This window comes from Amycolatopsis sp. CA-126428 (assembly GCF_002904335.1).
Lineage (GTDB): Bacteria > Actinomycetota > Actinomycetes > Mycobacteriales > Pseudonocardiaceae > Amycolatopsis.
The window spans coordinates 281,691-394,633 of record NZ_PPHF01000030.1 but is presented as its reverse complement, the minus strand read 5'-3'; the positions used below and the strand labels follow the sequence as shown (position 1 = coordinate 394,633).

The following is a 112,943-nucleotide window of genomic DNA, read 5'->3' as shown; positions in this document are numbered from 1 at the left end:
ACCGCGCCCCCGCGCTGTCCTAAGTGGACTTGACGTCGACCAGGTGGTCCAGCATGCCGCGGACGGCTTCGAACTCCCGGACCTCCTGGCGGCAGTCCGGGCACGCCGAAAGGTGCCGCTCCACCCGGGCCGTCTCGGCGGCGTCGAGCAACCCCAGGCTGTACGCCCCGAGGTCGGTCCGGTCGTACCGGCCCATGGATCGCGTCTCCGTTCCGCGTCCCGTGAAGAACGCCCGCACTGTCCCGATGTCTCCAGGGTCCTGAGCGGGACGCTTCATCGGCGAAGTTCCCCGGTTTTCTACCCGAACGGCCGACAACTTCAGGGGGCAAACAGCCCATGTGAGTGACACCGATGGTCACGGAGTTCACCCGTCCGAACACGGAAAGCTTTTGTGCCCCCAACTTCACCGATTCGGCGTCATGGGTCCCCGGCTCGCTCGTCGGACTGGCGTCGGACCGGAATTTCCCGGCTTCGACCTGGGCAAGAAGGCGATCCGAAAGAGGAGAGCGATGACCGTACGGAGCCACCGGGCGGACGACGTCGTGGACGAGGTCGGGGTGTGGCTGGCCGGGGAGTTCGCGGGGCGTCTCCCCGCGTCGGAGATCGACCGCGTCGTCCGGACGACGCGGCTCGACCTCGAGGGGAGCATCGCGCCGGAGGAGCTCGGGGAGATGCTCCACCGGCTGGGCCGGGCGAGACTGCAGCGCATCCTGCACGTCGCCCCGGTCGCGCAGCTGAGGATTCCCCAAGCGCGGTGACGTGCCGGGCGGGCCACGCGGCTTGGGTGCCGCGTCGCCCGCCCCGCGGCGCACCCGTTCTCCAAACGTCACCAGGGACGTTCGCGCACAACCCTTGCCCGCGGCACCCGAGCGACCTTGACTGGACTAGACCAATCTGCTCTAGTCACCGTGTCACGTTCGTCTCGGCCGGATGAGCACCCCACCCCTCGACACCGGGCGCCTGCGCGCCCGGGTTCCGTCGTGGCCGAAGGAGTGAGTCTTGAGAAGACGCCTTGTCGCGGTCCTGTCCGCTGTTGCCGCCGTTGCCGGCCTCGTGTTCGGCGTGCCCGCCGTCACCGGGCACGCTTCGCAGGCGGCCGCCGCCTCGTGCAGTGCGCCGAACTGGGTTGCGGGCCAGTGGTACGACGTCGGTGCCGTCGTGCGGTACACCAACGGCGGCTACTACCGCGCCAAGAACGCCAACCCCGGCTACGACCCCGTCATCAGCACCTGGTACTGGGAGCCCTACAGCTGCGACGGCGGCGGCGGGAGCACCTGCAGCTACCCGAACTGGGTGGCCGGCCAGTGGTACGACGTGGGCGCGATCGTGCGCTACACCAACGGCGGCTACTACCGCGCCAAGAACGCCAACCCGGGCTACGACCCCGTCATCAGCACCTGGTACTGGGAGCCGTTCAGCTGTGGCGGCGGCACCGATCCCGGCAATCCGGGTGCCTTCGTCGTGAGCGAAGCCCAGTTCAACCAGATCTTCCCGGGCCGGAACTCCTTCTACAGCTACAGCGGCCTCACCGCGGCGCTGTCGGCCTACCCCGGCTTCGCCACCACCGGCAGCGACACCGTGAAGAAGCAGGAAGCCGCGGCCTTCCTCGCCAACGTCAACCACGAAACCGGCGGTCTCGTCTACATCGTCGAGCAGAACACCGCCAACTACCCGCACTACTGCGACTGGAACCAGCCCTACGGCTGCCCCGCCGGCCAGTCCGCCTACTACGGCCGCGGCCCGATCCAGCTCAGCTGGAACTTCAACTACAAGGCCGCCGGTGACGCGCTCGGCATCGACCTGCTGGGCAACCCCTGGCAGGTCGAGCAGAACTCGGCCGTCGCCTGGAAGACCGGGCTCTGGTACTGGAACACCCAGAGCGGCCCCGGCTCCATGACCCCGCACAACGCCATGGTCAACAGCCGCGGCTTCGGCGAAACCATCCGCAGCATCAACGGCTCCATCGAGTGCAACGGCGGCAACCCCGCCCAGGTCGAGAGCCGCGTCTCGAAGTACCGCCAGATCGCGTCGGTCCTCGGCGTCGACCCCGGCGCCAACCTGTACTGCTGAGCCGTCGGGCGGGCGGGGGCCACTTCCCCGCCCGCCCGCTCAGCCGGCGAGCCGGTCGGCGATCAGCCGGATGACCGCCGCCGCTTGGTCGTTCAGGTAGAAGTGGCCGCCCGGGTACGTCTTCAGCTCGAAGGCCGCCGACGTCCGCTCCGCCCACTCCCGCGCCTCGGCCTCGGTGACCTTCGGGTCCTGGGCGCCGACCAGCGCCACGATCGGGCAGCCGACGTCGGGGCCGGGCCGGTAGTGGTAGAGCTCGGCGGCCTTGTAGTCGCTGCGCAGGGCGGGCAGCACGAGGCTGCGGATGTCTTCGTCGTCCAGCACCGATGTGTCGGTGCCGCCGAGCCGCTTGACCTCGGCCAGCAGTGCTTCGTCGTCCTTCTCGTGGATCCGCTCGTCACGGGGCGCCGACGGCCCTCGCCGCCCGGAGACGAACAGGGTGAGCAGCTTCGTGCCCCGCGCTTCGAGCCGCCGCGCGACCTCGAAGGCCAGGCTGGCGCCCATGCTGTGGCCGAAGAACGCCACCGGCCCGGTGATCTCCGGGGCGAGCACGTCCGCCAGCCGGTCGGCGAGCACGAACAGGTCGTCGACCGGAGCTTCGGTGTGCCGGTCCTGCCGGCCGGGGTACTGCACGGCCAGCACCTCCACCGCGGGCGCGAGCGCCGCCGAAACGGGGTGGAAGTAGCTCGCCGCCCCTCCGGCGTGCGGGAAGCACACGAGCCGCGGCGACGCCGACGGCGCCGGGTGGAAACGCCGGACCCACGCGGACGCGTCGAGGGAAATCGTCATGGCCCCCAATCTGGCAGGCCGCCGGGCCGGCGTCGACCCCTCACGTGCGCGGCCGGCGGCCCGGCAGGCCCCCGGGATGCGGCCGGGAGCCCGCCGGTGCCGATCAGCCGGGCAGCGTCACTCCGCCCGCCACAGGGCCGGGACGGCCGGGGGTTCCCAGCCGGGCTGCGCGGTGTGCGCCTGCAGGCAGACGTAACCGCGGCCGCCGTAGGTGACCCGGGCGCCCGCCGGGTACGCGGTGCCCACCGCCCACGAGGTGCCTCCGGGCGGGGTGGCGGTGGTCGGCGTGGAGGACGTCGGCGTGGGCCGCGTGGACGTCGGTGCCTGCGCGACGTCGAGCACGAAGTCGAAGGCCGCTTCCTTCGCCGAGCCGTTGTCCCGCACGGTCATCAGCAGCCGCGCGTCGAAGATCGTGTCGGTGTTGTTGCGCGGCTCGCCGGGGAAGTAGAGCTGCGTGGTCACGACCGGCCGGCCGGGTGCATGCACCTTCACGTGGATGTGCCGGGTCCGGCCCGGGTAGAGGCCCGGCACGATCGTGGACAGCGTGAACGCGCCCTGGGCGTTGGTGTACTGGTGCCCGCGGAAGGTGTAGCCGGTGTTGTCGTAGGCGCCGTTGACGTCGGCCTGCCAGAAGTCCAGCAGCGCGCGGTTGACCGGCAGGCAGGCGCGGCCGAAGACGTAGCCGGTCACGGTCAGCCGCGTGCCCTGGGTGCCGGGCGTGACGAGGTTGGTCCGTTCCGGCGAGTTCGGCTTGAAGTACGGCCCCTCGGTCTGCTCGATCGTCGGATCGTCGTCGTCGTGGCACGCCGGCGTCAGCTCCGGTGCCGTGCCGCCGACGGCGTTCGCGCGGGCCAGCGCCGGGCCGCCGAGCAGCGCGACCGGCGCGGCGACACCCGCGGCGAGCGCGGCCTTCAGCACCGTCTTGCGGCTGAGCTTGTTCTCCTCGTCCATGCCTGCTCCTCGTGGGATCGGGGGATCCCTCGAACGTAGGCAGCGCACGGGCGGGCGGCGATGGACTGGATCGGTCAGTCGTGGTGCTTCTCCCCGCCGCGCCGGAAGTCCCCGGGGCTCAACCCGGTCTCGCGGCGGAAGAACCGGCAGAAGTAGGCCGGGTCGGCGAACCCGACGCGGCTCGCCACCTGCCGGACGGTGAGGTCCGTCCGGAGCAGGAACCGCTGCGCCTCCCGGGTCCGGGCCTCCCGCAGCAGCTGCGCGGCGGTGCGGCCGGTCGCGGCCTTCACCGCCTCGGTGAGGTGGCCGGGGCTGACGCCGAGGCGTTCGGCGTGCGCGCGCACCGACCACGGCCCCGGTCCGGGGCGGCCGGCGAGCCGGACGAACTCCGCCGCCACCGCGCCGGCGGGTTCAGGCGGCGGCGTTCCCAGCAGCCGTCCCGCCCGCACGACCAGGACGTGGACCAGCGCCCGCAGCACCGACTCCGTGCCCCCACCGCCGCGGTGGTACTCGTCCTCGAGGTCGGCGACCAGCCGGGCGACCTGGGCGTCGGCGTGCTCGTCCAGGTGCAGCCACGGCCGTTCGCTCAGCCGCCGCAGGAGCTCGCGATCGGCCGGGTGGTCGAGGAGGAAGTCGTCGGTGAACAGCACGACGTGCCCGGTGAGACCCCGGACGCCGGCCCACTGGTGCACCTGCCCGGGCGCGATGACGCCGAAGTGCGGCGGCCGCAGCGGCCAGCGCGCGGTGTCGACGACGTGCGCGCCGGTGCCGCCGGTGACGTGGACGAGCTCGTGGAACGTGTGCCGGTGCGGGAAATCCGCGCGGGACAGCGGCCCGATCGTGTCGAACGTGCCGACGGCGAACGGGAGCGTGTGCGGGGCGGGGACCTCGAGCCGGTGCATCGGCAGCTCCCCCGGCCGCGGAGGCCGGCAGGGCGTCCCGGGCGGAACCGTCGTACCGCGCATGGCCCGCAAGTCTAAGTCGGTCCCCGTGCTGTTCGCCGGGTTTGCCCCGATGATCGCAATCCGATCGTCGGGTACCGGACCGCAGAACGGGGCTGGTCCACAGTGGACCAGCCCCGTTCAGTGGTACTGCGTTACCGCGTCACGCGCGGCTGCGGCGCCGGTTGATCAGCAGCATCAGCGCGCCGCCGCCGAGCAGCAGGCCGCCGATGCCGAACGGAACCGCGGCGTCGACACCGGTGTTGGCCAGCTCGCCGCCACCGGAGGGGGCACCGCCGGGCGTGCTCGGCACGGTGGTGGCCGGGGTGGTGGCGGGCGCCTCGGTCCAGCTCGCGGCCGCCTTCGCGGCCACCTCGGTCTTCTCCGAGTCGGCGACGATCAGCGACTGCGCCGGCTGCTTCGCGTAGTTCTCCGCGACGAACAGGCGGCCGGTGTCCACCTCGCCGGTGGCCTTGAGCGAGAACGAGCCGTTGCCCGGCTTGGTGCCGGCCGGGACGTCGACGAACAGCTTGCTGCCGTCCTTGACGTCGGTGCCCTTGACCTCCTTGCCGTCGGCGTCGGTGACCTTGACGCCGTCGGGCAGCTGGGTGGTCAGCGACGTGACGGCACCGTTCGTGGCGACCTGGAACGGGCCGATCTTGGTGCCGGCCGTGCCCGCGGTCTTCGGCCCCGCGATGTCCAGGACCGGCTTCGGCTGCGCGCCGATGCCGGTGTTCTGGTCGCCGATCAGGTAGCTGTACAGCGCGGCGACGTCGGCGTTGGTCTCGGCCGGGTTGTCCTCGGCCAGCGGCTTCTTCAGGTCGAGGTTCACGCCGTCGCTGAAGTGCCACACCGCGGCCTGCGTCCCGGTGATCGCCTCGGCCTCGGTGAGGCCGTCGTGGACCTTGACACCCTGCTTGGCCAGCTCGGCTTCCACCGCGTCGAGCCCGAGGGCCGGGTAGCCGTGGTGCAGCACCCAGTTGAGCTTGTCGCTGTTCTTGCGGAACGGCGAGCCGGCGTTCGGGTACTTGTTCCACGGCGTCTCGACCATGTCGACGTCGTCGCGGGCGTGGGTGGTGAACTCCACGCAGTAGAGCTTGAGCGACTTGCCGTCCGACAGCTTGAAGCTGAACAGCTTGGCGTAGGGGTCACCCTGGTCGGTGTTGACCCGGTAGACGCGCTTGCTCGTGGCCTCGTCGATCCGGCCGCGTGCGGCGCCGTCGTCCGCGAGGGCGAAGGGGGCGCTGACCATGACCGCGGCGGCCGCGGCGAGCACCGCGATCCCGCCGCGCGCGAAAGCTGACCTGACCTGCATAAATCTCCTATCCGAGCCCGAACCACGCCGTTAGGGCCGCGTGAGATCACCAACCCCGACCACGGCGGCCACCGATTCGGGTGAGTGATCACCCGGTCAAGCGAATCGCAGCATACACAGACCTCACAGGGGGCTACACACGGTGCCCCCATAACACCATTCACTTTCGAAAATCCCCTGAATGGGGCGCGAATTCAGGCGCCGAAATACCCGCCGAACAGGATTTCGGCGATCTTCGTGGTGGTCTCCTTGCCGACCTCATCGCCGCCGGAGATCACCCCGGTGTCGTTCATCAAGGCCAGGGTGTACCGCTCGCCCGGCCCCGCGAAACCGACCGAGTTCATGATCCACGAACCGTCGTCGTTGTCGTCTGACCAGCCGTTCTTGTTCCCGGGCCGGGCGGCGGGCCCGGCGCCCCAGACGCCCCACTGCTGGTTGGCGTCCACGGTGCGCAGTTCCCCGACGAGGTGGTCGCGCAGGCGCGGGGGCAGGGTCAGGACGTATTCGATCAGCCGGTCCAGGTCGTCCGCCGTGGTGCGGATCCAGCCCCAGTGGTGCGGGTGGCGATCACTGAACCGCATGTCGGTCATTCCGTATGCCGGAAATCGCCGCGCGAACTCGGCTTCGCCGCCGAAACGGGTCCACAGCGCGTGGGCGGCGGCGTCATCACTGGAATGGAGCATCCGGTGCATCGCGTCGCGGTCTCCGGCGGTCAGCTTGATCGCGCCGGAGTCCTCCCGCAGCAGCAGGTCGACGGCCATGGCCAGCTTCGGCGTCGAGCAGGCCCAGATCAGCGTGCCGGCGGCCGGGCTGCGGTGGACGGCGCCGGTCCGGCGATCCCGGAGCACGATCCCGGTCACCCCGGGCCGGCTGTCGGCGTAGGCCTGCGCCCGCGCGATCCGCGCCCGCAGGTCCGGGCCGAAGGGGTCGGCGTCCCGCGGGCCACCGCCGCCGCCGGCGGCCGGCGACGGCGACGGCGACGGCACCAGCGCGAAGGCCGCCAGCAGCGCGGTGAGCAGGAGCTTGCCCATGGAGTCTCCCGGGTGAAGGCGAGCGGGTGGTTCCGCCCTGAAGACTCGCACGGACGACGGGGCGCGGCGAGCCCCGCTCGGCTCACCCGGCAGCGGCCGCCGCCGCCGTGCTGCCCGGCACGGCGGCGGCGGCCCCGATCAGCGCGTCCGCCCTACGGGTTGACGGTCAGGAGATGGGCCCGGAAGCCCTCGCCGTAGGTCTTGGTCGGCGTGCCGGTGTAGTCCTCGATCAGCACGTTGCCGCCACTGCAGCCCCACGGGTTCCACGTCCAGGCCGTGTAGCCGAGGTTGTGCGCGTCCAGCCAGGCCAGCACCTGGTCGACGTAGTCGTGCCCGCAGCTGTTCTGCCCGATTTCCCCGGCCTGCACCGGGACCTGGGCCGCGACCGGCCCGATCTGGCTGTCCCAGCAGGACACCGTGACGCAGGCATTGAAGTTGTAGGAGTGCCAGGACGCCATCAGGTTGCCCGCCGGGTCGGCGGGCCGGTAGGTCAGCCACTGCGTGAGGTCGTTGGTCCAGGTGAGGCCGGCCGTCATCACCACGTTCTTGGCGCCGGTCGCGCGGACCGCGTCGACCAGCTCCTGCATCCCCGCGACGGGGTAGCCGATCCCCGTGCAAGTGCCGCCGTCGCGCAGGCACTTCCACTCGGCGGCCGCGTCGGACCAGCCGCCGGCCGCGTCCGGGTAGGGCTCGTTGAACAGGTCGAACACCACGGCGTCGTCACCCTTGAACGCGGTGGCCACCTGGGTCCAGAACGCCGGCGCGTACTGCCGGTCGGGCATCGGCTTCTGACAGGTCGCGTTGACGTCGGTGCAGGCGGAGGAGTTCCCGGTGTACTGGCCGTGCGTCCAGTGCAGGTCCAGGATCGGGTTGATCCCGTTGGCCTCCAGCAGTTTCGCGTAGTCCTTGACGGCCTGCTGGTAGGGGGCGCCACTGGGCGAGCCGGACAGGCCGAGCCAGCAGTCCTCGTTCAGCGGGATCCGCACCGCGTGGATGTTCCACGCCTTCATCGCGTCGACCGACGCCTGGTCGACCGGGCCGCTGTCCCACATGCCCTTGCCCTGCACGCAGGCGAACTCGCCGCTGGACCGGTTGACGCCGAGCAGCCGGTAGGTCTTCCCGGCGGCGGTGAGCAGCTTGTTGCCCGAAACGTGCAACGCGGGTGCCGGGCCCGGCGGTGGCGTCGTGGTCGTGGTCGTGGTGGGCGTCGTCGGGAGCGTGCTGGGCGTCGTGGCCGTGGTCGGCGGCGTCCCGGTGCACGCGGCGCCGTTGACCGCGAAGTCGGTGGGCGTGGTGTTGGTGCCGCTGTAGGAGAAGTTCGCGCCGGTGTTGACGGAACCGCCGGCCGGGATGGCGCTGTTCCAGCTCGCGTTGGTCACGGTGACCCGCTTGCCGGACTGCGTCCACGTGCCCGACCAGCCCTGCTGGAGCGTCTGGTTGCCGGCGTACGAGTAGGTCAGCGTCCAGCCGTCGACCGCCGCGGAGCCGACGTTGGCGATCCCGACGGTGAGGCTGAAACCGCTTCCCCAGTCGTTGGCCGAGTAGGTGACCCGGCAGGCGAACGCGGCGCTCGTCTCACGCGCGGACGACACCGCGGTCGTCGACGTCACGACCACCCCGGCGGCGACCGCGAGCCCGGCAACCGCAAGCACGGCAGGACGTTTTCCGGCTCTTCCCCACATCGGCACTCCCTTGTGCACACTGGCGGCGGAGCTTCTGGGAGCGTTCCCAGAGCACGGTCACACCGTCGCTTCCCCGGCCCCGGCTTGTCAATCTCCCCCGTCGACAAAGCGGCCGATTCAGGCGAACAGCGTCCGGCGCGTACGCCCATCGCACGCAGCCGTCTCCCCCGGCCGGAGTCCGTGCCCCGGCGGCTACGGCCGCCACGGGCGGTAGCCGCCGGGCTCGGCCGTGAAGACGGCTTCCCCCTGGCCGAGGGCGGGCAACCGGCGCCGGAAAGCCGCGGTCGCGGCCGCCGGCACTGAGCCGCGCAGCCGGGCGACACCGGCTTCGGCCACCGGCGGCTCGCACACCGCCTCGAGCTTGGCCAGCGCGAGCACCGCCGCGCCGGCGACGTGCTCGGGCACTTCGAGGTCGAACCGATCCACCGGCTCGTACACGCGGGTCCGCGCCCGCGCGAACGCCAGCGAGAGCAGCCGCGCGGTGACTTCGCGGAAACCGCCGGCCGTGCTGAGCGGCGGCTGGAACCCCGAATGGGTCAGGGTGACGACGCAGTCGGTGACCTCCCAGCCGTGCGGGCCGCACCCCGCCGCGCGGTACACCGTTTGCTCGATGGCGGTGTGGAAGGCCCGCGGGAGCGAGCCGCGTTCGACGCCCAGCTCGTACCGGACGCCGCTGCCGGTCCGGCCCGGAGCCACCCGCAGCCCGACCGTGGCGACCGGATCGGTCGGGCCGAGCCGGTCCAGGAACTGGGCCGCTTCGCCCACCCCGACGGGCTTTTCGACGTGGATCGGCGCCGGCGGCGCGAAGCCGGCCACCAGCCCGAAATCCTCGCGCAGCCGCTCGAGGAGCACCTCGATCTGCACTTCGCCGTAGGTCCGGACCGACAACGCGCCGCGGTCGACACGAAGGCCGAGCAGCGGGTCCTGGTCGCACAGCTCCCGCAACGCCCGGTGCAGCCGGGTTTCCTCGCCGGGCCGCGCGGTGACGACCGAAACGAGCCCGGGCGGCGGGAACAACCCGGCGTCCGCCACGCCATCGGGGGAACCGAGCCGGTCGTCGACCCGGACGTCGCCGAGCCCGGACAGCCGGATCAGGTCCCCCGCGTCCGCACGGGTGACTTTGGCGCCGGCGAGGATCATCGCCGTTATCCGGCGCCGGCTTCGCTCGACCGTGCCGTCTCCGGTGCGCCGGAAGAGCTCCACCCGGTCGCGCACCCGGAGCGTCCCGCCGTGCACGCGGGCGTAGGCGATCCGGTCGCCGCCGCGGCCGCGTTCGATCTTGAAGACGGTCGCGCGGAGCCCGGCGCCCGGCACCGCGGTGGGCAGGAAGTCCACGATCGCGGTCACGAGCTCGGGCACGCCGGCGCCGGTCACGGCCGAGCCGAGGAACACCGGATACGCCTCGCCGGCCGCCACCTGACGGCGGAAACGGTCATCCGCGATGCGCGGCCGGTCGCGAACGGTGAGCTCCGCGCGGCCGGCCGCCTCGACGGTCACCATCGGCACCATCGCGCGGGACAGCTTCTTCCGCAGGCTTTCGAGCACCCCGGCCGGATCGGCCCCCGCCTGGTCGAGCTTGTTGACGAACACCAGCGTCGGCACGCGCAGCCGGCGCAGGATGCGCCAGAGGATCCGGGTGCTCGCCTGGACGCCCGCGGGCCCGGAGACGACCAGGACGACGCCGTCGAGCACGCCGAGCGCGCGTTCGACCTCGGCGACGAAGTCGGCGTGCCCCGGTGTGTCGATGACGTTGACCGTCCGGTCGCCGGCCCGGAAGGAGACCACGCCGGTGCTGATCGTGATGCCGCGACGCCGTTCGATGTCAAGGGTGTCGGTCTGGGTGTTGCCGTCGTCGACGCGGCCGAGCGCACCGACCGCGCCGGTGTCGAACAGCAGCCGCTCGGTCAGGCTGGTTTTACCGGCGTCGACGTGGGCGAGAATTCCGATGTTCAAAGAGGGTTCGGGCAACGAGGGCTCCAGCTTCCGCAACGCGTACTCGGGATTCGGCGGTGGTGCGGATCTGGCGCATGGTGCCCCCTCACGGATCGATCGAAGCCGGCCCGACCGTAGCCGACGGATCGGCGGCAGGCCAACGGATTAACGGCCGGTCGAGTATTCGGCGAAGATTTCGGCGAGGACGCGATGCGCTTCCCCGGCCTCCTCGCCGGTCCGGGCCGCGGACACGAGCGTCTTCCAGAGCGCCCAGCCGCGTCCGCGCGCCCACGTTTCGTCGTCGACGCACAGGCGTTCGCGGAACGCCCGCCGGCCGTCGGCGGTCAGCAGCGTCCAGGCGATGGCCGTGTCGCAGGACGGGTCGCCGACCCCGCAGGTCCCGAAGTCGATGACGGCGGTCAGGTTCCCGGCGGCGAGCAGGAGGTTCCCGGCGGCGACGTCACCGTGGAACCAGACGTCCCGGCCGTCCCAGGGCGCGGCCAGCGCGGTCGTCCAGATCTCGCGGGCCAGGCCGGTGTCGATCCGGCCGTGCAACGCCATGAGCGCGCGCTCGGCCTGCGGCTCGTAAGTCCGCAAGGTGGCGCCGCGGAACCAGTTGTGCTTGCCCGGCTGGGGCCCGTCGGTGGCCTCGACGTCCTGCAGGGCGGCCAGGAATCCGGCCAGGTCGGCGGCGAAGCGGACGGGGTCGGAAATCCGGCCGGGGGCAGCCGGTTCGCCGTCGAGCCACGGGTAAACGGACCACCGAAAGGGATAATCCGCGCCAGGCCGCCCGTTCGCCAGCGGGACCGGGATGGGCAGCGGCAACCGGGGAGCGAGCACCGGGAGCCACCGTTGTTCCTTGTCGACCGCCAAGGCGTATTCGGCCGCGCTGGGCAGCCGCGCCACCAGCTCGCCGCCGACGTGGAAGGTGCAGTTGTCCCACCCGCCGTGGGACACCGGCCGGACCGGAAGCTCCACCCACCGCGGGAATTGTTCGCCGATCAACCGGCGCACCAGCTCGGCGCCGACGATGTGGCGCTGCGGCACGGGACCGAGGTCAGGAACGTGGTTCGGCTTGATCACGAAGAACAATATGCCAGCGATATCCCGCGCTGCCTACGATCCGCTCGTGCACAGGCGCCCCGGGCTCAGCGCGCGGCTGAAACTCACCATCAGCTACGCCGGGTTCCTCATGCTCGCCGGCGGGGTGCTGCTCGCCGTCGTGCAGGTGTCGCTGCTGCGCTACGTGCCGGACAACGACCAGGGCCTGCTCGGGATCGCTCCGAACCGGTACCTCCTCACGCGCATTTTCGCGCGCTCCGCGGCCATCGCGCTCGGCTTCCTGCTGCTGTTCGGGCTCCTGGGCGGCTGGCTCCTCGCCGGCCGGATGCTCGCCCCGCTCACCCGGATCGCCGACGCCGCCCGGCTGGCCGCGCACGGGTCGCTGTCCCACCGCATCCGCCTGACCGGCCCCTCCGACGAGTTCCGCGAGCTCGCCGACGTCTTCGACACGATGCTCGCACGACTCGAATCCCAGGTCGGCGAGCAGCAGCGGTTCGCCGCGAACGCCTCCCACGAACTGCGCACCCCGCTGGCCGTCTCGCAGGCCATCCTCGACGTCGCCGGCCGGGACCCGACCTACGAACGGGGCGAGCTCATCGCCCGGCTCCGCACGGTGAACACGCGGGCGATCGACCTCACCGAGGCCCTCCTGCTGCTCAGCCGCAGCGACCGGCGGCACTTCACCCGCGAACCCGTCGACCTGTCCCTGGTCGCCGAAGAAGCCGCCGAAACGCTGCTGCCGCTGGCGGAACAGCGCCGGATCACGCTCGACGTCACCGGCAAGCCGGTCCACGCGACCGGTTCCGTCGCGCTGCTCCTGCGCATGGCGACGAACCTCGTCCAGAACGCGATCGTCCACAACGTCCCGGACGGCACGGTCACCGTCCACACCGAACAACGGCGCTACGCGAGCGTGCTGCTGGTCGAGAACACCGGCCGGCCGCTTCCGCCCGAGCTGGTCCCGACCCTGACCGAGCCCTTCCAGCGCGGCACCCGGCGGACACGCACCGACGAGCACGACGGCGTCGGCCTCGGGCTGGCGATCGTGCACAGCATCGTGCGGGCCCACGACGGGATGCTGGAGCTGGTACCCCGCCCGGCCGGCGGCCTCCTCGTCACGGTCCGGCTCCCCGTCCGCCGGTGACGAGCGCGGCCGCATTTTTGGGGGTTCCGGGTGGCGGAGCCCCCGGCCCGGGGCGAAGTCCCGGTTGGTACCGCCACAAAGTTTTCAGGATCGATTCAGTAAATTCTGCTAGCCTCGCCACGTCTCGCGGCTCACCGTGGCGCCGCTCCCGCTCGACGAAGTTCACGAGGAGTGCGATGACTGCCATCGTCGGTGTCAAGGGCCGCGAAGTGCTGGACAGCCGGGGCAACCCGACCGTCGAGGTCGACGTCGAACTGGCGGACGGTTCGCGTGGCCGGGCCGCGGTGCCCTCGGGTGCCTCCACCGGCACCCGCGAAGCGGTCGAACTGCGGGACGGGGACAGGACCCGGTTCCACGGCAAAGGGGTGCGCAAGGCCGTCGACGCGGTCAACACCGAGATCGCCGAGGCCATCGTGGGCCTGGACGCCGAGGCGCAGGCGACGGTCGACCACGCGCTGATCGAGCTGGACGGCACCGCGAACAAGGCCCGGCTCGGCGCGAACGCCACCCTGGGCGTGTCGCTCGCCGTGGTCAAGGCGGCCGCGGCCGCCCACGGTCTCCCGCTGTACCGGTACGCCGGCGGCGTGTTCGCGCACCTGCTGCCGATGCCGATGATGAACATCATCAACGGCGGCGCGCACGCGGACAACCCGATCGACTTCCAGGAGTTCATGATCGGCCCGGTCGGCGCGACGACGTTCGCCGAGGCGGTGCGGATGGGCTCCGAGGTGTTCCACACGCTGCGCAAGTCCCTCCACGACGCCGGGCACAGCACCAACGTCGGCGACGAAGGCGGGTTCGCGCCCGACCTCAGCTCGGCCGACGAGGCGCTGGAGTTCGTGCTGCGGGCCATCGAGCAGTCCGGCTACACCCCCGGCGAGGACATCGCCCTGCTGCTCGACCCGGCCGCGTCGGAGTTCTACACCGGCGAGGTCTACGACTACACCGGCGAAGGCCGCAAGCGCAGCGTCGAAGAGCACGTCGGCTACCTCGCCGAACTCACCGCCCGCTACCCGATCGTGTCCATTGAGGACGGTCTCGCCCAGGACGACTACGCCGGCTGGAAGCAGCTGACCGACACCATCGGCGAACGCGTCCAGCTCGTCGGCGACGACGTCTTCTGCACCAACGTGAACCTGCTGACCGACGGCATCGAACGCGGCATCGGGAACTCGATCCTGGTCAAGGTCAACCAGATCGGCACCCTCACCGAGACCCTGACCACCGTCGAAACGGCCCACAAGGCGGGCTACTCCGTGGTGATGTCCCACCGCTCCGGCGAAACCGAGGACACCACGATCGCCGACCTCGCGGTGGCCACCAACTGCGGCCAGATCAAGACCGGCTCGCTGTCCCGCGCCGACCGCACCGCCAAGTACAACCAGCTCATCCGCATCGAAGAAGAACTCGGCCCCGAAGCACGCTACGCGGGCGCGAGCACGATCAGCGGCCGCCGCTGAAACCACCGCGTCCCGGCCGGGTCGTGAGTGGTAAGTCGGGTTAGAACCCGACTTACCACTCACGACCGCGGGGCACGTGCCGGACCACCACGCCGACGATCCGCTCCCGCGGCACGAACCCGTAGTGCCGGGAATCCCAGCTGGTCGGCCGGTTGTCGCCCAGGACAACGGCGCAGCCGGGTGGGACCAGCTCGCCGCCGAGGCCGTGGACGTCCGGGGCGGCCCAGTCCGGCGGGATGCGGTCGCCCGCCACCGCCACCACGCGCTTGAGGAGCAGCTGGTCCGTCGATGCCCCGCTCGGCAGCTGCGGGAAGCGCAGCAGGGCCACCTGGCCGCGGCGCGGGCGGCGGGTCCGGCGCACCAGGACCCGGTCACCGGACGACAACGCCGGCTCCATGCTCGGACCGTCCACTGTGGTCATGATCAGCCGGCAGCGGACAGCGAAGAAACCGAAAGCCAGTAGCCCGAGGAAAACTTTCACGACACCGCCTGGTAGCCGTCCGCCTGCAGGCGGAACAGGCGTGCGTAACCACCGCCGGTGGCGAGCAGGCTCTCGTGCGTGCCCAGCTCGGTGACGCGGCCGTCCTCGAGGACGGCGATGCGGTCGGCGTCGCGGACCGCGCTCAGCCGGTGCGAGATGAGCAGGCTCGTCCGGCCCGCCCGGTGCTCCCGGATGCGCGCGTGCACCTCCTGTTCGGCCTCCGGGTCGAGGCCGGAGCTCGGTTCGTCGAGGATCATCAGGTCCCGGCCCTCCCGGACGAGCGAGCGGGCCAGCGCGAGCCGCTGCCACTGCCCGCCGGACAGCACCACACCGGCCGAGGTGCCGATCTCGAAGATGCGGGTGAGCGGCGTGTCGTACCCCTCGGGCAGCGCGGCGATGCGGTCGTGCGCGCCCGCCCGCGTCGCGGCGGCCACCAGCCGGGCCCGGTCGTCCAGCGCGGACAGCTCGCCGAGCCCGATGTTCTCCGCCGCGGTCATGTCGTAGTTCATGTGGTCCTGGAAGACGGCGCTGATCCGGTCGCGCAGCGAGGCGGGCGGCAGGTCGCGCAGGTCGGCGCCGTCCCAGAGGATCTGCCCGCGCGTCGGGTCGTACATGCGGCACAACAGCTTGACGAGCGTGCTCTTGCCCGCGCCGTTGAGACCGACGAGGGCGACCGCGGCGCCGTGCGGGATGGTGAGGTCGACCCCGCGCAGCACCCACGGGTGGTCGTCGCTGTACCGGAACCAGACGTCACGCAGCTCGATCCCCCGCCGCAGCGCGGGAACGGTGTCGCGGGACCCGCTCGGCAGATCGGGTTCCGCGCGGACCACGGCGACGTAGTGCGCGAACGACAGCAGCCGGGCCTGCCCGTTGGCGATCGACGACGCCAGCGTGCCCAGCGCGGCCTGCACCCCGGCGACGGCGGCCACGAACATCGAGACGTCACCCGCGCTGAGCGACCCGGCACGCGCCGACGTGATCGCCCACCAGAGCCCCGCCCCGGCGACGGCCGCGCTCAGCGCCGTCAGCCCGCCCATGGTCCACAGCTCCCGTTCGTCCATGCGGCGCTGGGCTTCGTTGGCGCTGCGGCGCTCCTCCATCAGCCGCGCGCGCAGGAACGCCCCGATGCCGAACAGCCGGATTTCGGACGCGGCCGGGATGCCGGTGAGCAGCTGGCTGTAGAAGAACTCGCGCCGGGTGAACCGCTCGATGCGCCACTCCACCGCGGCTCGGCGCCGGGCCAGCAGCAGCTCGGCGAGCAGGGCGGGGATCGCGGCGGCCAGCACGACGCCGGTCATCGCCGGGCTCAGCAGGAGCAGCGAGCCGAGGAACCCGGCCAGGGAAAGCGTTCCGCTGAGCGTGCCGCCGACGCCGTCGACGATTTCCGGCATCCGGCCGCAGCTTTCCTGGGCCAGCCGCAGCCGGTCCTGGTAGGCCGGGTTTTCGAAGGTGCGCAACCCGACCTGGCGGCCCAGCGCGGCGAACAGCCGGTCGGTGGCGACCGTGCTCGCCGCGCGGCCGATCTGCGCGCGGACGTAGTGGACGACCACCGGCAGCGCGGCGACGGCGAGCCCGGTCAGCACCAGCGCCACGGCGAGGCCGCCGACCGCGCCGGTGCGCTCGACGAGCCGGTCGAGGACGAGCTTGGTCAGCCAGGCGGCGGCGATCGGGGCGGTGGCCGCGGCCGCCGTCATGGCCACGAGTCCCAGCAGCCGGGCCGGACCGGACCGCCAGAGCAGCCGGGCGGCGGCCGCGCCCGCCGCCCGGACCTCGCCCGCGCCGATCCGGCGGCCCGGTTCGCCCACGGTCACCGGCCGGCGGGCACGGGCAGTTCGTGCACGCGGCCGGCGGTCGCGGTCACCCGCCCGTCCGCCACCACGTACAACGCGGGCGTCCAGGTGTTGCGGAACGCGGCGGCGACCGGGCCGCCGTCGAGTTCGGCCGTCACCACGTGGGCGACTTCGGCGAGCGCGCGCACGGTGTCCGGTTCGTCGCCGCCGAAGACGGCGAAGACGTTGTCGCGGCCCTGGGCGCGGGCGTAGGCGAGGAAGTCCGGCAGGGTCTCGTGGCACGCGGCGCAGTCGGCGGAGAAGAACGCCACCGTGCCGTCGAGCCCAGCGAGGGTGAGCGGCTCGCCAGCGGTCGTGGTGACGGCGAACTCGCCGATCGCCGAACCGGGGCGCAGCACGAAGGGCGGCTCGGAAATCCCGGCCGGCTGGGCCCGCATCCGGCGCAGGATCCCGACGGTCAGGAGCAGGTTCAGCAGGCACATCAGGCCCAGCAGCACCAGGGTGGCGACGACGTAAGGCATCAGGAACTCCTTGCGAACACGACGGCGATGTCGTCCATGGCGATGACGAGCACGGCCACCACCACGCCGGCGGCGAAGGCGATGGCGGCCCCCGCGACGGGCGGCTGGTGCTCCGGCGCGAGCGCACCGAGGACGGCGAAGCAGATCAGCAGGGTGTTGCGGGCCAGGTGGCGCGGGCCGATCGGGGTTTCGGTCGCGCCGAAGCAGCGGCAGGGGGCACGCCGCCCGCGTCGCAGGGAAGCGGCGATGGCGGCGGTGAAGGCCAGCAGCAACGCCGAGGCGAGGACGAAGCCGGCCGTCGGGGTGACCAGCACGAGGACCGCGGAAGTGAGTTCCGTGACCACGACGGCCACCGACACCGGCATGACCCACTTCGCGGGCATCGGCACCAGCGCGGGCACCGAGCGCGCGAACCCGCGGAAGTCCCGCAGCTTCGAGAACGCCGAAGCGGCGAACACCACGGCGATCAACGCCGCGCCGGCGGCCCGCAGGTACTCCATGGCACTCCATCCACACCGGGTGGTGTCCGCGGGGAAGGCGGCGGACACCACCCGGCACGCTCGGACCGGATCAGCAGCTGCTGCGGACCTTGGACCACTCGCAACCGGTCTGCGGGCAGCAGAACCGGTACCAGTAGCCGGGGTGGCCCGCGGCGTTGCAGAAGTACAGGCCACTGCAGGCGGAGGCCTTCGCAGTGGGCACCACCCGGTTCAGCACGCGGTCGATCAGGCGCCCCATGGTTTTTCCCTTCGACGGTGAGTGTGTCCGCGGTGTGGGACGCGCTACCGCGATCCCGCACCGGCTGCGAGCATCGCGGCCGGTGCGTCCGCGGGCAGCAATCCCGGACGAACCCGGACGCCGGCTCGGCCCGGCGGCCACGGAACAGCCCGCACCTGCGGGGATATCCGTCGATTCCGGCAGGCCCCGCCCGCGCCCGCCACCCATTCCGCGGCCCCGTCACCCGCCGGCCGCCACCGAGCACTCCACTCCCGCGGCGATCTCCGCCGATTCCGGCAGCCCCAGCTCCCGGTGGTGCTCCCGGGCCGCGAGCCAGTGCGGCCGGGCGCCCTCCGGATCCCCCAAGGCGGTCAGCGCCCGGGCCAGGCCCGTGTGCGCCCGGGCCGCCGCGTGCAGGCTCCCCAGCTCCACCGCGATGGCCAGCGCACACTCGTGCGTCGTCCGCGCGTGCTCCGTCCGGCCCAGTTCCATCGACGCGTCCGCGAGGCACAGCAGCGCTTCCACGTGGAGGTCGCGGTCGCCCGCCTGCTCGGCGATCGCCGTGGCGCGGCGGAAGTAGCCGCAGGCCTGCGCGGGATCGCCCGAACGCAGGTGCGTGTCGCCGATGTTGAGCAGGGTGCGTCCCGTGTCGCAGAGATCGCCGGTCTGCTGGTCGATGGCCAGCGCTTTCCGGTGGATCTCCAGCGCCTCGGCGTACCAGCCCAGCCGGCCGTAGACGAAACCGAGGTTGGTCAGCGCGGTCCGTTCCCCGGCCCGGTCGCGGAGCTCGCGGGCCAGCGTCAACGCCTCCCGCAGGAACCCCGCCGACCGCACGAAGTCGGCGTTCCAGGACGCGATCGCGCCGAGCGTGCCGAGCGCCCGGCACTCGCCGGAGCGGTCTCCGGCACCGCGGAGGCAGTCCAGCGCCTCCTCGGCGTACCGCGTCGCCACCTCGTAGCGGCCGACCTGGCTGTGCGTGGCCGCGAGGCTCACCAGCGCGTGCCCGCGGGCGGCCGGGCCGGCCGATTCCGCCCCACTCGCGTGCAGGACCAGCGCTTCGCTGATGTAGCCGCCGGTCTGCAGGTACCGGAACAGCAGCCGCGACAGCAGACCCGCGTGGCCGGACGGCACCCCGTGGACACCGGCGCCGACGAGGTTGGCGCGTTCGGCGTCCAGCCACGCGGTCGCCGGCTCGCGATCGGTCAGCGGCGGGATCGGCAGGCCGGGGTCGGGGACGCGCGGCCGGTAGGCCCGCATCCGCGGCGCGTACTGGTCCATCGCGGTGGCCGTGGCGAAGGCGTAGTAGTCGAGCAACCTCGTCAGCGCGGCCTTCCGGCCGGCGGGGGCGTCCTCGTCCTCGGCCCGCGCCATCCCGAACGCGCGGATGAGGTCGTGCAGCTCGAACCGGCCCCCTTCGCCGCGCCGCACCAGGTGCGCGGTGACGAGCCGGTTGACGATCCGGGTCGCCTCCGCCAGGCCGGTACCGGCGAGCGCGGCGATGCCGTAGGCGTCCAGGTCCGCACCCGGGTGCAGCGCGAGCAGCCGCAAGGCCCGCCGCTCCGGCTCGGCGAGCTGGTCGTAGGACAGGCTGATCGACGCGTCCACGGCGTTGTCGAGCCGCAGGTGCGCGCGCCGCTGCTCGAGCCGCTCGAGGTGGTCGGCCAGCAGCCACGGCCGGTGGGCCGGCGCGGTCATCCACAGCGCGGCGAGGCTCAGCGCGAGCGGCAGCCGGCCGAGTTCGGCGGTGATCCGCCGGGCCACGGCGGGCGCCTGGTCGACCCGCTCCGCGCCGACGGTGCGCCGCAGGTACGCGAGCGCGTCGTCCGGGCTCAGCACGTCCAAGGGCACCGGCGTGGCCCCGGCCGGCCCGGCGAACGCCAGGCGGCTGGTGACGAGCACCGGGCCGCCCCGCTCGCCGGGCAGCAGGGGGCGGATCTGCTCCTCGCTGCCCGCGTTGTCGAGGACGACCAGCAGGCGCCGCCCGGCCGATCGCTCCTGGTAGACCCGCGTCTTGCCGGCCAGGTCGGCGGGGATGGCGTGCCCGGGCACGCCGAGCAGCCGCAGGAAGGAGTCGAGCGCGGCGGCCGGATCGACCGGCGGCCGGCCGGGGTCGGGGTCGAACCCGCGCAGGTTCACGAACAGCGCTCCTGCGCAGCGGCCCGTGCGCAGGAGCTCGTGGCCGGCCTGGACGGCCAGCCCGGTCTTGCCGACCCCGGCCATGCCCGCGATCACCGCCACCCGCCCGCCCGCGCCGTCGCCGAGCACCGCACCCAGCCGCGCGAGTTCCGCCACGCGGCCGGTGAAGTGCGCGACCGCCTCCGGCAGGCCGAGCTGCGCCTGCACGAAGGTCGCCGCCTCCGCGCGGCCGCGGACCACCCGCAGCACGTGCTGCCAGTCGGCGACGTAACCCGGGTCCGGGTGCAGCACCTCGACGACGGCCAGCAGCAGATCGGTGTTGGGCCGCGCCCGGCCGGTCTTGAAGCAGTCGGCGACGGTCGTGCGGGCGGTCCGCTCGCCGGGCGGCCGCCCGGCGGCCGTCCAGAGCCGGTTGACGCGCTCGGCGATCTGCGCGTACGACGGGCCGCCCGCCCACGCCTTGAGCAGCCGCAGCTGCGCGATGAGCTCGGCCAGCGTGCGTGCCTGACCGGGGTCGGGGGGTTCGGTGAACGCCATCCCGCCATGGTGACCGCGTTCACCCGGCCGGCGTCCCGGTTTTCCGGAGATCGCCGCCGGGTCGGGATCAGCTGAACAGCGCCAGGTCGATCGAGTCGGCCAGTGCGCGGTAGCCCGCGTCACTGCCGTGCAGGTGGTCGCCGGAGTGGAAATCCTCCCGGATCCGGCTGGGGTGGTCCGGGTCGCGCCAGACGGCGTCGAAGTCCAGCACCGCGTCGAACTCGCCGCCGGTGCGGATCCACTCGTTCACCATCTGGCGTGCGGCCTCGCACCCCGGGGTGAAGGCGTCGGCGCCTTCGAAGGGCGCGATCGTGGTGGCGTAGACCCGCACCCCGCGTTCACGCGCCCGCGTCGCCAGCTGCCGGTAGCCGGCGATGACGTCGTCCGTCGTCACCGGTGCGCCGGGGAACACCTTCAGGAAGTCGGCCAGCGGACCGTCGTCGCGCGGGGCGAAGGAGATGGCGAGGTCGTTGCCACCCACGGACAACACGACGCCGCCGAGGCCCGGCGTCGCCAGCACGTCCCGGTCGAAGCGGGCCAGGACCGCGGCCCCGATGCCTTCGTTGAGCAGCCGGTTGCCGCTGATGCCCTGGTTGACGACGAAACCCGCGCCCCGCGCGGCCAGCAGCTCCGGCCAGCTGTGGTGGGTGTCCGGAGTGGACCCCGCGCCGTCGGTGCGCGAGTCGCCGACCACGACGACGGCCGAGGCCGGGGCGTCGGGGACCACGTCGACCGCGGAGATGAGCGCCCGCACCGGCAGGACCGTGGCGTCCGTCGGCAGCAACGAAGCCGCGACGGCGTCACCCGGGATCGTCCAGCCGGTGTCGAAGACGGGTTCGTGGCACGTACAGGTGTCCACGCGCTCGGGCAGGTAGAGGCTGACGGACAGCTCGGTCAACGCCGCCGCGGGCAGGTCCACCGGATCGCTCAGCATCGGTGCGCCCGTCGGAATGGTGACGGAGGTGGCACCGGAGAACGTCAGCACGCGCCCGTCCCGCACGCCGCCGCCGGGCACCGCGAGGCCCACTCGCGCCGCGCCGATGGTGACGGGCGCGGTCCCGAACTCGTTGGTGAAGCGGACGCGCACCCGGCGTCCGCCGCCGCTGAGGCGCACCACCTGGCGGAGCGTCACGTCGGCGAAGGGCGGGTGGTCGTCGAGCGAGCCCAGCCCGCCGTACGGCGATTGGGGCGAGGCGCCCCAGCTGCGGACCCAGCCGGTGTTCGTGTCGGTCATCTGTTGCCTCCCGTGGTCGTGCTGACCTCCGAAGGCTGCGGGGGGTCGCGCACACGGGACGCACACCGCGCTCACACGCACCGCCCTCGTTGAGGCCACGAGGCCGGGCGCGCGAAGATCGGGGCATGGACGGGCTTCGCATCACGCTGCTGGGCACGTTCCAGGTGTCCCGGGGCGAAACGGTCCTGCCCGTCCCGGGCGCGCGGTTGCAGGCGCTGCTCGTCCGGCTGGCGCTCGCCGGGGGCCGCGCGGTCGAGCCGGGCGTGCTGGTCGACGCGGTGTGGGGCGACGAACCGCCGTCCGGCACCGCCTCCGCCCTGCAGACCCTCGTTTCCCGGCTGCGCCGCGCCCTCGCCCCGGCCGACGGCCTGCTCGTGCAGATCGCGGGCGGCTACCGGCTGGCGGTGGCCGACGTGGACGCCCTGCGCTTCGAGCAGCTCACCGCGGCCGGCCGGGAGCGGCTGCGGGCCGGGGACGCCGAAGCCGCGAGCGCGGCCCTCGCCGAGGCGGTGGCCTTGTGGGGCGAGCCCGCGCTGATCGCCGCCGTCGCCCCGGCGGTCGCGACCCGGCTGGCCCGGCTGTCGATCGAGGCCGTCGCCGACCTCGCCGAAGCCGAGTTGTCGCTGGGACGCGCCGAGCCGGCCGCCGCCCGGCTGACCGCGCTGCTGGCCGAGCACCCGGCGCACGAACGGGCGGCGGCCCTGCTGATGGACGCCCTGGCCGCGCAGGGACGTCAGGCCGAAGCGCTGACCGTCTACGAGCGGGTCCGCCGGACGCTGGCCGACGCCCTCGGCGCCGACCCGGGCACCGCCCTGCGGGAACGCCACCTCCGGCTGCTGCACCCCGCTCCGGCGCCGGCTGCTGCCCCGGACCGGGTCCGGCCCGTTCCCCTGCCCGCGCCGCTGACCAGCTTCATCGGCCGCGACGACGACCTCGCGCGCGTCTCCGCTCTGCTCGCGACCGGACGCCTGGTCACCGTCCTCGGCCCCGGTGGCGCCGGCAAGACCCGGCTCGCGCTGGAGGCGGCCCGCCGGCACGGCCACGACGTCCGGCTGATCGACCTCGCCTCCGTCACCGAACCGGCGAAGGTCGCGCCGGCCGTGCTCGCCGGGATCGGCCTGCGCGGCAGCGCGGTGTTCGACGCCCGCAAGCGCGCCGGGACCGACGAGCTGGCCGTGCTCGTCAGCGAACTCGGCGGCCGGGAAAGCCTGCTGCTGATCGACAACTGCGAGCACCTCATCGACGCCGTGGCCCACCTGGTCGCGACGCTGCTGCCCCGCTGCCCCGCCCTGCGGGTGCTCGCCACCAGCCGCGAACCGCTCGCCGTGGACGGCGAAGCACTGGTACCGCTGGGGCCGCTCGCCCTGCCCGGCCCGGACGACGACGTCCGTGCGGTGGCCTCGGTGCGGTTGTTCACCGAGCGGGCCGCCGCCGTGCGCCCCGGTTTCGCCGTCGACGAAACCACGCTGCCCGACATCGTGCGCGTGGTCCGCGGCCTGGACGGCCTGCCGCTGGCCCTCGAGCTGGCCGCCGCCCGGTTGCGGACGCTGTCGCTGCCCGACCTGGCCGACGGGCTCGCCGACCGGTTCCGGCTGCTCACCACCGGCAGCCGCACCGCGCCGCCGCGGCACCGCACCCTGCGTGCGGTCATCGCGTGGAGCTGGGAGCTGCTCGACGAGCGCGAACGCACGGTCGCGGAGCGGATCGCCGTCCTGCCCGGCGGCGTCACGCCCGCCTCGGCCGCCGCCGTCTGCGCGGGCACCGGCGTGCCCGCCGGCGAGGTCCCCGACCTGCTCGCCGCCCTCGTCGACCGGTCGCTGCTGCAGCTCGCGCCCGGCACCGGCCGCTACCGCATGCTCGAAACCATCCGCGAGTACGGCATCGAACGCCTCGACGGCGACCTCGGCCCGGCTCGCGACCTGGCCGCCGCCCACTTCACCGAGCTGATCGCCCGCCACGACGCCGAGCTGCGCGGGCCCGGCCAGCTGGCGGCCATGGCGGTCATCGGCGCCGAGTACGACAACGCGGTCGCCGCCCTGCGTCACCTGTGCGCCACCCACGACTCCGCCGGCGCGATCGCGCTGGCCCTCGCGCTGACCTGGTACTGGCAGATGTTCGGCCGCGACTCCGACGCCGGCTACTGGCTGGGCGAGGCCTTGGCGGTGCCTGGCGGCGAGCCGACGCCCGAGCGGGACTGCGCCCGGGCCGCCCACCTGCTCAGCCGCGCGGACATCCTGTCCGGGATCACCGCCGGGGAAGCCGCGGAAGACCGGGCGGAGATGCGCGAGCTGGCCGGACGGCTGCTGGCGCACCCGCGGCTGCCCGGCCACTACCGCGTGTTCGGCCCGATGCTGCTCTTCCTGCTGGGCGACGAGTCCGCACTCGCGATCTTCCGGCAGCTGGCCGACGGCGACGACGGGTGGCTGTCGGCGCTGGCCCACATGTTCCAGGCCGAGATCGCCGAAAACTCGGGCGAGCTCGACCGGGTCGGCGTCCACGTGGCGGCGGCGCTGGCCGGCTTCCGGCGGGCCGGCGACCGGTGGGGCCAGGCGGCGACGCTGCCGATGCGGGCCCAGCTGCGGCGCTACGACGAGCTCGACGGCGCGCTGGCCGACCTGCGCGAGGCCCAGGCGCTGGCGGCCGAGTTCGGCACGCTCAGCCTCGGCGACCAGCTCTACAACGACCTGCGCTGGATCGACCTGCACATCCGGCGCGGCGAACCCGGCCGGGCGCTGGCGGTGATCGGCTCGGTCCGGGAGCGGCTGCTGCGCGCGTCGGCGACGGAAATACCCGTCCTGATCGACGGCTGGGAGGCCGGCCTGCGCGTGCGCCTGGGCGACCTGACCGGGGCGGGTGCCCTGCTCGACGACGCCGAACACCGGCTGCTCGTCGACACGGGGTTCCCCTCCGACCACGCCCGGGCGCTGATCGCCGGGGCGCGGTCCGCGCTCTGCCTGGCCCTGGGCGACCCGGCCGGCGCGGACCGGGCCGGGCGAGCGGCGTACGCGGCGGCGCTGGCGGCCCGGGACCTGCCGATCCTGTCGCTGGTGACGGTGCACACGGCCGCGCTCGCCGAAGCACGCGGGCGGCCGCGGGACTCGGCCGAGCTGCTCGGCGTCGCCGCCCGGCTGCGTGGCGCGCACGACCGCACCGATCCGCAGGTCCGCGAGCTCAGCCACCAGGGCCGGGCCGCACTGGGCGAGGACGACTTCGCCGCGCTGTACACGGCGGGCTGGGAGCTGGCGGCGCCGGCCGCCGTCGCCGCCGCCGACCCGGCCCGGCTCGCGTTGTGAGCGCTGTGAGCGCTGTGAGCGCGATGTGCGCGCCGTGTGCGTGACGGCCGTCAGTCTCGGGGCACGTCCAAGACCTCGAGAAAGTGGTTTGTCATGCACGACGTGGTGATCGTGGGAGCCGGCCCGGTCGGGCTGTTCCTGGCCTGCGAGCTCGGCCTCGCGGGCTGTTCGGTGCTGGTGCTCGAACGGGAGCCGGAGCCGCGCTCCCCGTGGCGGAGCTTCCCGCTCGGCATGCGGGGCCTGTCCGGCGGCTCGGTCGAGGCGTTCTACCGCCGCGGGATGCTGGCGCCGCTGCTGGCGGCGTCTGGTGTGGACGAACAGCCGGTCACGGACGAGCCGGCCCCGCCGCGGTCGGCCGGCCACTTCGCCGGAACGCCCGTCGACCCGGCCGACGTCGACCTCACCCGCCTGCCGTACCGGCTGCCCAGCCCGGCGCTGGACGGCATCATGACCAGTCTCGAGGCGGTGGAGACGGTCCTGGCCGAGCGGGCCGGAAAGCTCGGCGTCGAGATCCGCCGCGGCGTCCCGGTCACGACGATCACCCAGGACGCCTCGGTGGCCGTCGCCCGGTCCGGGGAGCAGGAGTACCCGGGCCGCTGGCTCGTCGGCTGCGACGGCGGCCGCAGCACGGTCCGGCGGCTGGCCGGCTTCGAGTTCGCCGGCACCGAGCCGCAGCTGACCGGCTACCTCGCGCTGGTCACGCTCGCCGAGCCCGGTCTCCTCGCTCCGGGCTTCACCGTGACCCCGCAGGGCATGTACCTGACGATGTCCGAGCCGGGCCACCTGGGCGTCATGGACTTCGACGGCGGCGCGTACGACCGGTCCCGGCCGCCGGCCCGCGAGCACCTCCAGTCGGTGCTGCGCCGCGTGTCCGGAACCGACGTGACGATCGGTGAAGTCCACTTCGCCTCCACGTTCACCGACCGCGCGAAGCAGGCGACCACGTACCGCCGCGACCGCATCCTGCTGGCCGGGGACGCGGCGCACATCCACTCGCCCTTGGGCGGCCAGGGCCTCAACCTCGGCCTCGGCGACGCGATGAACCTGGGCTGGAAGCTCGCGGCCACGGTGGCCGGGCGCGCCCCTTCCGGCCTGCTCGACACGTACCCGGCCGAACGCCACCCGGTCGGCGCGCGGGTGCTCCACTGGTCACGGGCCCAGGTGGCGACCATGCGCCCGGACCCGCATTCCCGCGCGATCCGGTCCGTGGTCCGCGACCTGCTGGCCACCCGCGACGGCACGACGTACGTCTTCGAGCGCACCAGCGGTACTTCGCTGCACTACGACCTGGGCGGCCACGGCCTGGCCGGCCACAACGCCCCGGACTTCGTGCTGGCCAACGGAACCCGCGTCGGCGACCTGCTGCAGGACGGCCTCGGCGTCACGCTCGACTTCGGCGTGGACGCGCCCCTGCGGGAGGTGGCGCTGCGGTACCCCGACCGGATCCGGTACGTGGCCGGCCCGGCGCGGGACGACCTGGGCTTCGGCGCGGTGCTGATCCGGCCGGACGGCATCGTCGCGTGGGCCGGCGACCGCGTCCCGGACTCCGGCTCGTTCGAACGGGCCGTGCGCCGCTGGTTCTGAACCTGGCCTTGTCGGCGCGAGGCCGGGGGAGAACGGGAACGGCCGCAACCGGAATGGCACCCGGTTGCGGCCGCAGGGTCTGCGAAGCCCTTAGTTGTAGCCCATTTCGTTCGGCGACACGCCGTTGTAGCCCATTTCGTCGGGCGACACGCCGTTGTACCCCATTTCGCTGGGGTGGCCGGCGGGCACCGCCGTCGGCGCCGCGCCCTGCGCGGTGACGGCGGAAGCAGGGGAAGTACTCAGGACAGCGGCCGCGAACAGGGTCAACGCGACCGTCACGACCGCGCGGCGAACCCGCATCATTCCTCCGGTGGTCAATCGGGCGAAACTGAGTTTCGGGCCCGGCGGACGTTCCCAGAGCCGGCACAACCAGCGGACAACGGACGGTTAATGACCCGCCAACGTCAGGCGGCCAAAGCGCACGCGAGAGGATTTGCGAACAATTCCGGAACCACGCATTTCCGAAACCGGAACAGCAGATTGCCGGACGACGGGGCAGCCACGTCGCGTACACCTCTTGTTCAGCAAGTGTTTTTCTTCTATTATCGTCCGTGTGCAACCGCTCACGGACGGTGCTGACCTCCTGATCGGCCGGGACGGTGAGCTGTCCCGGCTCGCGGGGTGGGTGCACGACGTGGCCGCCGGCCGCGGCCGCGCGGTCCTGGTGGACGGCGAGCCGGGCATCGGCAAGTCCGCCCTCGTCCAGGCCGCCTGCGCGGTCGCCACCCGGGCCGGGTGCCAGGTCTTCCGCGGCGCCGGCGACGAACTGGGGCAGGCGCTGCCACTGATCCCCCTGCTGGACGCCCTGCGCATCACCGGTTCCGCACCGGATCCCCGGCGCGGGGCCATCGCCGGGCTCCTGCAGGGCGACACCGCCCGGGGCAAGGGGGCGGACCTCGCCGCGGCGGCCGCCGAGCAGCTGCTGGCCCTGGTGGACGAGCTGTGCCAGACCGGCCCGGTCGTGCTGGTGGTCGACGAACTGCAATGGGCCGACCGCGCGACCGTGGCGGTGTGGGGCAGGCTCGCCCGCTCGGTCCGGCAGCTGCCGCTGCTCCTGGTCGGCGTGCTGCGCCCGGTTCCGCGCCGCGACGACGTCCGCGCGTTGCGGCGGATCGTCGGGCCCGCCGAACGGCTGCGGGTCGGCAGGCTCACCGAACCGGCGGCGCTCGAACTGGTGGCGGAGCTGGCCGGCGGCAAACCGGGCGACGAGCTGGCGCGGCTGGCCGACGGCGCCGCCGGGAACCCGTTGTACCTCACCGAACTGCTCGGGGCACTGACCCGGAGTTCCTGCCTGGCCGTCGACGAAGCCGGCATCGCGGAGCTGACGGGCGGGCCCACCCCGGATTCGCTGCCGGAGGCGATCGCCGACCGGCTCGGCTTCCTGCCGGAGCCGACGCGGACGGTGCTGCGGACGGCCGCGCTGCTCGGCGTCGGCTTTTCGGTCGCGGACCTGACGATCGTGGCCGAGGCGGAGCTGACCGCGCTCCTGGCCGCGCTGGACGAAGCACGGGCGGCCGGGGTGCTGGTGGCGGCCGGCGACGACCTGGCGTTCCGGCACCCCCTGATCCGCCAGGCCCTCTACGACGAACTGCCCGCCGGCGTCCGGGTCGTCTGGCACCGGGCCGCCGCGCGGGCGCTGGCCGACGCCGGTGCCCCGGTCGAGCGGGTCGCCCGCCAGCTGCTGCCCACGGTGTCGGCCGCGGACGCCGGTGAACCGGTGCCCCGCTGGGTCGTCGACTGGCTGCTCGGGGCCGCCACCCCGCTGATCGGCCAGGCGCCCGAGGTGGCGGTCAAGCTCCTTCGCCGCGCGATCCGGGGCGGCGACGCCACCACCGGAGCGCTGAGCTGCCGGCTGGCCGAGGCGCTCTACCGGGTGGGCGACTTCGCCGAAGCCGAACGGGTCGCCGTCCGGGCCCTGCCGCGGGCGCTCGACCCGGAGCTGCGCGTCGACCTGCACACGACGGTGACGCAGTGCCGGGCGATGACCGGCCGGTCCGCCGAATCCCTCGCCGCGCTGAACCAGGCCGCGGCCGCACCGGACCTGCCCGCCCGGCACCGGGCGCGGCTGCTCGTGCTCACCGCCCGGACGCACCGCGACCTCGGCGAAGTCGACACCGCCGCCCGGGTCGCCACCGCGGCGCTGGCCGAAGCGAGCGACGACCACTGGGCGACCGGTTGGGCCCTGCACGTGCTGAGCCTGGTGGCGATGATGCGCGGCGAATGGACCGAAGCGCTGCCGCTGTTCGAGCGCGCGATGGCGACCGCTTCGGGCGACCCCGCGCTCACCGACCTCGGCCTGCTGCTGCGGATCAACCAGGCCGTCACCTTCGGCGCGCTCGACCGCTACCCCGACGCGCTCGCCGCCGCCGAGCGGGCGCGCGAGCGGGCGGACCGCGCCGGCAGCGTGGTGCGGCTGACCCAGGCGCAGAGCGCGCTCGGGCAGCTGCTGCTGGGCAGCGGGCGGTGGGACGACGCCGTGGCGGAGGTGGACGTCGTCCCGGACGACCTCAAGGATCCGAGTGTGGCCTGCTGCGACCACGGCGTGGCCGCGATCATCCACTTCCACCGCGGCGAAACGGCCGAAGCGCGCCGGCACCTGGACGCGGCGGCGCCGTGCGCGGAACGCATCGGCGGCCGGGTGGTCGAATCGCTGACGCTGGCGCGCAGCCTCGCGTGGGAGCAGGCGGGCGAACCGGACCGGGCACTCGCCGCCCTGACCGCCGCGCTGACGGCCGAAGACGAAGGCGAGGGCCTCCTCGGCGACGCCGTCCGGCTGGCCGTGGAAACCGGCGACACCGCCACCACGGCCGAAATCGTGGCGCGGATCGGCGCGATCACGGCCGGGGCGGGCGTCCCGCACCGCCGGGCGCTGGGCCGCTACGGCCGGGGAATGGCCGACCGCGACCCGGCCGAGCTGCTGCGCGCGGCCGACGGTTACCGCGACGCGGGCCGCCCCCTCCCCCGCGCCAAGGCATTGGAGGCCGCGGCCATCGCCTTCGCCGAAGCCGGCGACCGCGGCTCGGCCCGGGCGGCGTTCACCCGCACCCTGGACCTGTACGGCAGCCTGGGCGCGCATTGGGACGTGGCCCGGCTGCGCGCCCGCTTCCGCGCGTTCGGCATCCGGCGCGGCCCGACGGTGAAGCACCGCCAGGCCACGCACGGCTGGGAAAGCCTCACGCCGACGGAGACCAAGATCGCCGGCTTGGTGCTGGAGGGGTTGTCGAACCCCCAGATCGCGACGCGGCTGTTCCTGTCCCCGCGGACGGTCGCCACGCACGTCTCGCACATCCTGGCCAAACTCGGAGTGCATTCCCGCATCGACATCGCCCGTGAGGCGACCCGCAATTCGGCGTCGGGCTAGCGGGTCCCGGAGTTGCGGACCCGGCTCCACATCGGCACGACGAACCACCACAGCGAGAACCAGCCCAGCGCCCCGGCGGTGAACCACGCGGCGAGCGCGGGCCCGAGGGTGACGCTGAGGATGAGCAGCAGGGCCGAGCCGATGGACAGCATCAGCAAGGTCAGCCCGCACAAGGCGAACCGGCTGGAGGCTTCCACGAGCTGCCGCTTGAGCCGCCGCTGGTAGACGAGCCGGTGGAAGGCGGCGGGCGCGATCAGCAGCGCGGTGGCGGCGGCCCCGAGCACGAGCGCGGCCACGTAGACCCGCCGTTCGAACTCGGTGAGCGTCGCGAAGCGCGGCGTGAAGGCGACGGTGAGCAGGAAGGCGAGCAGCAGCTGCACGCCGGTCTGCGCGACCCGCACTTCTTGGAGTATTTCGGCGTAGTTGCGATCCAGCCGCTGCGTCGGCGTCTCGTGGCGCACGGAGAAGTTCCACTGGTCGTGGGCATCCGGGAGCTCGTCCAGCAGCGGCCGGGTCGGTTCGATCTCGTTCACCGTCATACCGGAACGGTCCCGCGAACACCGGAGCGAGACATCGGTAGATCAAAGGATCCGGGAAGCGGCTCCAGCCGCCCCGAAGGTAGGTTCGGCGGCGTGCATGATGCCATCTCGGCGCAGTGGGAACGGCTGCGCAGCCAGCAGGACGTCGTCGTCCTGGAGGGCTTCCACGCCATCAAACACGCCCTCCGGTTCGGTGGCGCCGTCGATGCCATCGTGACCACCAGTACGGCCGCGCTCAGGAAGCTGGCACAAGAGCTCGCACCGGACATCGAGGACGCGATCACCGCACCCGCGCAGACCGTGAGCGCGTCGGAGATCGCGCAGCTTCTCGGGCGCGTTCATCAAACCGAAGTGGCCGCTCTCGCCCGCAGGCCCGCCTGGCCGGAAGCGGCTCAACCCGCGAACCGGCCCAGCCCGGCGGTGCTCCTGGAAAACCCCCGGAATCTCGGCAACATCGGGGCGGTGATCCGTGTCGCCGCCGGGCTCGGACTGTCCGCGGTGTATTCGACCGGCACGGTCGACCCTTGGCACCCGACGGTGCTCCGCGGAAGCGCCGGCCTGCACTATGCGCTGCCCGTCCGCCGGCTGGCCGGCATCCACGAGGCCAAGGGGCCGATCTATTCCCTCGACCCCGCGGGAATAGATCTTCGTGAAGCGGTCATTCCGCAGGACGCCTTGCTGGCCTTCGGATCCGAACGCAGCGGCATTTCCCCCGAACTCCGCCGCCACTCCGACGTATTGCTCTCGATTCCCATGCGTGCGGAGGTTTCGAGCTACAACCTGACGACTTCCGTCGCCATGGCGGCGTATCACTGGGTACTCGGCTCCCGCCATCAGCGCTGACCAGGACCGCGCAAGATCGCCGACTTCCTCGGGACGCCCTTTGCTGCGCCCCGCCCCAGTCCGCTGACTAGCGTGTTTGGTGCGCGCAGTTGAGGCGCTTACACACCCACCAAAAGCGACACGGCGATTACTGGAAGTAGCATCACGCTGGTCAGACGCGGTTCCGGCCGAACTTCCTCCCCTGCCGACGTATCGCACTCAACGCCAGTTGAAGCCCGAAGAGGTGGAGCAGGTCGTGGCGGCGTTCAAGGCTGGCGCCTCCATGCAGAAGCTCGCCGACCGCTTCGGCGTCGACCGCACAACCATCCTCCGACGACTTCAGGGGCTCGGGCTGCGCACGCGGTTCTCCAAGCTGGAGCCAGACGATGTGCAGGTCGCCGCCGAGCTCTACCGCAGCGGGTGGACGATTGACGAACTGGCCCGGCTGCATCATGTGGCAGCCAGTACAGTGCGGGCGTACATGCTGGATGCTGGGGTGGCGCTGCGACGGCGCGGGCGGCAGGGGTTCAAGTAGCTTCGTAGGCTTTGTCCACACGTACTGCGTGAGCTCTTCATCTGCGAGTCCACTGCCGAGCCAAATACATGTATCTACGAGCAAATTCAAGACGGAGCTAGCTGTTAAGCTTTATCCTGTTGCCGCTTGTGTTTTTTGCGGCTCAGTCATGCAGATACTATCTCGACGAATCAACCGGATCGCCGTCGCCATGAGCCAGATCCGGCACCCTATGGCGACGCCGCCAAACATGACGGATATCGACTGTCAACTAAATCGCTCTGGCAAGTACGGCGTCAAGGCAGACACAAGCTTGTCGTGAAGAGGCTTGAGGGCCACATCTTCGGCGTTCACGAGTGCCTTTGCCACCAAGTCCGTGTATGCGCTTAACTGCATCCCCGCCGTTCGCGCAGCCAGCGGCACCAGTTGCTTACCAGGAATAAGAGAAAGTAACTGCTCCTCCGCACCGCCGGGAATCACCGACTCAACTCGCTTCTTCTCTTCTTGAAGTAAATCTTGAGGCGAAAAGCTCCAGTTAGATGGATCGAAGATATTAGGCAGTTCCTTTACCAAATTATCGAGCGAATGACCTTTCTTACTGACACCACTAACAATTCCAGCAAGGTTTGGTTCGATACGAGCCTTCCAACGCTGCACGACAAGCTGATGGCGCTGCGCCTCGGAAACGCTTGCGCCCAGCTGCTGCAAGTAACTTGGCTCATCAAAGTCCGCACTGAGATGTTCACAAATAGCTCGTACTACGCCGACCAGGCAGTACAAGCTCTCGACTTCATGGAGCCTGAGCGCATGGACACCGGCCGGCACTCCGCCCTTGAACGCATCCGAATGAAAATCGCCGTCAATTATTCCGGTAGCACTAAGAGACTGGGCGATCCCGGAGCGCCGTAGCGACTCGACGCAACGAAGGACCATCTGACAGCTACCCACCGGCTTAACCACCGTATCAATTCCATTGAACCAGGCGCTGTACAACTGGCGATCCAGGCTCGACTCTTCACCCTCACAGAAGACCACGCGAGAAGCATAGAACGAAAGAGATGCCGATCCGAGCAGTGCACCGGCAACGTCACCGGGCAAGTCACCGTCGATTTCGATCGCTCGAAGCCCATCGGTCGGACTAGCCAACACATAACGAGCGTCGCGCCGCGAAAGAGCAAACGTTAGGTCATGGGTGACATAGACAAAGCGAACGTCAGGGCGAGCATCTTCTAAGGCATTCCAAAGTCTCACTGCCAGCAGTGAGTGGAAGTGCGTTTCAGGCTCATCGACGACAAGAACTCCCGGATCGGCTAGGAAAACCCGACCCGCAAGATACAAGGCAGCTTTTTCGCCGTCACTCATCTGATTAGCGCTGTATTCGACACTATCGCCATTGACTGTGCTAACTACCAGAGGCTTCCAGTCGCGCCAAAGGAGCTTCCGACCTGGGTAGACTTTCTTCCAGAGGTCTTCGACTCGCTCAAGCGGTCCCGCTTCAGGCTGGCCGACTTCAGCAGAATTCTCACGGAAGCGGCTCACAAATTGCATAGCCATCATTGAGCTTTGAGCAATCAATTGAGACAGCATGAAGTCGAATTCAGAAGTCAGTTCCCAGTGAGCATTTCGCGCTTGGTTCTTCTGACCTTGAAAATTGCTGCGAGCAGTATCGAAACCCATGACGGGGAGTTCTGGCGCGACACGCGTGTTGCGAAGCGCATTGACGAAGTCAATAGTAATATCAGTGGCAGTCCTCAGGTTCCGCGTCTGACGAGTCTTGCCGCTACCATTGGGACCGATAACTACGACCGGCGAATTACCTTCAAGTCGCGTCGTGCCGTCAGGCAAGATCATCGTAAGATCAGCTACCATAGTTCACTCAGTATAGCCGACTTACGGGCGTACTTCACACTTCAGCAAGAGATGTCACTCGACGAAGTGAACTACGCAGTTCGCAGTTGGACCGCGAACACTTCACGGCACTATGAGCAGAAGTGCATCAGTCTACCGCTCGGCCGAGCTGCCTTGTCCCGGCAAAATGAGATCTTCCCAAGCGGGGGGCCAGCTTCCGCCAGAGGACGCTACAGCAGCAACAGCTTTGCGACAGCCAGCTGCTACGACGTGCCGCGCCTCATTGACAAGTTCCTTGAGAGCGACTTGCTCACCGCGTACCTTTATGTCTTTAGGCTTTGGTGTCCCGCCGTGAGCCACTGCGCTGCGTACATCATACGCGGTGCGCATCAGCTTGAAGATGTCACGGCGTCCTATATCAGTCTCGGCCGCATCGGCCCAGAAGGCAGCTCTAAGTGCCAGGCGGTACTTCAGCTCTCCACGGTCCGACTCGTTGCCGGCCTCCGATAAGTAGAGAGCTTCAGCTGCGATCATGATATCGAGCAGCTCGTCCTCAGGTCGCTCACGCTGAGCCTGGTAGCTCAGCCGACGTAGAGCGAGAGCCAGCCCCCTGTTCTTCCGCTGAAAATCAGGTTGTCGAAGAACCCGCCACACGTCAAGAAACTCGCCGACCTGCCCTTGATCCAGCTCATGCCTCGTGAAGTAGGAGTTTCGAGATTCCGACCTGAATGTGACGCCGTAGCCATGAGGCCGCCACGAGCTGGAGTAGGTGAACCTGCCCACTGTCAAGGTGGGCCTTGGCAGAACGGTCGCCAACGCTTCTTCAAAATCACTCGATATGCGATCAGCAGTCTCTTCGAGCGCCTGCGAGGCTTCCGTATCGACCGCGTCGGGCATGCCGACGATTTTAGGAAGACGATATCGATACCTAATGCATGACCTATCTTCGGGTCGCGCGAAGAAAATCGCCTGAGTGGGAAAGTTCGGGCGAACAATCGCAAACTCAAGCGCCAGAGAAAGTTCCGCATTCGACATCATTCCGAGCTCGATGTCCGGTTCAAGCGACACCGGCAGAGGTTCACCCGTTAATCCAGGTACCGGCCATACGGTCGCACTTTCAAGCTCGTCCGCCTTGAGATAGCCTTCTAGTTTGACGTAGCGCTCGTCAAATGCGTCGTCAACACGACTCAACTCATCGGGCGAAGGAAGCACAACCAGGCCCGTATGAATAGCCTCTACGCGGGTGGCGCTTTGCACTGTCCCGACAAGGGTATCAAGCTGGCGGCTTATGCGCTCGTCTCCTTGAGCGGCATCAACAACTGACTGCCAGCCGGGCAACTCTTGGAGCTGGTCACGGTATCCGGAATTCCAAGCATTCACAGGCCGTTCGCGGGCACGAAAGACGCCGTCCTCGTCGCATCCCCAGCGCCGCACGGCCGAGGACACCACGATGCCGTTAGGTAGTCCCTGAAGTTTAGCTATGGCCTCGTCGATCCACCCGCGCAGCGCTGCTTTGTAAGCAGGGAACTCAACGTTGGTCAATGCCATCCCTTTTGGTCTGCCGAACCGTCTTGTCCACGCCCCGACTGTACGCCACGACTGCTGTCATAGCGGGTAGGAGCAGACGCCGACATGCTCAGTCGCGGCTCTCGCGAATCAGCCGGACCGCCGTCGCCACGAGCCAGATCAGGCACCCGATGGCAACGCCGCCAAGGATTATCGACAGCGGCCACCGCCACATGAAGCCGTTGGATGTGTCATGAAAGTGCGTGACATCCAGGCCGCTGCCCAGCATGAACGCCGCAATAGCCGAGACGATCCCGAGCAGCAGCACACGCCGAATCTGCCGAGCTAGCCTGCGCCGCTCGCGAAGGCGTTGCTCGCGTTCGGCGGTGTCCGGCCGTGAGGCGAACGAGAACGGATCACGGCCGGAGAAGGGCTCGTACGGGTCGAAGGTCATCGCTTGCGCCTCCCCCTGACGGGTGCAGCCGGCGTTTCTACGGAGTCGCGTCGCCAAAGCCCGTTGTTACGTCCCTGGTCCTGGCGCATCGGGAGTCACCTCTGCCTGCATGTCGTTTCCGCACGTCGACGACATGATCAGCAGAGTCCGCGCGGCCCGCGCGTTGACGGGCGCGCCACCCTCAGTCACCATGGGCGGTATCCGCGCAACGTCCCGCACATTGCTCGCAAGGAGGCATCATGCGCGCCCGGTTCCTCGGCAAAGACCCCGACTCGCAGGTGGACAACTCGCCGACGCTGTTCGCCACCGACCGGACAGACCGGGTGACGTACATCGCTCAGGGCTGGAAGGTGACCGATCCCCAGGTGCTGGCCGACGTCGGCCCGGTGCCCGACCACGAGACCCTGATCGAGATTCCCGAGGACGTGCTGAAGTTCTACGCTCGTCGCTACGCCCAGGAGGAGGGGGAGCACTGACCGAGCTCATTAAGCCAGGCCCGGAGTTCCGGCGGCTCTTCCACACGTTCGAGCACACGGCCTTCCGGCTGGAGACGTTCGACCAGTACGACGCCACGTATGAGAACGAGTCGCTGCGCAAGTACCTCGCTGGCGAGCCGGACGACCTGCCCTGGATGCAGAGCTGGTTGACCATGCTCTGCGAAGCGACCGCGGCCGGACGCACCTTCGCGCGGGTGCGGGTGGTGACGATGCCACTGACCGACTACAGCCGCTTCGGCGTGTGGTGCTCCCAGTTCACCGGCGGAGCTGGCGAAGACATCCGCTACCTTCCTCGCGACCAAGCCGGCGATCTACCGAAGCACGACTACTGGCTGTTCGACTCACGCAAGCTGGTACGGATGCACTTCGATGAGCGGATGGCCTTCCTCGGCGGTGAGGTGGTCGAGGACCCGGCCGAGATCGTCCAGCACAACTACTGGCGGGATGTCGCCCGGCATCACGCGGTACGACGGGAAGACTTTGCCAAGGAATAAGGCCACGGGTGCCTCGAATGTCCACGAAGCACGCATGGCGCTCGGCGGACGGCTCCGCGAGCTGCGCGAACAAGCCGGGCTGACCGGCAAGCAGCTCGCGGAGTCGCTCGGGTGGCAGGCTTCCAAGGTCTCCAAGATCGAGAACGGCAAGCAGACCCCGAGCGTCGCTGACATCGAGGGCTGGACGCAGGCGACGGGCAGCTCAGACCAGGCGCCGGCGCTGCTTGCCTCCCTGCGCACGCTTGAGGTGCAGCACGCCGAGTGGCAGCGCATCTTGCGCGGCGGCATCCGGCCCCGTCAGAACTCGCTGGCCGAGCTTGACCAGAAGACGCGGCTGTTTCGCGTGTTCGAGCCGACCGTCATCCCCGGCCTCTTGCAGACGTCGGAGTACGCGCGGGCGCGGTTCGCCGAGAGCATCCGCATCTTCAAGCTGCCCAACGACATCAACGAAGCGGTCGAAGGGCGCATGAAGCGCCAAGACATCTTCTACCGCCCCGACAAGCGCTTCCACTTCGTCCTGACGGAGGCCGCGCTGCGCTTTCGGATGTGCTCCGCGGCGGTCATGCTCGGGCAGCTCGACCGGCTGGTGTCGCTGTCGGCGCTGCCCAACGTGAAGCTTGGCATCATCGGGTTCGAGACGCAGTACACGGCCTCTCCGTGGCACGGCTTCTGGCTCTACGACGACCAGAAAGTGCTGGTCGAGACGTACTCAGCCGGGCTCAACCTAGCCCAGCCGCAGGAGATCGAGCTGTACGCGAACGTGTTCGGCGAACTCTCGGCCGTCGCCAGCTACGGCCGTTCGGCCCGAGCCATCATCACCCGCGTAATCGACGACTTAGCGGCCCAGATAGCCGAGTCTTCCCCCGAATTGCCCTGATCTCCTGCGGGTTTCTTCATTGCGAGCAATACCGAGAAACTTGCTGTCTGTACACGTGACGCCGCGCTTACTCTCCTGGCATCCAACCCGCTGACCAGGGAGAAGCGCCGTGCCGACGCCCGTACCGCTCCTCGATGCCGACCAGATTGCGCGCTTGCCGGAGCGCGCCCGGGAGGTGGTCGAGTACCGCAAGAGCGGCCTGAGCCTCAACCATATTCAAGGCTGCCCGCTCGGGTGCGCGTACTGCATCCGCCACACCTACGGGCTGTGGGACGAGAACCAGCCGCGGGCCCTGATGACGGACGCGGCGGCGGTCGAGGAGCTGGTCAACCACCGGTACTTCCAGCCGCACATCACGCCAATTCAGCTGTTCAATCGGGCAACCGAGCCGTTCCTGCCGAAGGTGCGGCCGCACACGTTCGCCGTGCTCGAAGATCTCGACGCCCGCGAGCTGACCAACCACGTTCTCGTCATCAGCCGGCACCAGATGAAGCCTGATGACATCGGGCGGCTGAACCAGTTGCGGCACGTGAAGGTGACGCTGCTGTTCACGTACTCCGGCATCGATGACCCGAAGATCGAGCCGTACCCGTCGCAGGTCGCGGCCGACTCGCTGAAGCTGATGAGCGCGCCGCAGCTGCGGCGGTACCGGACGGTGCTGTACTGGCGGCCGCTGGTGCCTGGCCTCAATGACACGGACGAGCATCTGGCCGCCGCGTTCGAGCTGAGCCAGCACGCCGACGCCACGGTGTTTACGGGCTTGTTCTACCGCGACCAGATCGCCGCGTACTACCAGGCCAACGGTCTCCCCGAGCCGTACGAGGACACGGCGCGGCGGAAGATCGTGCCGGAGACGCTGGAACGGCGCGTCCTCGAGGCGTTCTCAAACTCGGCAGCCTTGTTCCGGAAGACGTCATGCGCGGTCAGCTACGCCAACGGCCTGCCGGACTACAACGGCCATTACGGCATCCGCGAGCTGTGCGACATCTGCCCCTTGAGCCAGCTCGAACGGTGTGCAGGCGCCCACCGCGCGCCGACGCGCGAAGACGTACACCAGATCGCCCGCGTGTTGCCCGAAGCCGACCGCCTCCAGGTCGTAGACATCACCGAGCGGGCCGCCGTCGTGACCGGCCTGGCGGTGGAGCAACCGCGCTACTTCCTGCAGCACGCGCTCGGCTTCCAGGTCCACGACGCACGCCACCCGCACCACGCGAACCGCCACGGCCGCGCGGACATCGGATGGAAGGACAGCAACAGCTCATGACGGACTGGACAAGCCTCAGCTACGTGGTCGTCGATGTCGAAGGCAACGGCCAGCAGCCGCCCGATCTCGTGGAGCTGGCCGCGGTGCCGATCGTGGCCGGCGTGATCGGGGAGCCGTCGAGCTGGCTGGTGAAGCCGGACCAGCCGATCACGCCCTTCGCCCGCCGCATCCACGGCATCCGCAACGAGCAGGTTGCCGACGCCCCGGTGTTCGGCTACGTAGAGGCGGACGTGCTCAAAGCGCTCAACGCCTCAGCCTTAATCGCCCACAACGCCCATGTGGATGTTGGCGTGCTACAGCGCAAGCTCGGGGATTGGGAGTGCCCCGAAGTCTTCGACACGCTCAAGCTCGCCCGGCGGCTGACGCCAGGGCGGCCCAGCTACAAGCTCGGATCACTGGTCGAGGAGCTCGATCTCGCTCACGGTCTTGGCGGCGAAGACCAGCCGCACCGGGCGACGTACGACGCCATCGTCACAGCTCGGCTGTTCGTCCATCTCGCAGGCCGGCGGAGCCTCGAAGAACTCAGGGATCAGCCGATAGGGGGTGGCTCCGATGACGAACCAGCTCTTTTCTAGCTCGAACCGTATTGGCTTCGGCTCCATGCAGCTCACCGGCCCTGGCTATTGGGCCGCGCCGGACAACCCGGAACAGGCCATGCAGGTACTCCGCGATGCGGTCGACGCGGGCGTGACACACATCGACACCGCCGACGCCTACGGCCCGTTTACCGCAGAGAAGTACATTCGCAAGGCGTTGCATCCTTACCGCGACGGCTTGGTTATCGCCACCAAGGGCGGTCTCACTCGTCAAGGTCCCGACCGGTGGGCACCGTGTGGGCGGCCGGAGTACCTGCGCCAGTGCGTCGAGATGAGCCTCCGGCGGCTACAAGTCGAACGGATCGACCTGTACTACCTCCACCGCATCGACCCCGCCGTAGCCATGGAGGATCAGCTCGCTGTGCTCTCCGATATGCAGGCGGAAGGGAAGATCCACCACATCGGGCTGTCCAAGGTAGACCTCAGTCAGGTTCGCAAGGCCAGCGAACTAATCGACGTCGCCGCCGTACAGAACAAATACAACGCGAGTAACCGGGCGTTCGAAGAGGTTCTTCGCTACTGCCAGGACGCCGGGATCGGCTTTGTGCCGTATGCCCCACTGGCATCAGGTCGGCTCGCAGAGCCTCATGGCGTGCTTCACGAGCTGGCTACCCAGTACAGCGCGACACCTGCCCAGCTTGCACTGGCGTGGCTGTTGCACCGGTCCCCGGTGATGATGCCGATCCCCGGCACCAGTTGCAGCGCACGTCTCCACGAGAATCTGTCAGCCGATCAGATCAACCTCAACCGCGAAGCCATGACCGCTATCGAACTAGCGGCCACCAAGAGCGCGCGGTCAGAAGTCGGAAGGGGCGATAATGAAACTTCGGTCCTCTTCTGACCGCCAGCACGGCCTGTTCGTCAGCGTCGACGGACCGGGTGGGGCGGGCAAGACCACGATCGTGCGTCACCTGGCCCAGATGCTGGTGGCAAGCGGTGAACACGTGCACGTCACCGCGGAGCCGTCCACCAGCGCGATTGGGCAGCTAGCCTCCGAGCTGACGCCGACCGTCACCGGCCACGCCTTGGCCTGACTCTACGCCGCTGACCGCTATCACCACGTCGAGACCGAGATCCGGCCCCGCTTGGGAGACGGCACCATCGTCATCTCCGACCGCTACGTGGCCTCAGGCTTGGTTGTCCAGCGCTTCGATGGTGTGGACCCCATGTTCCTGTGGCAGCTCAACGCGGAAGTCGAACAGCCGGACCTGGCGGTCATCCTCGAAGCCGACCCCGCGGTGATCGCAGAAAGGTTGAGTGAGCGCGGACCGCACAACCGCTTCCAGCTGGCGCCTGGCAGCAGCCGGGCCGAGGTCACGTACTACCGCCAGGCCACCGACACCCTGATTGAGGCGGGGTTTGAGGTGCTGCGGGTGGACTGCAGCAAGCGCCCGCCCGAGCAGTCCGCGGCCGTGATCCGTGACCGGCTCGCGGCCCTCCTGGCACCGGGTGGGGTGCTGGCATGACGAGCGAGTCCATCACCGATGACCAAGCGGTTCGCCGGTATCCGGAACTTCAAGCTCTGGTGACCGCCCGGCAGGCCGGCTGGATATTCCGGGCGCTGCACGAGGACGGTGATCCGGTCGGGATCGCTGGGAGTTACAGCCGTCAGCAGTACACCGACGCCCTGTTCATCTTCGACCGGACCAACGTCAGCGCCGCCCGCGTCCTCGATGAGGCCTACGGCGGCGGGTGCGTCTGGGCGAAGGAAGGGTCCGACCTGCAGGAGGTCGTCCACGAGCTGCTCGGCCTACCCGAACCCGGCCAGCGGGGAGCGCCCGCGCTGGTCAAGCGGTCCGGCCTGCTGTGGACGCCTCGATGAACGCGCCCACGCAGGTGCACGGTGAGCTACCGCTGCAAGCCGAGATTCCCCGGATGCGGGAACAACCGCGCTTCGAGGCCTCGCTCGACTTGGTGGCGCTTCCCACGGCCGTGCCTGTCGCCCGCATGTTCATCGCCGACACCTTGAGGCGATGGCACGCCCTGTTCATCGAGGAACACATGGAGGCGGTGGCGGTTGAGCTGGTGTCGCTCGCCGTAGCGGCAACCGGGCCAGTTGAAGGGACGAGCTGGTCAGCCCTCACCGAACTCAAGCCGATCCGACTGCGGCTGCTCGGCTACCAGCGACACATCGTCTTCGAGGTCATCGACACGGACCCTGAACCTCTGGAGCTTGCGGACGACGCGCCGTCAGGCTCCGGCTTCGGCCTGATCTGTGCGCTCGCGAGCCGCTGGGGTTCGACTATCACCCCGCGAGGCCGGGTGAACTGGGCCGAGCTAGCCGTCTACCAGCGGACGGCTGCCGGTCTGCCACGACGTCCCAGCACGCCATCACCCGAACCGCTGGCTTCGACCGTGGAAACACCCTATGACCATGATATTCTCCAGCGAATCCACGAGGGGCTGGAGCGGCTGTAGCGTGACCAAGGACGCTTGCAGTCACTTAGCAAGGGACTGCGGGGATATTCGTGGCCGGAAGCAAGTTCTGCATAGTGACGGAATGGCCATCCCATCGGAGTTCTGCCGACCACTTCTTGACGCAAAAAGCAGCGCCGTTATACGTCGTAAACGCCAACAGAAACTTGTCGTCACTACTCTTCAGCCGCTCAATGCCGGCGTGCTCAACTTGCTCGCCAAGAGCAACATCGCCGAGGTCGATCGCACCTAAGATCTTCTCCTCAGCCGAGTACACCACTACATACTCCGGCCAACTAACTCCACCCTGAGAACAGTCGAAGACGGCCGCCATCTCCGGCACGCCGTCACTCGTGATGTCGCCGATGGCGAGATTATCGATCACGTTCTCGGGTTCCCCCTTCGCCGCTAGTTCGACGACACCCTGGTTGTCGGGGATACCCGGAAGTGCGCCGTCAACCAACGTTCCTGCTGGGTGCTCGCACAAACTTGGAACCGGCGCACTATACAGTCGCTTTCGTAGGCTGAGCAGGCTCGGCGGAGGACAGCCGACTGGGTCGACCTTGCACGGATCTTGCAACGGCAAGCTCGGCGTTTCCATAGTGGTTAGAACTATGACGTCCTCGCCAACTTTCTTCTGACTGCCACCTTGGGAGAGATACAGGTCGTAGGCTTGATCTGATGGAGTAAGCGGCAGGCGAGGAAGTAGCGTGACGCTCGACCGTCCACCCAGTTGCCGGGTGGTGCGTGTTTGCTCTCCCGAGACCGGTAACCAATGGCCATCGTGAAGACGCCATTCAGTAAGCGAATTGGTTGCGTCGCCGACATTAGACGCACCGCACGTATCGTTAACAACAATCGCGTGCAGATCTCCGGTATTGTCCCACCAGAGATCAACCGCCGCGAGGGCACCGTCTATGCCAGGCAAAATATGGGCGTGGTCAGCAATCCCCAACTTCGTATCCTCGACCAGCAGGCCATCCGACGAGAATATCGACACCTTGCCATCTACGGCACAGGGGAAGTCGCTCCGAGTTGCTGCCGTACTGACTGCAAACCGTGCCTCACCGCTTGGGAGGATCGTCGCAGCAGAGCGACCGATCACGAACTTATGGCGATACGCTGGCGGCCCGTAGTAATGAGCCTCAGGTCGGTCAATCACGGCAATCTTGCGCTCCACACCGTCTTCGTGAACGACGTAAAACGCCTCCTTAAGCGCGTTGAACGGATCACGTGTCGCCGCCAAAGCCGCACCCGCTGCACCGCTTAACAATCTCAGCCGATCCAAAAACTGGTCTCCCGCCGGGAACCGAAGCGGAGGCTTAGACTCGGATAGGCTAAAGCGCAGGAAGCCATCGTTCGTGTTCGCCAGTACCCGTGGGCCCCCGACAGCGGCAATGGACTCGCACGCAAGGCAGTCGTGGACTTGAACTTGACCGCTCCTGGCATCAACGGCAACGAGTTGAGGCGATTGCTTGCCTCCGTTTGACTCAGCCGGGCCAGACAAGACCGCGAAGTACCTTCCGTCACTGGTGGTGATGAGATCGCCATGGCTGATGTCGTACTGCACGGGAGCGCGACCAACGACATGGTCGCCTTGCATGGCCACCAACTCGATGCCCGTGAGGTAGGCGTAGGGCAACGGCGCAATATCTGGCAGCCCCGACTGAGATACGAGCCCGCCGACGAGCAGGGCAACAGCCGCAATTACCACATAGCGCCGCCCAGTCGTCATCGCCTCAGCTCACCATCCTATGCATCAGGCTCAGTAACATCGACCAGCAAAGTCATTCGGGTCAATGTTCTTCACGGCGTAGTTACCAGCCGTGTTGCCGGTCGAGTCGAGACCCACGACGCGGCGATACCGAAGCGTTCTCAGCCGTTCAAGTTCAGCGCTGCTTACCTCCGGGGCCGGCGTCTGAAGCCGCTCTTTGCACAGCAAGGCGGCCGCCCGGAACGGCTTGCCATCAGGGGCGCGGTGAAGGACTTGAGTGTACTTCTGCCCTTGGTATTCATAACTCAGTTCAATGTCGAAGGTCTCGGCCACCGTTTGAGTGTTGAAGGCAGCGTCGATGACGCCCTTACTTGCTTTCGATAGCCCCATCATCTCGCTGGCGCCGAAGCGTTGCGGATGCCCCGAGCCTACGTCCATGGCAACCGGCACAGCTTGGTCAAGGGAAACTTGAACTTTCGCAGCCGGACCGTGGCCCAGCGATAGGAGCACGAGGGTGTCAAGCGGGACAGCCTCGTGCTTAATGTTGACCGGCTTGATGTCGTAGAGGCTGATTTCGCCGTCGGCTAAGACTTCCAGGGCGATGTTTACTCTGATGCCTCCAGCAGCATAGGCGCCGTCGCTGAGTTCGTCTTGGAAGATCCGCTCATAGTCGGCATCATTTGGCGCCTTGCTGAGTTTGTCGACGTAGCTGTCAGCTTTGGTGCTCAGTTGTGCCGGGAAGATTCCCCCATACGCGGAATCTGTTCCGGTGGCTAGGAGGGTTGCGCGCAGCAGGCTCTGCGGATCGAGGGGCGTTTCACGTCGGGATGCGATCATGGCACCGGCAGCAACCAGCAAAGCGACTGTTACCCCCAGTGCGCCGAAGAGAACCCGACGTTGGCGCCAGAAGGGCTTTACTTCAGGAACGCCGGCAAGTTCATCAGGGTCACTTGAGGACTCCTCTTCGACAGGGGCCCGCTCGTCCCGATCGGCGACCTTCTTCAACAGCGAGACTGGCACATTGGCAGTAAATTCATCTGCTGCGAGCATCTGCTCGGCTATTGCCTCACACGCACGCTCTAGCTTGCGCTGAACCGCACGAGGGCTACTACCACGACCTCCCTTAGCGGCGTTCCTGACCTGCCCCTGTCTTTCGAGCTTTGGCCGCGACCAATAAGGCGGGGGAACATCAATGTTGAAACTGTAGTTGAATGAATGCCTAAATACTCCCACGTCAGCATCTCTATGCGCAGATGCCACCCCTTGCGCAAGCATCTTTTCTAAATGTTGACGTAGCTTATTTCGAATTTCTTCCTGCAACTTGCTAAGATCAGTCTTCTGGATTTTATCCAGATCGGCACTTGCGTGGAGCTTCCAGGATCTACGGAGATCATCCAACTCGCACGTGAGCAACTTCGGCAAGTCTTTTCGAAGCACTCCGCCGCGATTTGCGAGCATGAGCAACTGTAGTTGCAGCGACGATAGTTGCTCCGCCCGACTCATGCGAGAAGGTGTCGTCACATGCCCTCGCTTCGACGCTCCATTGACACGAAGCCGAAGATGCTACTACATGCACTAGGCCAATGACTGCCGGTTGCCAAGATGTTATAAATAGAGCAGTTAAACAAGATTGCATCCATGCCTGAAGGTTTCCCTGGTCCCGGCAATCCTGAGCAAGAACGCGCTCCCGAATCTGGGGAGACGTTTGAATATGACGCCGCAGCAATTGACGAAGAGGTAGCTCGTCGGATGAGCTCTTCTGAATATCAGGAGTATCTTAAGTTGCCCTCGGCCATAACACGCGAGGAGCTTGAAGCCACAATCCGCGCGCAAGTCGTGGACGAAATGGCCGCCGAAGAGGCTCGTCGACGCTATGGATGGGAGTCAGATCCGCTATACCCATTCGAGCCCGGCCGCGATACCTCGGCAATTGACGAAGAAGTAGCCAAACGGATGAACTCGCCTGAATATCAGGAGTATCTTAAGTTGCCCTCGGCCATAACTCGCGAGGAGCTTGAAGCCACAATTCGCGCGCAAGTCGTGGACGAAATGGCCGCCGAGGAAACCCGTCAACGCTACGGCTGGGGGCCAGGTCACCCCCTCGGGCCTCCAGCAAGCAGCGATTCGGACGAGCATGAACCACCACATGAAGATCCACGCGGCTGAGCGCTCGCCCGCGGACGACGTATGACTAGTCGTTGACTAGTCATGACAACAACCGGTTCAGGCCCCTGACCTGCGCAGACGTTGTTGACTTGTCATGCTGGCCAAGGTTTTTCCACCACGGCAAGCCAGCCGGCCGTAGCGTTGCTCTTGCCCCGGGCAGCTCGGACTTCTTCGCCTAGGGCACTCCCAGAAGATGATGCGATGGCCGTTCAGGCGATGGCATCTGGTGTGTCAACTCACAAACAGGAAAGGACGGCCCACATGGGTGCGCCCGAAGTTCTCGCACTGCTGGCAGTACTGCTGATCGTGCTGTTTGCTTTCGGTTTTCAGACCGGCTGGTCAGTGGCGCGACGCTTTGAGCGAGGACGCAGTAAGGAAGACTAATTTCTTGCTGTGTCAGCCCTAACGAAGGAGGTGGGTTAGCGCCGCTTAGGGATGGTGCGTGACAGATGTTTACTGCCACGCACCATCCCGATTCGGTCGAAATCGCCGCCTACTGCACACCTATTTACCTACCGCGCAATTATTCTCGAAGGAGATAAAGATGGACAAGCCCCGAGCCACCACCGACGCCTACGGCCGGGTGGTCAACGGCCACCTCGGGCTGCAGCCCGACTACGGTCTCACCCGCAGAGCCCCGAGCTCTCCGGCCCGGCGGATTCCCGACCCGGTCAGCTACTCCAGTGATGTGACCGAACGAGACCGGTACTACCGTGCAGCCTCGTCGCTCTACACGGGCGGCGAGCTGGTCGCAACCGCCTTCGACCGCGTCGAGGAGTCGGACCGGCGGATGCAGCAGGCCCGCGACCGCGGCGTGTCGCCGCTGACGCTGTCGCTGATGGAGCGGATGCACGTCACGTACGGCATCAGCGCGAACTTCCTCGTCGAAGATTATTTGTGCAGACCGTACGAGCGGTGGTGAGTCCGTCATGCTCACGGTCGCGTGTGTCATAGCGGTGGTGCTGCTCATCGCCTTCAACATCTGCATGCTCGGCTCCTACCGATACGACTTGCGGCGCTTGGATCAACGTATCCAGGATTCGGAAGCCGCATCGCAGGAGCTGCAGCGTTTCATGAAGCGATTCACTGAGCACCAGCTGAACGCCCTGTGGAACCGCGCTCAGGGCGACGTTGATCAGGAAATCATTCGAGCCCGCCAGCGCAACCGCGTCTAGAGGAGGTGCACTATGAGCAAGTCTAAATCGCCCCTGGCGACCATGCTCGGCAAGTTCCGCTCGGTCATGCTGGCAATCTTCGCGCTCACCTTCGGGCTGGGCGTGGCCCACGCCATGCCCGTCCAGCTGATCTACGCGCTCGGCATCCTGTCGGCGTTGTTCCTGATCCGCCTCTACATGGAGCGCAGGCGCCGCTAGCCCGGCGATCGCGCCATCTCTTTAATTCCAATCAATTCGCGCCGGGGCAGAGCCATGCCTTTTGACAGCTTCGCCCCGGCAGGAAGGAGGCTCTTACCGCGCAATGACCCAAGCTCAGTATCGAACCATCCTGGCCGATCCCCCGTGGGACATCAACCAGCGCGGCAACCTCGGCGCTGAGCGTCACTACCCCCTGATGAGCCTCGACCGCATCTGCGCCCTCGGCGTCGAGCAGCTGGCCGCGCCTGACGCGCACTTGTGGCTGTGGGTCACCAATGGCTCGCTGCCGGTCGGCCGAGAGGTGATGGCGGCCTGGGGCTTCACCTACCGGAGCTGCCTGACCTGAGTCAAGCCGCGCTTGGGGCTCGGGCAGTACCTGCGCAACCAGACGGAACACCTCCTGCTGGGAACGCGGGGTCGCGCCCCGATCCAGTTCCGTTGTCAGGGCTCCTGGTTCTACGCCCCGCAGCAAGAACACAGCCACAAGCCGGAAGAGCAGTACGCCATCATCGAGCGCTGCTCAACCGGGCCGTACCTGGAGTTGTTTGCCCGGAGACGCGTCCCCGGATGGGACGCGTGGGGCAACGAAGTCGACAGCGACGTGCCGGTGTCCGGCGCCCGTTTCTAAAACCACCCCATTCACGCCGGGGCAAAGCTCTGCCTGCATCACGAGGCTTCGCCCCGGCAGGAAGGAGGCACATGATGTCTCGAAGGACGCGCCGACAGCTGGTCGGCGGCAAGCGCGAGGATAAGCCGATTGAAGAAGGCCGGCGATCGCTGGCCGCGTTGAGCCGGGAGTTGCGTCGCGCATGGCGACGTAGGTCGCATTGTGAGTAGATGCTCGCGTTTGAACTGAAGTTCGAATCTTAACGATCAGTTCAAGCAAACTTTTCGGATTTGTGCTATCTAACAGATTTTTTGTAAACTTTCGTCTGGTAGTTCGCTACTTATTCCTGCAGCCGCTCGCTTTTCACCTTGTGGATAAGTACCTTGCAGGCCTCATAAGGCCTCCCGCATAGTAAAAAGTCTGAACGCGCCGCCAGGCGCACCATGCGGAGATTGCCTTGGATAGTTCTCTCCGCCTGGCCGGTTCTGGCGACATCGTTCAACTGTTTTCCACACAACAACCTTTCGTTTTGAGACTCGGGATTGCTGTGTGCACTCTATTTTCATAGTTGCTGTACTGAAGTGTCAAGCAGTATTGGCAGCCTTAGATGTGCACGCTTATTTGCCCTCGTTTCGAAACGGATCGAAAGGAGGGATTTTTATGCCTGAGTCAGAGCACCATGTAACGGTCACGGCCGAGGAACGCGTACACCCGGCGGTGCGCAAGTTAGCGAGAGCGTGCATCGCGCTGGCGCGGTTTCAACTCGGCAGACAGCCGGCGCCGGGTGAGAAGTCGGGGGCCGCCGGGGCGGCTGTCTCGCCGTCGACTGCGCCACCTGAGACGGAGGTGACGCCATGATCGACCTTCGTTGGTTCGAGGCCTTCCCGCCGCGTGACGCGTCGCTTGCGGATGTCACGGCCATGCTGCGCGTGCTGGCCGGACGCCCGCACTACGGCTTCCTCGGGCTTCAGCCCATGGTGGCTTTCGAGTTGTGGCTGCACGCCGACCGGGTGCGCTGGCTGGTCGGGATCGACGAGCGGATCGCGCGCACGTTGCCCGGTGAGCTGTGCGGTCACCTGGCGGGTTTGGTGCTGACGCCGACCGCGGCGCCGGAGCGGCCGGCCATGGTGACCGCGCGGGAGTTGCGCATTACGAGCGTGGTGCACCCGATCCGGCTCGACACGGCCGGTCAGGTGGCTGCTGGTCTGATGCGGCTCCGAGACGAACTACGGCGTGGCGAAGCCGTGGCGGTGCAGTGGGTGGTCGGGCCGAGCCAGACGTCGACGACCCCGCCTGACCATCGTTCGACGCTGGAACTGCTCGGCTTCGGGACGCCGCATCAGCCGAACGGCGACGACCACCACGGTTGGAAAGCCCGCCTGAGTGAGCCCCGGTTTGGCGTACGCGGCCGGGTCGGCAGTGTCGCGCCGAACTTGCGCCGGGCCGCTGAGCTGCTGCGTCCGACCGCGACGGCGCTCGGGCTGGCCAGCACAGCCCACGCTCGTCTGTACGCGGCGCACCAATCGACGCGGACGGCCGAGCAGATGGACGCGGTGATGGGCCGCAAGCGGTCGTGGTCGGCGATGCTCAACGCCAGTGAACTGGCCGCCGTCCTTGGCTGGGGCCTCGGTGGATTAGAGGTCCCCGGAAGCGCGGGCGTCTTCGCGGCGCCGCCGCCCCGGCTGCTTCGACCTGCTAAGACGGGGTCGCCTGGTCCAGCCGCGCGGCCCTTGGGCCGGAGTACGCATCCGGCCGCGCGCGGAGCGGCGGTGTGGTTGCCTCGTTCCAGCTACGGGACGCACAGTCACGTGATCGCTCCCAGCGGGGCGGGGAAATCGACCCTCTTGGCAGGCTGGATCACGGCTGAAGCGCAGGCCGGCGGCAGCCTGGTGGTCGTCGAGCCCAAAGGCGACCTGATCACCGACGTGCTGGCCCGACTCCCCGAGAATCGCCTCCGCGACGTGGTGGTCATCGATCCCGGCGCGCCCGGTCCCGTCATCGGTTTCAACCCGTTGCACGGCCCGCGCGAGGATGCAGAGCGCCGCGCCGACAGTCTCCTCGGCCTGTTGCGCACGGAGTTCGGTCCGGCCATTGGTCCGCGCAGTAGTGACGTGCTCCTACATGCCTTGATCCTGGCGGCGCGGCTGGAGGACGGAACCTTAACCGACCTGCTGCCGATCTTGAGCAACGTCAAGTTCCGACACCGGGTGGCGGCTCGCGTCGGCGACCGGCTGATAACCGCGCCATGGCTGGTTTGGTTTGACAGCTTGTCGGAGGCGGAACGCACGCAGGTCGTGCAGCCGGTCGCCAATAAAGTTCGCCCGTGGACGGCGCGGCCCGCCGTGCGGCGCCTGCTGAGCGGAGGTCGGCCGAAATTCGAGCTGGCTTCGGTGTTCACCCGACCGACGATTCTGCTGGTCAATCTCAATACCGGAGCCATCGGTCCCGGGACCTCCAAACTCCTTGGCAGTTTGATCTTGAGCCAGCTGTGGGAGGCCATCCAGCGACAGACGACGCGACCCGCCGAGTCACGACGTCCGGTGTCCGTGTTCGTGGACGAGTGGCAAGGCTTCACCGGTGGGCTCGACTTCGCCGACACGCTCGCGCGCAGCCGGGGAGCTGGTACCTCCTGGGCACTGGCCAACCAGCATTTGGGGCAGTTGGGCTCTGACCTGCAAGCCGCCGTCTTGGCCAACGTCGGGGCACGGGTGGTGTTTCGTCCGGCAGAGGGCGACGGCCGGACGCTTGCGCGGGTCTTGGGCGAGCCCGTGACACCCACTGACTTGGAACGGCTTCCGGCCTACCACGCGGTCGCTCGAGTTCTCGTGGACGGTGCGCCGAGTCGGCCGTTTGAAGTGGCGACCCCGCCGCTCTCGGATGTGCTACACGATCCGGACACGGTGCGCCGTGCGAGCGCCGACCGCTACGGCACCGATCCGGCCGAACTGGACGCGGCGCTGCTCGCGCGCTGGCACGGCGGTGAGCCACCGGCGGCAGCGATTGGCGCTCGGAGGACGGACGTATGAGGCGGCCTTGGAGCAGGAGTCAAGCCGCCGGTCGCCCCGCCGATCGCGTCGAGTTGGAAACGCCCCGACGTGCGCAAATGCCGGATAGACGCCGCCGACACTCTAGCGCTCTACAAAGCCACTTTGGAGTTCTTCGATGAGCGGCCGCGGACGGGCCCGCCGTCTGGCCCGGCAGCTCAGCGAGCGCGACGTTGCCATCCTGAAGTCGCTGGAAGCGCTGCGGCTGGCGAGCAGTGCCCAGCTCGGGAGACTCCACATCGAAGCCAGCAAGCCCGCGACCCATGGCCGGAAGACTCGGGCAACCTTGCAACGCCTGACGACCTTGGAACTAGTGGTGCGCCTGCCCCGGCGCATCGGCGGGCTGCGGGCTGGTAGTGACGGGATCGTCTACGGCCTGTCCGGCTTGGGACAAGCGGTACTCGATCTCGGCCACCGCGAACCGAGGCGGCACCGGCGGGTCAGCTACACCAAGCCCGCCTTCCAAGACCACACCCTCGCGGTGTCGGAACTGCTGGTGCAGCTCGTCGACCGCGCCCGCGACGACCAGGCCAAGCTTCTCGGCTTCACCAGCGAACCAAACTGCTGGAGACGCTTCTCAGGCCTGGCGGGTGAGCTCATCACCCTTAAGCCCGACGGGTTCGTCCGGCTCGGCGTCGACGACGGCCGGTACGAAATCAGCGCCTTCCTCGAAATCGATCTTGATTCCGAGAGCGCGCCCACCATCCGCCGGAAGCTCGGCGTTTACCACGCGTACTGGAACTCCGGCATCGAGCAACAACGGTTCGGGGTGTTCCCCAAGACCTGGTGGCTCGTGCCGGACGCCGCCCGGCTGGAGGCCATCACGCGTGTCATTGCCCGGCTGCCGGAAGAGACACAAGAGCTGTTCACGGTCTGCCTCCTGTCCGAGGCCGCCGACCAACTAACGCAAGTCCCCCTCGAAGGAGGTGCCCGATGACCGAACCCATAACCACCCTGCCCCTAAACCACATCTTGGTCGGCGACGTCCGCGAGCGCCTCGCCGATCTGCCGGACGCATCGGTGGACTGCATTTTCACGAGTCCGCCGTACTGGAACATGCGCAGCTACGGCCACGAGGACCAAATCGGCGCGGAAGCTGATGTTGAAGCCTGGGCGGCGGAGATCGCAGGCATCTGCGACCAGCTGGCGCGGGTCCTGGTGCCGACGGGCGCGCTGTTCCTGAACCTCGGCGACGGCTACAGCCGTCATCCCCGCGAGGGGGCGGAGAAGAAGTCGCTCCTGCTTGGGCCCAGTCGCGTCGCGCTGCGCCTCACCCGTTCCGGGTGGCTATTGCGCAATACCATCGTGTGGACGAAGCCGAACCCCACGCCGTCGAGTGTGCGTGACCGCTTCACCAACGCCCACGAGTACGTGTTCTTCTTTACCCGGCAGGCAACCTACACGTTCGACCTCGACGCAGTGCGCGAGCCCGCCAAGACCGCGGGTGCCGGCCGGACTTCGAGTCGGGCTCGGCCCTCCTTGCCGCGTACGGCGGTGCCGAGCCTGGGCGGCGGTACGAGCCCGCGCGTGGATCTGAACCACGGCTTGGCCCGGCTGAAGCGAGCTGGGATCGCCAGTCACCCGCTCGGGAAGAACCCCAACGACTGGTGGGTGGAGGCGACGGGCAGCTACCGGGGCGCGCATTTCGCCACCTTCCCCCTGCGGCTGGTGCGGAGAGGTTTGCTGGCCACCTGCCCGGAGCGGGTATGCACGGCCTGCGCCACGCCGTGGCAGCGGGCACCGCAACGCCTGCATGGTCGGTTGCTGGCCACGGGACCACTGCGCCCGGCGTGCTCGTGCCGGGCGGACTGGCGACCGGGCCGGGTGCTCGACCCGTTTCTGGGCTCCGGCACCACGGCGCTGGCGGCCGAGATCTACGGCCGGGACTGGGTCGGCATCGAGCTGAATCCGAGCTACGCGAGGCTGGCGGAGGAGCGCTTGGCGGCGGGGCGGGCGACGCAGGCGAGGGCGGTCTCGTGACCGCCCTCGCTACCCCCGCACTCGTCGGTGGCCTGCGGTCGCTCATTCCAGATTCGGCGCACCAGGCGTCGAGCATGGGCGGTCGCACCACACCGAGGAGGACACTCGTGTCCGAACCAAGAGCGGGCGTGAAGACGTTGGGGATCAAGGTGCCCGACGCCCTGCACGCTCAATTCACGCTGGTTGCCCAGCTGGACGGCATCTCGCTCAACGATGCTGCCCTGCGGGCGGTCGAGCTCTACGTCAGCACGAAGCGGCAAGAGCCCGACTTCGCCCAGCGCGCCGCCGCCGCGCTGGAGGAGATCGAGAAGGAAGCTGCCGCGCGACGCGGAGCCATCGAGGGACTGTTCGGCACCAACCCGGAACAGGTCGCCGAGGCGGCCAAGCCGGCGACGAGCCGCAGCCGTAAGGCCGGAACCGAAGGGTAAGCCTTTCGGTCTCCCCAACGGTGACGGGTGGCGGCCTCACATCCGCTACCCGTCACCTCAAACTCGACAATTAACCGTTCATCAAAATAAGGACAGCATAGCCTGTCTTGGCACTTCCTAAAAAGACTGAAAAAATGAACGAAAGGAAACCAATTTATGGCTCCGTGAAGCCAATAGGAGAACTGCTATGACCAAATCAGTTGAAACTGCGAAGGCGCTCATTTACCTGCGGGTAGCCCGGGACGAGCCACCACGTGAGGCTGCCGCCCGGCAACGACGCGCGTGCGAACGGCGGGCTGCCGAACTGGGCCTAGAAGTCGCCGGGATCTACACCGACCGGGGCTCGGGCAACAGGTTGAACCGACCAGGACTAGCCGCCCTGCTCGGCGACCTCGACCGCCGGGATGACGTGGCCTACGTCATCACCTTCGACCATGGTCGGGTTGCGCTCAAGATCGGCGATTACAGCCAGCTGGCCTGGACGATTAGCAAGGCCGGTGCCCGGCTCGAAATCGCCAGCATGCCGCACCGGGAGGCGACGGAAGTCGAATTGCAGCTGATCGCGCGGATCGGGTCGGTACAGCTGGCGGAGACGGCCCGGCGATTACCACCATGCGATGAACCAGATAGCGACTTGTCATAACTAACTTCCCGAGAGGAGGAACCATCATGTCAACCAAGAAGCAATCGGCCAAGGCGCCACTGCCGAGTCCACAAGAAGCCGCCGACAACCTGACTATGACGATCGTGCGGGCAACGGCTGAGTACTACAGCATTGAGCACCGCCGGGCGATATTGGCAGGACAAGCCAAGCGGCGCGAACGCCTGAAGAAGGCGGCTGAGGGTGCGCGCTCATGACCGACGAGACCGCCCCCACGCAGGCGACCACCGAACCGAGCCGCGCCCTGGTGTTGGCCAAGAGACGGGCGGTACGCCTGTCTCGTGCCAAGCTGCAGAAGCAGGTAACCCGGCGCGCGACACCCATCGCGTTCATCTACCTGCGGGTGAGTACGAAGGAGCAGGCCCGGACAGGCGGGGGCGCGGAGGGCTACTCGATTCCCGCGCAGCGCATCGCATGCCTGGCTAAGGCGGACCAGCTTGGGGCGGTCGTGCACCACATCTACATCGACGCGGGTGAGTCGGCGCGGTCCGCCGACCGCGAGGGGCTGCAAGCGATGCTCAGCGATGTGCGGAAGGTCAAGCCGGACTACGTCATCGTGCACAAGATCGACCGGCTGGCCCGGAACCGGGAAGACGACATCGCGATTAACTTGCTGCTGCGGCGTCACGGCGCGGAGCTGGTGTCATGCACAGAGAACATCGACAACACGCCGAATGGCCAGCTGCTGTACGGGTTGCTGGCGGAGATTGCCCAGTTCTACTCCGGCAACCTGGCCCAGGAGGTGATGAAGGGGCTGCTGCGCAAGGCCGAGGAAGGTGGCACGCCGTTTCGGGCGCCGACGGGCTACTTGAACGTACGCAAGACGGTCGAGGGGGTGACGTTCTCGACGATTGACCTCGACCCGGAACGAGCTGATTTGATGCGGTGGTGCTTGGAGCAGTACGCCACCGGCGGCTGGTCGGCGGCTGACTTGCTGTTGGAGGCGACCGCGAGAGGCTTGACGAGCCGGCCGACGGCGACAAAATCCGCGCGGCCGGTGGGACTGACGACCTTCTACCACATGCTGCAGAACCCGTACTACATGGGCATTGTGTCGTATCAGGGCATTCACTACGAGGGCAAGCATGAGCCACTGATCGAGCCGGAGACATGGCTGGCGATCCAAGACATCCTGGCGGTGCACGCCCACCTCGGGGAGAAGGACCGCAAGCACACGCATTACCTGCGCAGCACGATCTACTGCGCCGACTGCGGCGGCCGGTTGGTTTACTCGATCAACGTCGGCAACGGAGGTCCTTACACCTACTACGTATGCGTGAAGAAGAAGACCAAAACGAACAACTGCCGTCGTCCAGCCGTGCGACTGGAGCGCATCGAAGAAGGCATCACCCGGTTCTACGAGCGGTTCCAGGTAAGCGCGGCTCACGTCGAACAGATCCGGGCCGGCGTGCGGGCGCTCATGACTGCCGACCGCGAGGAGACACGCCGTCACGCGGCGGCTGCCGTCAAGCGCAAGCAGCAAGCGACCGACGAGCGGCAGAAGCTCTTGCGCGCCCACTACGCCGGACACATCCCGGAAGACGTACTCGGCGCAGAGATGCAGCGGCTGACCCGCGCACTGGCGGAAGCGGACACGTTGATTGCCGCCGCGCAAACCTCGACGGCTGAGGTGGAAGCGACGCTCGAAGCGGCCTTGGCAGCCGCGGGACGCTGCCACCGGGCTTACGTCACGGCACCGGAGGCCATCCGGCGACAGATTAACCAGGGCTTCTTCGTGAAGCTGTTCATTGGACAAGACGGGTCGGTGGCTCGGGCTGAGCTGACGGAGCCATTCGCCGCCCTGCTGTCTCCGGATCTGTCGGCACGGATGGCGAACGGCCGGTTAAGCGGCCACGGAACCACCACAACGGCGGCCCAGCGGCCCGCAGACACGCCAAACGGCGTGCCCGGACAACGACAGACCGGAGTGAACCGGCCCGGCCGCCCAGTAACAGAAAGTGATGATTGCGTCACACCTAGCGAAGTTTTTTCATTTGCTAATGGTGTGCAAGATGATTGCATGGTGCCCCCGACGGGACTCGAACCCGCACTGAATCGATTTTAAGTCGACTGCCTCTGCCGGTTGGGCTACGGGGGCACCGCACACTCTAGGTGATCGAGCCGGTCTCGCGTCCAGTGCGCTGCACTATTCCGGGTCGGCGTCGAGGAGGCCTGGGCCGTGCTCACCTCTGCGCCAGTCCTCTGATCTGCGGCGGCGGCGTTCCTGCTCCCTGACTATCCAATCGCGGCCCTCCGCCGAGACCGCTTCCAGCACGTGCAGTGCGCCCGCGATGCCCGATGACTCCAGGGCGAGGCGCTGCAACATGGCCTCGTTCTCCACCCTCTCGTCCGTCAGGCCTTCGAAGCCCTCGGCGACGACGGAAATCTGCTCGCCGCTCACCAGTGTCAGCCGGAATGCCCGTTTTCGCACGGACTGCGTCTGCTGGAGGACCGCGTTGTCCCCGTTCAGGATCTGGTAGTGCCACCCGTCCGCGTACCGGACGCCGACTTCGGCGACGCGGGCTGCGGAAAGGGCGTCGTAGCGGAAGGAGGTTCGGCGCTCGTCGTGGACGTCCGCCTTGAGGAAGTCCAGGTCCACCTCGATCTCGCGGACGCCGCTGTGGGTCAGGAGGAACACGAGGATCACGTAACGCGAGTAGCGCATCGGGCCGCCGAGGACGCGGGCTCGCTGGGCGTTGGCCGCTCCCTCCGTCAGGACCACGTGCGCCACCAGGTCGCGGTTGGTCAGCGCGCACCGGCGCAGGGCCTCGGTCTTGAGGTGGGACTTGTCCAGGTCGAGCCACCAGGCCATCTCGGCGTCGTCGGGCCGGTCCGCGAGCACCTGCGACCACTCCAGGAACGCCTGCTCCTCCTCCTTCAGCAACCGGCTGCCGCGCTCGTTCTCCTCCGCCTGGAACTGGTGGGACACCATGATCCGGAGGCCGTGCTGCATCGCGAAGAAGCCGCCTGCGCCGAGGAAGAGCGCCGCGCCGATGAAGCTTCCCGCGCCACCGAGCATGATCAACGCTCCGACGATCGCGACGGCGATCCCGGTGCGGTGGACGAGGAGGCTGGTCGGCGACGGGCGGACCTCGTCGCGGTAGGCGAACAAAGTGCCGTTCCGCCACTGCGCGGCGACCCGGCGGGCGTGCCACCGGATCAGCCAGTTCACCGCCCCGGCCTCGACCTGCGCGTTGCCGAACAGGGTCACGAACCGCCACTTGTAGTACTCGCAGATGCCGCGGGTGTCGTTCACCCAGCTGCCCGGCGTGTGCGGCCGCGCATCCCAGAACCGCGCCTCCACCAGCTTGTGGATCTGCTCGACGAACCGGGACGACACCCAGTGGCCGGGCGAGCCGACGGCCTGGAACTGCAGCGGGACGCCGTGTTCGCGGTCGCGGGCGACCAGCCGCATCGTCCCCAGCTGCTGCTCCCGCCCCGCCCAGATCGCGCCGGCGAACCCCGCCGCCATGACGAGCAGGCCGGCGATGCCCGCCGCGGGCCGGCCGTCGCCGAACCCGCTGAGGAAAGCGATCAGGCCGAGGAGCACGCCCGCGCCCCCGAGGCCCGCCTTCACCCATTCCGCGGAGGGGATGGCCGCGCGTGCGGGCACGAAGTACCGCGGCACCGCGGGATCCGGCTCGAAGAACTTCCACGCCCGGTCCACCCGGTCGTGCCCGAGCCGCTCGGTCCGGACGCGCTGGGCGTCCACGACGTCCACGCTGTCCTGGAGCGCGCCGCCGAGGACGAGCGCGAGGTGCCGGGTGATCTCGTTCTGCCGGTCCCGGGGCAGTTCCTGCAGGTTCGCCATGGCCTTCGCCAGGTCGGCGGCATCGAGGGAACTGCCCATCTCCTGCCGCCACACGAAGGACATGAGCTCCCACACCACGCTCAGCGCGCCACGCCACTCGTCGTGGGCGAACCGCCGGGCCGTGAGGTCCGCCATCCGGAACCGCGCGTACACGTCGTCGCTGATCTCGTTGAGCGACCGGTCACTGAGAACGGACAAGGCGTAGTGGTAGGCGAGCTCGGTGGACGTGTGCCCTTGCTGCAGCAGCTCTTGGAAGAGCGTCTCGGCCATCCGCGGGGTACCGCCGCGCAGGTGGTTCAGCGCGACCTCGAACCGCCGCTCCGGCGGATCCGAGGGATTGATGTGGTAGGTCGTTTCGTTGCGGTGGAACGTGCCGCCGTAGATCGCGCCGATCTGCTGCTCGACGTGGGATTCGCCGGACGCCTGGTTCTGGAACCCGTGCGGGTCGTTCATGCGTGCCTCCGCGGGGATCGCTGCGTCACGTGGAAGTCCCCGTAGACGGCGCCCACCTGCTGCCCGACGCGCGCGTTGTCCTGGGCCACGTTGGTGTAGGTCGCCACCGGTACCCGGGTGCGCTCGTCCTCGCGGGCACCCTCCGCGCCCCCGATCCCGGCGGCGAGCGCCCGGACGAAGTCCGCCGCGTTGCCGGCGGCGACCGCCTGCCAGTCCGCCTCGTCCGCCGCGTCCTTGGCGCCGTCCGCGCGGTCGCTGATCCCGCGGACGGTCAGCGCCGGGACGTCGTCGTTGAGGTGGCCGGTCAGCGCGAAGCCGGCGCTTTCCATTTCGACCGCCACCGCGTCGTGGTAGTTGTCCCACAGGTACCGCGCGGCCGCGGACGTCCGCCCGTCGACCACCACCTCGCCCGCCGCGACCGGCTCGAAGTGGACTTCCGGCACGCTCTGCGCGCCGCCCCAGTTCCCCTCCCTGGCCAGCGCCCGCGCCAGTTCCAGCAACCGGTGCGACGGTTCCCAGGCCTCCGGCCTGCTCCGGAAGCCCGCGTCGTCGCTGTAGCCACCGTGGTACGCGTAGACCTTCCGCGCGACGACGACGTCGCCGAGCCGGAGCCAGTCACGCAGCCCGCCGGCGACGCCGGTGAACACGACCGCGGACGGCGAGAACTCCGCGACAGCGCGTTCGGCGATCGCCGCGGCGCGGGCGTTGCCCGTTCCCACCATGCCGAGCGCGACCGGGCGGCCGGCCAGCTCGCCGACGTCGAACACCGTGCCCGCGTGGTGCATGTGCCGCCGCACCCCGGTCATCCGGGCGCGCACCGCGGCACGCTCCACTTCCAAGGCGGTCAGGATCACCAGCACGGGGCGACCGCCCCCTCGTTCCGCTCTGCCATGACGATCTCCCTCTGTTCGCCGAAACGGCGCCCTCGCGACCGGCAGGATGCCGAGTGCATCGTGCAAGGTAGCCCCATCGGGCCGTTCTCGTCAATAAGACGAATATTGGCCGGCTGCGTACACTGTGCACTATGGACACTCCACCGACCACGACCGGCCGGGTCGCCGGCCATGCCTGAGCCCGGCGAGTGGACGATTCCCGAGGTCGCGGTCGCCGTCGACCTGGCCATCCTCACCGTGCACGACAGTTCGCTGCAGATCATGCTCGTGAAGCGGGGAATTCCGCCGTACGAGGGCATGCTGGCCCTCCCCGGCGGGTTCCTCGCGTCGACGTCGGAAGACCTCGACCACGCCGCGGCCCGCGAACTACACGAAGAGACGGGCCTCGACGCACGGGCGTTACACCTGGAGCAACTGCGCACGTACGGGACGCCGGGCCGCGATCCGCGCCGGCGGGTGATCGCGGTCTGCTACGTCGCCTTCTCGCCCGAGCTCCCGGTTCCGGTGGCCGGTGGCGACGCCCGCGAAGCGGTCCTCATGCCCGTGGAGAAGGTGCTGAAGCCGCGCACCCGGATCGCGTTCGACCACAAGAAGATCATCGCCGACGCGGTCGAACGCGCCCGCGGCAAGCTCGAGTACACCACGCTCGCGGCGGCCTTCTGCGCAGCGGAGTTCACGATGACCGACCTGCGCGAGGTCTACGAGATCGTCTGGGGCGAACAGCTCGACCCGCGGAACTTCCACCGCAAGATCATCGGCGTCGACGGATTCCTGATCCCGACCGGGGAGCGGGTCTCGCGACAGCCCGGCCGGCCCGCCGCGCTCTACCGCCGCGGCCCCGCCACCGTGCTCCACCCGGCCATGCTCCGGTCGCGCCCGTAATCGTCACCTTGACGCTAACCAGCCGGGCGGGCTACCGTCGGTTCCGACCTTAATCGTCACTCTGACGGGAAGTGCCGGCATGGAGATCCACTGCAAGGCGAGGTTCGCGGTCCGGACGGTGGCGCTGGCCTTCGCCGCGGGCGCGGTGCTGGGCGCGGTCGCCACCGGGTACGCCGTGTCGCCCGGACAGAGCGTGCCCCCGGCACACAGCGCCGTCGCCCCCTCGGCCACCGGACCCCACGCCGGCTGAGCCTCCCCCGGAACGACGAAAGCCCCCGGACACGAGGGCCGAGGGCTTCGACGAAACGAACGTCAGGACTTCGAGACGCGCGCGAACTCGTCCTTCGGGTTGTTGATCTGCCCGAGCGAGATCACCTCGCGGCGGAACAGGCCACCGAGGATCCAGTCGAACAGGATCCGGATACGGCGGTTCCACGTCGGCATCGCCTTGAGGTGGTAGGCGCGGTGGAACAGCCAGGCCGGGAAGCCCTTGATCTTCAGGTTCAGCGCGTCCGCGACGCCCTTGTGGAGGCCGAGGCTCGCCACCGCGCCGAGGTTCTTGTGGTAGTAGTCCTTCGGCTTGCCGCCGCGCAGGACCTTGATGATGTTCTTCGCCAGCAGGCGGGCCTGGCGGACCGCGTGCTGCGCGTTCGGCGGGCAGGTCGCCGTCGGGTCCTCTTCCGTGCGCGAGAGGTCCGGGATCGCCGCGTTGTCACCGGCGGTCCAGACGTCGGGGTGGCCGACGACCTGCATCGCGGCGGTGGCCTCGAGGCGGCCGCGCTTGTCGACCGGCAGGTCCGACTGGCCGACCACCGGGTTGGCCTTCACACCGGCCGTCCAGATGATCGTGTCGGTGTCGAACTCCGTCCCGTCCGAGAGCACGACGTGGCCGTTTTCGAACGACTTCGCCGCCGTCGACAGGTAGACCTCGATGCCGCGCTTCTCCAGCTGCTCGACCGTGTACACGCCGAGCGTCTCGCGGACCTCGGGGAGGATGCGGCCGGCCGCCTCGACGAGCACCCAGCGGATGTCGGAGGTCTTGATGTTCGGGTAGTAGTTCTCCACCGCGAACCGGGTCATGTCCTCGAGCTCGGCCAGCGCCTCGATGCCGGCGAACCCGCCGCCGACGACGGTGAACGTCAGCAGGCGCTTGCGCAGCTCGGGGTCGAGCGTGCTGGCCGCCTCGTCGAGCTTGGTCATGATGTGGTTGCGCAGGTAGATCGCCTCGCCGATGGTCTTGAAGGCGATGCCCTGCTCGACCAGGCCCGGGATCGGGAGGATGCGCGCGACGGCGCCGAGCGCGACGACCAGGATGTCGTAGCCCAGCTGCTCGACGTGGCCGTCGGCCGCCTCGACCGTGACGGACTTCTTCTCGTTCTCGATCTTGGTGACGCGCGCGGTCAGCACGTGGCAGCGCTTGAGCACGCGCCGCAGCGGCACGACCACGTGCCGGGGCTCGATCGCGCCGGCCGCGGCCTCCGGGAGGAACGGCGCGTAGGTCATGTGGGGCTGCGGGTCAACGACGGTCACGGAGGCCTCGTTGGCCCGGAGCATCTTCTGGAGGCCGTACGCCGTGTAGAGCCCGACGTACCCACCACCGAGGACGAGGATCCGAGTCGGTTCCGACTTCGACTTCGCAGCAGCCATGTCCTCATGGTGACACCTTCGCCGCGACCTCGCTCGGGGGCCCCATCCGGCTGTGACCAGCGTCGCTGCGGTTTCCGTAACGATTCAGTCGTGCCCTGTCACCGAGGTCGCGGCCCGGAAGACGTCCGCCACCATGGCGTGGGTCACGCGGCGTGTCTGGACATTGCGTGGCGACACGTGATAACAGCCGAAAAGCCGCAGGTCGCCCAGTTCCACGACGGCTCCGTGGGCGAACGCCGGGCGAGGCTGCGGCACCGGCCAGCCGGCCGCCGCCAGCACGGGCAGTAACGCCTGCCAGCCGAACGCGCCCAGCACGACGATCGCCCGCAGTGTCGGACGTAACAGTGCGAGTTCCTCGGCCAGCCACGGGCGGCAGGTGTTCCGCTCGGCCGGCGTCGGCTTGTTCTCCGGCGGCGCGCACCGCACGGGCGAAACGAGCCGGGTGCCGTACAGCTCGAGGCCGTCACCGAGCCGCTCGGACGTCGGCTGCGAGGCGAGCCCGACCTCGTGCAGGACCCGGAACAGGAAATCACCCGACGGATCGCCGGTGAACATCCGCCCGGTGCGGTTCGCGCCGTGCGCCGACGGCGCCAGGCCGACGACGGCGAGCGACGCGTCCGGTGGTCCGAAGCCTGGTACCGGCCGCGCCCAGTACTCCTCGCCGCGGAAGGCCGCCTTGGTGCCCGCGACGCCCTCGCGCCAGGCCACCAGCCGCGGGCAGGCGCGGCAGCCGGCCACCGCGGCGTCCAGCTCGGGCAGCGACCTCATCGCAGTCCCGCTCGAAAGAGCCGATCGGCGTGCCGCGTGGTCTCCGGCAGCCGGTAGCGCGGGGGGAGGTAGCCGGCTTGGACCGCGATCGGGTGCCACGTCGGGAGGTCCTCAGCCTCGATGCCGCCCTGGGTGCGCCCGGCGGCATCGACCGGTGCCACCCGGAGGCGGCGGACATTGTGCGTGCCGTACCCGCCGGCGGCCCGGGACTCGACGACGCCGAACGGCGACCCCCCGGTCAGTGGGCCGGCGGAGGCGGAGGCGAGGCGCTGGGAGTGCGCGAGATAGTGGCTCTCGTCGCCCGGCACGCCGAACCGCTGGTCCAGCGAGATCGCAATCGGCGGCAACTCGCGGAAAGCGAACGGGCCGGGGTCGGCCGTGATCCCGGCTCGCGCGCGCCCCGTCAGTCCCGGGGTCTTCGGCGTGATGGCCGAATCGGCATCCTTGCGCTCGACATCGGGGTCGGTCACCGGCAGCTCCAGCCGTCGGCGAGCTCGACCCGGCCGCGAAGCCGGTCCTGCACGGCGAGCGCCTCCTCGATCGTCGCCGGCCAGTCCTCGGTGTGCACCAGGTCACCCTGCCACAGCCGCCCGGTCCCGCCGACTAAGTTGGGTCCATGGCGGACAGCACCCCCGAAGAGGCCTCCGAGCCGAAGGCCGCGGAGACGACCGAGATCCCGGCCGAGCCGACCGACGACATCGTCACGACCCAGCACACCTTGACCGTGAAGCGGAAGAAGCTCGCATACACGGCGAAGGCGGGGCGGATCGTCCTCCGCAAGGAGATCGTCAAGGACGGCAAGTCCGAGGGCGTCAAGGCGAAGGCGGAGGTGTTCATCACCTCCTACACCCTCGACGACGCCGATCCGGGGTCGCGGCCGGTGACGTTCGCCTTCAACGGCGGCCCCGGCTCGTCGAGCATCTGGCTGCACATGGGCCTGCTGGGGCCGCGCCGGGTGCTCTCGGGCGACGTCGACGACCTGGTGCCGCCGCCGTACGGGCTGGCCGACAACCCCGAGACGCTGCTGGTGCACAGCGATCTGGTGTTCATCGACCCCGTGTCGACCGGCTACTCGCGCGCGTCCGAAGGCGGCGAGACGAAGGACTTCCACGGTTTCAAGGGCGACATCGAGTCGGTCGGCGAGATCATCCGGCTGTGGGTGTCGCGCCACCAGCGCTGGCTGTCGCCGAAGTTCCTGGCCGGCGAGTCGTACGGCACGCTGCGCGCCGCCGGGCTGGCCGCGCACCTGCAGGACCGGCACGGCCTGTACCTGAACGGCCTGCTGCTCATCTCGTCGGTGCTCGACCTGGGCACGCTGCGGTTCACCGAGGGCAACGACCTCCCGTACTCGCTGTACGTGCCGACGTACGCGGCGATCGCGCACTACCACGGCCTGCACGGCGAGCGCCCGCTCGACGACGTCCTCGCCGACGCCGAGGACTTCGCGGCGAAGGACCTGCCGTGGGCGCTGTCCCGCGGCGCCCGGCTGTCCACTCAGGACCGGACGGACGCGGTGGCCACGCTGGCGTCGCTCACCGGTCTGGCCGAGTCCTATGTGGACCGGGTGAACCTGCGGATCGAGCACGTCCGGTTCTTCACCGAGCTGCTGCGCGACCGCGGCCTGACGGTCGGCCGGATGGACGGCCGGTTCACGACCTGGGAGCCGGACGGCGGCCGCGAGCACATGAGCGACGACCCGTCGATCTCCCGCGTGGTCGGCGCGTACGCGGCGGCGTTCAACCACTACGTGCGGGCCGAGCTCGGGTACGCCAACGACCTGCCCTACGAGCTCATCAGCGAGGACACGTTCAAGGCGTGGTCGTACTCGGACTTCGAGGGCCGTTCGGTGTCGGTGGTGGACTCGCTGAGCGCGGCGATGCGCGCGAACCCGCACCTGAAGGTGCACGTGGCCTTCGGTCACTACGACGGCGCGACGGCGTACTACGCGGCCGAGCACGTGCTGGCCCACCTGCAGATCCCGGAGGAACTGCGCGAGAACATCGACTCGGCGTACTACCCGGCGGGCCACATGATGTACATCCACGAGCCGACCCGGGTGCAGCAGTCGAAGGACCTGGCGAAGTTCGTCAAGAAGGCGTCGAACCGCTGAGCCGGCCGGCGGCAGGTACCAGCGCTTCCAGGTGAACCACGGTTCCGTCAAGGAGGCCGCCGCCCACAGCGCAGCCGCACCCGGAAACGGCCCACCTCCCGGGGGAGATGGGCCGTTTCCGGGCGAAAAACCTACTTCAGGTACTGCGAACCGCGCGTCACCGCCGCGTAGGCGTCGACCGCGCCGTGGCCGTAGAAGCCGTTGAACGACGGGTCACCCTCGCAGGTGGCCGTGAACGTCGCGTCGCGGCCTTCCTTCAGGTAGTCCACCGTGCGGGGCACCGGGCAGGCGATCTTGGCCGCCGTGCCCTCGAGGACGCGCTGGACCTTGTCCGGGTCGAGCCCGAACTCGCCGTGCGACTTCTTGCCGTACTGGGAAATGATCAGCGCCGCGACGCCGGTGGCGTGCGGGGTGGCCATCGACGTTCCCTGCAGCCACTGGTAGTAGCCCACGCGGCCGTCCGGGGCCGTGGCCTTCTTGACGCCCGCGGCCAGGCCGGCTTCGGTGATGTTGCCGTCCGCGTCGATGTTGCCGTCGGCGACCCCCACGTTCTTCGGGTACGTCGAGAGGATTTCGTTCTCCACCGTGCGGTACCACGGCGTGCCGAAGCCGTCGCGGAAGAAGCCGCCCGGGGCCGACACCGAGATCTGCTCGAGGCCGTAGTTCGAGTAGTCCGCCTTCTTCTGGGACGGCCCGAACGAGCTCACGCCGATCGTGTGGTTGCCCTCGACCGGCAGGCTCAGGCAGGAGCTGTTGTCCACCGTGCGCGGGTGCGTGCCGTTCGCCGGGTAGTCGGGGCTCGTGGTGTCCGGCTGCGGTGCGCCCAGGTCGGTGTGCTGGTTGCCCAGCGCGACCACCATCGTGACGCCCTTGCGGTGCGCGTAGTTCAGCGCGCGCTGGGTCGCCTCGATGATCGTGCGCTGCTCGGCCTGCTCGGCGGGCGAATCCGCCGGGTTCGCCGTGCAGTTGTACAGCCACGGGTCGGTGTAGAACGACATGTTGACCACGTCGATGCCGGCGTCGCCGGCGTAGGTCAGCGCGTCGACCGTCGGCTGCAGGAAGAAGAAGCCCGAGTCCTGGCCGGCGCGGATGTTCACCAGCGTCACGTTCGGCGCGACACCGGAGACGCCGAAGCCGTTGGCCGCGGCGGCGATGGTGCCGGCGACGTGCGTGCCGTGGCCGCCGTCGTCGTGGTTGGCCGGGTCGACGCAGCCGCGGAACTCGCACGGCCCGTCGACTTCGGCGCCGTTGACGTCGGTCGGGATGTCGCGGGTGAAGTTGCGCGAGTCGGCCTCGTCGAAGTTCGGCGCGATGTCCGGGTGCGTGCCGTCGATGCCGGTGTCGATGACGCCGACCTTCACCTGCTTGCTGCCCGGCTGCTTGGTGCGCGAGAGGTCCGAGCGGACGGACTTGAGGCCCCAGAGCTGGTCGTCCAGCGGGTCCAGGCCCGCCGGCGCGGCCGCGGCCTTCTTCGAAGAAGCGGTGCCGCGGCCTTCCTTCTCGACGCCGGCGTCACCCTTGGCCTTCTTGCCCGTCTTCGGCACCGAGCCGATGGACTGGGCCTTGGCCGCGCCGAACACCGCGCGGTTCGTGGCCACGCGCTCGGTGAAGCCGGTGGCCGGCGCGCTGGCCCTGATCAGGCCGACCGCGGTGTTGGTCTCCAGGACCGTGCCGCCCGCGGCCTTGATCGCCTGCTGGGCGCCGCCGATGCTCTGGACGTCCTTGGCGAGCACGGTGAATTCGGTCGCCGGGCCGGACAGCGCGGGCTGCGCCGACGCGACCGGGACCGCGACCGCGGAAACCGCGCCGAACAGCGGCACGGCCAGCACCGCGGCCAAAAGCCTGGGTCTCTTCACGTTTCTCCTCCTCCGAAAGCGGTTCCTGCACCGTATAGACCGGACATAGCGCGTACAACGGCAAAAAGTACGTTATGGAACAACCGACTTCTGCTCGGCGAAGTGACAAGCTGACAAGTGGCCGTCCGTCCTGGGCACCAGCTCCGGCACCTCCGTCGCGCACCGGTCCTCGGCCTTCCAGCACCGCGTGCGGAACCGGCACCCGGACGGGGGATCCAGGGGACTCGGCACGTCGCCGGTCAGCCGGATCACCTGGCGGTGCCCGCGCACGGCCGGGTCCGCCACCGGCACCGCGGACAGCAGCGCCTGGGTGTACGGGTGGGACGGCCGTTCGTAGATCTCCTCTTCGGTGCCGAGCTCGACGATCTTGCCGAGGTACATCACCGCGACCCGGTTCGACAGGTGCCGCACCACCGAAAGGTCGTGCGCGATGAAGACGTACGACAGGCCGAACTCGCCCTGCAGGTCACCGAGCAGGTTCATCACCTGCGCCTGGATCGAGACGTCCAAAGCGGACACCGGCTCGTCGCAGATGATCACCTTCGGCCGCAGCGCGAGCGCCCGCGCGATGCCGATGCGCTGGCGCTGCCCGCCGGAGAACTGGTGCGGGTAGCGGTTGAGGTGCTCGGGGTTGAGCCCGACCACCTCCAGCAGTTCCCGCACCTTCCCCGCCCGCGAGCCCTTCGGCGCGACCTCGGAGTGGATCTCGAACGGCTCGCCGACGATGTCGCCGACCGTCATGCGCGGGTTGAGCGAGGTGTACGGGTCCTGCAGCACGATCTGGATCTCGCGCCGCAGCTTCCGCAGCTCGGCGCCGCGCATCGCGAAGATGTCGCGGCCCTCGAACGTCGCCGTCCCGCTCGTCGGCTCTTCGAGCCGCATCAGGACCTGGGCCAGCGTCGACTTCCCGCAGCCGGACTCGCCGACGACGCCGAGCGTCTCGCCCGGCATCAGGTCGAACGAGACGCCGTCGACCGCCTTGACCTGGCCGATCGTGCGCTTGAACAGGACACCGACGCGGACCGGGAAATGTTTTTTGAGGTCGGTGACCGAAAGGATGGGGTCAGGCACGGGAGCTCACCACCTCTTCGGCGAAGTGACACGCGCTCGTGCGGCCGAAGCCGAGGGCGTGCTGGGGCGGGACCTCCGAGGAGCAGCGCGCCTCCGCCCGCTTGCAGCGCGGGTGGAACGGGCAGCCGGGCGGGATGTCCAGGAGGCTGGGCGGCAGGCCCTTGATGGTCTCCAGCGTCTGTCCTTTGAGGTCGAGCCGGGGCAGGGAATCCATCAACGCCGCGGTGTACGGGTGGCCCGGCGCGCGGAACAGCTCGCCGGCCTCGGCCTGCTCGACGATCCGGCCCGCGTACATCACCGCGATCCGGTCGGCGACCTCGGCGACCACGCCCAGGTCGTGGGTGATGAGCACCAGCCCCATCTTGCGTTCGGCCTGGATCTCGCCCAGCAGGTCCATGATCTGGGCCTGGACGGTGACGTCGAGGGCGGTGGTCGGCTCGTCGGCGATGAGCAGGTCGGGATCGAGCGCGAGCGACATCGCGATCATCGCGCGCTGGCGCATGCCGCCGGAGAACTGGTGCGGGTAGTCCTTGATCCGCCGGTCCGCGGCCGGGATGCGGACGGTGTCGAGCAGCTCGATCGCCCGCTTCCGCGCGTCCTTTTTGGACATGCCGAGCCGGACGCGCAGCTGTTCCTCGATCTGGAAGCCCACGGTGAACACCGGGTTCAGCGCGGACAGCGCGTCCTGGAAGATCATCGCGATCTCGCTGCCGCGGACTTCGCGGCGGCGTTCTTCGGGCGCGGTCAGCAGGTCCTCGCCGCGCCAGCGCACGGCACCGCCGGTGATCACGCCCGGCGGCATGTCGAGGATGCCCATCACCGTCTGGGCGGTGACGCTCTTCCCGGAACCGGACTCGCCGAGCACGGCCAGGGTTTCCCCGGCGTGCACGGAGTAGCTGACGCCGTTGAGCACGTTCGCCACGCCGTCGGACGTCCGGAACTCGACGCGCAGATCCTCTACTTCGAGCAGGAGTTCGTTGTCGGACAAGGGGATCTACCTCGACTTCGGATCGAGCGCGTCGCGGATGCCGTCACCGAGCATCACGAAGGCCAGCACGGTCAGGGTGACGAAGGCGCCGGGGAACAGCAGCATGTGCGGGTCGTTCTGGAAGTAGTCCTTCGAGTCGGAGATCAGCACGCCCCACGAAACCACCGGCGCGCGCACGCCGATGCCGAGGAAGGCGAGCGTCGCTTCGGCACCGATGAACGCGCCGAGCGCGATGGTGGCGTACACCAGCACCGGCGCGATCGTGTTCGGCAGCAGGTGCCGGAAGATGATCCGCGGGGTGCTCGCGCCGAGGCCGCGCGCGGCCTTGACGTAGTCGAGCTGCTTGGCCACCAGCGTCGCCGAGCGCATGATCCGCATGGCCACCGGCCAGCTCAGCGCGGCGATCGAGCACACCACCTGGACGATGATCGTGACGCCGCCGGGGTTCGAGCCGGGTGCGTTGAACGTCGTCAGGATGACGATCGCGCCGAGGATGAACGGCAGGCCCGCGAAGATGTCGCCGAAGCGGGAGAGCAGGCTGTCGACGAACCTTCCGTAGTAGCCGGCGAGGATGCCGACGAGCGAGCCGAAGAGCACGGTCAGCAGCGTGGAGAACACGCCGACCAGCACCGAGGCGCGGGTGCCGTAGATCGTCCGGGCGTAGACGTCGGCGCCCTGGTTGTCGTAGCCGAACCAGGCGTCCGCGGACGGCCCTTCGTTGGCGTGGGCCAGATCGCTGAAACCCGCGTCCCGCGAGCTGAACAGGCCGGGGGCGATCGCGAGCAGCACGATGAACAGGATGATCACCGCCGAGGCGATGACCGCGGGCTTGCGCCGCAGCTGCTGCCAGGCGTCGCTCCACAGGCTGCGGGCTTTCTGCGGGCCGGTGGCGGAGTCGTCGACGCGGGACAGCTCGGCCGCGTCGGCACCGCCACCACCCACCAGGTTCGGGTCAGTCATAGCGGATCCTCGGGTCGAGAACGGCGTAGAGCAGGTCGACGATCAGGCTCATCAGCAGGTACACCAGCACCAGCAGGACGACGACGCCGACGACGGTCGCGCTCTCCCGGTCCTGGATGCCGCGGAAGATCAGCCTGCCCAGCCCGTTGATGTTGAACACGCCTTCGGTGACGATCGCGCCGCCCATCAGGGCGCCGAGGTCGGTGCCGAGGAACGTGAGCACCGGGATCACCGAGTTGCGGAGCAGGTGGACGCCGACGACCCGGCTCTGCGGCAGCCCCTTCGCGATCGCCGTCCGCACGTAGTCGGCGCGGCGGTTTTCGGCGATGCTGCTCCTCGACAGCCGGGCGACGTAAGCCATCGACAAGCTGCCGAGCGCGATGCCGGGCACGATCAGCTCGCCGACGCTCGGGTCCTCCGACACGCTCGCCTCGATCCAGCCGAGGCCGTTGCCGCCCAGCGCGAGCTGCAGCACGATCGCCGTGACGAACACCGGCAGCGAGATCAGGAACGTCGTGGACACCAGCACCAGGTTGTCGAGGAAACCCTTGCCGCGCAGGCCGGTCAGCACGCCGGCGGTGAGGCCGATGACGGCTTCGATGGCGACGGCGATCACGGCCAGCCGCAGCGTGATCGGGTACGACGTCGCGATCAGCTCGCCGACGGAAGTGCCGTTGAAGGTTTCGCCCCAGTCCCCGGTGAAGAGGCTCCCGAGGTACTTGAAGTACTGGACGAAGATGTTGTCGTTCAGGTGGTACTTCTCGGTCATCTGGGCGATGTAGGCCGCCGGGCAGGCGGCCTGGCCGCACTTGCCCGAGAACGGGTCGCCGGGCAGCGCCCAGACCAGGACGTAGATCAGGAACGTGGTGCCGAAGAACACCGGGACCAGCTGGAGCAGCCGTCGCAGGACATAGCGGATCATGACGAGTTCCTAGTGCGCGCCGGCCGTCGTGAGTGGTAATGAGGGTTAGAACCCTCATTACCACTCACGACGGCGTGGTGGTGGTTGCGGCAGGTCAGCGCGCCACTACTTCTTGAGGACCTCGATGGACGGGTAGTCCGGCATGCGCCGGAAGTCCAGGGCCGCGGACTTGAGGTTCTTCGACTTCGCCGCGACGCCCTTCTCGTCCCACACCGGGATCGACGGGAGGTCCTTGGCGATCAGGTCCTCGGCCTGCTGGTACAGCTTGACCGCCGCGTCCTTGTCGGCGGTGGCGTCCGCCCGCGCGAGGAGCGCGTCCACCTGCGGGTTCGAGTAGCTGGAGTCGTTCGAGGACCCGCCGGTCTTGTAGATCGGGTTGAGGAAGTCCTCGATGGACGGGTAGTCCGCGGACCAGTCCGAGCGGCCCATGCCGGTCAGCTTCTTCTTGGTGACGATGCTGCGCCACTGGCCGAAGTCGGTCGCGGGCACGAAGTCGCACTCGACGCCCAGGGTGTTCTTGATGCTGTTGCAGGCCGCGACCAGCGGTTCCTTGCGGCCACCGTCCGCGTTGGACGCGATGGTCAGCTTGCCCTGGAAGCCGGACTTCTGGAACGCCGCCTTGGCCGCCGCCGGGTCGAACTTGCAGAACTCGCAGACACCCGGACGCGCACCCGGGATGCCCTGCGAGATGTAGCCGTCCGCGGGCACGTAGGTGTCGTTCATGACGGTCTTGGTGATCTGCGTGCGGTCGATCGCCATCGAGATGGCCTTGCGCAGCTCGAGGTTGTTGTAGCCGGGCACGTAGTAGGGCACGGCGATGGTGCTGATCCCGAGCAGGTGGCCGGTGACCAGCCGGTCGCCGAGGTCGTTCTTGTACTTGCCGCCCGCGACCGCCGACGGCGGCAGCGCCTCCATGAAGTCGAGCCGGCCGCTCAGCAGGTCCTGGTAGGCGGTCTCCTGGCTGGCGTAGATCTTGATGTCGAGGTCCTTGAAGTGGACCTTGTCGTCACCCTTGTAGTCGTCGTTGCGGGTGAGCTTGATGTCCTGGTTCGGCGTCCGCGAGACGAACTTCATCGGGCCGTTGCCGATCGGGTGCTGCTCGAAGCCCTTGGGGTCCTTGAAGAACGCGTCGGGCAGGGGCGCGAACGCCTGGTAGCCGACCTTGATGTCGAACACGGAGAACGGCGCGTCCAGCGTCACCTGGAACTCGTAGTCGCCCTTGGCGACCAGGCCGGACATCTTGTCCGTGGCCGGCTTGGCGTTCTCGTCCTCGGGGTGGACGTCCTTGTACCCCTGGATGTTCGAGAAGAAGTCGGTGTTGAGCTGGCCGTTCGGCCCGTAGGCGCCGTAGTTCCAGGCGTCGATGAAGTTGTGCGCCTTCACCTCGGTGCCGTCGTGGAACTTCCAGCCCTGCTTGATCTTGATGTCGTAGACCTTGGAATCGGTCGTCGTGATCGAGTCCGCCATCAGGTTGAACGGCTTGGCGTCCGCACCCTTGAACCCGACCAGGGTGGCGAACATGACCTGGATCGCCTTGGTGCCGCCCAGGTCGTTGATGTTGGTCGGGACCAGCGCGTTCTGCGGCTCGGTGCCGTACACGCTCACCGTGCCGTCCGGGTTCGTCTCGCCGGCGCCCGCGGAGTTGCTGCCCGACCCGCCGCCGCCGCACGCGGCCAGCGCGAGCGCCAGCGAGGTCATCACCACCGTGGGTCCCCAGAGCCTGCGCGAACGACGCATGTTCCCCTCCATTTCCGGTGTGTCCGAAAGGTGAGACGCACGCTATCGGGGGCGGTGAAGCCGATCACAGGAGTGCGGTGTTGCAAATGTGTGACGGTCGTCAGGACCACCTGGTTGGAGTACAACCAACGTAGGAATCCGGATACTCCGGACGGTTCAACGCGGACAGCAGGTCATCGCGCGCTCACCCTCGGTCCCGTTGTGGCACAAGCCCTTTCGGGCGGCCGAACGGTCGGTCAGGCGAGCGAGGGCGGTGGGCCGGGCGCGGTGTCCCGGTGGGCCGGTCAGACGAGGGAGAGGGCGATGCCGTCGAGGATGTCGTGCTCGCTGACGACCAGCTCCGTCGGGCCGCCGCGGGCCGCCAGCTGCTCGGCGAGGGTCTGGACCACCACCGCGCCGCCGCCGATCACGTCGACCCGGCCCGGGTGGATCACCGGGTTGGCCGCGCGGGTGGCGTGGTCCTCGCTGAGCAGGCGGGACGCGAGCCGGTCGATGTCCGCCGCGCTCAACGTGGACAGGTGCACCCGCTCGCTGTCGTACTCCGGCAGCCCCAGCGCGATGGCCGACAGCGTCGTCACCGTGCCCGCCACGCCCACCCACGTCCGGGCGCGGGCGACGTCGACCACGTCGAACGCGTCCGTCAGCACCTTGCCCGCCAGGTCACGGGCGGTCGCGATCTCGCTCGCCGTCGGCGGGTCGCTCTTCAGCGCGCGCTCGGTGATGCGGACGCAGCCGATGTCGACGGACTTCGCCGCGAGCACGTCGGCCCGCTTGCCGTCCCAGGTGCCGAGGACCAGCTCCGTCGAGCCGCCGCCGACGTCGACCACCACGAACGGGCCGTCGTCCGGGTCCTGCTCGCCCACCGCGCCGGTGAACGACAGCCGCGCCTCTTCGTCGCCGCTGATCACCTCGGCCTCGGTGCCGAGCGTTTCGCGGGTCATCCGGAAGAACTCGTCGCGGTTCTTCGCGTCGCGGGTCGCGGACGTGGCGACCATGCGGACCTTCTCCACGCCCTTGCGCCGCGCGGCGATCGTGTAGTCGGCGAGCGCGGCCCGGGTGCGCTCGAGGGCCTCGGGGGCCAGCTCGCCGGTGGCGTCGACGCCCTGGCCGAGCCGGACGATCCGCATCTCGCGGTGCAGGTCGCGCAGGTCGACCGTGCCGTCGTGGCGCGGCGTCAGCTCGGCGACGAGCAGGCGGATGGAGTTGGTCCCACAGTCGATCGCGGCAACACGAGGCATGCGATCACCCTAACCGGCGCGGATGCGTCAGGGCGTAGGCGTCGGCGGCGTGGTCGTGATCAGGACGACCGACGTGGGCACCTCCGTGACGATCTGCCCGCACGTCGGTTCCGGCGGCGTGGTCTTCGTCGACGTGGTGGTGGTCTCGCTGGTCGTGCCGGTCGGTGCTGGCACGGTCGTGAAGCTCGTGATCGTCGTCGGGACGCCCGTTGTCGTCGTCGGCGGCACGCACGTGGACGACGACGTGGGCGGCGGCTCCGAAGTCGAAGTGCCCGGCGTGGTCGGCGGCGGCGTGGAAACCGTCGTCGCCGGGACCGGTGGAGGCGGGATCGACGGCGGCGCGGGCAGGGCCGCCGCGTTCGGCGCGCCGATCGGCACCGTGCTGTCCGGCACCTGCATGATCCCGTTGCGGTAGGCGTCCGCCCACAGGACCACCGTGTTCACGTACGTGTCGGAGTTGTTGTACCGGTAGATCGCCCCGCGCAGCTGGTCCGGGTTCGCCAGGTCGAACCCGCCGGAGCACAGGTAGCGGCCGGTGGCCAGGGCCGCGTCGAAGAGGTTGTTCGGGTCGGACTTGCCGTCGCCGTTGCCGTCGGACGCGTAGCCCCGCCACGTCCCCGGGATGAACTGGGTCGGGCCGACCGCCCGGTCCCACACCGGGTCGGTGTCGAGCAGGCCCTGGTCGGTGTCCGGGATCGCGGCGAACCCGCCTTGGCCGTTGAGCTGCGGGCCGAGGATCGGCTCGCGGGTGGTCCCGGCACTGTCCACGTAGCCGCCGCGCGCGTGGTTGGACTCGATCCGGCCGATGCTGGCGATCAGGGCCCAGTCGATGTGGCAGGCGGGCTGTTCGCGGCCGAGGATGTCGGCGGCGTTCTTGTACGCGGCGAGCGCGGTGGCCGGGATGCCGAGCGGGCCGTCCGGGAGCTCGTAGGCCGGCAGGGGCAGCGGGGTGGGCACGCCGGGGAGGGTGCCGTCGACGGCGATCTGCTGGAGGGCGGCGTGCCCGGGGTCGTAGCCCTGGCCGAGCGCGGCGTCGCGGGTGTGCTCGCCGGTGCCGCCGAGCCAGCCGAGGGTGCCACCGCCGGCGACCAGCGCCGGGAGCACGGCCAGGATGCCGGTGATCAGGGGGTACGCGGTGCGGTGGCGGATCCCGAATCTTCGCGCGTAGCTCCCGGCTGCGTCTGGCAGCCGCCGCACACGCATGCTCAGAGCCCTCCTGGCCGGTTCGATCGCCGCTTTCGGGACACAGCCTGCCGCAAGTGCGGCGAAGTTTCAGCCCATCGAGAGTCGCGATCGAGGTTTTCGCTCACCCAGACCAGTTATCTGTTCACAGCGCGCGAGTGTTACGCGGCGCAGTCACCCGAGGGCCACCCGTTGGCCTTAAGCAGGGCCAGCGTCTCGTCACCGAACGGATTCACGCCGGGACCGACGGCCAGCGAGTGGGCGACGTGCACGTGCAGGCACTTGACGCGGCCGGGCATGCCCCCGGCGGTGACCTGGTGGCCGAGCGGCTCGATGGCGTCCCGCTCGGCGAGGTAGCCCTCGTGGGTGCGCTGGTACTGCGCCGCGAGCTCGGGATCGGTGGTGAGCCGCTCCGTCATCTCCTTCATGATCCCGGACGCCTCGATGGTGCCGATCATCGAGTTCAGCTTCGGGCAGGTGAGGTAGTAGAGCGTCGGGAACGGCGTCCCGTTCTCCAGCCGCGGGCTGGTCTGCACCACGGAGGGGTGCCCGCTCGGGCACCGCGCGGCGATCGCGCGCAGCGCCCGCGGCGGCCGTCCGAGCTGCTCCGCGATGATCTCGCGGTCGGCGTCGGTGACGGGCTCGAACCGGTGCTGCTGCGTGCTGTTCACGTGGTCAAGGTTAGAGCGTGGCTCTCAGCCGCCCGAGACCTGGTTCCAGAGGTTCTCGTACCAGGAGCTGCCCGCGACCTGCTGCTGTCCGGCCGGCGGGGCCGCGTCGGGCGCCTTGTCCTCCGGCAGCTGGACGATGTACGGCGTCTCGCCCGGCTTGACGTACCGCAGCCGGCGGCGGGCTTCGGCCTCGATCTGCGCGGGGTCGCTCAGCTCCGCCTTGCGACCTTGGAGCTGAGCGACCTCCTGCTGCAGCTGAGCCTGCTGGGCCTGCTGTTCGCGGACCTCGGTCCGCTGGGAGAGGTACGTGCGCAGGGGCACGGCGATGGTGAACGCCAGCGCGCACACCACGATCGCCACCACCGCCGCGCGGCGGGTGGTGGACATGCCGAGCACCTTCGCCGCACCCGACGCCCGCTTCGCCGCCAAGCCCCGGCGCAGCCGGGCCCTGGTGGTCTCCGCGTCGGCGGTGCGGCGGCGCGCCGCTTCGGGGCGGCGGGCCGGTGCGGGCCGGTTGCCCCGCGAAGCCCCGCCGCCACCGTCGCGGCGGCCGCGTGTCCTCCCCCGGTCCGCCATCGGCGTCAGGCCTCGGCGCTGAACCGCGGGAAGGCCAGCTCGCCGGCGTACCGGGCGGCGTCACCGAGGGTCTCCTCGATGCGCAGCAGCTGGTTGTACTTGGCGATCCGCTCGCCGCGGGCCGGGGCACCGGTCTTGATCTGGCCGACGCCGGTGGCGACCGCCAGGTCCGCGATGAACGTGTCCTCGGTCTCGCCGGAGCGGTGGCTCATCATCGACTTGTAGCCGAACGACGTGGCCAGCGAGATCGCGTCGAGCGTCTCGGACAGGGTGCCGATCTGGTTGACCTTCACCAGCAGCGCGTTGGCGGCGCGGCGGGTGATGCCCTCCTCGAGGCGGTCCGGGTTGGTGACGAACAGGTCGTCGCCGACGATCTGGACCTTCTCGCCGATCTCGGCGGTCAGGGTGACCCAGCCGTCCCAGTCGTCCTCGCTCAGCGGGTCCTCGATGGAGACCATCGGGTAGTCGCGGATCAGCTCGGCGTAGTACGCCGACATCTGCTCGGCGCTCTTCTTGCCGCCCTCGAAGGTGTACGCGCCGTCGGCGAAGAACTCCGTCGCGGCGACGTCCAGCGCGAGCGCGACGTCGCGGCCCGGGGTGTAGCCGGCCTTCTCGATGGCCTGCAGGATCAGGTCGAGCGCCTCGCGGTTGTTCGCCAGGTTCGGCGCGAAGCCGCCTTCGTCGCCGAGACCGGTCGAGAGGCCGCGGCCCTTCAGCACCGACTTCAGCGAGTGGTAGACCTCGGCGCCCCAGCGCAGGGCCTCGCGGAAGGTTTCCGCGCCGATCGGCGCGATCATGAACTCCTGGACGTCGACGTTGCTGTCCGCGTGCGAACCGCCGTTGAGGATGTTCAGCATCGGCACCGGCAGCACGTGCGCGTTCGGGCCGCCCAGGTAGCGGAACAGCTCCAGCTCGGCCGACTCCGCGGCGGCCTTCGCGACGGCCAGCGAGACGCCGAGGATGGCGTTCGCGCCGAGGCGGGACTTCGCCGGGGTGCCGTCGAGGTCGACCAGCTTCTGGTCGACGATCCGCTGGTCGACAGCCTCGATGCCGACCATCTCCGGGCCGATCTCGTCGAGCACCGCGGCGACCGCGCGCTCGACGCCCTTGCCGTTGTAGCGGCCGGTGTCGCCGTCACGCAGCTCGACCGCTTCGTGCTCACCGGTCGACGCACCCGACGGGACCGCGGCCCGCGCCAGGGTGCCGTCGTCGAGAGCCACCTCCACCTCGACCGTCGGGTTGCCGCGCGAGTCCAGAATCTCGCGCGCGCCTACCTGCTCGATGAGAGCCACGCCATGCTCCTCGGTGCGTCGTGCCTGTGGTGAATGCCGCCTCCGCGGAGAAGAGAACGTCGGCGGTGGTTTCGCGCCCAGCCTAGCCGTCGCGGCAGTTCACCCGTTGGAGGACTCACCGCCCGCGCGGATCGCCTGCCAGCCCGGCGGCAGCTCGACGGTCTCGGACGTCTGCTGCCAGAAGGTCCAGCTGTTGCCCCCGAGATCGGCGACGGTGTACACCCGGGCGCCGTACGGCTGGTCCTGCGGCGGATCGAGCTCGCACTCGTCCCCGAGCGCGGCGGAGATCCGCTCGTAGTGCTCGTCGACGTCGTCGACGTAGACGATGTTGAGCTGGCCGACCGGGCCGTCGACGCCCTTGGCCTGCCAGTAGTCCGGGCCGACGCCCGCGATCTGGATCGGTGCTCCGCCCGCGCGCAGGGTCGCCTGGAAGACCTCGCCCGCCGCGTCGCAGAACCGGACCTCCTCGGTGAAGCCGAAGGTCCTGGTCAGCCAGGCGAGCGCCGCCGTGGCGTCGGCGTAGTAGAGGTAGGGCGCCAGGCCCCGGTACCCGCTGCTCATGGCGGCACAGTCCATCACGTCCCGATCGGAGGCGTGTGCAAGCCCCTCTCCACGGGTAACGTGGGAGCGACCATGACGGACGCCGCAGCTGCTTCGCAGCCTCCCGAGGAGTCGCGGTTTCATGCCTTCCGCCAGGCCGAAGACCTCGTCGGCCGCCGTCGTCCGCTCGACGCGCTGAAGGCGTTGCAGCCCCTGCTGGAATCCGAAACGGACAAACCGTCGGTGCACCTGCTGGCCGGGCGCGCGTACTTCCACTCCGCTCAGTTGCGGCGCGCGGAAGCGGCGTTCACCCGGGTGCTCGAACTGGACCCGACGGATCACTACGCGCGGTTCATCCTGGGCCGCACGCTGCAGCGCCTCGGCCGGCTCGTCGAGGCGCTGGCGCAGATGAAGATCGCCTCGGCGATGCACCCGGTGCCGGAGTACCTCGAGGCGATCAGCGAGGTCAAGGCCCGCATCGCGCTGCGCGAACCCTGAGCCGACCAGGGCCGAACGGCCCGGGTCACCTCAGCCGTTCGGCCGACCAAGGCGGGCCCCTCGACCGATGTCCGGCACGCCCTCGTCCGGCGAAGCTGGTTCCAGACCGAACAGGGAGGGACCACGATGTCGATCTTCGCCACGCTGGGTGCTTACGCCGGACTGCTGCTGCTCGTGCTGATGGCCGTCACGCCGTTCGTCGCCGACCGCGAGCTCTGACTCAGGGCGCGACGCTCGCCTCCGCGTAGGCGTCGGCCGCGCTGAAGACGTCTTGGCCGTACGCCAGGGCCTGGTTGTAGAACAGGATCGCCCGCCACCAGCCGGCCGGGGTGCCGAGGTCGTCGCCGCCCGAGCACAGGAAGCGGGCCGCCGTGAAGGCCGCGTCGTCGATGTTCTGCGGGTCCGGGGTGCCGCCGTCGCCGTTCGCGCGCTCCTGGTACTTCTTCCACGTCGACGGCAGGAACTGCATCGGGCCGATCGCGTGGTCCCACGACTTGTCGCCGTCGAGCTTGCCGCCGTCGCTGTCGTGCACCGCCGGGATGCCCGGCGAACCGTCCAGCGGCGGGCCGACCACCGGCTTCGCCACCCGGCCGTCCGCGCCGATCGCCGCGAGGTCGAACTCCCCGCGCTCGTTCTCGACCCGGCCGATGCCCGCGAGGGTCGCCCACGAGAGGTGGCACGTCGGTTTCTGGCGCTGCATCCACATCTCCGCCCGCCCGTACGCCGCCAGCGCGCGCACCGGGATGTGCGTCTTGTCCGCGACGCGGGTCGCCCACGCGTCCAGCTCGGCCCGGTCGGACACCTGCGGCCGGTCGACCGGCGCGGCGAGCCCCGCCCGCGGCGCTTCGGCGCCGGGCTGCGGACGCTGTTCGGGGATGGCGAGCGCCGGCTGGACCGGCGGCGGCGCTGTCGGAGCATCCGGGTTCCGGACCCCGATGGTGACGACCAGGACGACGCCGGTGAGCACGAGCCCCACGGCGAGGGCCGCCCGGCCGAGATACCGCCGCGGCGGACCACCCGATGGAGGGGGTCCGGCAGGCGTGACGGTCGGCTGAGCGGTATCGGCCACCCGAACAGGTTACGGACGCACTCAAGAGGGACTGTGTTGCTCCGGGGCTTCGCTCCGGGCCGGGGGCTCCGCCACCCGGAACCCCCGAAAGACGGACCCCCGGAAGCCTGACCAGGCAAGCGGAAGGTAAAAACCCTCTCCCTGCCTGCGACATCACAAATTTTGTTACCGAGTCGACGCGCAGGCCCCTGACCTGCGGTTACCCTAACCTAACTTCAAAATCGAGTCCCTTTTGCCCGATTTCTCCGAGTCGAGCGGGCGTACGCTCACTGGACTTACAGGTGAGCCTTACCTAAAAACATCACGGAAGCAGAACTCAGGGAGGCGGACCGGTGTTGTTCTCGAGCGCGCTGATCGGGCTGCGCGAAGGCCTGGAAGCGGCGCTGGTCGTCAGCATCCTGGTGGCGTTCCTGGTCAAAACGGACCGGCGCCACGCGCTGCGCTGGGTGTGGCCGGGTGTCGGCGCCGCGGTGCTGCTGTCGGTCGCCGTCGGCGCGGTCCTCACCTTCACGACCGCCCAGCTGACCTTCGAGCACCAGGAGCTGCTCGGCGGCAGCCTGTCGATCGTCGCCGTCGTGTTCGTCACCGCGATGATCTTCTGGATGCGCAAGGCGTCGAAGAGCATCGCCGCCGAGCTGCGCGGGAAGATGGACGACGCGCTGGACGTCGGCCCCGCGGCCGTGCTGCTGCTGTCGTTCCTCGCGGTCGGGCGCGAGGGGCTGGAGACCGCGGTGTTCTTCTACTCGACCGTCCAAGCCGCGCAGAACGAGACCGTGCAGCCGCTGATCGGCTTCGCCATCGGCATCGCGGCCGCGGTGGTGCTCGCGTACCTGCTCTACAAGGGCGCGGTGCGGTTCAACCTCTCCAAGTTCTTCACGATCACCGGCGTGCTGCTGGTGTTCGTCGCCGCGGGCGTGCTCGGCTACGGCCTGCACGACCTGCAGGAGGCCGCGTTCCTGCCCGGCATCCACACCCTCGCCTTCGACGCTTCGGCCACGCTGCCCGAGACGTCCTGGTACGGCGCGCTGCTGAAGGGCATCTTCAACTACTCGCAGCAGACGACCGTGCTGCAGGCCGTCGCCTGGGTGGCCTACGTCGCCGTCGTGCTGCCCCTCTTCCTCAAGCCCAGCAAGAAGACCGCGCCGGCACCCGCCGTCGCGGCCGCCTCGAAGGAGTGACCGTGCGCAAGACCCCCTCGCTGGCCGTACTGGCCGGCGCCGCCGTCCTGGTGACGCTGGCCGCGTGCGACAGCAAGAGCGACCCCGCGGGTGCCTCGGCCGGCGGTGGCCCGATCAAGGTCTCGGCGTCCGACGCCGCGTGCGAGGTCTCCGCCACCACGGCCGGTGCGGGCAACCTCACCTTCGAGATCACCAACAAGGGCACCAAGGTCACCGAGTTCTACCTCTACGCCGAGGGCGACCGGATCATGGGCGAGGTCGAGAACATCGCGCCTGGGCTCAACCGGCGGCTGATCGTCGAGGTCGCCGACGCCGGCAAGTACCAGACCGCGTGCAAGCCCGGCATGTCCGGCACCGGCATCCGCGGCGACTTCACCGTCACCGGCGGCGTCGCGAAGCAGAACGACAGCAACGCGCAGAAGGCCCAGGCCACCAAGAGCTACGCCGACTACATCGCGAACAACACCTCCGCGCTGCAGGACGAGACGGGGAAGTTCGCCGACCTCGTCAAGGCGGGCAAGGTCGACGAGGCGAAGGCCGCGTACGCGCGCACCCGCGTCTACTACGAGCGGATCGAGCCGGTGGCCGAGAAGTTCGGCGACCTCGACCCGGCCATCGACGTCCGCGAGGCCGACCTCGAGCCGAACCAGCAGTTCACCGGCTTCCACCGGCTGGAGAAGGACCTGTTCCAGACCGGCCTGCAGCCCGACAGCGGCCAGATCGCCGACAAGCTGGTGACCGACGTCAAGGACCTGGTCGCCAAGACGAAGACGCTCGAACTGTCCCCTTTGGACCTCGCGAACGGCGCGAAGGGCCTGCTCGACGAGGTCGCGACCGGCAAGATCACCGGCGAGGAAGAGGCCTTCTCGCACACCGACCTCTGGGACTTCCAGGCCAACTTGGACGGTTCGAAGGGCGCGATCACCGCGCTGCGGCCGGTCCTGCAGGCCAAGGACCCGGCGCTGGTGTCCACTCTGGACAAGGAGTTCGCGAACGTCCAGGGCCTGCTCGACAAGCAGCGGGCCGGTGACGGTTTCAAGTCCTACACCGAGCTGTCCCAGGACCAGGTCAAGGAGTTCGCCTCGGCCGTCGACGCGCTGAGCGAACCGCTGAGCAAGGTTGCGGAGGTCGTCTCCAAGTGACGTCGGCAGAGGGCATCCGGGCGGAGGGCACGCGCGTCTCGCGGCGGAAGCTGTTCGGCCTGGCGGGCGCGGGTGTCGCGCTCGCCGGGGCGGGGGCCGCCGCCGGCATCGGGATCGACAAGGCGACGAGCGGCCACGCCGAGGCGTCGACGAACACCGTCGACTTCCACGGCGAGCACCAGGCCGGGATCGTCACGCCGGCGCAGGCCAACCTGCACTTCGCGGCTTTGGATGTCACAGCCACCGACCGTGAAAAGCTGCGGCGGCTGCTCAAGACGTGGACCGACGCGGCCCGCCGGATGACGGCGGGCCAGGAGGTCGTCGCGAACGGCGCGGTGGGCAACGGCACGTACGCCCCGCCCGGCGACACCGGTGAGGCGCTCGACCTGCCGCCCTCGAACCTGACGCTGACCATCGGGTTCGGGCCGTCGCTGTTCGACGGCCGGTTCGGCCTGGCGGGCAAGCGGCCGCCGCAGCTGATCGACCTGCCGCTGTTCCCGAAGGACAAGCTCGACCCGGCCCGCAGCGGCGGCGACCTGTGCATCCAGGCCTGCGCGGACGACCCCCAGGTGGCGGTGCACGCGGTCCGCAACCTGGTGCGGCTCGGCTTCGGCGTCACCGAGGTCCGCTGGTCGCAGCTCGGCTTCGGCCGCAGCTCGTCGACGTCGCGGGAGCAGCAGACGCCCCGGAACCTGTTCGGGTTCAAGGACGGCACGAACAACATCAAGGCCGAGGAACCCGACGTGCTGGGCGACCAGGTGTGGGCCACCGCGGCCGACGGCCCGGCCTGGATGGCCGGCGGCTCGTACCTGGTGGCGCGCCGGATCCGGATGCACATCGAGACGTGGGACCGCGAGACCCTCGACGGCCAGGAGAAGATCATCGGCCGCACGAAGGGCACCGGCGCCCCGCTGGGCCAGACCGCGGAGTTCGACGAGCTGGACCTCGACGTCGGCGGCGCCGGCGGCGAGAAGCTGATCCCGGCGGACGCGCACGTCCGGCTGGCCTCCCACCAGGCGCTGAACGGCGTCCGGATCCTGCGGCGCGGCTACAACTTCGTCGACGGCTCCGACGGCGTCGGGCACCTCGAAGCGGGGTTGTTCTTCCTGGCGTTCAACCGCGACACCCGCAAGCAGTACGTGCCGATGCAGCAGGCGCTGTCGTCGAAGGACGCGATGATGGAGTACGTCCAGCACACCGGCTCCGCGCACTTCGCGGTCCCGCCGGGCGTGACCCGCGAGTCGAGCTGGGCGGACGCACTGTTCTCCTGACCCCGGTTGCCTAAAGCCTTTAGGTTGATCTACTCTGGCTTTAGGCAAATGGGAGAAGGCTGATGGCTCGGGCAGGATTGACCACCGAACGCGTGGTGCGCGCCGGCGCGGAGCTGGCCGATGAGGCGGGCTTCGACCGGGTGACGCCGTCGGAGCTGGCCCGGCGGCTCGGCGTCCAGGTCGCCAGCCTGTATTCGCACGTCAAGAACGCGCACGACCTGCGGACGAAGGTCGCGCTGCTGGCGCTGGACGAGCTCGCCGACCAGGCCGCGGCCGCCCTCGCGGGCCGGGCCGGGCGAGACGCGCTCGTCGCCTTCGCCGACGTCTACCGCGACTACGCCCGCGAGCACCCCGGCCGGTACGCCGCCGCACAGCTGCGGCTCGATCCGGAGACCGCCGCGGCGAGCGCCGGCTTCCGGCACGCCGAAATGATGCGCGCGATCCTCCGCGGCTACGCCCTGACGGGGCCGGACGAGACCCACGCCGTGCGGCTGCTGGGCAGCGTCTTCCAGGGGTTCATCAGCCTCGAAACCCAGGGCGGGTTCGACCACAGCTCGCCCGCCGCGCCCGAAAGCTGGGTCCGCATCCTCGCCGTCCTCGATTCCCTCCTGCGTGATTGGCCACGGTCGTGATCGACATCCCCCTGACCGCGGACCTCTTCCGCGGTGCCCTCGAACTCGAACGCACCGGGCGCGGCCTGGTGCCGCACCGGCTCCCGGCTCGCGCGCGGGCGCAGAACAGCGACCCGCGGCTCGCCATGGTCGAAGCGCAGCCCGCGGGCGTCCGGCTGCGGTTCCGGACCCGGGCTCGCGTGGTCGAACTCGACACGCTGCCGACGAAGGTCGAGTACCCGGGCGCGCCGCCACGGCCCGACGGCGTCTATGACCTGCTGGTCGACGGCAAGCCGGCCGCCCAGGCGACCGCACCCGCCGGCGTCCGGTTCGCGGACCTCCCCGGGCACGACAAGGACGTCGAGATCTGGTTGCCGCACAACGAACTGACGACGTTGGTCGCCTTAAGCACCGACGCGCCGGTTTCGCCGGTGCCCCGGGCGGACCGGGTGTGGCTGCACCACGGCAGTTCGATCAGCCAGGGCTCGAACGCGGCGAGCCCCGCGACGACGTGGCCCGCGCTCGCCGCCACCGCGGCCGGCGTCGAGCTGGTCAACCTCGGCTTCAGCGGCAGCGCGCTGCTCGACCCGTTCACCGCGCGGGCGCTGCGCGACACGCCCGCCGGCCTGATCAGCGTCAAGCTGGGGATCAACGTGGTCAACGCGGACCTGATGCGCCTGCGCGCGTTCGGGCCCGCGGTGCACGGCTTCCTCGACACGATCCGCGACGGCCACCCGGACACCCCGCTCGTGGTCGTCTCGCCGCTGTACTGCCCGATCCACGAGCAGACACCCGGGCCGGGCGACTTCGACCACGAGGCACTGGCCCGCGGCGAGGTCCGGTTCCGCGCGACCGGCGACCCGGCCGAGCGCGCGGCGGGCAAGCTGACCCTGGAGGTCATCCGCGACGAGCTGGCCCGGATCGTGGCGCAGCGGCAGGAGTCGGACCCGCACTTGACCTACCTCGACGGCCTCTCGCTGTACGGCCCGGAGGACTTCGCGGAGTTACCGCTGCCGGACGACCTCCACCCGTCCCCGGCAGCCCACCGCCGGATCGGCGCGCGGTTCGCCTCGCTGGTGCTCGGAGCTTGACTTCAAGGGAGCTTGAAGTTGGAAGCTTCGGGCATGTTCACCGAAGCAGAACTCGCCTACCTCGCCGCCCAGCCCCTGGGCCGGCTGGCGACCCAGCGGCCCGACGGAACCCTCCAGGCCAACCCGGTCGGCTTCCGCTACAACCCGGACGAGAAGACCATCGACGTCACCGGGCACAACCTGCGCACCAGCAAGAAGTTCCGCAACATCGCGACGCACGACCGCGTGGCGTTCGTCGTCGACGACCTCCCGTCGACGAACCCGTGGCGGGTGCGGTGCCTGGAGATCCGCGGCCGCGCGGAGGCCTTGGTGGGCGTGAATCTGCCGGACAACCACTTCGACGACGCGGTGATCCGGATCCACCCGGAACGCATCCTCGCCTTCGGCGTGGAGGACTGGGACCGGGAGCCCCTGGAGCTGGAGACGAACATCCGCAACGTCTGAGTTTTCTCCGCGGCCGCCGGTAGCGCTTCCGTGGCCCCGGCACGGCTACCGGCGGCCGCCCCAAACGGTGTACGTCGCCGCTCCCGTGGCCGCCAAGAGCACCGCCGTCCAGGTGGCCACCGGGGTTTCCGCGGGTTGCAGGGCCCAGGTCAGGACCCGGCTCAGCGTCGAAGAGTCCCGCGGGACGAACGGGCTGACCGCGGACCAGGCCAGCGGGAGCGTCCAGCCGAACTGGCCGCCCGCCATCGTGGCCGCCAGGCCGGCCAAGCCCGCCAGCCCGGCCGCGTCGCGGACGATGATCGACGCCGCGACCGCCGACGGGCCCAGCTCCTGCACCGCCAGCACCACCGACCCGGCCACGATCGCGATCAGCGCCAGGTGGGCGAACCGCCGGATCGGCCACGGCAGCGCCGCGGTCCGGTCGAGGTCGGGGTCCTGGCCGCTGAGCCCGATCGCCGCCACCGCGACCGCCGTGGTCAGCGTCAGCGCGACGACGACCGCGTTCCACGAGTCCCGGCCCAGGAACCACACCCCCGAGGTCGCCACCAGCAGGGCCGCGAAGGCCACCGGCAGCTGCCGCGAGCGGGCGTACAGCGTCGCCCACCTCATCGGAGCGCTCCCGGCACCAGCGTGTCCATCGGATCGCCCTGGCACGTCAGCAACGCCTGGCGCAGCGCGACGATCCGCGCGAACCGGACGTCCGCGGGCAACGCCCGGAACTGCTGCCAGGCCTGCTCGATCGGGCCGGACTGACTCTTGAACCAGTTCCGGAAGAGCTCGGGCAGCGGCTTCAGCTCCCCGGTGAAGTACGCCGCCGCGATCATCCGCGCGCCGGTGTCCGACAGGCTGGGTGAACTCGGCCGCTCGCAGGACGGCACGCCCACCCCGGAGAGCACCGCCGCCCGCAGGTCGCTCGCGTCCGCCGTCAGCAGTGCGTCGTTGCGCTGGAAGTCGAGCAGGACGACGCCGGGGTCGCGCTGGGCGCGTTCGAGCGGGGAGACAGGCGCGACCTGCTCCTCGACCCGCGTCGGCGCTCCGGGCAGCTTCGCCAGCATCGCGAGCGCTTCACGCCCGGGGCCGGCCAGCGCGGCCAGGCGATCCCGGTGCAGTTCCGCCACGCAGACCGGGCCATCGCAGACCTTCCGGGCGGCGGCGCCGTCGGCGGTGAGGGCGTCCGCCGGGAACAGCGGCAGCGCGATGGCGACCCCGGCGACGAGCGGCAGCAGGCTCAGCAGCCGCGCTCGCACCGACCGCACCGACAGCAGCAGGAACCCGGTGACGGCGAGGCCGAGGAACCACACCGCCTGCCCGGCGTCGAGCGACGCCGCGGTCGTCACCATCGACCCGCGCGGCTCGGCCAGCGCCGGCGCCAGCGGCCCGGCCCGGCGTGGCAGGACGGCGTCCAGGCCCTGTTCGAGCGACATCCAGCAGAGGACCGTCCCGACGAGGGTGAGCACGGCCAGCCCGGGGGCCGTCAGCGGGTGCGGCAGCAGCCGCCCGACGGCCAGCCCCAGCCAGCCACCGGCGACCACGGCGAGCACCCCGACGCCCAGCACCGGGAGGAAGCCGGCCGAGACGAACCCGTCGTGGGCGAGGACTTCGGCGACGCCCACGCCGAACACGACCAGGTAGGCCAGCGCGGACAGCGCGCCGACGGCGCCGGCGAGCCGGATCGCCCGGTGCCACCCGGGCCGCGGGGTGGTGGCCAGCAGCTCGGTCATGCCGGAGCGGCTGTCACGCATGCCCTGGATGGCCCCGGCGCCGACCACGACGGGCCAGAGGAACTGCAGGAGGAAGCGGATCCAGATCGCGGTCGTGGTCGTGTTCGCCGACCAGGGTGCGGGGGTCTTCCACCACGGCCCCGAGAGCAGGAAGAGGAACGCGAGCGCGAAGACGACGAGCGCAAGACCGGCCCAGGGCGCGATCGAGCGCCGGAGTTCGATGCGGAAGATCACCACGCCTCCCGGCCCGGCTCGTGGTTCAGCAGCGCCGAATAACCGCGTTCGATCGGGCTGTCGCCGACGTGCTCGAGGGTGCCCGCGGCGGCCAGCCCGTCCGGCGTTCCCTGGAACACCAGCTTTCCCGCGGCGAACAGCACCACGTCCGTGCACGCCGTGGCCACGTCCTCCACCAGGTGCGTCGAGATCAGCACGCACGAGTCGCGGCCCAGTTCCTGGACCAGCTCGCGGAACCGGACCCGCTGCGCCGGGTCGAGGCCGGCCGTCGGCTCGTCGAGGAGCAGGATCTCCGGGTCGTTGACGATCGCCTGGGCGATGCCGACCCGGCGCACCATGCCGCCCGAGAGCGTCTTCATGCGGTCGTCCGCGCGGTCGGCCAGGCCGACGCGCTCCACCGCCCGCTGGACGGCCCCCGGGATGTCCTCTTTGGACATCTCCTTCAGCCACGCCAGGTATTCGACGAACTCGCGGACCGTGAACCGCTTGTAGTAGCCGAAGTTCTGCGGCAGGTAGCCGATCCGGCGGCGCAGCTCCCGCTGGCCGGAGTTCCCGCCGGCCGGGGTGCCGAGCAGCGACAAGCTGCCCGACGCCGGCCGGAGCACCGTCGCCAAGGCCCGGATCAGCGTCGTCTTGCCGGCGCCGTTCGGGCCGAGCAGCCCGTGCACCCCCTTGCCGAGGGACAGGTCCAGGCCGTCCACCGCCATCGTCCGCCGCCCCACCCGCACCCGCAGCCCCTGCGCCTGGATTTCCCAGGCGTACGTCGCCGGTGCGACCTCGGCGGCCCCTACTGCCCGCATGCTCTTCCTCCCTGAAGCCCTGAAGACCCGAGGACCTGAAGTCCTACTGACGTGCGCCGAGCCGGGTGAACGCCGGCCCGCGCAGGGCGACGACCACCGTGGTCAGCACGAAGACCGCCGCCCACACCGGCAGCGCGCCGGTGCCGAGCGAAAACGCCTGCCCCCGCTGGACGAACGCCGGCAGGACGACGATCACCACCCACACCGCGACCAGCGCGTACGCCGCCCGGCTGACGCCGATCAGGCCGCCGAGCGCGAGCGTGCCGGTGGTGAAGGCCAGGCTCGGCAGCAGCCAGAGCGCCGGCTGGGTGCCGGTCAGCCACCCGGCGACCCCCAGCACCGGCAGGACGACGGCGAGCACCGCCACCGTCCGCCGGGCGACCAGGTACAGCCCCGCCCGCGGGGTCGCGGTGACGACCTCGTAGGCCGGATCGAGGCCCCGCGCCCACGACACGGCGACCCCGAACACCGGCAGCACCGGGGCGAAGAGCTGCACCGCCGGCACGTCGAGCACCGCGTGCCACACGCTCTCGAGCAGGAGCGCGGCCAGCGTGACGGCCACGATCATCGCCAGCCACGGCGCCATCGCCGGCGTCACCCAGGTGTCGAGCCACCGGCTCCGGCGCCGCGGCCGGGCGACCGGCTGCCGGACCTCGGCCGAAAGCCGCTCCCAGACCAGGTCCACGACCGGCTGGACCGGTGCGGCCCGCGCGAGCCGCGCCCGGCATTCGCGGCACGCCTCGAGGTGGGCCTCGAGGCCCCACAGCTGGTCACCCGGGAGGTCGTCGCCCACCGCGTACGCGACGATGAGCCGCTCCGGCGCGTGGTTCACGACAGTGCCTCCCGCAATGCGATCCGGGCCCGGCGCGCCCGGGTCTTGACGGTCCCCTCCGGCAACCCCAGCAGGACAGCGGTCTCCCGGACGGTCAGCCCGTCGAGCACCATCGCCTGCAGCACCGCCCGCAGCTCCGGCGCGAGGTCGCGCAGCGCGGCACCGACCTCGTCGCCGATCGTCGCCGCCAGCGCCTCGTCTTCGGCCGCCACCACCGGCGCGACGTCGAGGGCCACCGCCGGCGGCGGCTGCGCGTGGTGCGCCCGGCGCCGGAACGCGTCGACCAGCCGGCGCGCGGCGATCGTCCAGACCCAGCCGACCGCGCTCCCGCCGGTGGTGGCGCCCGCGAACGACGCCGCCGCCCGCCAGACGGCCAGGAACGTCTCCTGCATGACCTCCGCGACGAGCTGCTCGTCCGCACAGCGGCGGCGCAGGCGCACGGCGAGCCAGGGCGCCGTGCGGCGGTAGAGCTCCTCGAACGCCGCGCGATCGCCCTGGGCGGTGCGCCGGACGAGGTGCTCCTCGTCGGCGTCCTCCAGTGGCGTGTGCTTCACACCAGGCAAGACGCCGGAAGTCCGGGAACGGTTCTCAACCGAACGTGTGCTGCGTCACACTGGCGTCACTCTGGGCGCGGGGGCCAGAACTTCCGCCAGCCGTCGGCCTCCAGGGTCGTCGGCTCCAGCCCGGCGTCGCGGGCGGCCTGCTCGGCGGCCTGGATGTCCTTCGCGAACTGCTTGGCCACCGCCCTCAGCTCGCCCTCGGCGTCGACACCCGCCCGGCGCGCGGTGGCCGCGATGCGGAACAGCTGGGCGGCCGCCGCGGTCCCTTCGGGGAAGAGGTCGAGCGGGATGCCCGCGCGCCCGGAGCGCTGCCCCAGCTTGCCCGCCAGCGCGACGGCGGGCTGGCCGAGCGCGACGCCGTCCACAATGGACTGACGTTGCTTCTCGCGCTGCTTCAGCTCTTCCCATTTGAGGTTCTGGTGCTCGACGGTGTGCACCTGGTCGGCGCCGGCGAAGACGTGCGGGTGCCGGCCGACCAGCTTCGCGACGAGCGCCGCGGCGACGTCGTCGATGCCGAACGGGTCTTCGGCGTCCTCGGCCGCGACCCGCGCGTGGAAGAGCACCTGCAGCAGGACGTCACCGAGCTCTTCGCGCAGCGCCTCGCGATCGCCTTCTTCGATGGCGTCGAGCAGCTCGTAGGTCTCCTCGACCAGGTACTGCCGCAGCGAATCGTGCGTCTGCACCGCGTCCCACGGGCAGCCGCCCGGCGAGCGGAGCCGGTCCATCACCTCGGCGGCCTCGACCAGCGGCGGCACCGGCGTCTCGATGACCTCCGCGCCGGTCGCGATGAGCAGCGACGCCGCGGGCTCGTCGCGAGACCCGGCCAGCAGCACGACGTCCTTCAGCGAAGGCGCCTCGATGACGGCCGGGACACCGAACGCGGCCGGATCGACGTCCGTGGCCGCGTAGACGGCGCCTGCGTCACGCAGGATCTTGAGCGCCGCACCGGGCAGCGTCGTCCCGCGGACGATGACGACGACACCCGTGCTCACTGCTGCGCGGTCGCGGCACCGCGAATGGGCAGCACGATGCCCTGGGTGGCGCCGGAGTTGGGCACGAGGTTCATGCCCACAACATCCCACACGCCGTACCGCGGGTTGACGCGCAGGCCGCTCTGGCCGAGGTACGGCTGCAGCAGCCGGGTGCCGATCGCGGTCAGCTGGGCGTCCGTCGGCTTCTGCGCTTCCTGGTCGGCCGGCACGGCCTTGTCGGTGCCGCGGGCGCGGATGACGAAGATGAACCAGTCCGCGCTCTGCGGCTTCTGCGCCTGGAAGACGACGACGCTGTTCTTTTCGGAGCCGAAGAGCGCGGTCTGCGCGAGGCCGGGGTACTGCGCGGCGCCGAAGAGCTCGGCGGTCTGGCCGGCGGAGTACCCGCCCGGGCCGGGCGCGCCGGTCTGCTGGGCCTGCTGCCCTTCCTGCTGCGCCTGCTGGACGACCCCCTGGACCTTGGCGGGGTCGTCGGCGAACTCCTTCGCGAGGGCGAAGGCGCGGGTGCGGGCGGCCTGGTCGTTGTCGCCGGTCGCGCTGATGCCGACGTAGTCCGCGCCGACCGACAGCTTCGGCAGCACCTTCCGGGCGAGCTCCTGCTCGAGGAGGACGTCGCTCGCGACCTCGTTCCGGTCGCGCAGCTTCGAGACGATCTGCGTGACGGCGACCGGGTCGCCCTGCCCGGTGTCGGTGACCGGGGCAGGCGTCACCTGCGCGGCCAGCGCGGCGACCTTCGCCTGGTCGGCGACGAGGTTTTCCTGCTTGGTGGCGCGCAGGGTCAGTTCGTGCAGCACGGTCTGCCGGACGATCTCGCGGCCCAGCAGTTCGAGCTTGTGCTCACTGGCGAGCTTCTGCGCGTACGGGTGTTCGCGGACGGCCTGGTCGATCATCGACTGGACCCGGTCGAGGGAGACAGCTCGGTCACCGACGATGACGGCACTGCCGACCTGGCTGGGGCCCGAGCCGCACCCGGCGAGCAGAAGTGCACCGGCAACGACCGCGACCAGCGCGCGAGGGCGCCCCATGATCCGCATCACAGGCCATACCCTCTCACACCATCGCCCCCGAAACGCAACACCCATGAGGACGCGGCGGCGGTAATGTCGACTTATGGACCATTGGCTGACCATCGAAGTGTTCGACGGGGAGCATTCGGCTTCGCTGTGGCGCCTGGCTCAAGGGGACGCTCTCACCGAAGCAGCGTTGACGAACGGCGCTGAGCAGTGGGTTTGGCACGAGCACCGCTGGGGAGTGGTGCTGGAGATCGAGTTTTTGACGGAGGAGAGGCGAGACGCGTTCAGGCAGCTGCCGGTGGTGACGGCGGCGCTGGACGCGGTCCCGGACCCGGCGCGGGGATTGCTGGTGTATCCGGGCCGGGGCGGGGGTTCGGGGTCGCGCATGCCGAGGAGGCCCCGGCCGTTGCCGATGGCGGGCGCCGGGGCGGTCCCGGTGCCCGTGGAGTCGGTGCGGATGGGGCTGGCGGAGGCTCTGCCGCCGATGTTCAGCGAAGTCTGCTGAGCAGTTCGCGCCAGGTTGCGGTGGAGGCGGCGAGAGTGCCGCCTTCACGGTCCTTCGTGTCCCGGATCAGGACAGGCCGGTTGAGGGCGACCTCAACACACTCGCCACCGTTGGTGCTGTAGCTGCTCTTAACCCAAGTGGTCGGCATCGGGTTGCGCTCCCGTCGAGTAGAGGTCGGCGATGAACCTCTTCGATTCTGCCTGATCGAGCGCGATCTGAGCCAGGCCCTTGAGTACTCGACGGTAAGCCGCCAGATCGGCGGGTTCCTCGAGGAACAAAGACGAATCCTCACTGTCGATATAAATCACTGGACTGAAATCCGCTGACTCGATCAGCTGGAAATGCCCCGCCATCGCTGGATGACCACCGCATCGCGCGGGGATGATCCGGATCGAGATGTTGCTGCGCTCGGCGAGCCGAGCGAGCTGGCGAAGCTGACCGCGCATGACATCGGGCGCTCCGCGCCCGATGGGCAGCCGGAGCACGAATTCGTGCAGGTAGAAATCGAAGGTGACGGCAGGCCTCTTGTCCAGGATCACCTGGCGGGCCATCCGGGCGAACACCAGCTCATCGATGTGGTCCGGATCGGTCGCGTTACCGATCTCCGCGATCAGGCTCCGGGCATAGTCGGCGGTTTGCAGCAACCCGGGAACCGAGCAGCCGTGGAACTGAGACATGGCAGTCGCCCGCTCTTCGTGCCAGATCAACGTGCGCAGTTGGAGCGGTTTCTCGAGCAAGCCGGGGTTGCGCATTTCGTCGCCCATGGCCATCAGCGCGCGGTATTCCTCACCGCGGAACCCCAGCGTCGTCAGAAACCGGGCCAGGTGCACCGGGCTCGGCCGGGCCCGGCCGCGGGTCACCGAGGAGACCCACTGCGCGCTCATCTCCAGGCGCCGGGACATTTCCCGGACTCCCCAGCCCTTCTCCGCCATGCGTTCGAGGAGCCGTTCGCCCAGCTGCCGGGCCCGGATGTTCGGCTCGCGATATTCCGCCATGCGCCGAACCTAAAACCACCGAAACCGGAAACCCCGGCGCCACAACGGAAAGTCCCCCGAAATGGCGCCGGGTGTCCACCCCTCTTTACACGGCCGCGGGCTTCTTCGTCAGCTGGATCAGCAGCTTCGTGCACCACTCCAGCAGTTCTTCGTCCCGCAACGTCGGCGCGCCGATCCGCCCACCGGCCGGACCCTCCGTCGGCTTCGGCACCGACACCGTGTTCGTCACCGCCTTGAACACCGCCTTCGGGTACAGCCGCTTCAAGCGCACCATCTGCGAGTCCAGCAACGGCAGCGGCGCGAACCGGATCGTGTTGCCCTGGACCGCCACCTCCGTCACGCCCGCCTCGCGGCACGTGTGCCGGAACTTCGCCACCGCCAGCAGCCGGTTGACCGGCGCCGGCGGCTGGCCGTACCGGTCGATGAGCTCTTCGCGGACCGCGTCGAGGCCCTCGGTGTCCGGCGCCGCCGCGATCTTGCGGTACGCCTCCAGGCGCAACCTTTCCCCGGGCACGTAGTCGTGCGGGATGTGGGCGTCGATCGGGAGGTCGACGCGGACGTCGGCCAACTCCTCTTCCTCCGCCGGCTCCGCGCCCGCGTGCCGCCTGAACGCGTCCACCGCTTCGCCGACCAACCGCACGTACAGGTCGAACCCGACACCCGCGATGTGCCCCGACTGTTCCGCGCCGAGGATGTTGCCCGCGCCGCGGATTTCGAGGTCCTTCATCGCGACCGCCATGCCCGCGCCCAGCTCGGTGTTCTGGGCGATCGTCGCCAGGCGGTCGTGGGCCGTCTCCGTCAGCGGAGCCTCCGGTGGGTACAGGAAGTACGCGTACCCGCGCTCGCGCCCACGCCCGACCCGGCCGCGCAGCTGGTGCAGCTGCGCCAGCCCCAGCAGGTCGCCGCGCTCGACCAGCAGCGTGTTGGCGTTCGAGATGTCCAGGCCCGTCTCGACGATCGTCGTGCACACCAGGACGTCGTACTCGTTTTCCCAGAAGCCCTGGATGATCTTCTCGAGCTTGTCTTCGTTCATCTGCCCGTGCGCGGTGACGACCCGCGCCTCCGGCACCAGCTCGCGGATCCGCCGCGCCGCCTTCTCGATCGAAGACACCCTGTTGTGGACGTAGAAGACCTGGCCGTCGCGCAGCAGCTCGCGCCGGATGGCCGCGCCGACCTGCTTGTCGTCGTACGCGCCGACGTACGTGAGAATCGGGTGGCGGTCTTCCGGCGGGGTCAGGATCGTCGACATCTCGCGGATGCCGGCCAGCGACATCTCCAGCGTGCGCGGGATCGGGGTCGCCGACATGGTGAGCACGTCGACGTGCGTGCGCAGCGCCTTGATGTGCTCCTTGTGCTCGACGCCGAAGCGCTGCTCCTCGTCGACGATCACGAGCCCGAGGTCCTTGTAGCGGATCCCCGTCTGCAGCAGGCGGTGCGTGCCGATGACGATGTCGACCTCGCCGCCGGCGAGCTGCTCCAGGATGATGTCCGACTCGGTCTTGTTCGTGAACCGGGACAGGCCCTTGATCGTCACCGGGAACGAGCGCATCCGCTCGTGGAAGGTGTTCAGGTGCTGCTGGGCGAGCAGCGTCGTCGGGACGAGGACGGCGACCTGCTTGCCGTCCTGCACCGCCTTGAACGCGGCGCGGACCGCGATCTCCGTCTTGCCGTAGCCGACGTCGCCGCAGATGACGCGGTCCATCGGGACGCCGCGTTCCATGTCGGCCTTGACCTCGTCGATCGCGGCGAGCTGATCGTTGGTCTCCGTGAACGGGAAGGCGTCTTCCAGCTCGCCCTGCCACGGCGTGTCCGGGCCGAACGCGTGCCCGGGCGCGGCCTGGCGCGCCGCGTACAGCTGGACGAGCTCGGCGGCGATCTCCTTGACCGCCCTCTTGGCCTTGGCCTTGGTGTTCTTCCAGTCGGAGCCGCCGAGCTTGTTGAGCGTGGGCAGCTCGCCGCCGACGTAACGGGAGACCTCGTCGAGCTGGTCGGTGGGCACGAACAGCCTGTCGCCCGGGTGGCCGCGCTTCGACGACGCGTACTCCAGCAGGAGGTACTCGCGGGTGGCGCCGGCGACCGTCCGCTGGACCATCTCGACGAACCGGCCGATGCCGTGCTGGTCGTGCACGACGTAGTCGCCGGTCTTCAGCGCGAGCGGGTCGACCGCGTTGCGCCGCCGGGACGGCATCTTGGTGTTGAGGTCCTTTGTGGACGTTCCGGCGCCTGCGCCGCGGCCCGTGAGGTCCGCTTCGCTGAGCACGACCAGGGCGCGCTCCGGCGAGACGAACCCGTCGGTGAGGCCGCCGCAGGTGACCGTGACCATGCCCGGAGCCGGAGCGCCCCGCAGGCCGTCGCCGGCCTGGGTCGCCGGGACGTCCGCGCTCGTGAGCTGCTCCACCGCGCGCGCCGCGGTGCCCTGGCCGGCGACGACGAGCACCGCCGTGCCGCCCGCCGCCGTGTGCGCGCGCAGGTCCGCCGTCGCGCGCTCGATCTCGCCGCGGTACGCGGGCGCGGCCTCGACCGAGACGCGGTAGACATCGGGGTCTTCGCTGGTCAGCTGGGTGATGGTCCACCAGGCGCGCTTGGTGTCCTGCGCGTGGGACGCGATCTCGTCGAGCCCGCGGTAGGCCGACGCGCCGAGGTCGATCGGGGCTTGGCCCCCCGCCGCGGCCGTCGTCCAGGACGCTTCGAGGAACTCCTGGCCGGTGCGGACGAGGTCGGCGGCGCGGGCGCGGATCTTCTCCGGATCGGTGAGCAGGACGTGGGTGCCCACCGGCATCGCGTCGGTGAGCAGTTCCAGTTCGCCTTCGCAGAGCACCGGGATGAGCGCCTCCATGCCCTCGACCGGGATGCCGTCGGCGAGCTTGGTGAGCATCTCGGCCAGGTGGGCGTCGGCCTCGTACGTCGTCGCCAGCTCCGCGGCCCTCTCCCTGACCGGCCGCGTGAGCAGGAGTTCGCGGCACGGCGGCGCGGTGACCCGCGCGATCTCGCCGGGCAGCGACCGCTGGTCGGAGACGGCGAACGCCCGGATCTCGCTGACCTCGTCGCCCCAGAACTCCACCCGGACGGGGTGCTGCGCGGTGGGCCCGAACAGGTCAAGGATGCCGCCGCGGACGGCGAACTCGCCGCGCTTCTCGACCATGTCGACGCGGGTGTAGGCCAGCTCGACCAGCCGTTCGAGCAGGCCCTCGAAGCTCTGTTCCTCGCCGACGACGAGGTCGACCGGGGCGAGCGACCCGAGCCCGGGCGCCATGGGCTGGATCAGGCTGCGCACGGTGGCGACGACGACCCGCAGGTCGTCATCGCCCGTCTTCAGCCGGTGCAGCACCTCGAGGCGCCGGCCGACGGTGTCCGCGCGCGGGGAGAGCCGCTCGTGCGGAAGGGTCTCCCAGCTCGGGAAGTCGGCGACCCGGCCCTCGCCGATGAGCGCTTTGAGCGAAGCGGTCAGCTCATCGGCCTCACGCCCGGTGGCGGTGACGGCGAGCACGGGCTTACCGGCCCCATCATCGGCGGCAAGCGCGGCGGCCACGAGCTGCCGGGCGGCGATCGGGCCTTGCAGCTCGAGCAGCGGCGCGCCGGCGCGCTCGACCACGCCGCGCAGGGCCGGGTCGGGAAGGATGGCGGTGAGGAGTCCGGACAGTGGAGCGTCGGTCACGGTCCCAGCCTACGTGCCACCCCCGACAGGTTTCCGATCACGGCTGGTCGCGCAGCAGGTTCACCACCTCCGCCACCCGCGGCAGCTGCTCGTCGAACACCTTCGGGTCCGTGCTCGCGATCCGCAGCAGGAAGTGCTCCACCCCTTCGTACTTCCGCAGCTGCGCCGCCACTTCCGCGGCACTGCCGCACACCTGCATCTGGATCCCCTGGACGAACGCCGCCGGGCGCCCGTAGTTGCGCTCGCAGTACTCCTCCAGCAACGCCTGCCCGCGGTCGGCGTCGTCCTCGACCAGGACCGTCGCGAACAGCGCGGGCGTCACCGGCCGGGACGACACCGCACGGATCCGGGCCAGCCCGGTGCCGTAGTCAGCCGGGTTCGGCGGGTAGGGCAGCCAGCCGTCGTACAGCCGGCCGACGCGCTCCAGCGCCCCCGGGGTGTACGCCGCCAGCCACACCGGCGGGCCACCCGGACGAGTGGGCGCGGGGAACACCGGCAGCGAGTCGTAGTGCAGCACCGAGCCGTGGAAGGAGGAAGCGCCGCTCCAGGCCGCGCGCCAGAGGGCCACGATGTCGTCCAGCCGGGCCCGGCGGCGCTCCCACGGCACACCGGCGAACGCGAACTCCGGTTCGCTGCGCCCGGCGAACCCGGCACCGACGGCCACCGTGAGCCGGCCGGAGCTCAGCAGGTCGATCGAAAGCAGCTGATTCGCGGTCAGCAGAGGGTTCCGCAGGGCCGGGAGCAGGGCGGACGTCCCCAGGGTCACACGTGACGTCCGGGCGGCGAAGGCAGCCAAAACGGCGAGCGCGTCCAGCGGCGCCCGCGCGAGGGTGTCGCCGACCCAGACCGAGTCGAGGCCGAGCTCCTCCGCGGAGACGGCGGTGGCGACCAGCTCGGGCGCGGTCCGCCCGGCGTCGAGGATGGGCTGGTAGGTCGGGATGACCAGGCCGTAGTTCGTCATGCGGCGAGCCTGGCCCGGCCGGGGAATGCCCTCAATTCCCCGCGGGGAATGGACCGCCCGAGCAGGATGGACCCGTGGACTTCGGAACGGCGCTCAAGGACTGGCGCACCCGCCGGCGGATCAGCCAGCTCGACCTGGCGCTGCGCGCGGGGACGACGCAGCGGCACGTCAGCTTCATGGAAAGCGGGCGTTCGGTGCCCGGCCGCGGCATGGTCCTGCGCGTCGCCGAGTCCCTCGAACTGCCCCTGCGCGAACGCAACGGCCTGCTCCACGCCGCCGGCTACGCGCCGACGTACCCCGAAACGCGGCTCGACGACCCGGCGATCCGGCCGGTGCTCGACGGGCTGCGGCGGCTGCTCGACGGCCACCGGCCCTACCCCGCGATCGTCGTCGACCGCTACGGCGTGCTGGTCGCGGCGAACGACGGGTTCCGGCTGCTCACCGAGGGTGTCGCGCCGGAGCTGCTGCGCGAACCGGTCGACACGCTGCGGCTGGCGCTGCACCCGGAGGGGATGGCGCCGCGCGTGCGCAACCTCGACGACTGGGCGCGGCACATCCTCGAACGCCTGCGCAACGACCTGGCCCGCACCCCGGACGACCGGCTGGCCGCCCAGCTCGCGGAGCTCGAGGGGTACCTGCCGCCGCCGTCCGCGCCCGGCCCGGAGCACCTGGGGTTCGCGGTGCCGGTCCGGCTGGCCACCTCGGCCGGCGAGCTGCGGCTGATCACCGCGATCACGACGTTCGCGACGGCGGCGGACGTGACGGTGTCGGAACTGAAGCTGGAGACGTTCCTGCCCGCGGACGCCGAGACCGCCGAACGGCTTCACACCACCAGCGCCGTCGTGTGACCCACCAGCAGTTCCGCGCTCGCCCACAGCACCGCCGCCGCCACGCTGCCCGCCGCGAACCGGCGGTACGGCATCGCCGCCGAGCCCGCCACGCGCGGCACCAGCGTCCGGACGCCGGCCAGGCAGCGGCCCGCGATCACCGCCGGGACGCCGTAGCGCGCGAGCGCCGTTTCCGCGCGCCCCCAGCGATCCCGGCCGACGCGGCGGGCCAGGCGCGGTCCCCAGCGACGCCCCTCGAGGTAGGCGAGCTGGTCGCCGAGGACGGCCGCGGCGACGGCGACCGCCCAAGCGAGCCCGAGGTGGAGCGTGCCGCGCTCGGCGAGGAACCCCATCAGCAGCAGCGTCGACAACGTCGGCAGCACGATTCCCGGCAGCAGCGCGGTTTCCGCCGTGATGACCAGGGCGCAGACGAGGTAGACGACCGCCGGGGGCGCGTCAAGCAGGGGCCGCAGCAGGCTGTCCACGCCGTTCCCTCCCGACCGCCACCGGCAGCGCCGCGCGGTAGACGAACGCGGGCGGCAGGTTGCCCCAGACGACCTGCGTGCGCTCCACGACCGCGAACCGGCTTCGCAGCGACGCGGCGAAGCGGCGCGCGGGTGGGGTCCAGGCCGTGTGGGCGTAGGCGAACGTCGTGAACCGGCCGTTCGGGGCGAGTGCGGCGGTGACCGCGTCGAGGATGCGCTGCTGCCGGGGCGCGGTCATGGCCGTCCACGGCAGACCGGAGACGACGACGTCGACGTCCTCCAGCGCCAGGTGTTCCGCCGAGCCGGTGACGACGTCGACGTGAGGAAAACGCTCGCTCAAGGACTTTGCGAGTCGCGGGTTGATCTCTACTGCCGTGAAGCGCGCTTCGGGGCGAAGCAGCGCGAGGACCGCTTCGGTGAACACGCCGGTGCCCGGCCCGAGCTCCGCGACGCACGACGCGCGTTCCAGGCCGAGGCCCGCCGTCATCTCTTCGGCCAGCCGCGGCGAACTCGGCGCGATCGCGCCCGTCAGCACGGGATGGCGGAGGAATTCCCTGGTGATCGACATGATCCCGACGCTAGGAACGGCCGGGGTGGCCCCGAATCCGCCGCGCCGGCCGGGCTGATCCTCCCAAGGGAGGACACGGTCGGGCCGAAGGGATGACGCCCCGAGCCCATCCCCGCCACTAAGTTCGGTGGCGTGGAACGAATCGTCGTGTGGATGCGCAGGCACCGGTGGACGGTGGACCTGCCGCTGTACGCCGTGTTCATCTTCCTCGCGCCGAACTGGGTCGGCTCGGGTTCCTACGCCGTCCGCGCCATCCCGATGCTGTTCCTGCTCCCGCTGCTGCTGCGCCGCCGGTTCCCGCGCACGGTGGCGGTGCTGATCATCGCCGGGGCGGCGGTGGTGTACTTCGACGACGTCTGGGCCTACGACCGCGGCCGCACCGAGCTGGCCATGGCGGTGGTGCTGTTCAACCTGGTGAAGCTGGGCCGGCAGTGGTTCGCCGCGGCGATCGCCGTCGCGATCGTCGTGCTCGACGTCCAGTGGGTCGCCCTCTACGCGCCGGAAACCGACTACCCGACCTTGTCGTTGGTCGGCATCCTGCCGCTGCACATCGCGGCGTGGGCGCTCGGCGAGTTCTTCCGCAAGCAGGAGGAGCTCACGGACGAAGAGAAGAAGCGCGACGAAGCCCAGACGCGCGCGGCGGTCGCGGAGGAGCGCACCCGGATCGCGCGCGAGCTGCACGATGTCCTGGCGCACAGCATGAGTGTGATCGTGCTGAACGCCGAGGGCGCGAAGCTCGCCCGGCACCGCGACCCCGAAGCCGTCGACCGCACGCTCGACACGATCGTCCACACAGGCCGGGACGCGCTGGGCGAGCTGCGGCGCCTCCTCGAAGTCCTGCACGCCGGCCAGGCGGCGCGCAGTCCCCAGCCGACGCTCGCCGAGCTGCGCGAGCTGGTCGACCAGTCCGGCCGGGACGTCACGCTCGACGTCACCGGCGACCCGGGCACCCTGCCCGCGAGCGCGGCGCTGCAGGCGTACCGGATCGTCCAGGAGGCACTGACCAACATGATCAAACACGCCCCGGCCGACGCGACCGGCCGCGTCGGCGTCGCCTTCGAGCCCCCAGAGGTCCACATCGAGGTGACGAACACGGGCGGCCACGCACCACCGGCCCCGGCCCTCCCCTCATCCGGCCGCGGCCTGGCGGGCATGCGCCAGAGAGTCGAGATGTACCACGGCGTGCTGAACACGGGCCCCCTCCCGGACGGCGGGTACCGCGTGTCCGCAAGCCTGCTGGTGGGCCCATGACCACCCGGCTCCTGCTTCCGCCGACCAACAACTCATCCGCATCGCACTGCTCCGAGAATCGCGGCCCAACCCGGCGCCAACGCCCGCCCGGCCGCCCACGGCCCAATCGGATCCGGAACCACCCGCCCCCGATCGCAACACCCCGGCCACGCACCCCCACCCGCCGCGACACCCCGGGCCTCCGCAACCACCGCGCCAACACACCCCAGCCACTCCCCAGCGGCCACCACAAACCCGCGAACCCGGCAGTGACCCCATGACCACCCGCATCCTCCTCTGCGACGACCAGCAGCTCGTCCGCGTCGGCCTGCGCATGATCGTCGAAAGCCAGGATGACCTCACCGTCGTCGGCGAAGCCGCCAACGGCGACGAAGCCGTCACCCTCGCCCGGGACCTGCGGCCCGACCTGGTGCTGATGGACGTGCGGATGCCGGTGCTCGACGGCGTCGCCGCGACCGCGCGGATCTGCGCCGAACTGCCGGATGTGCGCGTCCTGATCATCACCACCTTCGACCTCGACGAGTACGCGTACGCCGCGTTGCGGAGTGGGGCCAGCGGGTTCCTGGTGAAAGACGCGCCTTCGGAAGAGATGCTCGTCGCGATCCGGGGCGTGCTGCGGGGCGACTCGATGGTCTCGCCGTCGGTGACGCGGCGGCTGCTCGACCGGTACCTCGCCGACGAGCGCGATCCCGTCGACGTCGCGAGGCTCGGGGTGCTGACCGAACGCGAGAAGGACGTGCTGGGTCTCATCGCGCGTGGGCTTTCGAACTCGGAGATCGCCGCGAAGCTGTACATCGGCGAGACGACCGTGAAAACGCACGTGGGCCGGGTCTTCGGCAAGCTGCGGCTGCGCGACCGGGTGCACGCGGTGGTCTTCGCCTACGAGTCCGGGCTGGTGCGCCCAGGTTCCTGATCACTCCCTATTTAGCCCCTTGATGCGGAGGTTTAGAGTACTTTGCATGACGATATACAAGTCTGAGGCCGGCGCTGCCCTCCTCCGCGAGCGATACCTCGACACCCTGCAGACCTGGCCCGTCCCCCATGACGCAACGCGCGTCCCGACGCCCGAAGGCGAGACGTTCGTCCTGGTCTCCGGCCCGGCCGACGCCCCGGCGCTGGTGCTGCTGCACGGCTCCGGCAGCAACTCCTCCGAGTGGGCCGCCCGGATCCCGGCGCTGGCCGAGCGGTTCCGGGTGTACGCCGTCGACATCATCGGCGAGCCCGGGCTGAGCGCCGAGGCACGGCCGCCGCTCGACGGTGACCGGTACGCGCGGTGGCTGGACGCGGTGCTGGACCACTTCGGTGTCGGGCGCGCCGGCTTCCTGGCGTCGTCGTTCGGCGGCTGGGTCGCGCTCGACTTCGCGATCCGGCGGCCCGGGCGGGTCGCCGCGCTGGCGTTGCGGTGCCCCGTCGGCCTCGGCCCGATGAAGAAGGGGTTCGTCGTCAAGGCCGTGCTGCTGGGGCTGCTCGGCGAGAAAGGACGGCGGAAGGCCGTCGCCGGTGCGGTGGGCGAGCCGGAGTCGTCGCCGGTCGTGGCGCAGCAGCTGCTGGTGGCCGCGAACTACCGGTACCGCACCGGCCCGTTCCCCGTCTTCGGCGACGAGGCGCTGGGCCGGCTGACCATGCCGGTGTACGCCGTCGCCGGGGCGGACGACGCCATGGTCGACTCCGTGACGACGAAACGGCGTCTCGAAGCGGCCGGTGCCGTGGTGGACCTGCTCCCCGGCGCCGGGCACTACCTCCCCGGCGACGCGGACCTGGACTTCTTGACACGCTCGGCGGCGAACGGCGATTTCACCACTTGATGGCAGGATGAGGCGTATGCGGCGTTCGCTGGGTCTCATCGGTGTGGTGTCCCTGCTGGTCCTGGGCTGCTCGGGGGCGGCGAGCGAGCCGGTGCAGAGCGTCCCGCCCGCGGCCACGCCGGCCGCCGCGAGCGGGAAGTTCAAGGTCGAGACGGTGACCGGCGGGCTGCAGCACGGCTGGGACGTCGGCTTCCTGCCCGACGGCGGCATCCTCGTGCCGCAGCGGCCCGGCAAGCTCGCGCTGGTCCGGAACGGGCAGGCGGCCGAGGTGCGCGCCGACTTCTCCGACGTCCTCGTCCAGGGCGAAGGCGGGCTGCTCGGCCTGGTCGTCAGCCCGGACTTCGCGACCAGCCGGGAGTTCATCACCTGCCAGGACCACCAGGAAGGCGGCAAGGCCGTCGACATCCGGCTGGTCACGTGGAAGCTGGCCGCCGACGGCGCGAGCGCGTCGAAGGTGAAGAACCTGCTCACCGGGCTGCCGGTGAACCCGAGCGGACGGCACTCCGGCTGCCGGCCGACGTTCGCCCCGGACGGCGCGCTGCTCGTGGGCACCGGTGACACCGCGCGCGCGTCGATCGCGCAGGACCGCCACTCCCTCGGCGGCAAGGTGCTGCGGCTGGACGCGAAGACCGGGAACGCGTTGCCGGACAACCCCTTCATCACTTCGAGTGACCCGCACGAACGGCTGATCTACACCTTCGGCCACCGCAACGTCCAGGGCGTGGCGATCCGGCCGGGCAGCGGCCAGGTGATCACCGCCGAGCACGGGCCGACGTTCGACGACGAGGTCAACCTGCTGAAGCCGGGCGCGAACTACGGCTGGGACCCGTCGAAGGGCGGCACCGGGACGAGCTACGACGAGAGCGTGCCGATGACCGACCTCAAGCGGTTCCCGGACGCGGTCAGTCCACTGTGGACCTCGGGCAGCATCACCGAGGCGATCAGCGGCGACGCCTTCCTGACCGGCGCGCAGTGGGGCACGAACGACGGCGCGCTGGTCGTGGTGGCGCTCAAGGGCCAGAAACTGCTGCTGTACCACCTGGACCCGGCGGGCAAGGTCCTCGACGTCACGCTGCCCCCGGAGTTCGACGACAAGTTCGGCCGCCTGCGCGCGGTCCGCAGCAGCCCGGACGGCGCGCTGTACGTGACCACGTCGGACGGGACGGACGACAAGCTGCTGAAGGTCACGCCGGCCTGATCCGACGGCCGGAACAAGGAACTGGAACATGCGAAAGCCACGGCCACCGGGTGCCGTGGACACTTACGCCGGGGTGGCGGAGCGCGGAACATGGTGTGCACCAGAAGTTTCGCACCCCCGACGCGATGTTGGACGTGGTCCGAAGAAAGCGTTCCCGCGGCAGCACCGCGCCGGTCCCCGGGCGCCACCGCCGACCTGGCGACCCGGGGACCGGCATCCACTCCTGATCGGGTTCAGGCCTTGGCCGCCCTGAGCGAACCCTTGAGCGCGCCGAGGGCGGCGGTCAGCGCCGTGGTCGCGGTGGGCCAGTCGATGGTCTCCTTCCAGGAAGCCATCACCGCGACGGCGTAGGTCCGGGACGCGGTCCGGACCAGCCCGGTGGTGTTGAGCACCCGCCGGGCCTCGGAGCTGCCCCAGCCCTGCTTGATCGCCCACGTCGCGCCCGGGAACGCGCGCGGGATCCCGAAGTGCTGGTCGAACCCGTCGGCGGCGTTGCGCGGCGCGCTTTCCATCGCTCCGGTGAGGAACTCGCGGCCTTCCTCGGACAGCCCCGCGGTGAGGTACCGGTAGACCGTGACGACGTCGGTGGGTGACATCCCGGTGGAGCCCCACTGGCCGGCGTCGGCCGGGGGCGTGGTGTGCGTGAGCCCCAGCTTCGCGACCTGCCGCCGGACGATGTCCGGGCCGCCGTTCTGCTGCCAGAGGCGGTTGGCGACGTGATCGTCGCTGGCGGCGAGCATGGCGCGGACGGCCGTCTCTTCGCTGCCCGAAGGCACTCCGGAGCGCTCGATCAGGTCGAGCGCGATGAGCAGCTTCACCACGGACGCGGTGGGCTGCGGCTGGTCGGCTTTCCACCTCGTTTCGACGGCGCAGGCGCCGAGGTCGACGATCTCGATCCCGAGGCGCGGGTCGTTCCCGGTGCTCAGCAGCGCTTTCCGGGCTTCGGCGACGCGGCTCGCCTGGCTGTCCGCGGGATCGGCCGGCGGCGAGCCGCATTCGGCGCGCCAGCTGTCGCTCCCGGAGCCGCTGTTGACGGCGAACGCGATGAGCAGGCCTCCGACCACGATGACCACCGCGATCGCCACGAGCACCTTGATGTTGTTCAGTCGCTCGAGCACCAGGACACCTCCGCCGGATTCGTGAGCAATCCGAAGCTATTGCGGAGGTGGACGGCGGGTATCGCCCGATGAGCCGGGCTGTTTTGGCCATCCGGTGGACAACCGAGCCCCGGCGAGCGCGCACATCGGCCGGATGGCCGATGCGCCCGCCCTAGTTACCGAGGTAGGCGCCGCCGTTGACGTGCACCACCTGCCCGGTGACGTGCCCGGCGGCGGGGCTCGCCAAGAACGTCACCACGGCGACGACGTCGTCCGGCGTGCCCGCGCGCTGGTTCATCGTGTTGCCGATCAGCCGGTCACGCCGCCGGTCGCTCAGCTTCCCGTGGAAGAACTCGGTCTCCCCGATCAGCCCCGGCGCGACGACGTTCGCGGTGATCCCGCGCGACCCGAACTCCCGGGCCACGCTCACGTTCCAGCCCTCGACCGCGGCCTTCGCGGCACCGTAGGACCCGGCGCCGGTGTGCGCGGCGATCGACCCGATGGTGATGATCCGCGCGCCTTCGGCGAGCCGGTCGCGCAGGGCGTGCGTCACCAGCGCGGCACTGACCACATTGGACCGCAGGTTCCGCTCGAACGCGGCCGCGAAACCGGCCAGCCCCTCTTCGCCGTCGCCGTCTCCGTCGAGCAAATCGGTGTTGCCGCCGGCGTTGTTGACGAGGACGTCGACGCCGCCGGGCAACTCCTCCAGCGCGGCTTCGACGGCCGCGGGGTCGGCGGCATCGAACACGACGGGCCGCGCGCCGGCGAGCGTCGCGGCCTCGGTGAGCACCTTCTCCCGGCGCCCGGTGATCGTGACCCGCTCGCCGGCCTGGGCGAAGGCCGACGCCACGGCGTAGCCGATGCCCGTGCCGCCACCCGTCACCACGATTTCCCTGTTGTTCGCCATGAACCCGACCCTAGTACCTAGGATCGGGGGATGAGCAAGATCGACCCGGCCACGTCCGCGGCGCTGGCGTGATCGACAAGATCGCCTGGATCCACCTGCTGGACGGCCGCATCCTCAGCACCCGCTCGCGCGGCAAGGAGGTCTACTACCTCCCCGGCGGCAAGCGCGAGCCCGGCGAAACCGACCGTGACACGCTGGTCCGCGAAATCCGCGAGGAACTCGACGTGGCGATCACGCCCGAGTCGGTCGCCGCGGCGGGGACGTTCGAAGCGCAAGCCGATGGCCACTCCGCGGGGACGCTGGTGCGGATGACCTGCTACACCGCCGAATACCGCGGCACCCTGAAGGCGAGCAGCGAGATCGAAGAGGTCGCGTGGCTCGGCTACGCCGACCGTGGCCGGGTTTCCGCGGTGGACCGGCTCATCTTCGACCACCTTCGCGAGGCCGGGCAGCTGCGATGAGCGGCGCGTCCCGCGAAAACGCCCGGAACCCCACGCTGTGGTACAACTCCCGCGCCGGTGCCGGCTCGCCCAGGCAGGCGACCGTCGCGTGCCGGGCGCCCGCCGCGATCGCCCGGTGCATCCCGTGCAGCAACATCGCGCGGGCCAGCCCCTGGCGGCGGTAGCCCGGGTGGGTGCCGACCGGCTCGAACTCGACCGTCTCGTTCGCTTCGTCGAGGCGATCACGTCGTCGACCAGCGCAAACTGGTCGGGGTGCACCTGGTAGGCCAGGTACGCGCCGGTCATGTCGCAGGGCCGTCGAGCCGGTTAAGCCAGCCGGAGCTTCGGCTTGTGCTCCAGGTGCGACAACCCGTTCCACGCCAGGTTGACCAGGTGCGCGACCACCTCGTCCCGCTTCGGCTTGCGGGCGTCCAGCCACCACTGGCCGGTCAGCGCCACCATGCCCACCAGGGCCTGCGCGTACAGCGCGGCCAGCTTCTCGTCGTAGCCGAGGGAACCGAACTGCTGGGCCAGGATGTGCTCGACCTGGCTCGCGATGTCGTTCAGCACCGTCGAAAACGTCCCCGTGGAGCTCGCCACCGGCGAATCCCGGACCAGGATGCGGAACCCGTCGTGGGAGTCCTCGACGTAGGACAGCAGCGCCGTCGCCGCCTGCTCCAGCATCACCCGCGGGTGACCGCCGTGGAGGGTCGAAACCATCCGGTCGAGCAGCAGCTGCGTCTCGCGGTCGACGACCACGGCGTAGATGCCCTCTTTGCCGCCGAAGTGCTCGTACACCACGGGCTTCGAGACGTTGGCGCGGTGGGCGATCTCTTCGATCGACGTGCCGTCGAAGCCCTTCTCGGCGAACAGGGCCCGGGCCACGTTCAGCAGCTGCTGACGCCGCTCGGTGCCGGTCATCCGGACCCGGGTCACCGGGGCGGCCGGACGCGCCCCGGTGACCTGCTCACGCTTCGAACGTCGTCTCCCCGCCATCGGGGCAGCCTAGTTGACTAGGCTTTTTCGGTGGCGATACGGGCCAAGCGCTGCGGCGTCGGCCAGCGGACGTCGTGCACCCAGCCGAACTTTTCGAAGATCCAGATCAGCCGCGCGGAGATGTCGATCTGGCCGCGCTTCACACCGTGGCGCGCGGACGTCGGGTCGGCGTGGTGCAGGTTGTGCCAGGACTCGCCGAACGAGAAGATCGCCAGCGGCCAGAAGTTGGCCGAGTTGTCGCGGGCGTTGAACGGGCGGTCGCCGATCATGTGGCAGATCGAGTTGATCGACCACGTCACGTGGTGCAGCACGCAGATGCGGACCAGGCCGGCCCAGAAGAACGCCGTCACGGCGCCCCAGAACGACCACGAGATGAGCCCGCCGAGGATGGCCGGCAGCAGCAGGCTGACCAGCGCCCACAGCCAGAACAGGTCGTCGACCTTCTTGATCGCCGGGTCCTTCACCAGGTCCGGCGCGAAGCGCTCGGCGTTGGTCTGGTCGCGCTCGAACAGCCAGCCCATGTGCGCGTGCCAGAAGCCCTTGGCGATGGCCCACGGCGAGGTGCCGAACGCCCACGGCGAGTGCGGGTCGCCGTCGCGGTCGGAGAACGCGTGGTGGCGGCGGTGGTCGGCGACCCAGGTGATCACCGGGCCCTGCAGGGCGATGCTGCCCGCGATGGCCATGAGCACGCGCAGCCACTGCTTGGCCTTGAACGAGCCGTGCGTGAAGTAGCGGTGGTACGACACCGTGATGCCGAGCCCGCTGATCGCGTAGAACACCACGAAGATGCCGACGTCGACCCAGCTCAGTCCCCAGCCCCACGCGAACGGCACGGCGACCAGGAGGGCCACCAGCGGCGCGATCACGCCGAAGTAGACCGACAGCTGCACGCCCATGCCGCGCGTGCCTTCGGTGACTGGTTTGGGGCCCTTCGGGGCCGAAGGTTCTCCGGCGGACTGAGAACGGTCGAGCGTGGCCGTCATACGCTTCACTTCTTCCTACACAGGCACGCCTTCATACCAAGGGCGCCCTTACCTACGATGCCGTAAGTTACGGTACAGGAGGTTCGGCCCGCTGGGGAGAGCCCGAACTCACACCTGTTCTTCGGAACCGGAGTACCCGGCAGACGGGCGCGTAACGCATCCCCCGCGCGGACGACACCCGATCGTCGCTATCCTGACCAGGATCGATCCGCCGTAGTGTAATCGGCAGCACTTCAGATTTTGGTTCTGACAGTTCAGGTTCGAATCCTGGCGGCGGAGCAGCAGAAAGAACCGGAAACCCACGACACCGGGAGGTTGGCGCTGACCGACGAGGCGACCGACCCGGTGACGGCCAGGCGGCCCGCGCTGGCCGAGATGTCCGACGCCTGGATCGTCGGGCGCGCGCGGGAGCTGAACGCCGCGGTCCAGCGGCACGAGTACACCCAGCAGCTCGAGATCGTCGCGATGATGGACGAACTGCTGGACGAGACCCAGCGGCGCGGCGAGCCCCTGCTCGTCGCCCAGCTGCTGCGCTCGTCGGCGCTGGCCCGGCTGGCCACCAAGGGCCTGGCCGCGGAGGCCGAGCCCCGGCTCGACGAGATGCTCGCGCACACCCGCCGCCACGGCATCGCCCTGCTGCGGGCCGACGCGCACGCGCTGCGCGGGCGCCGGCTCGTGATCGCCGCGCAGGAGGACGCCGCGCTCACCGAGATCGCCCGGGCGCTGGCCATCCTCGACGACTCCACCATCCCGGACCGGCAGGTCGGGCTGCGCAACTGGAACCGGCTGCTCTCCTCGACGCTGATCGACTGCTGGCTGGTGCTCAACCAGCTCGGCGTCTACGAAGCCGCCGAGGAGGTCATTGGCCGGGCCGCCACCGCGATCCGCGAGAGCGCGAGCCCGCACGACATCGCCCTGCAGCTGATCAACCGGATCAAGATGCTGCTCGGCTGGGGCCTGCGGCTGGAGCGCATCGACGAGTACGACGAGAGCGCCGAGAAGTTCCGCACCGCCGCTTCGATGGGGGCGGCCGCCGAAGGCCCGTTCGCCGAGTCGCTGTTCCCGCGCAAGGCGAACGTCGCGGCGATCGACCAGGTCGGCGTCCTGGCCGCGGCACCGGCGCTGAACCAGCCGGGCGCGGAGCACGTCGAGCGGCTGCAGCACCTCTACACCGAGCGCGCGTTCGGGCACGACCGGGAGATCGTCGCGATCGCGCTGGCGCGCTGCCTGGACAAGGAGGGCCGCCGCACCGAGGCCCTCAGCGTCCTGCGCGAAACCCGCCAGTCGATCTCGGACGACACTTCGCAGCCGTCGATGCGGCTGAACATCGCCCGCGAGCTGGCCCGGCTCGACACGAGCCCGGACTACGCCTCCGGCGCCAGCGAGTCGCTGATCGACTACGCGCGCCGCCTGGAGTCGGAGATGTGGAGCCTGCGCGAGTCGCAGATCGCCACGCTGAACGCCCGCCGCGAGCACGAACGGCTCTCCGCCGAGCACGGCGCGATCACCCAGCAGGCGCTGCAGGACCCGCTCACCGGCCTGCCGAACCGGCGTGCGCTGGACGAGAAGCTGCGCCAGCTCGCGTCGTCGGCCGACGCGCAGCCGCTGGCGGTCGCGCTGGTCGACCTCGACGGCTTCAAGGGCGTCAACGACAAACAGTCGCACGCCGAAGGCGACAACGTGCTGCGTGTCGTGGCGAGCACCCTCCGCGACGCCTTGCGCGGCGACGACCTGGTGGCGCGCTACGGCGGCGACGAGTTCATCGTCCTGCTGCCGGGCACACCGGCGTCCGCGGCGAAGATGGCGCTCGGCCGCGCGGTGAAGTCGGTCTCCAACCTGCCGCACCACCTTTCGCACGGCGTGACGCTGTCGATCGGGCTGGTCTCGCTGCGGCCGCAGGAACGCGGCGAGCAGGTCCTCGCCCGCGCGGACGCGGCCATGTACCAGGCCAAACGCGGCGGCGGCAACCAGGTGGCGTCGGCCAACTCGATGGCCGCGGACCCGGCCACCGCGTGGGCGAACGAGGCGCCGCCCACCGACCCCGCGTGGGACGCGGAAGAGCACAGTTAGGATCGGTGCCCGACAGACGCCATCTTGTGGTAACCCGTTGGGAGCGCCGTTGACCGGCCCGCTGAGCACGTTGATCCTGGCTGCGGGTGAAGGCACCCGCATGCGTTCCTCGACGCCGAAGGTGCTGCACCCGATCGCCGGGCGGCCCCTGGTCGAGCACGCCGTCCGGGCCGCCGCCGGCCTGAACCCCGAACACCTCGTGGTGGTCGTCGGGCACGGCCGCGAAGCGGTCGGCGAACGGCTGGCCGCGGTCGGGGACGCGCTCGGGCGCACCGTCGGCACCGCGGTGCAGGCCGAGCAGAAGGGCACCGGCCACGCCGTGTCCTGCGCGCTCGCGACCCTGCCCGCCGACGTCACCGGCACCGTGCTCGTCAGCTACGGCGACGTCCCGCTGCTCGACACCGCGACCCTGGGCGCGCTGCTCGACGAGCACACCGAGGCGAAGAACGCGGTCACCGTGCTCACCTCGGTGGTCGCCGACCCGGCCGGGTACGGCCGGATCGTGCGCGACAGCGCGGGCAAGGTCACCGGGATCGTCGAGCACAAGGACGCCACCCCGGAACAGGCCGGGATCACCGAGATCAACTCGGGCGTCTACGCCTTCGACGCGGCGGTGCTGCGCGACGGCCTTTCGCGCCTCTCGACCGACAACGCGCAGGGCGAGCTCTACCTCACCGACGTGCTGGGCATCGCGAGCGGCGACGGGCTCCACGTCGGCGCGCTGGTCGTCGACGACCCGTGGCTCACCGAAGGCGTCAACGACCGCGTGCAGCTGTCGGTGCTCGGCGCCGAGCTGAACCGCCGGATCGTGCAGCGCTGGCAGCGCGAGGGCGTCACGATCACCGACCCGGCCACGACCTGGATCGACGCCGGCGTCACCCTTTCCCGTGACGTCGTCATCGAGCCGGGCGTGCAGCTGAAGGGCACCACGTCGGTCGGCGAAGGCAGCACGATCGGCCCGGACAGCACGCTGACGAACGTCACCATCGGCGCGGGCGCCTCGGTGGTCCGCGTGCACGGGTCGGACTCGGAGCTCGGCGACGGCGTCAACGTCGGCCCGTTCACCTACCTGCGGCCGGGCACGAAGCTGGGCGTCAAGGCGAAGCTGGGCGCGTTCGTGGAGACGAAGGCCGCCGACATCGGGGCCGGGACGAAGGTGCCGCACCTGACCTACGTGGGTGACGCCACGATCGGTGAGCACAGCAACATCGGCTGTTCCAGCGTGTTCGTGAACTACGACGGCGTGCACAAGCACCGGACCGTTATCGGGTCGTATGTCCGGTTGGGCGCGGACAACACCTTCGTCGCCCCGGTGCACATCGGTGACGGCGCTTACAGTGGTGCGGGTGCCGTGATCCGCGAAGACGTCCCGCCGGGCACACTCGCGGTGTCGGCGCCGCCGCAGCGCAACATCGAAGGCTGGGCGATCCGGCGCCGGCCGGGTACGCCCGCGGCGGAGGCGGCCCAGGCCGCCCTCGACGCCGATTCAGCAGCAGGAACCGACGGGGAGTCGCCAGCATGAGTCCGAAGCAAGGCACACCGAAGAAGAACTTGATGCTCTTCTCCGGACGGGCCCACCGCGAGCTCGCCGAAGAAGTCGCCGAGCACCTCAACGTGACGATCACCCCGCAGACGGCGCACACGTTCGCCAACGGCGAGCTGTTCGTCCGGTTCGAGGAGTCCGTCCGCGGTACCGACGCGTTCGTCATCCAGGCGCACACCACGCCCATCAACGAGTACGTGATGGAGCAGCTGATCATGGTGGACGCGCTCAAGCGGGCGAGCGCGAAGCGGATCACCGTGGTGATGCCGTTCTACCCGTACGCGCGCCAGGACAAGAAGCACAAGGGCCGCGAGCCGATCTCGGCGCGGCTGATCGCGGACCTGTTCAAGACCGCGGGCGCCGACCGGATCATGACGGTCGACCTGCACACCGCGCAGATCCAGGGCTTCTTCGACGGCCCGGTGGACCACCTGATGGCGCAGACCGTGCTGGCCGACCACATCAAGGCCACCTATGGCGACGCGGACATCACGGTCGTCTCGCCGGACTCGGGCCGCGTGCGGCTGGCCGAGAAGTGGGCGCAGACGCTCGGGGACCGCCCGATCGCGTTCATCCACAAGACGCGCGACCCGGACAAGCCCAACCAGGCGGTGGCCAACCGCGTGGTCGGCAAGGTCGAGGGCAAGCTCTGCGTCCTGATCGACGACATGATCGACACCGGCGGCACGATCGTGAAGGCCACCGAGGCCCTGATCGAAGAGGGCGCGGCCGACGTGGTCATCGCGACGACGCACGGCATCCTGTCCGACCCGGCCACGCAGCGGCTCTCGTCGTGCAAGGCGCGCGAGGTCATCGTGACGAACTCGCTGCCGATCCCGGAGGAGAAGCGGTTCCCGGGGCTGACGGTGCTGTCGATCGCCCCGATGCTGGCGGAGGCCATCCAGCAGGTCTTCGAAGACGGCTCGGTGACGTCGCTGTTCGACGGCAACGCCTGACGACCCTTCCGCCGGGCGCGAAACTCCGCGCCCGGCGGGGGTTCCCGGCGCTAGCGTCGCCGGCATGGGGAACTTCAAGTTCGGCGTCAGCTTCCGCGAGATCGGCAGCCGCGACGCCTGGATCGCCAAGTGCCGGCGGGCCGAAGAGCTCGGCTACGACGCCATCACCGTGCCCGCTTACCTCGGCACCGGCCGGTTCGCGCCGTTCCCGGTGCTGGCCATGGCGGCCGCCGTCACCGAACGGCCGCGGCTGGGCACCCTCGTCTCCAACGTGCCCTTCTACAACCTCGCGCTCTTCGCACGCGAAGCGTCCTCGACGGCCGCGCTGCTCGACGGCCGCCTCGACCTCGGCCTCGGCGCCGGGCACATGAAGCGCGAGTTCGACGCCGCCGGTATTCCGTGGCAAACCGCCGCAGCCCGGATCGGCTACCTCGAAGAAAGCCTTGGCTACCTGCGGAAACACTTCGAGGACGAGGGCGTCGACCACCCGCGGCTGCTCATCGCGGGCAACAGCGACGGCGTCCTGGCGCTGGCCGCCGAGCACGCGGACGTCGTCGGGTTCGCCGGGCTCCGGCAGCAGCCCGGCAAGCCGCCGGGCACCTTCAAGCTCGACAACGCCGAGGCGATGGACGAGCGGGTCGCGTTCTTCCGGTCCAAGACGAGCCGCGAGGTCGAGTACAACATGCTGGTCCAGCACGTCGAGGTCACCGACGACCGGGACCGAGCCGCCGAGGCGTGGCACGAGCTGACCGAGCGCAGCGCCGTCCCCCACGCCCGCGAGCTCCTCGACGCGCCCCAGCTCTTGCTGGGCACGGTCGAGGAGA

Annotated in this window: 109 protein-coding genes, 2 tRNA genes and 2 pseudogenes (1 of these 113 only partly in view); 53 read left to right on the top strand and 60 right to left on the bottom strand. The window is 69.7% G+C overall.

The window, feature by feature from the left end:
- Positions 1-19: 19 nt before the first annotated feature.
- Entirely contained in the window at positions 20-277 is a 258-nt protein-coding gene (locus C2L58_RS08580; RefSeq protein WP_233225621.1) for a zf-HC2 domain-containing protein, read from the bottom strand.
- A gap of 232 nt (positions 278-509) precedes the next feature.
- Here C2L58_RS08580 and C2L58_RS08575 point away from each other — a divergent pair, with 232 nt between their 5' ends.
- Both C2L58_RS08575 and C2L58_RS08570 read left to right on the top strand, forming a co-directional pair.
- Positions 510-758 carry a hypothetical protein gene (locus C2L58_RS08575; RefSeq protein WP_103336983.1) on the top strand — a complete coding sequence of 83 codons (249 nt, stop codon included), beginning with the start codon at positions 510-512 and terminating at the stop codon, positions 756-758.
- A gap of 295 nt (positions 759-1,053) precedes the next feature.
- A complete protein-coding gene (locus C2L58_RS08570; protein ID WP_103336982.1) occupies positions 1,054-2,070 on the top strand; it encodes a glycoside hydrolase family 19 protein in 1,017 nt (338 codons plus the stop codon).
- Between the two features lie 39 nt (positions 2,071-2,109).
- Here the strand turns inward: C2L58_RS08570 and C2L58_RS08565 are convergent, their stop codons facing one another.
- The 8 genes from C2L58_RS08565 to C2L58_RS08530 all read right to left on the bottom strand — a co-directional run bounded on the left by C2L58_RS08565 (position 2,110) and on the right by C2L58_RS08530 (position 11,791).
- Positions 2,110-2,856: a thioesterase II family protein gene (locus C2L58_RS08565; protein WP_103336981.1), complete on the bottom strand. Its 747-nt coding sequence runs from the start codon at positions 2,854-2,856 to the stop codon at positions 2,110-2,112.
- 117 nt (positions 2,857-2,973) lie between these two features.
- On the bottom strand, positions 2,974-3,807 hold the full coding sequence (locus tag C2L58_RS08560) for a dioxygenase family protein (protein WP_103336980.1): 834 nt from the start codon (positions 3,805-3,807) through the stop codon (positions 2,974-2,976).
- 74 nt (positions 3,808-3,881) lie between these two features.
- Complete coding sequence (locus tag C2L58_RS08555; protein WP_103336979.1) at positions 3,882-4,709, bottom strand: helix-turn-helix transcriptional regulator; 828 nt, start codon at positions 4,707-4,709, stop codon at positions 3,882-3,884.
- 202 nt (positions 4,710-4,911) lie between these two features.
- Complete coding sequence (locus tag C2L58_RS08550) at positions 4,912-6,063, bottom strand: Cys-Gln thioester bond-forming surface protein (RefSeq protein ID WP_103336978.1); 1,152 nt, start codon at positions 6,061-6,063, stop codon at positions 4,912-4,914.
- Positions 6,064-6,257: 194 nt separating this feature from the next.
- On the bottom strand, positions 6,258-7,094 hold the full coding sequence (locus C2L58_RS08545; RefSeq protein WP_103336977.1) for a serine hydrolase: 837 nt from the start codon (positions 7,092-7,094) through the stop codon (positions 6,258-6,260).
- Between the two features lie 152 nt (positions 7,095-7,246).
- Positions 7,247-8,746: a cellulase family glycosylhydrolase gene (locus tag C2L58_RS08540; RefSeq protein ID WP_103336976.1), complete on the bottom strand. Its 1,500-nt coding sequence runs from the start codon at positions 8,744-8,746 to the stop codon at positions 7,247-7,249.
- Positions 8,747-8,968: 222 nt separating this feature from the next.
- Positions 8,969-10,744: a GTP-binding protein gene (locus C2L58_RS08535; RefSeq protein WP_103337124.1), complete on the bottom strand. Its 1,776-nt coding sequence runs from the start codon at positions 10,742-10,744 to the stop codon at positions 8,969-8,971.
- Between the two features lie 129 nt (positions 10,745-10,873).
- Positions 10,874-11,791, bottom strand: coding sequence for an aminoglycoside phosphotransferase family protein (locus tag C2L58_RS08530; RefSeq protein ID WP_103337123.1), 918 nt, complete (start codon positions 11,789-11,791; stop codon positions 10,874-10,876).
- Between the two features lie 46 nt (positions 11,792-11,837).
- On the opposite strand from C2L58_RS08530, the gene C2L58_RS08525 reads away from it, so the two are divergent.
- On the top strand, positions 11,838-12,914 hold the full coding sequence (locus tag C2L58_RS08525; RefSeq protein WP_199191162.1) for a sensor histidine kinase: 1,077 nt from the start codon (positions 11,838-11,840) through the stop codon (positions 12,912-12,914).
- Between the two features lie 176 nt (positions 12,915-13,090).
- Positions 13,091-14,374 carry a phosphopyruvate hydratase gene (gene eno / locus C2L58_RS08520; protein WP_103336974.1) on the top strand — a complete coding sequence of 428 codons (1,284 nt, stop codon included), beginning with the start codon at positions 13,091-13,093 and terminating at the stop codon, positions 14,372-14,374.
- 52 nt (positions 14,375-14,426) lie between these two features.
- On the opposite strand, the gene C2L58_RS08515 is transcribed toward eno (C2L58_RS08520), so the two are convergent.
- The 7 genes from C2L58_RS08515 to C2L58_RS08490 all read right to left on the bottom strand — a co-directional run bounded on the left by C2L58_RS08515 (position 14,427) and on the right by C2L58_RS08490 (position 21,790).
- Positions 14,427-14,855 (bottom strand): S26 family signal peptidase, encoded by a 429-nt coding sequence (locus C2L58_RS08515; protein WP_103336973.1) that lies wholly within the window; start codon positions 14,853-14,855, stop codon positions 14,427-14,429.
- Positions 14,852-16,666: an ABC transporter ATP-binding protein gene (locus C2L58_RS08510; protein ID WP_103336972.1), complete on the bottom strand. Its 1,815-nt coding sequence runs from the start codon at positions 16,664-16,666 to the stop codon at positions 14,852-14,854. The genes C2L58_RS08515 and C2L58_RS08510 overlap by 4 nt, the downstream gene beginning before the upstream one ends.
- On the bottom strand, positions 16,663-17,166 hold the full coding sequence (locus C2L58_RS08505) for a TlpA family protein (protein ID WP_103336971.1): 504 nt from the start codon (positions 17,164-17,166) through the stop codon (positions 16,663-16,665). Before C2L58_RS08505 ends, C2L58_RS08510 begins: the two co-directional genes overlap by 4 nt.
- A complete protein-coding gene (locus tag C2L58_RS08500; protein ID WP_103336970.1) occupies positions 17,166-17,666 on the bottom strand; it encodes a MauE/DoxX family redox-associated membrane protein in 501 nt (166 codons plus the stop codon). Before C2L58_RS08500 ends, C2L58_RS08505 begins: the two co-directional genes overlap by 1 nt.
- Before the next feature lie 70 nt (positions 17,667-17,736).
- The gene (locus C2L58_RS49765; RefSeq protein WP_199191161.1) at positions 17,737-17,904 is read right to left on the bottom strand and encodes a hypothetical protein; all 168 of its coding nucleotides are present in this window, start codon (positions 17,902-17,904) and stop codon (positions 17,737-17,739) included.
- 219 nt (positions 17,905-18,123) lie between these two features.
- On the bottom strand, positions 18,124-20,556 hold the full coding sequence (locus C2L58_RS08495; protein WP_103336969.1) for a tetratricopeptide repeat protein: 2,433 nt from the start codon (positions 20,554-20,556) through the stop codon (positions 18,124-18,126).
- Between the two features lie 67 nt (positions 20,557-20,623).
- Entirely contained in the window at positions 20,624-21,790 is a 1,167-nt protein-coding gene (locus tag C2L58_RS08490; RefSeq protein WP_103336968.1) for an SGNH/GDSL hydrolase family protein, read from the bottom strand.
- Between the two features lie 125 nt (positions 21,791-21,915).
- On the opposite strand from C2L58_RS08490, the gene C2L58_RS08485 reads away from it, so the two are divergent.
- Positions 21,916-25,083: a BTAD domain-containing putative transcriptional regulator gene (locus tag C2L58_RS08485; protein ID WP_103336967.1), complete on the top strand. Its 3,168-nt coding sequence runs from the start codon at positions 21,916-21,918 to the stop codon at positions 25,081-25,083.
- Between the two features lie 93 nt (positions 25,084-25,176).
- On the top strand, positions 25,177-26,667 hold the full coding sequence (locus C2L58_RS08480; RefSeq protein WP_103336966.1) for an FAD-dependent monooxygenase: 1,491 nt from the start codon (positions 25,177-25,179) through the stop codon (positions 26,665-26,667).
- Between the two features lie 90 nt (positions 26,668-26,757).
- Here the strand turns inward: C2L58_RS08480 and C2L58_RS08475 are convergent, their stop codons facing one another.
- Positions 26,758-26,985 (bottom strand): hypothetical protein, encoded by a 228-nt coding sequence (locus C2L58_RS08475; RefSeq protein WP_233225619.1) that lies wholly within the window; start codon positions 26,983-26,985, stop codon positions 26,758-26,760.
- A 235-nt stretch (positions 26,986-27,220) separates the two neighbouring features.
- Between C2L58_RS08475 and C2L58_RS08470 the strand changes: the two genes are divergently transcribed.
- Positions 27,221-30,028 carry an ATP-binding protein gene (locus C2L58_RS08470; RefSeq protein WP_103336964.1) on the top strand — a complete coding sequence of 936 codons (2,808 nt, stop codon included), beginning with the start codon at positions 27,221-27,223 and terminating at the stop codon, positions 30,026-30,028.
- Here C2L58_RS08470 and C2L58_RS08465 read toward each other — a convergent pair.
- Positions 30,025-30,567, bottom strand: a complete 543-nt coding sequence (locus C2L58_RS08465; RefSeq protein WP_103336963.1) for a DUF6328 family protein — start codon at positions 30,565-30,567, stop codon at positions 30,025-30,027. The genes C2L58_RS08470 and C2L58_RS08465 overlap by 4 nt on opposite strands.
- Positions 30,568-30,660: 93 nt before the next feature.
- Between C2L58_RS08465 and C2L58_RS08460 the strand changes: the two genes are divergently transcribed.
- Together C2L58_RS08460 and C2L58_RS08455 are read left to right on the top strand one after the other, a co-directional pair.
- Positions 30,661-31,410 carry a TrmH family RNA methyltransferase gene (locus C2L58_RS08460; protein ID WP_103336962.1) on the top strand — a complete coding sequence of 250 codons (750 nt, stop codon included), beginning with the start codon at positions 30,661-30,663 and terminating at the stop codon, positions 31,408-31,410.
- A gap of 208 nt (positions 31,411-31,618) precedes the next feature.
- Positions 31,619-31,924: a hypothetical protein gene (locus tag C2L58_RS08455; protein WP_146073556.1), complete on the top strand. Its 306-nt coding sequence runs from the start codon at positions 31,619-31,621 to the stop codon at positions 31,922-31,924.
- 246 nt (positions 31,925-32,170) lie between these two features.
- On the opposite strand, the gene C2L58_RS08450 is transcribed toward C2L58_RS08455, so the two are convergent.
- The 3 genes from C2L58_RS08450 to C2L58_RS08445 all read right to left on the bottom strand — a co-directional run bounded on the left by C2L58_RS08450 (position 32,171) and on the right by C2L58_RS08445 (position 35,711).
- On the bottom strand, positions 32,171-33,754 hold the full coding sequence (locus C2L58_RS08450) for an AAA family ATPase (protein ID WP_158264094.1): 1,584 nt from the start codon (positions 33,752-33,754) through the stop codon (positions 32,171-32,173).
- Positions 33,755-33,904: 150 nt separating this feature from the next.
- Complete coding sequence (locus tag C2L58_RS48540; protein ID WP_146073555.1) at positions 33,905-35,299, bottom strand: HEPN domain-containing protein; 1,395 nt, start codon at positions 35,297-35,299, stop codon at positions 33,905-33,907.
- A gap of 88 nt (positions 35,300-35,387) precedes the next feature.
- The gene (locus tag C2L58_RS08445) at positions 35,388-35,711 is read right to left on the bottom strand and encodes a hypothetical protein (protein WP_103336959.1); all 324 of its coding nucleotides are present in this window, start codon (positions 35,709-35,711) and stop codon (positions 35,388-35,390) included.
- 239 nt (positions 35,712-35,950) lie between these two features.
- On the opposite strand from C2L58_RS08445, the gene C2L58_RS08440 reads away from it, so the two are divergent.
- The 9 genes and pseudogenes from C2L58_RS08440 to C2L58_RS08400 all read left to right on the top strand — a co-directional run bounded on the left by C2L58_RS08440 (position 35,951) and on the right by C2L58_RS08400 (position 41,857).
- Positions 35,951-36,187: a hypothetical protein gene (locus C2L58_RS08440; protein ID WP_103336958.1), complete on the top strand. Its 237-nt coding sequence runs from the start codon at positions 35,951-35,953 to the stop codon at positions 36,185-36,187.
- The gene (locus tag C2L58_RS08435; protein WP_103337122.1) at positions 36,184-36,702 is read left to right on the top strand and encodes a DUF6879 family protein; all 519 of its coding nucleotides are present in this window, start codon (positions 36,184-36,186) and stop codon (positions 36,700-36,702) included. The genes C2L58_RS08440 and C2L58_RS08435 overlap by 4 nt, the downstream gene beginning before the upstream one ends.
- Positions 36,703-36,736: 34 nt before the next feature.
- Positions 36,737-37,579 (top strand): helix-turn-helix domain-containing protein, encoded by an 843-nt coding sequence (locus C2L58_RS08430; RefSeq protein ID WP_233225617.1) that lies wholly within the window; start codon positions 36,737-36,739, stop codon positions 37,577-37,579.
- A 109-nt stretch (positions 37,580-37,688) separates the two neighbouring features.
- Positions 37,689-38,843, top strand: a complete 1,155-nt coding sequence (locus C2L58_RS08425; protein WP_103336956.1) for a radical SAM protein — start codon at positions 37,689-37,691, stop codon at positions 38,841-38,843.
- Positions 38,840-39,418 carry a 3'-5' exonuclease gene (locus C2L58_RS08420; RefSeq protein WP_103336955.1) on the top strand — a complete coding sequence of 193 codons (579 nt, stop codon included), beginning with the start codon at positions 38,840-38,842 and terminating at the stop codon, positions 39,416-39,418. The genes C2L58_RS08425 and C2L58_RS08420 overlap by 4 nt, the downstream gene beginning before the upstream one ends.
- On the top strand, positions 39,396-40,280 hold the full coding sequence (locus tag C2L58_RS08415; RefSeq protein ID WP_103336954.1) for an aldo/keto reductase: 885 nt from the start codon (positions 39,396-39,398) through the stop codon (positions 40,278-40,280). Before C2L58_RS08420 ends, C2L58_RS08415 begins: the two co-directional genes overlap by 23 nt.
- Positions 40,258-40,905 (top strand): annotated as a pseudogene (gene tmk / locus C2L58_RS08410) (dTMP kinase). Before C2L58_RS08415 ends, tmk begins: the two are co-directional and overlap by 23 nt.
- Positions 40,902-41,261: a hypothetical protein gene (locus C2L58_RS08405; protein ID WP_146073554.1), complete on the top strand. Its 360-nt coding sequence runs from the start codon at positions 40,902-40,904 to the stop codon at positions 41,259-41,261. The pseudogene tmk and the gene C2L58_RS08405 overlap by 4 nt, the downstream one beginning before the upstream one ends.
- Entirely contained in the window at positions 41,258-41,857 is a 600-nt protein-coding gene (locus C2L58_RS08400; RefSeq protein ID WP_146073553.1) for an ATP-binding protein, read from the top strand. Before C2L58_RS08405 ends, C2L58_RS08400 begins: the two co-directional genes overlap by 4 nt.
- Before the next feature lie 25 nt (positions 41,858-41,882).
- Here C2L58_RS08400 and C2L58_RS48535 read toward each other — a convergent pair whose 3' ends face one another.
- Both C2L58_RS48535 and C2L58_RS48530 read right to left on the bottom strand, forming a co-directional pair.
- Positions 41,883-43,496, bottom strand: coding sequence for a hypothetical protein (locus tag C2L58_RS48535; RefSeq protein ID WP_146073552.1), 1,614 nt, complete (start codon positions 43,494-43,496; stop codon positions 41,883-41,885).
- A 123-nt stretch (positions 43,497-43,619) separates the two neighbouring features.
- Positions 43,620-45,071 carry a hypothetical protein gene (locus C2L58_RS48530; RefSeq protein WP_146073551.1) on the bottom strand — a complete coding sequence of 484 codons (1,452 nt, stop codon included), beginning with the start codon at positions 45,069-45,071 and terminating at the stop codon, positions 43,620-43,622.
- 135 nt (positions 45,072-45,206) lie between these two features.
- Between C2L58_RS48530 and C2L58_RS48525 the strand changes: the two genes are divergently transcribed.
- The 13 genes and pseudogenes from C2L58_RS48525 to C2L58_RS08340 all read left to right on the top strand — a co-directional run bounded on the left by C2L58_RS48525 (position 45,207) and on the right by C2L58_RS08340 (position 55,892).
- The gene (locus tag C2L58_RS48525; protein ID WP_146073550.1) at positions 45,207-45,734 is read left to right on the top strand and encodes a hypothetical protein; all 528 of its coding nucleotides are present in this window, start codon (positions 45,207-45,209) and stop codon (positions 45,732-45,734) included.
- Positions 45,735-45,935: 201 nt separating this feature from the next.
- The gene (locus C2L58_RS48520) at positions 45,936-46,118 is read left to right on the top strand and encodes a hypothetical protein (RefSeq protein ID WP_146073549.1); all 183 of its coding nucleotides are present in this window, start codon (positions 45,936-45,938) and stop codon (positions 46,116-46,118) included.
- Positions 46,119-46,278: 160 nt separating this feature from the next.
- Positions 46,279-46,656 carry a hypothetical protein gene (locus C2L58_RS08385; protein WP_103336949.1) on the top strand — a complete coding sequence of 126 codons (378 nt, stop codon included), beginning with the start codon at positions 46,279-46,281 and terminating at the stop codon, positions 46,654-46,656.
- A 7-nt stretch (positions 46,657-46,663) separates the two neighbouring features.
- A complete protein-coding gene (locus C2L58_RS08380; protein ID WP_103336948.1) occupies positions 46,664-46,909 on the top strand; it encodes a hypothetical protein in 246 nt (81 codons plus the stop codon).
- Positions 46,910-46,921: 12 nt separating this feature from the next.
- Positions 46,922-47,107: a hypothetical protein gene (locus tag C2L58_RS08375; RefSeq protein ID WP_103336947.1), complete on the top strand. Its 186-nt coding sequence runs from the start codon at positions 46,922-46,924 to the stop codon at positions 47,105-47,107.
- 103 nt (positions 47,108-47,210) lie between these two features.
- Positions 47,211-47,735 (top strand): annotated as a pseudogene (locus C2L58_RS50280) (MT-A70 family methyltransferase).
- Between the two features lie 833 nt (positions 47,736-48,568).
- Positions 48,569-50,740, top strand: a complete 2,172-nt coding sequence (locus C2L58_RS08365; RefSeq protein WP_103336946.1) for a type IV secretory system conjugative DNA transfer family protein — start codon at positions 48,569-48,571, stop codon at positions 50,738-50,740.
- A 136-nt stretch (positions 50,741-50,876) separates the two neighbouring features.
- A complete protein-coding gene (locus C2L58_RS08360) occupies positions 50,877-51,695 on the top strand; it encodes a replication-relaxation family protein (RefSeq protein WP_103336945.1) in 819 nt (272 codons plus the stop codon).
- The gene (locus C2L58_RS08355) at positions 51,692-52,738 is read left to right on the top strand and encodes a DNA-methyltransferase (RefSeq protein ID WP_103336944.1); all 1,047 of its coding nucleotides are present in this window, start codon (positions 51,692-51,694) and stop codon (positions 52,736-52,738) included. Before C2L58_RS08360 ends, C2L58_RS08355 begins: the two co-directional genes overlap by 4 nt.
- A 128-nt stretch (positions 52,739-52,866) precedes the next feature.
- A complete protein-coding gene (locus C2L58_RS08350; RefSeq protein WP_233225616.1) occupies positions 52,867-53,166 on the top strand; it encodes a hypothetical protein in 300 nt (99 codons plus the stop codon).
- 187 nt (positions 53,167-53,353) lie between these two features.
- Entirely contained in the window at positions 53,354-53,809 is a 456-nt protein-coding gene (locus C2L58_RS08345; protein ID WP_103336943.1) for a recombinase family protein, read from the top strand.
- 26 nt (positions 53,810-53,835) lie between these two features.
- On the top strand, positions 53,836-54,024 hold the full coding sequence (locus C2L58_RS48515) for a hypothetical protein (RefSeq protein WP_146073548.1): 189 nt from the start codon (positions 53,836-53,838) through the stop codon (positions 54,022-54,024).
- Positions 54,021-55,892, top strand: a complete 1,872-nt coding sequence (locus C2L58_RS08340) for a recombinase family protein (RefSeq protein ID WP_103337120.1) — start codon at positions 54,021-54,023, stop codon at positions 55,890-55,892. The genes C2L58_RS48515 and C2L58_RS08340 overlap by 4 nt, the downstream gene beginning before the upstream one ends.
- Here C2L58_RS08340 and C2L58_RS08335 read toward each other — a convergent pair.
- From C2L58_RS08335 to C2L58_RS08325, 3 genes are all read right to left on the bottom strand, one after another.
- Positions 55,849-55,925 (bottom strand) — tRNA-Leu (locus C2L58_RS08335). The two genes, C2L58_RS08340 and C2L58_RS08335, sit on opposite strands and share 44 nt — an antisense overlap.
- Before the next feature lie 48 nt (positions 55,926-55,973).
- The gene (locus tag C2L58_RS08330; RefSeq protein WP_103336942.1) at positions 55,974-58,091 is read right to left on the bottom strand and encodes a hypothetical protein; all 2,118 of its coding nucleotides are present in this window, start codon (positions 58,089-58,091) and stop codon (positions 55,974-55,976) included.
- Complete coding sequence (locus C2L58_RS08325; RefSeq protein WP_103336941.1) at positions 58,088-58,951, bottom strand: 5'-methylthioadenosine/S-adenosylhomocysteine nucleosidase family protein; 864 nt, start codon at positions 58,949-58,951, stop codon at positions 58,088-58,090. Before C2L58_RS08325 ends, C2L58_RS08330 begins: the two co-directional genes overlap by 4 nt.
- Before the next feature lie 204 nt (positions 58,952-59,155).
- On the opposite strand from C2L58_RS08325, the gene C2L58_RS08320 reads away from it, so the two are divergent.
- Positions 59,156-59,866, top strand: coding sequence for an NUDIX hydrolase (locus C2L58_RS08320; RefSeq protein ID WP_103336940.1), 711 nt, complete (start codon positions 59,156-59,158; stop codon positions 59,864-59,866).
- 79 nt (positions 59,867-59,945) lie between these two features.
- Entirely contained in the window at positions 59,946-60,116 is a 171-nt protein-coding gene (locus C2L58_RS49150) for a hypothetical protein (protein WP_158264093.1), read from the top strand.
- Positions 60,117-60,178: 62 nt separating this feature from the next.
- Here C2L58_RS49150 and C2L58_RS08315 read toward each other — a convergent pair whose 3' ends face one another.
- The 3 genes from C2L58_RS08315 to C2L58_RS08305 form a co-directional block, all read right to left on the bottom strand.
- Entirely contained in the window at positions 60,179-61,513 is a 1,335-nt protein-coding gene (locus C2L58_RS08315; protein ID WP_103336939.1) for an NAD(P)/FAD-dependent oxidoreductase, read from the bottom strand.
- Between the two features lie 84 nt (positions 61,514-61,597).
- Positions 61,598-62,281, bottom strand: a complete 684-nt coding sequence (locus tag C2L58_RS08310) for a uracil-DNA glycosylase (RefSeq protein ID WP_103336938.1) — start codon at positions 62,279-62,281, stop codon at positions 61,598-61,600.
- A complete protein-coding gene (locus C2L58_RS08305) occupies positions 62,278-62,751 on the bottom strand; it encodes a hypothetical protein (RefSeq protein ID WP_103336937.1) in 474 nt (157 codons plus the stop codon). Before C2L58_RS08305 ends, C2L58_RS08310 begins: the two co-directional genes overlap by 4 nt.
- Positions 62,752-62,897: 146 nt before the next feature.
- Between C2L58_RS08305 and C2L58_RS08300 the strand changes: the two genes are divergently transcribed.
- Complete coding sequence (locus C2L58_RS08300) at positions 62,898-64,391, top strand: S10 family peptidase (RefSeq protein ID WP_103336936.1); 1,494 nt, start codon at positions 62,898-62,900, stop codon at positions 64,389-64,391.
- A 131-nt stretch (positions 64,392-64,522) separates the two neighbouring features.
- Here C2L58_RS08300 and C2L58_RS08295 read toward each other — a convergent pair whose 3' ends face one another.
- From C2L58_RS08295 to C2L58_RS08240, 12 genes are all read right to left on the bottom strand, one after another.
- The gene (locus C2L58_RS08295) at positions 64,523-66,247 is read right to left on the bottom strand and encodes a S8 family serine peptidase (RefSeq protein ID WP_103336935.1); all 1,725 of its coding nucleotides are present in this window, start codon (positions 66,245-66,247) and stop codon (positions 64,523-64,525) included.
- A gap of 72 nt (positions 66,248-66,319) precedes the next feature.
- Positions 66,320-67,318, bottom strand: coding sequence for an ABC transporter ATP-binding protein (locus C2L58_RS08290; protein ID WP_103336934.1), 999 nt, complete (start codon positions 67,316-67,318; stop codon positions 66,320-66,322).
- Positions 67,311-68,306, bottom strand: a complete 996-nt coding sequence (locus C2L58_RS08285; protein WP_103336933.1) for an ABC transporter ATP-binding protein — start codon at positions 68,304-68,306, stop codon at positions 67,311-67,313. The genes C2L58_RS08290 and C2L58_RS08285 overlap by 8 nt, the downstream gene beginning before the upstream one ends.
- Positions 68,307-68,312: 6 nt before the next feature.
- Positions 68,313-69,266 (bottom strand): ABC transporter permease, encoded by a 954-nt coding sequence (locus tag C2L58_RS08280; RefSeq protein WP_103336932.1) that lies wholly within the window; start codon positions 69,264-69,266, stop codon positions 68,313-68,315.
- Positions 69,259-70,188 (bottom strand): ABC transporter permease, encoded by a 930-nt coding sequence (locus C2L58_RS08275; protein ID WP_103336931.1) that lies wholly within the window; start codon positions 70,186-70,188, stop codon positions 69,259-69,261. The genes C2L58_RS08280 and C2L58_RS08275 overlap by 8 nt, the downstream gene beginning before the upstream one ends.
- A 105-nt stretch (positions 70,189-70,293) precedes the next feature.
- Complete coding sequence (locus C2L58_RS08270) at positions 70,294-71,925, bottom strand: peptide ABC transporter substrate-binding protein (protein WP_233225615.1); 1,632 nt, start codon at positions 71,923-71,925, stop codon at positions 70,294-70,296.
- Positions 71,926-72,209: 284 nt separating this feature from the next.
- Positions 72,210-73,163: a Ppx/GppA phosphatase family protein gene (locus C2L58_RS08265; protein ID WP_103336929.1), complete on the bottom strand. Its 954-nt coding sequence runs from the start codon at positions 73,161-73,163 to the stop codon at positions 72,210-72,212.
- Positions 73,164-73,190: 27 nt separating this feature from the next.
- Positions 73,191-74,366, bottom strand: coding sequence for a lytic transglycosylase domain-containing protein (locus C2L58_RS08260; RefSeq protein WP_103336928.1), 1,176 nt, complete (start codon positions 74,364-74,366; stop codon positions 73,191-73,193).
- Positions 74,367-74,506: 140 nt separating this feature from the next.
- Complete coding sequence (locus tag C2L58_RS08255; protein ID WP_091318049.1) at positions 74,507-75,016, bottom strand: DUF501 domain-containing protein; 510 nt, start codon at positions 75,014-75,016, stop codon at positions 74,507-74,509.
- 24 nt (positions 75,017-75,040) lie between these two features.
- Entirely contained in the window at positions 75,041-75,403 is a 363-nt protein-coding gene (locus tag C2L58_RS08250; protein ID WP_086845214.1) for an FtsB family cell division protein, read from the bottom strand.
- Positions 75,404-75,597: 194 nt separating this feature from the next.
- The gene (eno, locus tag C2L58_RS08245; protein WP_103336927.1) at positions 75,598-76,884 is read right to left on the bottom strand and encodes a phosphopyruvate hydratase; all 1,287 of its coding nucleotides are present in this window, start codon (positions 76,882-76,884) and stop codon (positions 75,598-75,600) included.
- Positions 76,885-76,983: 99 nt separating this feature from the next.
- The gene (locus tag C2L58_RS08240; RefSeq protein WP_103337119.1) at positions 76,984-77,445 is read right to left on the bottom strand and encodes a VOC family protein; all 462 of its coding nucleotides are present in this window, start codon (positions 77,443-77,445) and stop codon (positions 76,984-76,986) included.
- A gap of 72 nt (positions 77,446-77,517) precedes the next feature.
- Between C2L58_RS08240 and C2L58_RS08235 the strand changes: the two genes are divergently transcribed.
- Positions 77,518-77,922, top strand: a complete 405-nt coding sequence (locus C2L58_RS08235; protein WP_103336926.1) for a tetratricopeptide repeat protein — start codon at positions 77,518-77,520, stop codon at positions 77,920-77,922.
- 220 nt (positions 77,923-78,142) lie between these two features.
- On the opposite strand, the gene C2L58_RS08230 is transcribed toward C2L58_RS08235, so the two are convergent.
- Entirely contained in the window at positions 78,143-78,889 is a 747-nt protein-coding gene (locus tag C2L58_RS08230) for a murein transglycosylase (RefSeq protein WP_103337118.1), read from the bottom strand.
- Positions 78,890-79,323: 434 nt separating this feature from the next.
- On the opposite strand from C2L58_RS08230, the gene efeU reads away from it, so the two are divergent.
- The 6 genes from efeU (at position 79,324) to C2L58_RS08200 (ending at position 84,728) form a co-directional block, all read left to right on the top strand.
- Positions 79,324-80,169: an iron uptake transporter permease EfeU gene (efeU, locus tag C2L58_RS08225; RefSeq protein WP_103336925.1), complete on the top strand. Its 846-nt coding sequence runs from the start codon at positions 79,324-79,326 to the stop codon at positions 80,167-80,169.
- Entirely contained in the window at positions 80,166-81,311 is a 1,146-nt protein-coding gene (gene efeO / locus C2L58_RS08220; RefSeq protein WP_103336924.1) for an iron uptake system protein EfeO, read from the top strand. The genes efeU and efeO overlap by 4 nt, the downstream gene beginning before the upstream one ends.
- Positions 81,308-82,582 carry an iron uptake transporter deferrochelatase/peroxidase subunit gene (gene efeB / locus C2L58_RS08215; RefSeq protein WP_103336923.1) on the top strand — a complete coding sequence of 425 codons (1,275 nt, stop codon included), beginning with the start codon at positions 81,308-81,310 and terminating at the stop codon, positions 82,580-82,582. The genes efeO and efeB overlap by 4 nt, the downstream gene beginning before the upstream one ends.
- 62 nt (positions 82,583-82,644) lie before the next feature.
- Complete coding sequence (locus C2L58_RS08210; protein WP_199191158.1) at positions 82,645-83,214, top strand: TetR/AcrR family transcriptional regulator; 570 nt, start codon at positions 82,645-82,647, stop codon at positions 83,212-83,214.
- Entirely contained in the window at positions 83,211-84,284 is a 1,074-nt protein-coding gene (locus tag C2L58_RS08205; protein ID WP_103337117.1) for a GDSL-type esterase/lipase family protein, read from the top strand. Before C2L58_RS08210 ends, C2L58_RS08205 begins: the two co-directional genes overlap by 4 nt.
- A 33-nt stretch (positions 84,285-84,317) precedes the next feature.
- A complete protein-coding gene (locus tag C2L58_RS08200) occupies positions 84,318-84,728 on the top strand; it encodes a PPOX class F420-dependent oxidoreductase (RefSeq protein WP_103336921.1) in 411 nt (136 codons plus the stop codon).
- A gap of 45 nt (positions 84,729-84,773) precedes the next feature.
- On the opposite strand, the gene C2L58_RS08195 is transcribed toward C2L58_RS08200, so the two are convergent.
- The 7 genes from C2L58_RS08195 to C2L58_RS08165 form a co-directional block, all read right to left on the bottom strand.
- Entirely contained in the window at positions 84,774-85,337 is a 564-nt protein-coding gene (locus C2L58_RS08195; RefSeq protein ID WP_103336920.1) for a hypothetical protein, read from the bottom strand.
- The gene (locus tag C2L58_RS08190; RefSeq protein WP_233225614.1) at positions 85,334-86,683 is read right to left on the bottom strand and encodes a hypothetical protein; all 1,350 of its coding nucleotides are present in this window, start codon (positions 86,681-86,683) and stop codon (positions 85,334-85,336) included. Before C2L58_RS08190 ends, C2L58_RS08195 begins: the two co-directional genes overlap by 4 nt.
- Positions 86,680-87,483: an ABC transporter ATP-binding protein gene (locus C2L58_RS08185; RefSeq protein ID WP_103336918.1), complete on the bottom strand. Its 804-nt coding sequence runs from the start codon at positions 87,481-87,483 to the stop codon at positions 86,680-86,682. The genes C2L58_RS08190 and C2L58_RS08185 overlap by 4 nt, the downstream gene beginning before the upstream one ends.
- A 43-nt stretch (positions 87,484-87,526) precedes the next feature.
- Complete coding sequence (locus tag C2L58_RS08180; RefSeq protein ID WP_103336917.1) at positions 87,527-88,315, bottom strand: zf-HC2 domain-containing protein; 789 nt, start codon at positions 88,313-88,315, stop codon at positions 87,527-87,529.
- Entirely contained in the window at positions 88,312-88,869 is a 558-nt protein-coding gene (locus tag C2L58_RS08175; RefSeq protein ID WP_103336916.1) for an RNA polymerase sigma factor, read from the bottom strand. Before C2L58_RS08175 ends, C2L58_RS08180 begins: the two co-directional genes overlap by 4 nt.
- Before the next feature lie 65 nt (positions 88,870-88,934).
- On the bottom strand, positions 88,935-89,867 hold the full coding sequence (locus C2L58_RS08170) for a MazG family protein (protein WP_103336915.1): 933 nt from the start codon (positions 89,865-89,867) through the stop codon (positions 88,935-88,937).
- Positions 89,864-90,889 carry a hypothetical protein gene (locus tag C2L58_RS08165; RefSeq protein WP_233225613.1) on the bottom strand — a complete coding sequence of 342 codons (1,026 nt, stop codon included), beginning with the start codon at positions 90,887-90,889 and terminating at the stop codon, positions 89,864-89,866. Before C2L58_RS08165 ends, C2L58_RS08170 begins: the two co-directional genes overlap by 4 nt.
- Positions 90,890-90,974: 85 nt before the next feature.
- Between C2L58_RS08165 and C2L58_RS08160 the strand changes: the two genes are divergently transcribed.
- Positions 90,975-91,382, top strand: coding sequence for a hypothetical protein (locus C2L58_RS08160; RefSeq protein ID WP_103336913.1), 408 nt, complete (start codon positions 90,975-90,977; stop codon positions 91,380-91,382).
- On the opposite strand, the gene C2L58_RS08155 is transcribed toward C2L58_RS08160, so the two are convergent.
- From C2L58_RS08155 to C2L58_RS08140, 4 genes are all read right to left on the bottom strand, one after another.
- Positions 91,366-91,530 carry a DUF397 domain-containing protein gene (locus C2L58_RS08155; protein WP_103336912.1) on the bottom strand — a complete coding sequence of 55 codons (165 nt, stop codon included), beginning with the start codon at positions 91,528-91,530 and terminating at the stop codon, positions 91,366-91,368. The two genes, C2L58_RS08160 and C2L58_RS08155, sit on opposite strands and share 17 nt — an antisense overlap.
- Positions 91,511-92,377 (bottom strand): helix-turn-helix domain-containing protein, encoded by an 867-nt coding sequence (locus C2L58_RS08150; protein WP_103336911.1) that lies wholly within the window; start codon positions 92,375-92,377, stop codon positions 91,511-91,513. Before C2L58_RS08150 ends, C2L58_RS08155 begins: the two co-directional genes overlap by 20 nt.
- A gap of 85 nt (positions 92,378-92,462) precedes the next feature.
- Positions 92,463-96,017, bottom strand: a complete 3,555-nt coding sequence (mfd, locus tag C2L58_RS08145) for a transcription-repair coupling factor (RefSeq protein ID WP_103337116.1) — start codon at positions 96,015-96,017, stop codon at positions 92,463-92,465.
- Positions 96,018-96,069: 52 nt separating this feature from the next.
- Complete coding sequence (locus tag C2L58_RS08140) at positions 96,070-96,993, bottom strand: LLM class flavin-dependent oxidoreductase (RefSeq protein WP_103336910.1); 924 nt, start codon at positions 96,991-96,993, stop codon at positions 96,070-96,072.
- Positions 96,994-97,067: 74 nt separating this feature from the next.
- On the opposite strand from C2L58_RS08140, the gene C2L58_RS08135 reads away from it, so the two are divergent.
- Complete coding sequence (locus tag C2L58_RS08135; protein WP_103336909.1) at positions 97,068-97,841, top strand: helix-turn-helix transcriptional regulator; 774 nt, start codon at positions 97,068-97,070, stop codon at positions 97,839-97,841.
- Here C2L58_RS08135 and C2L58_RS08130 read toward each other — a convergent pair.
- Both C2L58_RS08130 and C2L58_RS08125 read right to left on the bottom strand, forming a co-directional pair.
- Positions 97,817-98,305 (bottom strand): DedA family protein, encoded by a 489-nt coding sequence (locus tag C2L58_RS08130; RefSeq protein ID WP_103336908.1) that lies wholly within the window; start codon positions 98,303-98,305, stop codon positions 97,817-97,819. The genes C2L58_RS08135 and C2L58_RS08130 overlap by 25 nt on opposite strands.
- Positions 98,277-98,873 carry a class I SAM-dependent methyltransferase gene (locus C2L58_RS08125; RefSeq protein WP_103336907.1) on the bottom strand — a complete coding sequence of 199 codons (597 nt, stop codon included), beginning with the start codon at positions 98,871-98,873 and terminating at the stop codon, positions 98,277-98,279. Before C2L58_RS08125 ends, C2L58_RS08130 begins: the two co-directional genes overlap by 29 nt.
- 153 nt (positions 98,874-99,026) lie before the next feature.
- On the opposite strand from C2L58_RS08125, the gene C2L58_RS08120 reads away from it, so the two are divergent.
- The 4 genes from C2L58_RS08120 to C2L58_RS08105 all read left to right on the top strand — a co-directional run bounded on the left by C2L58_RS08120 (position 99,027) and on the right by C2L58_RS08105 (position 103,127).
- Positions 99,027-100,124 carry a sensor histidine kinase gene (locus tag C2L58_RS08120; RefSeq protein ID WP_103336906.1) on the top strand — a complete coding sequence of 366 codons (1,098 nt, stop codon included), beginning with the start codon at positions 99,027-99,029 and terminating at the stop codon, positions 100,122-100,124.
- A gap of 256 nt (positions 100,125-100,380) precedes the next feature.
- Entirely contained in the window at positions 100,381-101,037 is a 657-nt protein-coding gene (locus C2L58_RS08115) for a response regulator (RefSeq protein ID WP_103336905.1), read from the top strand.
- 46 nt (positions 101,038-101,083) lie between these two features.
- Positions 101,084-101,929, top strand: coding sequence for an alpha/beta fold hydrolase (locus C2L58_RS08110; RefSeq protein ID WP_103336904.1), 846 nt, complete (start codon positions 101,084-101,086; stop codon positions 101,927-101,929).
- A 16-nt stretch (positions 101,930-101,945) separates the two neighbouring features.
- The gene (locus tag C2L58_RS08105) at positions 101,946-103,127 is read left to right on the top strand and encodes a PQQ-dependent sugar dehydrogenase (protein ID WP_103336903.1); all 1,182 of its coding nucleotides are present in this window, start codon (positions 101,946-101,948) and stop codon (positions 103,125-103,127) included.
- 233 nt (positions 103,128-103,360) lie between these two features.
- On the opposite strand, the gene C2L58_RS08100 is transcribed toward C2L58_RS08105, so the two are convergent.
- Positions 103,361-104,245 carry a serine hydrolase gene (locus C2L58_RS08100; protein ID WP_103336902.1) on the bottom strand — a complete coding sequence of 295 codons (885 nt, stop codon included), beginning with the start codon at positions 104,243-104,245 and terminating at the stop codon, positions 103,361-103,363.
- Between the two features lie 151 nt (positions 104,246-104,396).
- A complete protein-coding gene (locus C2L58_RS08095; RefSeq protein WP_103336901.1) occupies positions 104,397-105,131 on the bottom strand; it encodes an SDR family NAD(P)-dependent oxidoreductase in 735 nt (244 codons plus the stop codon).
- 68 nt (positions 105,132-105,199) lie between these two features.
- Here C2L58_RS08095 and C2L58_RS08090 point away from each other — a divergent pair, with 68 nt between their 5' ends.
- The gene (locus C2L58_RS08090; protein ID WP_103336900.1) at positions 105,200-105,592 is read left to right on the top strand and encodes an NUDIX hydrolase; all 393 of its coding nucleotides are present in this window, start codon (positions 105,200-105,202) and stop codon (positions 105,590-105,592) included.
- Here the strand turns inward: C2L58_RS08090 and C2L58_RS08085 are convergent.
- The 3 genes from C2L58_RS08085 to C2L58_RS08075 all read right to left on the bottom strand — a co-directional run bounded on the left by C2L58_RS08085 (position 105,552) and on the right by C2L58_RS08075 (position 107,550).
- Positions 105,552-105,950, bottom strand: a complete 399-nt coding sequence (locus C2L58_RS08085; RefSeq protein WP_199191156.1) for a GNAT family N-acetyltransferase — start codon at positions 105,948-105,950, stop codon at positions 105,552-105,554. The two genes, C2L58_RS08090 and C2L58_RS08085, sit on opposite strands and share 41 nt — an antisense overlap.
- Complete coding sequence (locus tag C2L58_RS08080) at positions 105,899-106,492, bottom strand: TetR/AcrR family transcriptional regulator (protein WP_103337115.1); 594 nt, start codon at positions 106,490-106,492, stop codon at positions 105,899-105,901. The genes C2L58_RS08085 and C2L58_RS08080 overlap by 52 nt, the downstream gene beginning before the upstream one ends.
- A gap of 92 nt (positions 106,493-106,584) precedes the next feature.
- On the bottom strand, positions 106,585-107,550 hold the full coding sequence (locus C2L58_RS08075; protein WP_103336898.1) for an acyl-CoA desaturase: 966 nt from the start codon (positions 107,548-107,550) through the stop codon (positions 106,585-106,587).
- A 207-nt stretch (positions 107,551-107,757) separates the two neighbouring features.
- On the opposite strand from C2L58_RS08075, the gene C2L58_RS08070 reads away from it, so the two are divergent.
- The 5 genes from C2L58_RS08070 to C2L58_RS08050 all read left to right on the top strand — a co-directional run.
- Positions 107,758-107,829, top strand: a tRNA-Gln gene (locus C2L58_RS08070).
- A 36-nt stretch (positions 107,830-107,865) separates the two neighbouring features.
- Positions 107,866-109,620, top strand: coding sequence for a GGDEF domain-containing protein (locus C2L58_RS08065; RefSeq protein ID WP_103336897.1), 1,755 nt, complete (start codon positions 107,866-107,868; stop codon positions 109,618-109,620).
- Between the two features lie 49 nt (positions 109,621-109,669).
- Positions 109,670-111,142 carry a bifunctional UDP-N-acetylglucosamine diphosphorylase/glucosamine-1-phosphate N-acetyltransferase GlmU gene (gene glmU / locus C2L58_RS08060; protein WP_103336896.1) on the top strand — a complete coding sequence of 491 codons (1,473 nt, stop codon included), beginning with the start codon at positions 109,670-109,672 and terminating at the stop codon, positions 111,140-111,142.
- Positions 111,139-112,119: a ribose-phosphate diphosphokinase gene (locus C2L58_RS08055; protein WP_103336895.1), complete on the top strand. Its 981-nt coding sequence runs from the start codon at positions 111,139-111,141 to the stop codon at positions 112,117-112,119. The genes glmU and C2L58_RS08055 overlap by 4 nt, the downstream gene beginning before the upstream one ends.
- Positions 112,120-112,183: 64 nt before the next feature.
- Positions 112,184-112,943: the 5' portion of a TIGR03621 family F420-dependent LLM class oxidoreductase gene (locus tag C2L58_RS08050; RefSeq protein ID WP_103336894.1), read on the top strand. It continues 107 nt past the right edge of the window; the window shows 760 of its 867 coding nt (coding positions 1-760); its start codon is at positions 112,184-112,186; its stop codon lies beyond the right edge, outside the window.

Bases quoted from the DNA above. Each gene is read 5' to 3' on its own strand.
- C2L58_RS08580 (WP_233225621.1), bottom strand. From the start codon at position 277: ATGAAGCGTCCCGCTCAGGACCCTGGAGACATCGGGACAGTGCGGGCG.
- C2L58_RS08575 (WP_103336983.1), top strand. From the start codon at position 510: ATGACCGTACGGAGCCACCGGGCGGACGACGTCGTGGACGAGGTCGGG.
- C2L58_RS08565 (WP_103336981.1), bottom strand. From the start codon at position 2,856: ATGACGATTTCCCTCGACGCGTCCGCGTGGGTCCGGCGTTTCCACCCG.
- C2L58_RS08560 (WP_103336980.1), bottom strand. From the start codon at position 3,807: ATGGACGAGGAGAACAAGCTCAGCCGCAAGACGGTGCTGAAGGCCGCG.
- C2L58_RS08555 (WP_103336979.1), bottom strand. From the start codon at position 4,709: ATGCACCGGCTCGAGGTCCCCGCCCCGCACACGCTCCCGTTCGCCGTC.
- C2L58_RS08550 (WP_103336978.1), bottom strand. From the start codon at position 6,063: ATGCAGGTCAGGTCAGCTTTCGCGCGCGGCGGGATCGCGGTGCTCGCC.
- C2L58_RS08545 (WP_103336977.1), bottom strand. From the start codon at position 7,094: ATGGGCAAGCTCCTGCTCACCGCGCTGCTGGCGGCCTTCGCGCTGGTG.
- eno (WP_103336974.1), top strand. From the start codon at position 13,091: ATGACTGCCATCGTCGGTGTCAAGGGCCGCGAAGTGCTGGACAGCCGG.
- C2L58_RS08505 (WP_103336971.1), bottom strand. From the start codon at position 17,166: ATGCCTTACGTCGTCGCCACCCTGGTGCTGCTGGGCCTGATGTGCCTG.
- C2L58_RS08500 (WP_103336970.1), bottom strand. From the start codon at position 17,666: ATGGAGTACCTGCGGGCCGCCGGCGCGGCGTTGATCGCCGTGGTGTTC.
- C2L58_RS49765 (WP_199191161.1), bottom strand. From the start codon at position 17,904: ATGGGGCGCCTGATCGACCGCGTGCTGAACCGGGTGGTGCCCACTGCG.
- C2L58_RS08495 (WP_103336969.1), bottom strand. From the start codon at position 20,556: ATGGCGTTCACCGAACCCCCCGACCCCGGTCAGGCACGCACGCTGGCC.
- C2L58_RS08490 (WP_103336968.1), bottom strand. From the start codon at position 21,790: ATGACCGACACGAACACCGGCTGGGTCCGCAGCTGGGGCGCCTCGCCC.
- C2L58_RS08485 (WP_103336967.1), top strand. From the start codon at position 21,916: ATGGACGGGCTTCGCATCACGCTGCTGGGCACGTTCCAGGTGTCCCGG.
- C2L58_RS08480 (WP_103336966.1), top strand. From the start codon at position 25,177: ATGCACGACGTGGTGATCGTGGGAGCCGGCCCGGTCGGGCTGTTCCTG.
- C2L58_RS08465 (WP_103336963.1), bottom strand. From the start codon at position 30,567: ATGACGGTGAACGAGATCGAACCGACCCGGCCGCTGCTGGACGAGCTC.
- C2L58_RS08450 (WP_158264094.1), bottom strand. From the start codon at position 33,754: ATGATCTTGCCTGACGGCACGACGCGACTTGAAGGTAATTCGCCGGTC.
- C2L58_RS48540 (WP_146073555.1), bottom strand. From the start codon at position 35,299: ATGGCATTGACCAACGTTGAGTTCCCTGCTTACAAAGCAGCGCTGCGC.
- C2L58_RS08445 (WP_103336959.1), bottom strand. From the start codon at position 35,711: ATGACCTTCGACCCGTACGAGCCCTTCTCCGGCCGTGATCCGTTCTCG.
- C2L58_RS08440 (WP_103336958.1), top strand. From the start codon at position 35,951: ATGCGCGCCCGGTTCCTCGGCAAAGACCCCGACTCGCAGGTGGACAAC.
- C2L58_RS08430 (WP_233225617.1), top strand. From the start codon at position 36,737: ATGGCGCTCGGCGGACGGCTCCGCGAGCTGCGCGAACAAGCCGGGCTG.
- C2L58_RS08420 (WP_103336955.1), top strand. From the start codon at position 38,840: ATGACGGACTGGACAAGCCTCAGCTACGTGGTCGTCGATGTCGAAGGC.
- C2L58_RS08415 (WP_103336954.1), top strand. From the start codon at position 39,396: ATGACGAACCAGCTCTTTTCTAGCTCGAACCGTATTGGCTTCGGCTCC.
- C2L58_RS08405 (WP_146073554.1), top strand. From the start codon at position 40,902: ATGACGAGCGAGTCCATCACCGATGACCAAGCGGTTCGCCGGTATCCG.
- C2L58_RS08400 (WP_146073553.1), top strand. From the start codon at position 41,258: ATGAACGCGCCCACGCAGGTGCACGGTGAGCTACCGCTGCAAGCCGAG.
- C2L58_RS48530 (WP_146073551.1), bottom strand. From the start codon at position 45,071: ATGAGTCGGGCGGAGCAACTATCGTCGCTGCAACTACAGTTGCTCATG.
- C2L58_RS48525 (WP_146073550.1), top strand. From the start codon at position 45,207: ATGCCTGAAGGTTTCCCTGGTCCCGGCAATCCTGAGCAAGAACGCGCT.
- C2L58_RS48520 (WP_146073549.1), top strand. From the start codon at position 45,936: ATGGCCGTTCAGGCGATGGCATCTGGTGTGTCAACTCACAAACAGGAA.
- C2L58_RS08385 (WP_103336949.1), top strand. From the start codon at position 46,279: ATGGACAAGCCCCGAGCCACCACCGACGCCTACGGCCGGGTGGTCAAC.
- C2L58_RS08380 (WP_103336948.1), top strand. From the start codon at position 46,664: ATGCTCACGGTCGCGTGTGTCATAGCGGTGGTGCTGCTCATCGCCTTC.
- C2L58_RS08375 (WP_103336947.1), top strand. From the start codon at position 46,922: ATGAGCAAGTCTAAATCGCCCCTGGCGACCATGCTCGGCAAGTTCCGC.
- C2L58_RS08365 (WP_103336946.1), top strand. From the start codon at position 48,569: ATGATCGACCTTCGTTGGTTCGAGGCCTTCCCGCCGCGTGACGCGTCG.
- C2L58_RS08360 (WP_103336945.1), top strand. From the start codon at position 50,877: ATGAGCGGCCGCGGACGGGCCCGCCGTCTGGCCCGGCAGCTCAGCGAG.
- C2L58_RS08355 (WP_103336944.1), top strand. From the start codon at position 51,692: ATGACCGAACCCATAACCACCCTGCCCCTAAACCACATCTTGGTCGGC.
- C2L58_RS08345 (WP_103336943.1), top strand. From the start codon at position 53,354: ATGACCAAATCAGTTGAAACTGCGAAGGCGCTCATTTACCTGCGGGTA.
- C2L58_RS48515 (WP_146073548.1), top strand. From the start codon at position 53,836: ATGTCAACCAAGAAGCAATCGGCCAAGGCGCCACTGCCGAGTCCACAA.
- C2L58_RS08340 (WP_103337120.1), top strand. From the start codon at position 54,021: ATGACCGACGAGACCGCCCCCACGCAGGCGACCACCGAACCGAGCCGC.
- C2L58_RS08330 (WP_103336942.1), bottom strand. From the start codon at position 58,091: ATGAACGACCCGCACGGGTTCCAGAACCAGGCGTCCGGCGAATCCCAC.
- C2L58_RS08320 (WP_103336940.1), top strand. From the start codon at position 59,156: ATGCCTGAGCCCGGCGAGTGGACGATTCCCGAGGTCGCGGTCGCCGTC.
- C2L58_RS49150 (WP_158264093.1), top strand. From the start codon at position 59,946: ATGGAGATCCACTGCAAGGCGAGGTTCGCGGTCCGGACGGTGGCGCTG.
- C2L58_RS08315 (WP_103336939.1), bottom strand. From the start codon at position 61,513: ATGGCTGCTGCGAAGTCGAAGTCGGAACCGACTCGGATCCTCGTCCTC.
- C2L58_RS08310 (WP_103336938.1), bottom strand. From the start codon at position 62,281: ATGAGGTCGCTGCCCGAGCTGGACGCCGCGGTGGCCGGCTGCCGCGCC.
- C2L58_RS08300 (WP_103336936.1), top strand. From the start codon at position 62,898: ATGGCGGACAGCACCCCCGAAGAGGCCTCCGAGCCGAAGGCCGCGGAG.
- C2L58_RS08280 (WP_103336932.1), bottom strand. From the start codon at position 69,266: ATGACTGACCCGAACCTGGTGGGTGGTGGCGGTGCCGACGCGGCCGAG.
- C2L58_RS08275 (WP_103336931.1), bottom strand. From the start codon at position 70,188: ATGATCCGCTATGTCCTGCGACGGCTGCTCCAGCTGGTCCCGGTGTTC.
- C2L58_RS08270 (WP_233225615.1), bottom strand. From the start codon at position 71,925: ATGCGTCGTTCGCGCAGGCTCTGGGGACCCACGGTGGTGATGACCTCG.
- C2L58_RS08265 (WP_103336929.1), bottom strand. From the start codon at position 73,163: ATGCCTCGTGTTGCCGCGATCGACTGTGGGACCAACTCCATCCGCCTG.
- C2L58_RS08260 (WP_103336928.1), bottom strand. From the start codon at position 74,366: ATGCGTGTGCGGCGGCTGCCAGACGCAGCCGGGAGCTACGCGCGAAGA.
- C2L58_RS08250 (WP_086845214.1), bottom strand. From the start codon at position 75,403: ATGTCCACCACCCGCCGCGCGGCGGTGGTGGCGATCGTGGTGTGCGCG.
- C2L58_RS08240 (WP_103337119.1), bottom strand. From the start codon at position 77,445: ATGAGCAGCGGGTACCGGGGCCTGGCGCCCTACCTCTACTACGCCGAC.
- C2L58_RS08235 (WP_103336926.1), top strand. From the start codon at position 77,518: ATGACGGACGCCGCAGCTGCTTCGCAGCCTCCCGAGGAGTCGCGGTTT.
- C2L58_RS08210 (WP_199191158.1), top strand. From the start codon at position 82,645: ATGGCTCGGGCAGGATTGACCACCGAACGCGTGGTGCGCGCCGGCGCG.
- C2L58_RS08200 (WP_103336921.1), top strand. From the start codon at position 84,318: ATGTTCACCGAAGCAGAACTCGCCTACCTCGCCGCCCAGCCCCTGGGC.
- C2L58_RS08195 (WP_103336920.1), bottom strand. From the start codon at position 85,337: ATGAGGTGGGCGACGCTGTACGCCCGCTCGCGGCAGCTGCCGGTGGCC.
- C2L58_RS08185 (WP_103336918.1), bottom strand. From the start codon at position 87,483: ATGCGGGCAGTAGGGGCCGCCGAGGTCGCACCGGCGACGTACGCCTGG.
- C2L58_RS08165 (WP_233225613.1), bottom strand. From the start codon at position 90,889: ATGGGGCGCCCTCGCGCGCTGGTCGCGGTCGTTGCCGGTGCACTTCTG.
- C2L58_RS08160 (WP_103336913.1), top strand. From the start codon at position 90,975: ATGGACCATTGGCTGACCATCGAAGTGTTCGACGGGGAGCATTCGGCT.
- C2L58_RS08155 (WP_103336912.1), bottom strand. From the start codon at position 91,530: ATGCCGACCACTTGGGTTAAGAGCAGCTACAGCACCAACGGTGGCGAG.
- C2L58_RS08150 (WP_103336911.1), bottom strand. From the start codon at position 92,377: ATGGCGGAATATCGCGAGCCGAACATCCGGGCCCGGCAGCTGGGCGAA.
- C2L58_RS08140 (WP_103336910.1), bottom strand. From the start codon at position 96,993: ATGACGAACTACGGCCTGGTCATCCCGACCTACCAGCCCATCCTCGAC.
- C2L58_RS08125 (WP_103336907.1), bottom strand. From the start codon at position 98,873: ATGTCGATCACCAGGGAATTCCTCCGCCATCCCGTGCTGACGGGCGCG.
- C2L58_RS08120 (WP_103336906.1), top strand. From the start codon at position 99,027: ATGCGCAGGCACCGGTGGACGGTGGACCTGCCGCTGTACGCCGTGTTC.
- C2L58_RS08115 (WP_103336905.1), top strand. From the start codon at position 100,381: ATGACCACCCGCATCCTCCTCTGCGACGACCAGCAGCTCGTCCGCGTC.
- C2L58_RS08110 (WP_103336904.1), top strand. From the start codon at position 101,084: ATGACGATATACAAGTCTGAGGCCGGCGCTGCCCTCCTCCGCGAGCGA.
- C2L58_RS08105 (WP_103336903.1), top strand. From the start codon at position 101,946: ATGCGGCGTTCGCTGGGTCTCATCGGTGTGGTGTCCCTGCTGGTCCTG.
- C2L58_RS08095 (WP_103336901.1), bottom strand. From the start codon at position 105,131: ATGGCGAACAACAGGGAAATCGTGGTGACGGGTGGCGGCACGGGCATC.
- C2L58_RS08080 (WP_103337115.1), bottom strand. From the start codon at position 106,492: ATGACCGGCACCGAGCGGCGTCAGCAGCTGCTGAACGTGGCCCGGGCC.
- C2L58_RS08075 (WP_103336898.1), bottom strand. From the start codon at position 107,550: ATGACGGCCACGCTCGACCGTTCTCAGTCCGCCGGAGAACCTTCGGCC.
- C2L58_RS08055 (WP_103336895.1), top strand. From the start codon at position 111,139: ATGAGTCCGAAGCAAGGCACACCGAAGAAGAACTTGATGCTCTTCTCC.